This is a genomic window from Vibrio cionasavignyae (assembly GCF_050337155.1).
In the GTDB taxonomy this organism is placed as follows: Bacteria; Pseudomonadota; Gammaproteobacteria; order Enterobacterales; family Vibrionaceae; genus Vibrio; species Vibrio nomapromontoriensis.
In genome coordinates this window covers 115,343-230,685 of the sequence record NZ_JAKJSR010000012.1, presented here as the reverse complement: position 1 = coordinate 230,685, position 115,343 = coordinate 115,343, and the positions used below count along the sequence as shown (strand labels likewise).

Sequence of the window (115,343 nt, the reverse complement as noted above, 5' to 3'; positions counted from 1 at the left end):
ATCACCCCAACGACAAGTACTTTTCACAGTCGCACCTCTACATCAAAAGTAACGTTTACCACTAATCCTACAAGTGTAGCATTAGAAGAAAATTCTTACTTTTGCATTAGGTGCGCGCCATTGTACTTACTGACCTGTCAATTGCAACATCAATATTGTGAATAAGTTGTTATAGATAGAGGGAGGTATGGCTGAGATTATTTAGAAATGAAGTATGACTCCAAAAGACTACGACGACAATAATCACTATATTTCGTAGCGGTATTGCAACAACATTGTACGTTTGAACGCGCTACTCTTCGGAACTCTAATAGCTGATCCTAAATAAATAATAGAGCGTTAATGTTTGCTCACTCCCTAAAGTACACGAACTATAGACATTTAGCATAATTAATCCCGACATTTACTATTTACTTTAGTTCACTTAGAAATGTAACTTTCACGCCATTTAAACGCCCCGAAAGATGATAGACAAATATGCAACCACGCTATCTACCATCTAGTGAACTCGTATTGATACCGCTCGCAGTATCATTAAAAACATTGTCAAACCATGACTATTAATGTAATCACACGTTACATTTAGGGTCGTTTCTCACTCTTTTATCAATTTTCTGTAAAAATTAATATATTTTCACTTTTGTTACAGCTATTTTATTGTCAATATAGAAAATGACGTTTATTATTAATCTCGAACAAAATAAATCATGGGAATTGTCATGTCTGAATTAACAAAAACTTTGCTTAATATTCGTAGCCTGCGTGCATTTGCTCGTGAACTAACGGTTGAGCAACTTGAAGAAGCACTAGAAAAGCTAACGCTTGTTGTCGCTGAGCGTCAAGAGTCTGAAAAAGAAGAAAGAGCAGAAAGAGAAGCTCGCGAAGCTAAGCTAAGCGAATACGCTCAAATGATTGCTAAAGATGGCATCGACGTTGAAGATTTAATTGCAGCATTGTCTGGTGAATCAAAAGCAAAAAGCAAAAGCAAACGTGCACCACGCCCAGCAAAATACAAATATGTTGATGGCAATGGCGCAGAAAAAACATGGACTGGCCAAGGCCGTACTCCATCAGTAATTCAAGCTGCTCTAGATGCGGGTAAGTCTCTAGAAGAATTTGAACTTTAATCCTCTATATCTAATTGAATTAGAGTTATATAAAAAAAGCGCCTTTCGGCGCTTTTTTATTATCTTTCCCAATAAGCTTCTTCTAAGCTATCTTCTCTTTCTGGTAAGCCTCTCGACAACCTTGGCGAATGCTGAACCAATACTTCATAACTTGCTCTATTAGAATACTTGCACACTTGTGAGAAAGAAGAGTAAGTTAAAAACTGATATTGATGTTTACTGGAATTTGGCACATTTTCTCTATGGTGTTTATTCGCTGCCATGTCATGCAATAATGCCGACAGTGCTGCATCACCCGCACCATTGGTATTTTTAATCTTCTCTGGGCCACCCATATACGGTGCAATGTGAGAGTACACTTTAATTGGGTTATTACATTCTGCCTTTACGGCTGGACGACTAAATTCGTAACGATTAAATTCCGCAATACTACCCGGTAGTAATGGCAATGACGTTTCTCGCTTGGCATCACTTTCCGTATAACCACCCATAAATAGTCCAATTGGACCAGCGGTACACAATACTAAGTCTACCCACTCAAGTGCTTTATCCGATGCTGCCAAAGGATCACTCTCGCCTGTCAGGGCTTCTGCTTCATCTTCATTCATCGCAACAACTGTGACATGCTGCTTTAAAAAATCCTGCCAATATTCAGGGTCGTCTTGAATAACAAAACGGGTCCCTAACGTTAGTACCACTGGTACGTTATATTTTTTGGCATACTCTATCGCCTGCATGGTCGCTTCTGGCATTGGATCGCCCGGTTTACACCGCACTAAATAAGCGGTTAATACTAACGCTGACGCTTTTTTGAAGATATTTTCTGGGATACTTTCCGGCTTAAGCTGGTTCATTTTCCCTTCACTAATTGCAAACGTACGCTCGCCGTCTTCAGTAATAAGGGTGAAGCAACGTCCTATCGCACCGTCAACACCTTGCAAATAGTTAAGATCCATTCGGCTTGATGTATTACAAAGATAACGGTATCCGTAACTACCAATCTTAATATCCGAGCTCATCACACCGAGTAATACAGACTTGTCATCGGCGAGTACAGAAAAGTTGTGCAATGTATTCCCTATCGTTCCACCAGCAAATTCATTGGTGATGAGTTCTTTTTCCTTTAACTCTGTGTATAAAGCTTCTGCGGCTTTATCATCAATAACCAATGAATGTCCTTTACTCAAACGATATTTTTCGATCAAGCTACTGTCTACTTTCGCTTCAATATCAACCAAGGTTTGGTCAATACCGACAATATGCGTTTTAGACATTTTTTTACTGCTTTGCGCTTGGCTCACTAATGGGTCGCGAGCATGAACGGGAAAGTAGTGCTTGGATTTTCTTTGGCCAGGGAATTTCATAACGTAATCTGCTTAGGGAAAAAGAAGGCGGCAATTCTAACTCTGTATAGATCATCAGAGCAACATAGGCAATAAAGGCAAACGATTACCTATTCATTTTTTTGTCAAAAGGCTTGTATTTCTCTTGTTGAAGACACACATAACGTGCTTAAGAAAGTGTGATTTAGTTCGCGGAACTGTATTGCACGTTTTGTTTCTGCTAAAATCTGCGTCCAATTACTATAGGTGGTATTTAAACATGTCTGATAACAGCCAAAAGAAAGTGATCGTCGGTATGTCCGGCGGTGTGGACTCATCCGTTTCTGCCTATCTTCTAAAACAGCAGGGCTATCAAGTAGAAGGCCTGTTTATGAAGAACTGGGAAGAAGACGATAACGAAGAGTACTGCACGGCTGCAGAAGATCTTGCAGACGCACAAGCTGTTTGCGACAAGCTAGGTATCCACCTTCATACTATCAACTTTGCTGCAGAATACTGGGATAATGTCTTTGAGTATTTCTTGGCAGAGTATAAAGCAGGGCGCACGCCAAACCCTGACATCCTTTGTAACAAAGAAATTAAGTTCAAAGCCTTTTTGGAGTTTGCCGATGAAGTACTTGACGCCGACTATATAGCTATGGGTCATTATGTCAGTCGTACATTCCCAGAAAACGGTGAAAAGCCAAAAATGCTGCGTGGCTTAGATAGCAACAAAGACCAAAGCTATTTCCTATATACATTAAGCCATGAGCAAGTAGCACGCAGTCTATTTCCAGTGGGTGAGCTAGAAAAACCTGAAGTACGTCGTATCGCGGAAGAGCAAGACCTGATTACTGCGAAGAAAAAAGACTCGACCGGTATCTGTTTTATTGGTGAGCGCAAATTTACCGACTTCTTGTCTCGCTATTTACCTGCGCAACCGGGTAAAATCGAGACACCTGAAGGCACTGTCATTGGCGAGCATCAAGGTTTGATGTACCACACGTTAGGACAGCGTAAGGGGCTACATATTGGTGGCCAAAAAGGCGGCGGTGGTAATGAAGAACCGTGGTATGTAGCCGAAAAAGATCTTAAACGTAATGTCTTAATTGCAGTGCAAGGGGCCGATCACCCGTTATTAAAGTCAAATGGCTTACGTGCATCTCAATTACACTGGGTTGATCGTGAAATCATTACTGAACCAATGACATGCACAGTGAAAACACGTTATCGTCAACAAGATATCCCTTGTACTATCATTCCAATGGATGATAACAACATCAAAGTCATCTTTGATGAACCTCAGGTCGCCGTTACACCTGGGCAATCTGCCGTCTTCTATAAAGACAACGTATGTCTAGGTGGCGGTATCATTGAAGAGCGCATTTAATTTATTAGGAGAACTACGTGGCTAATACACTTTACGACCGTACCATTGCATTCGCTGGCATTTGTCAAGCCGTTGCGCTCGTGCAAAACATGGCAAAAGACGGTCACTGTGATTCAGACGCGTTTGAAACTTCACTAAAAGCAATCACCAACATAAGCCCATCAAATACCCTTAGTGTATTTGGCAGCGAGTCGGATTTAAAAGTTGGACTCGAATGCTTGGTTAACGGTATTGACAGCACACCGACCGGAAGTGAAATCACACGTTATATCATTAGTTTAATGGCGCTCGAGCGTAAGCTAAGTAGCCGTAACGATGCCATGTCTCAGTTAGGGGATCGTATTCAAATGGTTGAACGACAGCTCGAACACTACGATCTGTTAGACGAACAAATGATCAGCAACCTTGCCAGCGTTTATCTTGATGTCGTCAGCCCTATTGGCCCAAGAATTCAAGTCACAGGTACGCCTTCTGTCTTACAACAAACTGGCACTCAACAAAAAGTGCGCGCCTTGCTGTTATCTGGCATCCGTAGCGCTGTTTTGTGGCGCCAGGTCGGTGGCAAGCGTCGTCACTTAGTATTTGGACGTAAGAAGATGATCGAACAAGCCAAAATTCTTTTAGCTAGGCTCTGATAGGCTAGCTCGAATACAAAATTCAGCTCGCACTTTGTTGCGAGCTATTTGTTTAAAGCCTATTCACCTTAAGGCGCTTCGCTTTGTTAAAACAATAGTGTTTTATTCGCGCTATATCGTTTAACTAAGGCAACATAGCTTATTAGAAAAGGTTTTAGACGAATACTACCTTTGGACCAACACAACCCTCGCGCAAACGTTTGCCTAATGTGCGTGACAATTGCGACGGTTATTGGTATAAAGCTCACGAAATTTAGAAACCCAATTCAGGAGAACACCATGGAACTGTCAGCATTGACTGCTGTTTCACCAGTAGACGGCCGTTACGGAAGCAAAACAACTGCACTACGCAGCATCTTTAGTGAGTTTGGCCTACTAAAGTACCGCTCTATCGTTGAAATTCGTTGGCTACAAAAGCTTGCCGCTACAGATGCAATCAAAGAAGTTCCGGCATTCAGTGCAGAAGCAAATCAGTTTCTAAATGAATTAGCAGCTAACTTTAGCGAAGACGATGCCGCTCGTATCAAAGAAATTGAGCGCACAACTAACCACGATGTAAAAGCGGTTGAGTATTTCCTAAAAGAAAAAGTAGCCGGTGTTCCTGAGCTTCACGCGGTTAATGAGTTCATCCATTTTGCGTGTACTTCTGAAGATATTAACAACACGTCTCATGCTCTGATGCTTAAAGAAGCTCGCGAGACCGTTATTCTTCCTGAACTTCGTAACATCATTGATGCAATCGGCAAGCTTGCTGTTGAATATCGTGATATTCCATTACTGTCTCGCACACACGGTCAGCCAGCTTCTCCATCAACAATGGGTAAAGAAATGGCAAACGTGGCGTACCGTATGGAACGTCAATATAAGCAAATCGAAGCCGTTGAGATCCTAGGTAAAGTGAACGGTGCCGTTGGTAACTACAACGCTCACCTATCCGCTTATCCTGAGCTAGATTGGCACAAATTTAGTGAAGAATTCATCACTGAATCTCTTGGCGTTACGTGGAACCCGTACACAACGCAAATTGAACCTCACGATTATATTGCTGAGCTTTTTGACGCCATCGCTCGTTTCAACACTATCCTAATCGATTTCGATCGTGACGTATGGGGTTACATCGCGCTAGGTCACTTCAAGCAAAAGACCATTGCTGGCGAAATCGGCTCATCAACTATGCCACATAAAGTAAACCCGATTGACTTCGAAAACTCTGAAGGCAACTTAGGGCTTGCTAACGCGGTATTTGCTCACCTAGCACAAAAACTTCCAGTTTCACGTTGGCAACGTGACCTGACTGACTCAACGGTTCTTCGTAACCTTGGTGTTGGTGTGGGTTACGCAATCATTGCTTATACTTCGACTCTGAAAGGTATTAGCAAACTTGAAGTTAACCGTGAAGCATTGCTTGCAGAGCTTGATAAGAACTGGGAAGTCCTTGCTGAACCTGTACAAACCGTGATGCGTCGTTACGGCATCGAAAAGCCTTACGAGAAGCTTAAAGAGCTGACACGCGGTAAGCGCGTAGATGGCGAAGCGATGCGTAACTTCATCGATGGCCTAGAGCTACCAGAAGATGAAAAAGCACGTCTTAAATTAATGACGCCAGCTAACTACATTGGTCAAGCGATTGAACTTACTGACAAGCTTTAATATCTAGTGTTGGAACCAGCCTGTCTTCTTATAGGCTGTGTTATCGTACTATGGTGAAAAAGGTTTGATATACGTAGAAGGGCTGCATCACTGCAGCCCTTTTGTTTTGCTCTCGATTTTACATTTCTAAATAGCAGACGGTAAATGAGAACTCACGTCTATTTACTTGGCAATATTGCTTTTGCCAAAAAGTAATATTGTTACCCAGTACTTTTGTTACCCAGTACTTTTGAGGCTTATTGCTTTAGTCACTTATACCTTGAATAGCTTGTACCGCGAGTAACTTGTGGCTTTAGTAGGTATTTATTTTTGAAAAAACAAAGTAATCGTGCCTACTTCCTTTCCGAGTTTTCTGATACTCGTTAGATTGAAGATATGGTCTTCATCTTGCCTGTAGAGCCAATCATCAAAAGCTACCGTAAAGGTTGAGCCATCTACCTCTAATTCAAAATCGTACTGCCATCGTAGCGCATTCCCCACCGTTTCCCCGGTTGCGACACCAATAATGTCATCTGCCGTTCCTTCGTATGAGCCATCCTCTAAACGCTTGATCGTCCAAATTCTTTGATCGGTTTCTCCATCATGAAAGACAAAGTCTTCGGTCAACGTTAGGGTGTCACCTTCCACCTCCCCTACAATGTCGACAACAAAACGTCGTGTTTGTTTTTCAGTGTAATCTTGAACCATTCCCCAAGCCCGAGATTGACCGTTAAAATAACCGAATAAGTCAAAACTCGGTGTACTTTCATCATACTCATCCAGATTGGCACTGCAGGATGTCAGCAATACAACCATCATTAACCAAAGTGTTAAAGCGAGCTTTTTCATCTGTTCATCCCTATAAGTTGCGCTCTCAATTTAGGATACTGGCTATTCGGTGCTAACCAAATGCCAAGAAACCCGTCGTTTAACGCTTCATCGTCAATTCTTCCTACCGCTTGCAAGGGCTTTTCATCGGTTAAATAATAAAAAGACCCAGACGCCCCGTCTGACACGTAAATCAATTGCTGTCCTTCTTCAATGTCAGGAAACACATCATAAAGCCTTGCTATCCATTGGTTTCTAATTTCCTTATCAACGCCCATTTTTTCCCATTGGTCTAATGTCGCATCCAAGAGTTGCGTGCGACTAATGTCCCTTTGATACTGTATCCTGAGCGCGATTGGGTGCGGTGACACATCAGACGATAGAGTATATGTGCCTTGCGGTGTAAGAAGTTGCGAGCGATAGACATCAAAAAATAGCCAACTGAGTTGAGCTTCACCGACGACTTTCCAATGACGCCAAGCTTCATAGCTGACTGCATTATCAGGTCCAGCCTTTACTGGGGTTGATATTGCCGTAAGCAGTAGTGCGAACGTTGCTAATTTACGAATCATGCTTCAGTACTCCTTCCGTCAAACGCTGATAACTGACAACAAACCAAATAATCGCTAACCACTCCATAAACAGAATCATCATGGTTAGTGGTAGTGAATACCCTATGACGACGGCACCCAGTTTGTTACCAGCTAAATAACTCAGCGCGCCACCCGCGCCTCCTATTAGTGATACGTATAGGATTGGGTATTGCATCAAAGTACTGCGTAAAAAATTGGCGTACCAAGAAAACGCCAGCCATAGTGTCACTAACCAAACAGGCAACGCAGGGACTGAAAAGATGAGGACATTGCTCATCACATTGAGGCTATCTAGGATAAGACCTAACAAAGCGATCAGCACCACATCTCTTAGACTGATTGATAACACTCGATAAGTGGTGATGATTGTCAAGAGCGCAAGCGCAAGACCGAGCCATTGAAAGCGCGACTGCCCAACGACAGAGAGAAACCATAAACATTGAAACCAAGTACTGACACAAATAAGCTTAGCAACGTGTGACATTGTTTTTCCCTCTTCAATGGCGTGTATTTCGGTTATCTAGGTTCGTTTCACGAGTTTCTTTGTAGAGTCATATGCACCGTGCTAATACTTTTCGCTCTAAACCCCCCTTCGCAATAACAAAAGTAATAACGCCACATTCGAATAAAGCGCTCGTCATAGCCAAGCTGCTTTACCGTTGGAAGGGCTTGTTCGAACCTTGCTCTCCAATCGGCAAGGGTGGTAGCATAATCTGAGCCAATGTCGACTAGGTCTCGCGTCACTAAGTCAGTGTGCTTGGTACATGCACTGGTCAATGCAGTAATTGAAGGTAGAAAGCCACCCGGGAAGATATACTTCTGGATAAAATCGACATTTTTTGAATAACTATCGTAACGTTGATCGGCAATCGTAATCGCTTGAATCGCCATCAAGCCTTTAGGCTTTAACATCGATTGGCACTTTTTCAGATAAGAGGTAAGAAATTGTTTACCAACGGCTTCTATCATCTCTATCGACACCAATTTGTCGTACTGCCCCTCTAATAAACGATAGTCTTGTTTCAATAACGTTATCCGCTCATTGAGCCCAAGCTCATTGATTTTGTTCTGCGCATAATCAAATTGTTCATCAGAGATGGTTGTCGTGGTGACCTGGCAACCATAGCGTTGAGCCATATAAATAGCCATTGCTCCCCAGCCTGTACCAATTTCAAGAACATGATCGTCACTAGAGAGCTGAAGCTGCTGACAAAGGCGCTCCATCTTGTTTAATTGTGCGGTTTCTAGTGAATCTGCGTCACTGTGATAAATAGCCGATGAGTAGAGCATGCGCTCATCAAGAAAGGTCTCATATAAAGCATTACCTAAATCATAGTGAGCGTGAATATTCTCTCGTGAGTTATCCAGAGTATTCCGCTTTCCCCAGTGCCCCAACCAATACAGTATTCGTGTCAAAGGCGTAGATTTTGCTTCAATGGTATCCAGCGCCGACATGTTGATCGCCATGAGTTCCATCACACACGTTAAATCCGGGCTATCCCACCAGCCATCCATGTATGCTTCCCCAGCTGCGATGCTCCCACCCTTTAACAATCGACGATAAAAGTCCGGATGCTTCACTTCTATTACCGCATTTGGCTTACCGCGTTCTGGGCGACCAAAACGCTCACTGACATGTTTGTTGCCCAATCCATTTTGTTCAAAACTCTCTACAATCGTTAAGCAACCGATATCCAGTTTATAAAGGCAATTGAATGCCACCGATCTGGCGGTTTTCTGAATAGTTGTCAGCGTTTGAGAACTGACTAGTGTCGTGTCCAACATAAAGCACTCCCTTAATCTTTAGAATTTTGTTGAGATAAAGCCTCCGCAGGGCTACTTTTTTTCTCTGGATGATCGTAGATGGGCATGCCTTTGCACCACAGTTTAAAGGCGTGCCAATAAATGCCAGCCACCACTTTTACTGCCATCACGGGTGTTTTGATCAGTAGAGATAACAATTGTTTCGAGCAAAAAGGCTGGCTCTTCATTGATACCGTCGCATCAAATTCTTTATGATCACGATGGCAAGCCAAGTGAACAAACAACCGTTCTCCAAGCGGCTTAAGCTTCCATTTGTACTGCTGAGCTATCGGATTGAACGGCGATACATGAAAGGCTTTGTCATGTTGCCAATTCTCATCTTGGTTGCCACTTTGTGCGTTAACTGCGTAATAATGACGTTCATTCCAAGGCGTATTACTCACCTCGGCTAACAGGTATTGCCATTGTCCTCTCTTATCGTAGAGGTAATAGAAATTGACCGGACTAAAGTAAATCCCTAGATAACGCAAATGGCACACGGCAATCACTTTGCCTGTGAGTTTGTCTCCGGTAAGTTCATGCACCTTATTCTGTAGAGCTAGCTTTAAATCGCCTTGCCCCAAATAGTCTGTGCGTTGAAATCTTGCCCAATGCCACCACTTATCGCCAAAGCCCCAAACACTCTGCTTCAACTGCTCCAACTCATCAAGATCGATAGCGGGCATGAACAATGGATATCGCAAATAGTGCTTTTTAGGCGTAAAGCGTCTATGGTCAACGCTTCCTACCATTAAGCGGCTGTTGGCTACTGGAGCACTCATGTGACCCCCTTAATGGGATTGCTTTGATCGCGGTTGAGAGCTTGGATTCTCTTAACCACATCTAGCGCGCTTCTAACTCCATCTTCATGGAACCCGTTATACCAATACGCACCACAAAACCAAGTCTCATTGCCTCCAAATAGCTCCTCTCTGCGATTCTGAGCTCGAATGGATTTTGAAGTAAACACTGGATGAGAATAATGAAAAGTACGCAGTATCTTATCGCTATCAACCAGATTCGAAGAGTTCAGAGATACACAAAGTGTACTGGATGACTCAATGTGTTGAAGGATATTCATATTGTAAGTGAGTGTGGGCATCTGCTCTTCACACCCTTCGTTTAACGCATAATTCCATGATGCCCAAGCGCGTTTTTCATCCGGTAACAAACGAACATCCGTGTGCAATACCACTTCATTCGATTGATATTGCATATCCGCTAAAATACTCAACTCGTTGTTACTTGGCGCCTCTAGCATTGTCAATGCTTGGTCGCTGTGACAAGCAAAAATGACTTGATCAAACCACTGGGACTCACCATTGACAATCACCTCGACCGCATCATCGTAACGTTTAACACTCGTCACCGGTGCATTGAGTTGTATCTTATCGGCAAAACCGCGTATTAACGGTTCGATGTATGCCCGAGAGCCGCCATCAATGACATACCACTGCGGTCGATTTACTACATCAAGCAGCCCATGATTTAAGAAAAACCTTAAAAAGAAGCCTAAAGGGAATGCGCGCATATCTGCCAATGTCGAAGACCAAATCGCCGCCCCCATGGGTAGAATGTAGTTGGTACAAAAGTAGTCACTGAATTCGTGCTCATTGAGAAAAGAACCTAGCGTCGTTTCCGAGGCAATATCGTTCTCGGCGAATTCTTTCGCAAGTTTATTAAACCGTAATATTTCGAACACGAATCGGTAGAAGGTAGGACTGAACCAATTTTTCTTTTGCGCAAATAACGTTGAAACCGTATGGCCATTATATTCAAGCCCGTTCGCTTGATTTTTCACACTAAAACTCATTTGGGTTGGCGTGCTTGTCACACCAATCTCTTCCATCATTTTTATGAAGTTGGGGTATGTACGATCATTGAATACGATAAACCCTGTATCTACAGCGTGCTGTTCGCCATCAATGTCTATATCAACTGTTGCGGTATGCCCACCAATGTAATCGTTCGCTTCAAAAAGTGTCACATCGTGATCATTGTGTAAGTGGTAACCGCACGTTAGCCCAGATATTCCGGTCCCGATAATGGCAATTTTCATAATGAATTCCTTTTTAATTACGGCTAATCATTTCGTCAATTCACTCGGTTGTTACGTAGGTATTTTGCTAACTAAGAAGCTTATTGACTAAGTAGGTTTGCCACGAGTACGGCAGCAACGATATAACGCGAATAATCGCAGTGAATTTTGCTGGGAAGTAGATGTGAGACTGACGTTTTTCTATCCCCTTTCGAATAGCGGCTGACGCTTCCTCAACTTCTATCATCATTGGCATGTCAAAATCGTTTTTATCGGTTAAGGGCGTTCTTACAAAACCAGGATACACACAAGATAACGTTACGCCTTTGGCTTTCCAGTCCAGTTGCAATGCACGTATTAGATAACTCACCGCAGCTTTTGACGCTCCATAGGCTTCTGCTCTTGGCAATGCCAACTCACTTGCGATGGATCCAACGACCACAATATGATGTTTATTTGATAGCATCCCTTGTATCGCTTCTAGCACGTGAATGACGCCAAACATATTGACATCAAACACACGCTTCATTACCTCTGAATTGATATGCCCCTCATCCATGTACTCACAATCACCTGCATTAATGATCCACAACGTTGGCATAGTGGATAAACTTCTAATCGTAAGGTCAACTTCGTCTTGGTTAGTAACATCGAAAGACAACAGGTGGATATTCTCGCGCCCCGCTTTTAACTCTTCTAATTTTAGGATAGAGCGTCCACAGGCATAGACTTCATAGCCTTGATTTGCATAATCGTCAGCAAGTTGCTTTCCTATACCGGAAGAAGCGCCAGTGATGAAAACCGTCTGATTTTCAGAGTCCATTAGTTACCCAACCTTTTTTTGATGCCTTTAATCAACCCACCAAGCACGACAATATGTTCGTAGAGCATTTCTCCAAGATCAAAGTAGTCTCGATGGTAAATCACAAGACCATTTTCAAATTGAATGTGGCTTGCGCCTTTCACTGAAATGGGCTGACCGCGATTTAGCTTTGGATGTTGAAGATTCATTGTCCAAGTTAGAAAGCCTTGGCTTTCAAGTTGCTGTTGCTGCTCTATATCAAATTCACATCGAATGACGTTGGCATAAAGCGCATGAAAGTAAGCCACTAGAGAGGTCTTCCCCACAACGGTATGTGCAGGATCTTCAAAGACGACGCTGTCATGATAAACACCCTCTAATAAATACAAGCTCTGCTTGTCTAGCTGCTGATACAGGCGGCTTACATCGTTAATATCCACATCACTTCCTTTTAAATTTCGCCATCATTTTATTAAATTTAGTCTGTTTTAAAGTTATACAAGATTTCATTTTTTAACTTTTTGTATAACTCATACGCAGTGCCATTTAAAAAGATCAAAAAAAAAGCTTGGCGAATTCGCCAAGCTTTTTAATGAGTTAATGGTTATTACTACACTCGTGATTTATACCAGTGCCGTTTTGCTACCGTTATTTTCCGAGCTATCAGTAATTTTGCTGACGCAATGCATCAATACGTTTGTCTAGAGGCGGATGGCTCATTAGTAGTTCCGTCATTGAGCGTTTGCCATTAATACCAAATGCCATCATTGAGCCCTCAAGCTGAGACTCTTGGCTCATTTTCAAACGCTCTAATGCTGCAATCATCTTGTGCTTACCCACAAGTTTTGCTGCACCTGCATCAGCGTAAAACTCACGATGGCGGCTGTACCACATAGTAATAAAGCTCGCTAGGAAACCAAACACCAGCTCCAGCACCATGGAAACACCAAAATAAACCATCATATTGGTGCCACCTTCCCCTTCTTCATCACTGTTATTTGACGCCACGATATTGGCAATAAAGCGTGATAAGAAGATAACAAACGTATTCACAACACCTTGCATAAGGGTCATAGTCACCATATCACCATTGGCAATGTGGCTGACCTCATGAGCCAACACGGCTTCAGCTTCATCTCGCGTCATGTTGTGAAGCAACCCTGAAGATACCGCCACCAGTGAATCATCACGTTTTGCACCCGTTGCAAATGCATTGATATCTGCAGAATCGTAAATCGCCACGGTTGGCATACCAATACCTGCCGCTTGAGCTTGACGACTTACCGTTTCCAACAACCAATGTTCGGTTTCATTACGTGGGGTTTCAATGGCTACTCCCCCTACCGATCGCAAAGCCATCCCTTTTGACATCATTAACGATATAAAAGAGCCACCAAATCCAAAAACAGCGGCCATCACCAACAAACCAGAAAGGCTACCAGGTTGCATCCCAGTCACTGCATACACGATATTAAGCACAACGCTTAAGACCAAAACAACAGCCAAGTTAGTTGCTAAAAAGAGTAAGACTCGCTTCATTCACATTTCTCCAGATTAAGAAGCTTTATTATGATCAAAGAATGATTTCTCTGATTCTTTTTATAGTGTCCTCAAAAACTCATCACGTCGAAGAATTTTTGGGATCGGGGTAACATTTTTCGACTTCACTATATACATAGTGTCTTAGATTTAAAAATCAAGGTTAAGCATTAAATTGAAACAAACCGTTAATTTCTTGATCGGGAACAATACCATAAACCATTGAAATGATTACACCAACCTCAAATGACACTAGATATGCAATTTGTCACTTACACTATTTGCATTAAATGGTCTTAGAACAAGGCTTACATCGTTAGACTTTGGTCGTATTGAGTCTTGCTCCCCATACCGATAAAGTCGCCTGAGACTTATTAGTTCCATGCCGAAAAGGAAAACCTCATGGTAGAAAATAACAACTTTCAGATGGCGATTGACTTACTTTGTTGTCACTTAGGTATTAGTGAGGATGAAGCAAGAGAGCAGTTGGGTATTAGCGAAGCAAGTGAACTAGATACTCATATTTTAGAGACTCAGTCTGCATTCGTCGGGCTCGCTAGCGAGAAGTAAAAGCTCGGTTCTACGGTAAATCACGTGACGAATGCAAGTAGTAAAAAAATGCCGCTCTATTTGAGCGGCATTTTTTATTATGCATCTAATACATCAAGGTTAATGTACTTGCCAATGTTTCTTTGTTTACAACCAGGAACATAAGGGATTTCACCAAGTTTTGGTGCACCCATTTTGTGCTCCAGCATCTTTATAATATCCGCATAGTGCTCGACACCCGGATTGATACGATTTGCGACCCAACCGACTAACTCAAGACCATCAGCTTTTATCGCTTCAGCCGTCAGCATCGCATGACTCAAGCAGCCCAACTTAATTCCAACGACTAGCACGACTGGTAAGGCTTCTTGTTTAACCCACGTCGACAAACAGTCGTCTTCAGAAACAGGGACTCGCCAACCACCAGCGCCTTCTACCAACACGAAATCACTGTTTTCTTTGTGTTGCTTTAATACCGAAGAAAGCTTCTCATAATCAACGCTTACACCATCGGCTAACGCCGCTATATGTGGTGATGCTGGCAGAGACATCGCATATGGATTAACCAAATCATAATCAACGTCAACCGTTGCCGCTTGCTGAAGGTGCAAAGCATCTGAATTACGCCAACCATTTTCTGTCTGCTCACACCCAGCCGCAACTGGCTTATAGCCTATCGTTGCATGCCCTTGGTCTCCTACAGCACTTAATATCGCTTTCGATACCACTGTTTTACCAACTTCAGTATCCGTACCTGCAATAAATAATGCTTTCATCATAATGTCACTAACCCCAAACAAACTTGATAACTCGCTGGTAATAAACCCACTGGATTTGAGAACTTGTTATATTCCATTTCTAGCTTCTGCAATGCTTTCTTGCCAGTAAAGCTACGGGAGCGCCCCTTTACATGGGTAGCACCGATCCCTTTCAAGTCCTTCATCAAATCAAGTGCGGTTTGATACCACATAACTATTTCAGGGCAGTCTAGTTGATACCTAACGCTACCAGATTGCGCCAACGCAATTTTTATCTGATTTGTCGAGATAAATCGATTCACATGCTGATATTCATCAACTTTGCTCCATGCGGTACTCAGTTCTTTAAGCGAACCCGCAACTAACGTTGAAAAGGCGTACTGACCATTTGGCTTAGTCACTCGCTTGATTTCCGCTAGCGGCAGCGCCAAATCATCACACCATTGCAAGGCGAGACTAGACACCACGTAATCAAAACTGCCACTTGAAAATGACAGCGCCTCTGCATCTTCGACGTGATACGTGACTTTTTCATTTCCGCACCGTTGTCGTGCTTTATGTAACATCTCGCTAGACAGATCGGCACATACAACGCTTGCCCCTCGCTGAAGTAGCACTTTGGCGCAATAACCTGTGCCGCACCCTAAATCGAGTACTGTTGTTCCATTTAAATCATCTGGCAGCAATGCCAATAACTTGTCAGCGACTTGCCGTTGAAACTTAGCATGCTCATCATAGCGTGCAGCCGCGCGGCTAAAGGCGGTAGAGATGGCCAATTTGTCATTGGTTTCTTCTTGGATAACTAACGCTTCTGACATGGTAATTCCTTTGCCGACTCTTCCAGACCAATCACTAACGCTCTAATGTCTGCTGGCGTATGTGTGGCTGATAATGTAATTCGTAAGCGCGCACTGCCTTTTGCAACCGTTGGCGGTCGTATCGCAGTCGTCCATATATGATTAGATTTCAATGCGGAGCAAAGTGATATCGTATTCATTTCATCCCCCACAACCCATGGCTTTATCGGTGTCTGCGTATCCACATATGCAGGAAGATGAGCCACTCCTTCGCGAAACAGCGCCCCCAATTCACACACTTTTTCTCGACGCCATGGTTGTGTTTGAATCATAGTAAGCGCCGCTAATAACGCCGACGCATGCGCTGCGGAAAAGGCCGTAGAATAAATATAGTGGCGAGCAAACTGTGTCAGGTACTCAGACATGGCTTTAGAACACAAAACCGCTGCGCCATTAAGCCCAAATGCCTTACCAAACGTCACCACCAATATGTCTGGCTTGCGTTGACACTGTGACAATGCACCAAGCCCATCATCACCGAGCACACCGATGCCATGTGCGTCATCGACCATCGTCATCACATTGGCAGCCTGGCATCGCTGTATGAATTCATCTACGGGTGCGATATCTCCATCCATACTAAATACACTCTCCGTAACCGCTAATGTTGGAGTGCATGGCACGAATAACGATGCTAAATGATTAAGATCGCCATGACGATAGCGCTTCATCGTTGCCGGGCTCAACATACCTGCCTCCATTAATGAGGCATGATTGAGACGATCTTGCAGCAGAAGATCCCCCTTCTCTAGCAATGAAAACAACACCGCTTGATTAGCGGAAAAGCCAGATGAAAAAAATATCGCACTGTCATAGCCAAGCCATTCAGTCAACGCACTTTCGAGATCAGCGTGAGAATTTGAATACCCCGTCACTAGAGGTGATGCCCCACTACCCGCGCCATATTTGGCTATCGCTTGCTGGTAGGCCAACGCCAGCTCTTCACTGGCAGCCAACCCTAAATAATCGTTAGACGAAAAGTTGATAAAGCGTTCACCGTTAAAAGCAAACTGGCGATGATTGCCATCACCAATTGCTTGAGTGCGTCTGAGTAAGCCTTGCTGCTGTCGTAAAGAGATCGCCTGCTCTATGCGGCTATCAAACGCCGGCTTCATAGAAAAGGTCATCTTTTTCAGGACGAGAAGCAACACGCATCGCAACTTGGTCTAGTAAATCACTTTCTTGAACTTCATCAGGTTTTTGCGAGGTTTCTTCGCGATTGATACCCAACTTGTTAAACAATTGCAGATCAGTATCTTCATCTGGGTTTGGTGTCGTCAATAACTTGCAGCCATAGAAAACTGAGTTAGCACCAGCCATGAAACAAAGCGCCTGCATCTGCTCATTCATGTTTTCACGTCCAGCGGATAAACGAACAGCGGATTGCGGCATCATGATTCGAGCAATAGCGATAAGGCGGATAAAATCAAACGGTTCTACATCATCAACCGCTTCCATTGGCGTCCCTTTAACCTTCACCAACATATTAATCGGTACACTTTCTGGATGAACTGGAAGGTTAGCCAGTTCCATGAGCAAACCGGCTCGGTCGTTGGCACTTTCACCCATACCAATGATGCCACCAGAACAAATTTTCATCCCTGCATCACGTACATGGCTAAGAGTATCCAAACGGTCTTGATAAGTTCGCGTGGTAATGATTTTGCCGTAGAATTCTGGCGAGGTGTCTAGATTATGGTTGTAGTAGTCAAGACCAGCGTCGGCAAGATGACTCGCTTGCTCTGGAGTTAGCATGCCCAACGTCATGCACGTCTCTAACCCCATATCCTTTACGCCTTTGATCATTTCTTTGAGCAAAGGCATGTCACGCTCTTTCGGATTTTTCCATGCAGCTCCCATACAAAAACGAGTCGAGCCTGCCGTCTTTGCTTTTTGCGCCGCCTCTAATACTCGGTCAACTTCCATTAGTCGCTCGGCTTCAACATCTGTACGGTAGCGCGCACTCTGCGGGCAGTATTTACAATCTTCTGGGCAGGCACCGGTTTTAATGGACAGCAATGTACTCACTTGTACATGATTCGTTTGCTGATGCTGCCTATGCAATGTTTGCGCTTCAAAAAGCAGATCCATGAAGGGTTTGTCCATCAGGGCCGAGACTTCCGCTAGCGTCCAGTTGTGTCTTACTTCCACAGAAAATTCCTTGCTCACATTATTATTAGTCTTGGCTAGTGTACCCACAGTCGTTACACTGTCAACACCGACTACGCTACGGCGTTGACATCTGATTAAATAATAAACAGAGAGTTATGATGGATCTCGACTTTGATCGCCAACACATTTGGCACCCTTACACCTCAACGCTTAACCCTTTAACCTGTTACCCAGTCACCTCCGCCAATGGGGTAACTATTGAGCTTGAGGATGGACGTAAACTCGTGGATGGCATGTCATCATGGTGGTCAACAATTCATGGCTATAACCACCCATTACTTAATGATGCGCTAAAACGTCAAACTGACAAAATGGCGCACGTTATGTTTGGTGGGATCACTCATGAGCCTGCAATTAACGCCTGCAAGAAGCTCATCGCACTATCACCAAGTAATCTCGAGCACGTTTTTTTGGCCGACTCAGGGTCGGTGGCGGTAGAAGTCAGTTTGAAAATGGCATTACAATATTGGCACGCAAAAGGTGAAAGTCGCCCCAAATTTCTCACCTTAAGCCATGGCTATCATGGTGATACCTTCGCGGCGATGTCTGTCACTGACCCCAATAATTCTATGCATAGTTTGTATAAAGGCTTTTTACCAGAGCACATCTTTGCCAATTCGCCCAACATTGCCTTTGGGCAGAAATGGGACGAGGCTGACATTGAAGACTTTGCAAACAAACTTGCTAGCCACCACAGTCAAATCGCCGCTGTCATCCTCGAGCCTATTGTTCAAGGGGCTGGAGGCATGCGCATCTATCACCCAACCTTTCTTAAAAGAGTGCGCCAGCTATGCGATGAGCATGGGGTATTGCTCATCCTTGATGAAATTGCCACAGGCTTTGGTCGTACAGGTAAGCTCTTTGCATGCGAACATGCCAATGTACAGCCAGATATTATGTGTGTCGGTAAAGCACTCACTGGAGGCTACATGACATTATCGGCAACCCTAACATCGAAGCATGTGGCAGATACAGTGTGTGGAGGTGAGGCGGCGTGCTTTATGCACGGGCCTACGTTTATGGGAAACCCTCTCGCTTGCGCCGTCGCCGAGGCGAGTTTATCGCTTATTGAAACCGGTGAATGGCAACAGCAAGTCTCATTAATCGAGTCTTTGTTTACCGAGCTTCTACCACCGCTTTTGCAGTGTGACCGAGTCAGCGATGTACGCTGGTTAGGAGCGATAGGGGTAGTTGAGGTAACCACTGCCGTTAATATGGAAGTGATTCAACAACATTTTGTTGATAGTGGTGTTTGGATTCGACCATTTGGTCGCTTGATTTACATGATGCCACCTTACATTAGCCAACCTGAACACATTGCTAAACTGGTTCAATCGATTAAAGCAGCGTTAGACAATGATCAGTGCTTTACTTAACCGCTAAATAAGTGAGCTCTACATTCGTTAGCGATTTAAGCCACTCACTCAAATCGCTAACGTGGTCATGTCGCCGTCGGCTTCTCTAGGCTATTTTAGATACCGTCATTTAGGTACTGTAGTTTAGATACCATAAGTTTAGGTACCGTAGTTTAAGCGCAACTATCTTAGCTGGCTGTCCTTACTCGCTCGGCGGTTAAATAACGACGAGCGCTGATATGCGTGCTCCAGCGACGATTGACAATGAAGACACAAGCGAACCCCTTTTATGGCGTTACGCCTCGCCTCCGGGATATCCTCTCCACATTCGTCACAAAATTGCGCACTCTCTCCTGTGATAAGATTACGTCTTACTCGGCTAATTTCGTCATCAATATTATGCTGAATCTGTTGACTAACACTGTCGTCACCTGCCCATCCAACTGCCATACACCCTCCTCGAAGATTGATTGAGAAAATCGTGTTTATCGCAGTACCACACTGCGATGACGTTGCACATTATATCGACAGCAACGGTTTTAATAAGATGGCAAAACGCCAAAACACTATTACCGCCGTGTAATAGTCAACAGCAACCGTAACCCGCACACACCGGAGAGGCAATTCAACATCTTTAAATACTACGCCCATAAAAAAGCCCAGCGAGTGCTGGGCTTTATCATTCTATCAATTGGTATTAACCAATGTGAGTCACACCGCGCATATACGGTTGCAGCACAGTTGGGATAGCAATACGACCATCTGCTTCTTGGTTATTCTCAAGAATAGCAACCATAGTACGGCCAACAGCCAAACCTGAACCATTTAGTGTGTGAACGAGCTCTGGCTTCTTCTCACCTTTACGGCGGAAACGAGCTTGCATACGACGTGATTGGAAATCCCACATGTTTGAGCAAGATGAAATCTCACGGTACGTTTCTTGTGCAGGAACCCAGACTTCAAGATCGTACGTCTTGCGAGCACCAAAGCCCATATCACCCGTACACAGAACCACTTTACGGTAAGGCAGTTCAAGAAGCTGTAGCACTTTCTCTGCGTGACCGGTTAGTTCTTCAAGCGCGTCCATTGAATCTTCAGGCTTAGTAATTTGTACTAATTCCACTTTATCAAATTGGTGCATACGAATCAGACCACGAGTGTCACGACCGTATGAACCTGCTTCAGAACGGAAACATGGCGTATGCGCTGTCATTTTAACAGGCAGGTCTGCTTCATCCGTAATGGTATCGCGAACCATGTTGGTCACTGGTACTTCTGCCGTTGGGATTAGAGACAGCTTACGCGGCTCTTCATCACTCACTTTTTCAACAAGCGGCTCAGTATGGAAAAGGTCTTTACCGAATTTAGGTAACTGACCTGTGCCGTAAAGGCTATCTGCATTCACTAAGTAAGGGACATACATTTCTGTATAACCATGCTCATCAGTGTGGAGATCCAGCATAAATTGTGCAATCGCACGGTGAAGACGCGCAAATTGCCCTTTCATAACGATAAAGCGAGCACCGGTAATCTTAGTCGCGCTTGCGAAATCAAGGCCACCTGCAATTTCACCTAGATCAACGTGATCTTTCACTTCAAAGTCATATGACTTTGGTTGACCCCAACGAGAAACTTCTACGTTTTCGTTTTCATCTTTGCCGTCTGGCACGTCATCCGCAGGGATGTTTGGCACAGACAACGTAATATCGTCAAGCTCGGTCATTAACGCCGCTAGCTCAACTTTTTTCGCTTCAAGATCGCTACCTAAAGTACCAATCTGTTTTTTGATTTCTTCAGCGCCTTCTTTATCGCCAGCCGCCATTTTCTGACCGATTTGCTTGGAGATGGAATTGCGCGTGGATTGTAAATTTTCTACTTCGACTTGAATCGACTTGCGTTGCTCTTCAAGTTTACGAATAGTTTCTACGTCAAGCGTAAAGCCACGACGCGCCAATTTTGCAGCTGTTTCATCCAGCTCTGTACGAAGTAATTTAGAATCCAGCATTGCCAATCCTATGCATTAGGTTATGAATACGTTTATAAGCGATTAATTTATAACCGCTGATAAATCTTGATAATTGAACCGGATAACGATAACGAAAAGCCACTACTTTTCATAGCGCTTTTGTGGGCTTTTTGCGTCTAAATCGGCAAGATAATCTAACTTTTCACCAATTTTGGTTTCAAGACCGCGATTTGTCGGCTGGTAGTAGCGTGTACCACTCATTTCAGGGGGCAAATATCGCTCACCTGCCGCGTAAGCACCAGGTTCATCATGAGCATAACGATACCCTTCTCCGTAACCCATATCTTTCATTAAAGAGGTAGGAGCATTGCGTAAATGATGAGGCACTTCATACTCAGGTAATTGGTGCGCGTCTGTTAGCGCTTGCTTCCAAGCCGTATATACAGCATTACTTTTAGGCGCGCAGGCAAGATAGACGATCGCTTGTGCTATCGCCCGTTCACCTTCAGCCGGACCAATGCGAGTAAAACAATCCCAAGCCGACATCGCGACTTGCATGGCTCTGGGGTCTGCATTACCGATGTCTTCTGACGCTATCGCTAATAAACGCCTAGCGATGTATAACGGATCACAACCAGCAGCAATCATACGTGCCGACCAATATAGAGCGGCATCTGGGTTTGAACCGCGAATGGACTTATGCACCGCTGAAATAAGGTCATACCAAATGTCTCCCTTATTATCAAAACGATTTACTTTTTCTCCAGCGACTTCCGCAAGCAAAGGCAATGTAATCTGTTTTTCACCTTGTGCATTGTCCTCTGCCATATCATAGAGCAGCTCAAGATAATTAAGAGACATACGGGCATCACCATTAACGAGCTCAGCCAATCTATCTAAAACATTGTCCTGAAACTCCACCGACACCTGACCTAAACCACGCGCTTCATCTTGAATCGCTTGCTCAAGTACTAGCAGAATATCGGCCTTATCAAGCGAGGTCAGCTTATAGACCCGTGCTCGAGACAATAATGCGTTATTAAGTTCAAACGACGGGTTCTCTGTCGTCGCCCCAATAAACGTCACCGTTCCATCTTCAATGTGTGGCAAAAAGGCGTCTTGTTGGCTTTTATTAAAGCGATGGACTTCATCCACAAACAAGATGGTTCGCTTGCCTGCCAGTTTGTTTTCTCGCGCTCTTTCAATAGCAGCACGAATATCTTTAACACCCGAGGTCACTGCGGATACTCGCTCGACTTCTGCGTCAGCATAATTTGCCGCCACTTCAGCAAGCGTCGTTTTCCCAGTACCTGGGGGACCCCATAAAATCATAGAGTGAAGCTGGCCCGCCTCTAAAGCACGACGAAGTGGCTTACCCACTCCAAGAATATGTTGCTGGCCAATGTACTGCTCCACTGTTTCTGGGCGCATTCTCGCAGCCAGGGGACGAAAATCTTCGTCCCCTGAAAAATCAAAACTAAAATTACTCACGTAATCCCCTAGTTTCTTTGATCATCAATTTCTACCCCTTCAGGAACGACAAAAGTGAAGCGCTCCGATGAGGGTTTACCCACCTTAATCGTTTCAAAAACAAACTGACCTTGCTGGCCATCTTGCTCAATCACGTTAAAACCGTGCACTATCCCTTTCGGGTCAATATTAATTTGGAATTGACCTTGCGTTGAATCAACGGCGGTTGGTGTCAACGTAAACATATCGCCGCGCTGTTCAATGCTGTAATTATCCCAATCACTGGCGCGGTTACGTGTCAGCAATACAAACGGGGTTTGTTCCGTCGCTTGTTCTTGATTATAAATACTCACCTGCTCAATAAATGGGCTGTAATACCAAAGATTGCTGCCATCTGATATCAATACATTTTCATCCGGTAAGGTGGTCACCCAGCGAAACATACTCGGACGAGCAATTTCAACATTACCTTCACCTTCCATGACAACCTCACCATCAGGGCTAGTCACGGTTTGTGTGAAATTCGCACTGAATCCATCATTAAGCTGCAAACGTTCACTCAGCTCTTGCTGTGGCGATGCAGACGCTGTAAAGCTAAATGCAGAAACGGTGACGAGTACAAGCGAAAGCCATTTATTCATAATAATTCCTTACTGCCATTATTCTTTAATTGGAGGTGGAGCCAATACTTCACGGTTACCGTTATGACCCGGCGCACTAACTATCCCTTGAGCTTCAAGTTGCTCGACAATTCGAGCGGCTCGGTTGTAACCTATCTTAAAGCGTCTTTGTACCCCAGAGACTGAGCCTCGACGTGAGTGCACAACATGTTCAACCACTTGGTCAAACAATGGATCCATTTCCTCATCACCTTCCATCTTTTCTCCCGGCAATAAGGTTTCTGGGCTTTGATCACCATTGGTAATCTCTTCAATATAGTTAGGTTTGCCCCTCGCCTTCCAGTTATTCACCACGGCATGTACATCATCATCGGACGCAAAAGCGCCATGTACACGGGTCGTATGGCTTGATCCTGGTGGTAGGTACAACATATCACCCATACCTAACAGTGATTCAGCGCCACCTTGGTCGAGAATGGTTCTTGAGTCTGTTTTGGTTGAAACCGTAAACGCGACACGTGTCGGAATGTTGGCTTTAATTAGACCGGTAATCACATCCACCGATGGACGCTGCGTCGCCAAAATTAAGTGAATACCTGCTGCACGGGCTTTTTGAGCCAAACGCGCAATCAGTTCTTCGACTTTCTTACCCACCACCATGATTAAGTCAGCGAATTCATCCACGACAACCACAATGTAAGGTAGATTTTCAAGTAATGGCGGCTCTGGCTCCATACTATCGCCATCTTTCCATAGTGGGTCATGAATAGGGTGACCCGCTTCCGCCGCCATTTTCAGTTTGTCGTTAAAGCCCTTAATGTTTCGAACACCGAGTGCCGACATCAGCTTATAGCGACGCTCCATTTCCCCAACACACCAGCGCAGTGCATTAGAGGCGTCTTTCATATCAGTAACCACTTCCGACAACAAATGCGGGATACCTTCATAAATCGAAAGCTCCAACATTTTCGGGTCAATCATGATAAAGCGCACTTCTTCTGGCGTCGCTTTATATAGCATACTTAGAATCATCACGTTAACGCCAACCGATTTACCTGAACCGGTTGTACCTGCCACTAATACGTGAGGCATTTTAGACAAATCGGCGACCACGGCTTCACCCGCGATATCTTGGCCTAATACCACCGTAGTTGGCGACTTAGACTCAGTAAACGCAGGGCTACCGATGACATCCGAAAAATAAACCGTCTGACGCGTCATGTTCGGTAGCTCTAAGCCTACATAAGGCTTACCGGGAATAACTTCCACTACACGCACTGCCATTGCTGATAATGAACGGGCCAAATCCATAGATAGGCCAGAGATACGACTGACCTTAACACCTGGTGCTAAGTCGAGCTCAAAACGGGTAATCACTGGTCCTGGGAAGATATCGACCACTTCAGCCTTAATTTTATAATCAGCCAGTTTGGACTCAACCAAGCGAGCGATATTTTCCAACGCTTCTCTATCGATAAAGTTTTCACGCTTTTCAGGATGATAAAGCAGTTCAAGCGTCGGCATTGGTTCCGCTGGCTTGGGTAGATTGGCATCTTTTTGCACCAGGAAAGGGTTCACTTGCGCAACCGCCGTTTTTTGTGCTTCTGCAACCAAAGACTGGAACGCCTGCGAATCCGCGTCTACATACGCATCCTCTTGAGGTTGAGCTGCGGGCGGTACGTTCGGTTCTTCAACCCAAACCGCTTCCGGTTCAATATGCGCCTCTATCGACTCGTTATTTTCAGGTTCAAGCGAAGAGGGGTTTTCCTGTGGCCAAGACTTAGCATCTGTATTAAGGCGCTCAGAATCAGCAAGATTAGTCTGTGCTGTTGGCTCTCCTGTCACGTCAACACTCTCTGAACTCCAAGGTAGTCCTTCAACGCCTTGCGCGGCCAACGGTGCACTAGCCATCGCTGTCGTCATTGCGGCAGTGGTAAGATGTGAAGTGTTAACATCACTATGATCAGCGCCATTAGTAATGGTCGGCTCTGCATAGCTGGAGTCTAGCTGTTTAGTATCAGCCTGCTGAGTATCTGTGTATGTAGTCTCTGCTTGTGTTGCATCCACGTGTGTTGCATCCAAGTGTGTAGACTGATCGGCAAAATCGTCATACGTCCTTGCCGCTATTTCAAGATCTTCTATCGTCGCACCCAGTAAATGGCTGCGATCTTCTTCCGGGGCAACCTTTGGCATTGGCGTCACCGAAGGCGTTGGTTCATCCATCGATGGCGGCACTATTCGTGTTTCATTCTGTGAGAACTCAGGAGTGCTTGCGCTGTTAACCGCTTCCGTTCTCGCTTCCGCAGTCACGTCGGTATGCAACGTCTCAGCATCGTGTTGTGTCGGTACCGTGTTGGAGAGAGAAGAGGAGTACTCATTAGCAGGCGCTGTCTCAATAACCGTAGACGCTGAGCTGGCAAACAACGGATCGTTATTATCTGTGCCGTCTAAACGTGATTCTAGATCCGCAGTATCTGGCATATGAATATTATAATGGCGTCGCTTAGCTGGCGATAACACTTGCTCGTCAGACAACAGTGCTTCATCTTTCGCCGAGAAGTGTGGCATCACATCATCTTCATCAACACGTTCTGGCTGAGATAAAACTGGCTCGTATACTTGCTCTTTACTGCCACGCGCTTTATTCGTTAGCGCCGCAATGAATGTCAGGACACTGTTGCCAATCCATTCCACAATGCTAAGCCATGAAATCCCAGTCAATAAGGTAAATCCTGCCCCCCACAAAAACAGCAAGACAATGGTTGTACCCAGCACATTTAGAGTAGGCAATGACAGGCTAGTCAGCACATCGCCAATCACGCCGCCAGACGAAAAATACCAAATATCATCAAAGTTAATGTCAGCCAAACCACAGCTTGTCAATATAATGATGGTCAAGCCGAGCGTGCGTGTACCCCAGATCATAAAATCAATTTCATCGTCTTTATCGCGAGTACGGAAAAACACCCAAGCGCTAAAAGCAACAACAAAAGGAACGGGGTAAGCCAAAGAGCCAAAAACGAAAAATAGCGTATCAGCAAGCCATGCACCTACGATGCCGCCTGCATTTTGAATGTCGCCACCCCATGACGTTTGAGACCAAGAAGGGTCTGCTGGGCTGAAAGTAAATAATGCGACCGCCAATAAAATCGACGTCAAGACTGCCAGTATGAAGCAGCATTCTCTTAATCGTTGAAAACCGTTGAGACGTGAAGCTTCTTGCTCTTCACTGGTCTTAATGATCGTTTCGACTCTTTTTTTGTCCTGTTTGAACATATCCAACATCTAACTTAGTAGAAACAGCCCGAGCGGCAAAAGCCGCTCGGAGTATTTATTGATTTAACCACATCGGGGATTAAAACCCAATCTAGGAGATGAATAAAGCATGGATTTTCATGGCATTAGTCAACTCCTTGTTAGAATAGATTTATCGCGTCTTAATCACCAGTTGGTTCGTTTGCTTCACTTCTTCCATTACAACGTAAGTTCGCGTGTCATTCACACCCGGTAAACGCAATAATGTATCGCCAAGCAACTTACGATACGCACCCATATCCGACACCCTTGTTTTCAAAAGATAGTCGAAATCTCCAGAAACGAGGTGACATTCTTGGATGTCATCCAATCGTTGCACTGCTGCGTTGAATTGCTCAAACACATCTGGGGCACCACGATTTAACGTAATTTCCACAAAGACCAATAGTGACGCATCTAAGTATTGTGGGTTAAGTAGAGCTGTATAGCCCGTAATATATCCCTGACGCTCAAGTCGACGAACACGTTCCAAACACGGTGTAGGCGATAGACCTACGCGCTTTGACAATTCGACATTTGAGATCCTACCGTCTTTCTGCAATTCATTAAGAATATTGCGATCAATACGGTCTAGTTCCTTGGACGGCTTCTTATAGTTGTCTGCCATTTTTTATTCCACCTTGTTACTTCCTTGCAAAAAAATATACTACAACTCTGTAATATTCAGTATCAAATTTTGTTAATTAGCTTCTATACTAGTCAGTAATTCGACAATAACACCCTACACACAGTTAATACAACCATATAATAATGAGGAGTCAGGATGATCATTGGCGTACCTAAAGAGATAAAAAACCATGAATACCGTGTTGGTATGATCCCAGCAAGCGTAAGAGAGCTTATCTCAAACGGCCATCAAGTTTTCGTTGAAACTAATGCTGGCACTGGTGTTGGTTTTTCAGACGATGATTACATCGCTGTAGGCGCATCCATTCTTCCTACCGCCGCCGACGTTTTTGCGCAAGCAGAGATGATTGTAAAGGTCAAAGAACCCCAAGCTGTCGAGCGTGCTATGTTACGTGAAGGACAAGTTTTATTTACTTATCTTCACCTAGCACCAGATTTTCCACAAACTGAAGAGCTAATTAAAAGCAAAGCTGTCTGCATTGCCTATGAGACTGTAACAGATAATATGGGTCGCTTGCCACTATTAGCACCAATGTCAGAAGTCGCTGGGCGAATGTCTATACAAGCTGGCGCTCAAACACTCGAAAAATCCAACGGCGGACGCGGCCTTCTACTTGGTGGTGTACCAGGTGTAGAACCTGCGAAAGTCGTGGTTATCGGTGGTGGCGTTGTTGGTTCAAACGCCGCTCGTATGGCTGTTGGCATGCGTGCAGACGTTACAATCTTAGATCGTAGTATTGATACATTACGCGCTTTGGACGAAGAATTCCAGGGTCGCGCTAAAGTGGTTTATTCTACAGAAGATGCATTAGAGAAGCATATCCTAGAAGCGGACCTAGTGATCGGTGCCGTTTTAATTCCTGGCGCAGCAGCACCAAAGCTGGTGACAAAAGCACATATTGCGAAAATGAAACCAGGCGCGGCAGTGGTTGATGTTGCCATCGACCAAGGTGGATGTTTTGAAACCTCTCATGCGACTACACACGCAGATCCAACTTACATCGTCGACGATGTCGTTCACTACTGTGTTGCCAACATGCCCGGTGCGGTGGCTCGTACTTCAACGTTTGCACTAAATAATGCAACATTGCCGTACATCATCAAACTTGCAAATAAGGGCTACCAGCAAGCGCTGACTGAAGACAAAGGGTTCCTAGATGGACTCAATGTCATTCACGGTAAAGTCACTTGCAAAGAAGTGGCGGAAAGCTTCGACCTTGAATATGTTGAACCTATCGCAGCAATGGCGATGTTTAACTAGTAAGCATCATCGTTAGCTAGCGATAGATTAACGAAGCATATTTATTTATCAAACGGGCGCGATCGCCCGTTTTTTTTATGTCCGAACAGCGTGTATTACCAAATTCCTTGGGGTAATCGCGGGGTCACAAAATGTTAATATTTCAGTATCATAGCCCTGCTGTTGCAAATATAAGGCTTTATCTAACGCTAGCCAAAGCTCCAATGGTCGACGAAAAACACCTTGAATCAAGCTAAGTGCTTCCATTTCCCAATAACGTTTCATGCCGACACCCTCATAATGACAGTAATCTACAATAGGTAATGTCAGCTGTTTTTTCTTCGCCGCCCAAAGACAAAACGCTTCAAATCCATCGGCTAATTGGGATTTTTTTATACTTGGGATCGATATGTACGCCTGACTCAACCCCATTTCACTGCACAAAGCATCAAAACCTAGTCTAAACGTCATCTCTTGCTCACGATGACGTTTAACTCGCTCTCCGCCAGTCACTGTTTCTTGCAATGGTATCCGAAGCTCTTGCTTAGTCAGTGTTAACTTCGCTTCATGCCCTTCGTTAGACATGGGTTGATAGTGAGTGTCATGAATAAGGTGATAGCAACACGGTGATAATGTCACGGCAGGCAGTTTGCCTCTGACTGCGTGCTTAATTAGGGTCACATGTAGATCACCACAAGCGTGTAAAGCAACCGCATGTTGGTGATGAGAAAACACATGTTCTGCTTCATCACTAAACGCATCCCCTTGGACAAATGTCATCGGCAACGACAATTTATCCGCGTCACTCTGCCCCGATTCACATAATGCAGCCTGAAATTCAAAACTCGTGACAAGCTGTTGTGATTGTGAAGAAAGTAGTCGCCCAAGGTAACCTTTACCTGCGCACCATTCTAGCCATTGAGTGCCGTGATGATCAGAAATACAAACGTCACTAAGCGAAGAGATTTGTTGCAGCTTTCTTCCTGGAATACCACTATCTAAACCACGTGGGAGTTTCGCAGCGCTCTCGTTAAAGGGACGATGAGGGACAGTGATGGTGCTTAACAACTCGGCGTCAGGTAACCATTCACTGAGTTTCGAAGCAAAAATCGGCGGATTTTTTTTGTAGGTAGAAATCGCGTCTCGGCTAAGGGCTTGTAGCCAAGTCAAAAGCTCAGGGTTCTCGCTTTTCCATGGAATTTGACCGCTAATTACCTGCGTAAACGGGTCTTGACGCCAGTAGCTTTGATATTGCTTAAGCAGTCGGGTGATCAGTTGAAATTGTTGACGGTTCACGATGATAAACTTCCCCTACTTTTCTGGTGCGATTGTAGGGGGAAGCAAGGCACAACGGAAGCGTTTTGTGCCCATGATATTGTTAAAACGATGAAAGAAGTTACCTCACCGGTAAGTCGATATCCTTAAACATTGCTTCAATTTCGACATTTGATTTCAGCGAAATAGCTTGCTCAACAACAGGTCGTGTCAAGTGAGGGGCGAAACGCTCCATGAAATCATACATATAAGTACGTAAAAATGTCCCGCGACGGAATCCAATACTCGTCGTACTGGCTTCAAATATATGGCTCGCATCTATTGCGACTAAATCGTTATCCTGACTGTTGTCCATCGCCATACTCGCGATTACACCCACACCAATACCCATTCTAACGTAAGTTTTAATCACGTCTGCATCGGTTGCCGTGAAGACTACTTTAGGTGTTAGCCCAACTTTATTAAACGCGGTATCGAGTTCAGAACGTCCAGTAAAGCCAAACACATAGGTTACCAGTGAATACGCAGCAAGATCTTCGATCGTCACCCTTGCTTTTTGGGCTAATGGGTGGTCCTTGCGAACGACAATAGAACGGTTCCAATGATAACAAGGCAACATAACGGCATCTTGATACAAATGAAGTGCTTCGGTGGCAATGGCAAAATTGGCGGTGCCTTTTGCTATCGCTTCCGACATCTGTGATGGTGTGCCTTGGTGCATGTGCAGGGAGACTTTAGGGTAGCGAGCCGTGAAGCCTTTAATCACCTCAGGGAGCGCATAACGAGCTTGTGTATGCGTTGTTGAAATGTTCAACGTGCCCATTTCCGGATGAGTATGTTCACCAGCTACCGCTTTGATGCTTTCCACTCTCGACAGTATTTCTTGTGAAATACGTATAATGTCTTCGCCTGCAGGCGTGACTTGGGTAAGATGCTTACCACTTCGCTCAAAGATTTGAATGCCGAGTTCGTCTTCTAATAAACGAACTTGCTTACTAATACCGGGTTGGGAGGTATATAAGCTTTCTGCAGTCGCGGAAACATTTAAATTATGATTCAATACTTCAACGATGTATCTTAACTGCTGTAACTTCATTGCGCCCTCGTCATCCTTGTCCGTTTCTGCTGTCCATCCAATAATTTCTAACAGCAAAGCATATAATTAATAGTTATAACGAATTCCTAGAAAGATTAACAGTTTTTTGCGGATCTATTACTCATATTTCTCGTTACGTACAAATAATCAGCTATTTTCCCAGTTTATGACCTAAACGACGACTTAGCAGTGTTGATGACTTTCGCTTTGGTGTATTCTGAATCTTCTTGTTGTAGGGAAACTCACTGTAGATACAAAAAGTTATGAATATTGGTTTGATCATTGCGCTGGTCGCACTCCTGCTTGTCCTCGTTCTCGGGTACAACATTATGTTGCAATACAAATTGAAAGCGGAAGCGACACGCCGACAAGAGTCCGCACGCTACGTTGCGCTTATTGATGCTACTGAAGAGCTAATTGGTGGAGCCAGCTACCTTCCCTATAGTAAAGAACTCATGATTTGCCTACATAATCGAATCTTGGATGCATTAAAGAACATGCATGATCTCGATCCAAAAAACAAACACCTCACACAACGTGTCGAATCGGCTCAAACACAAATCCAGCAGTTAAATGAAAACTACGAAGGCAACGAAGCCACCTCATTTAAAGTGCCAACCAGTGACAAGCAAGCGATTGTCATGCTTAAACTGGTTAAGCGCCTGCGTGATACGATTCGTACCGAACACAATAAAGGTCGCATTGAAACTCAAGCCTACATGGTAGAGAACGGCCGTTTGGAAACCATTCAAATACGAATCAATATAGAGAATGTCGTAAAAAGAGCCCATGAGTCCATCGCTAAAGGGCAACCAGGCACAGCAATGCAACTGCTCAAGAAAGGTATTGACGCATTAAGCTCAAAAAATGACAACTACTCGATTCAAGCCAAAGAAAAGCTCACTGAGATTCTTGAACAGCTGCAAAACTCACGACAAGCAAAAGCCGATGAACAGCAACAACAGCAAGCCAGTCGTGAGCGAGATAACGACATGGATGAACTATTTGGTGAAAAGAAAAAATGGTAGTATTGAGCGCCTGCTTTTGCTGAACCTACACGAATCAAAAAAGGGTCGCAGATGCGACCTTTTTCAATTGCTCAAAGAAAATAATATAACATGACTAGTCAGACTCAAATGGAACAAATTTTAGCGCCTATTAACCAGTTTCTACATTTCCCAACGCCCGATGCATGGGTAACAGAAGCAAAGAAGCCCGAAAACCTTCCTGTTATTTTGATTGATCACCTCTTGTGCGAACTAAAAGCTGGCCAATCAGCCATGTATCTACTTCGTAAGTATGCGGTTGATGCTAAGAGCAGCGAAATCTTGCAAGAATGGTTCAAGCCTTACGAACAGTTTGCTTATCGAAAACAAGGTAATTCTGACTCGTTGCGAGGTAAAAGCAATATCTCCAAAGCCATTATGGCAAAGTCAGCCTCACCTTACAGCCAAGATTTAATCGACAAAATGATGCTCTTGATTAAAGAAGAGTTACATCATTTTTATCAGGTATTAGAGATCCTTGAAGGAAGGAGCATCCCCTATCACCCTATTCCTGCTGGTCGATATGCCAAAGGCTTGTTGTCGAAAGCGACGACTCACGAACCCAATACGCTAATTGATAAGCTCATTATTGGCGCGTACATCGAAGCCCGTTCTTGTGAGCGCTTTGCAAAACTTGCCCCATACATGGACGATGATATTGCTAAATTTTATGTCTCTCTACTACGCTCGGAAGCACGCCATTACCAAGATTATTTAAAACTTGCAGAACAGGTTTCTGGGGGCGACATTACAGAAAGAGTCGAGTTTTTTGGCAAGATTGAAGCCGAACTGATTGCATCACCAGATAGTGATTTTAAATTCCACAGTGGTGTGCCGTTATAAGAGTAATTGGCGCTCCCCACTTCTGTACAAAGTTCGAATTAAAAAACTAAAACGCCAGACCATAAGGTCTGGCGTTTTCAATGTCGACTACCGTTTTTCGATGTTAACGAAGTGAAGCATTAATATCTGCAAGTACCTGCGCAGGATCGGCGGCTTGAGTGATAGGGCGGCCAATAACAAGATAATCCGAACCAGATTGAATCGCCATATCCGGTGTCATAATACGTTTTTGGTCACCTACTGCAGCGCCTGCAGGGCGAATACCAGGCGTCACTAGCTTAAACTCTTGACCCAACTCTGTTTTTAGCATGCTCGACTCTTGCGCTGAACATACAACGCCGTCAAGTCCCGCGCGTTTTGTTAGGTTAGCCAAGCGCAACACTTGCTCTTGAGGTGCTACGTCAATACCGATCCCTGCAAGATCAGACTGTTCCATACTGGTTAATACCGTCACGCCTATAAGAAGTGGACGATCCTTGCCATAAGGTTCTAAGATCTCGCGAGATGCCGCCATCATACGCTCACCACCACCAGCATGAACGTTCACCATCCAGACACCCATCTCTGCAGCGGCTCTTACTGCTTTTGAGCACGTATTTGGGATATCATGAAATTTAAGGTCAAGAAATACCGAAAAACCACGTTTATGAAGCTCGCGAACAAAACTAGGACCAAATAGTGTAAACATTTCCTTGCCAACTTTTAGTCGACAAGAAGTTGGGTCAATTCTATCAACAAAAGCTAATGCGTCGGCTTGATTGTCATAATCCAGTGCCACTATCACTTTTTGGTCAATCATTTTTGCTCCTTACTAATACTGAGTGCTAACTCAAAAAAAGCAGCACATAAGTGCTGCCATAAAAATCTTAATGTTGGACTATTCGCCGTCCAACCCTCTAATCGGCTTGATCGTACCCCATCCTTTACAAGATGGGCAATGCCAATACAATGAATGCGTCGAAAAGCCACATTTTCTACATCGATAGTGCGGCTTCAACTTTAACTGCTCACCTACCAAAGATTGCAGCGTTGTTAAACTCTCTTTTGCGCGTCCTTCTTCAGCATTCGCTAGATGATAGTCCATCAAGCGATAGAAACCTTTCATTGTCGGGCTTTTCACTAACTGGCGAGTCAATAGTGCCTGAGCGGAAGCCGTTCCTTCATGATGAGCAACAAGCTGCGCGAGCATCAACTCAGCGGACACGCCTGCCCCCTTTTGAATGCTAGAGCGCAAAAATTCAACAAGATCCTGCTCTTGACCTAAGTGATGGTAGCATTCCGCTAACGTCGGCAGTACCTCACTAACAAAATCTTTGTCTTGTTCAAGGACGGATTCTAAACACTGAATCGTCTTTGTATACTCTTCACTTTCTAGATACAGGCGCCCTAGTGCAATATTAGCTCGAGCACACTTAGCATCAACGGTGAGCGCTTTACGAAAATACTGAATTGCCTTAGGTGTATTACTACCCGCCTGCTCGACCATTGCGAGTTCACACCAGAAATGAGCAATATTGTTCTTAACTCGCTTCTTACCTAGCTTTTGTAATGCTGAAGCGTACTCAATCGCCTTATGCCACTCTTGGGTTTGCTCATAGATAGAGACCAACTGAGTTAAGGCCGCTTCTCTATGCTCTGGTTCATCAACAAGCTGAACAAATATTTTTTCAGCACGGTCAAGGAAACCCGAAACCATATAGTCTTTGGCAAGTTGTTGTAAGGCTATGTTTTTTTGCTCAATGGTAAGGCCCGAGCGCGAGATAAGGTTTTGGTGAATTCGGATCGCGCGGTCAACTTCGCCCCTTGAACGGAACAAATTGCCCAACGCTAAATGGGTATCTATTGTTTCATCATCAACTTGAAGTAACTCAATAAAGTGGTCAACCGCTTTATCGGACTGATCTGAGAGCAATAGGTTAAGACCCGTCATATACTGACGAGATATCTGATGAGATTGCTCTTGTCTGTCATGTTTTACACTCCGCTGCCCCATATACCAACCATAGGCTGCAGCAATCGGTAAAAGCAGAAATAGTAGCTCAAGCATGTACTAAATAGACCCTAATATTCAATCAGTTGCTAGGGCTAGTCGTTGCCACGTCTTTTGACTGAGGCGGAGCTTGCTTAGCCAATTTCTTTCTCAATTTTCGAACCGTCAATTGAGACTTAAGATGCAAGCTTCCAAAAATAATCCAAGAAATCACAAACCCAGTAACAAAGACGACGCCAAGTAACGTAGATAAATGAAATTCACCTTGGGCTAATAGGTAATTAAACGTCACGATGGCCTGATTCTGCGAACCAAGTGCTAGAGTGACTAAGAAAAGTACAATTAGTAAAATTATTTTTATAATCTTCATGTGTTTTCACCACAGTCATTGGATAGCTAAGATTATGCAGCAAATAGTAATCACACACCATGCTTACTCGCCATAATCTTACGAATCATTGCTAAATTCGCGCCTTATGTCGAGAGATCCCAATATTTGGACCTTAACAAAATCTCATTACTTCTATTTAAATTCAGAAATACAAAAACGGCACACTATCTGTATGCCGTTCAACTGATTTAAAGAGAGTGCTTATAGACTTTCGTTTACGCGTTCACGCAACTCTTTACCTGGCTTGAAATGAGGTACGTACTTGCCCTCTAGTTCAACCTTATCGCCCGTCTTAGGGTTGCGCCCTACACGTGGTTCGCGGTAATGAAGTGAAAAGCTACCAAATCCACGGATTTCAATACGGTCACCGCTTTCCAGCGTATTAGCCATATGTTCTAAGATGTCTTTTACCGCATCTTCAATTTCTTTTGCGGATAAGTGAGTTTGCTCAGCGCAGAGTCTTTCAATCAATTCAGACTTAGTCATAGGTGGTTACCCTCATTACTCTCATGTTCAGTTGAAACGGTCTTTACCATTGTATAACAACAGTTCACTAACTGCCTGTATAAACAGATAATAGTCTATAATTCGCAAAGTTAAAAACAAAAAAAAGGAGCCTTGCGGCTCCTTTTTTCTTAGCTGAGTAAATTACTCGCCTTTAGCAGCTTTAAATGCGTCTGCCATAGCACTACCGAACCCGCCGTCTTCTTGCTTGTTCAGTGAAGCCATTGCTTCTTGCTCATCAGCTTCATCTTTAGCTTTGATAGATAGGTTGATTACGCGGTTCTTACGGTCTACACCTGTGAACTTCGCTTCAACGCTGTCACCAACGCTTAGGATTAGAGATGCGTCTTCGATACGGTCACGTGAAACTTCAGATGCGCGGATGTAACCTTCTACGCCTTCTTCTAGTTCAATAGTAGCGCCTTTAGCGTCTACTGCTGTAACTGTACCGTTAACTAGCGTGCCTTTCTTGTTATCAGCAACGTAAGCATTGAATGGGTCATTTTCCATTTGCTTAACGCCTAGAGAGATACGCTCGCGCTCTGCATCTACAGCTAGAACTACAGCTGAGATCTCGTCACCTTTCTTGTATTCACGAACAGCGTCTTCGCCAGTTGCGTTCCAAGAAATATCAGATAGGTGTACTAGACCGTCGATGCCGCCTTCTAGACCGATGAAGATACCAAAGTCAGTGATAGACTTGATCTTACCAGTAACTTTGTCGCCCTTAGCTTGCATTTCTGCAAATGATTGCCATGGGTTAGCTTTACACTGTTTCAGACCTAGAGAGATACGACGACGTTCTTCGTCGATATCAAGAACCATAACCTCAACTTCGTCGCCAACATTAACAACTTTAGAAGGGTGGATGTTCTTGTTAGTCCAATCCATTTCAGAAACGTGTACAAGACCTTCAACGCCTTCTTCGATTTCAACGAAGCAGCCGTAGTCAGTAAGGTTAGTAACGCGACCAGTTAGCTTGTGACCTTCTGGGTAACGCTTAGCGATTGCTACCCATGGATCTTCGCCTAGTTGCTTAAGACCTAGTGAAACGCGAGTGCGGTCACGATCGAACTTAAGAACTTTAACTAGGATTTCGTCACCAACGTTAACGATCTCAGATGGGTGCTTAACACGCTTCCACGCCATATCAGTGATGTGTAGAAGACCGTCAACACCGCCAAGGTCAACGAATGCACCGTAGTCAGTAAGGTTCTTAACGATACCTTTAACTTCAGTACCTTCTTGTAGAGTTTCAAGAAGTTCGTCACGCTCAACGCTGTTTTCAGATTCGATAACAGCACGACGAGAAACAACAACGTTGTTACGCTTCTGGTCTAGCTTGATAACTTTGAACTCTAGCTCTTTGTTTTCAAGGTGAGCAGTGTCACGGATTGGACGTACGTCAACAAGAGAACCAGGAAGGAAAGCACGGATACCGTTAAGTTCAACAGTGAAACCGCCTTTAACTTTACCGTTGATGATACCAACAACAGTTTCAGCTTCTTCGTAAGCTTTCTCAAGAACGATCCAAGCTTCATGACGCTTCGCTTTCTCACGAGAAAGTTGAGTTTCACCGAAACCATCTTCAACAGCGTCTAGAGCAACATCTACTTCAGCACCAACTTCAACTTCAAGTTCGCCAGCAGCGTTCTTGAATTGTTCAGCAGGGATAGCAGACTCAGACTTAAGGCCAGCATCAACAAGAACGAAACCGTTCTCGATAGCTACTACAGTACCTTTAACGATACTACCTTGTTGGAATTCAGTTTCATTCAGAAACTCTTCAAAGAGTTGAGCAAAAGATTCAGTCATTATTTAATCTTCAATTAGTAAACGTCCACGGGTATCCTACCGCATGGGGTTGATAATTTCGCCAGTCATCATCCTTGCGACCAACGTTCGAAACTCACCAAGTTTGGTACCGAAGCACAACTACTTAGTGAGATTAGATTCGATATATTTTAGCGCTTTTTCGACAACCTGCGTAATATTTAACGAGGTAGAATCGAGCACTAGAGCGTCATCAGCAGGACGTAGAGGTGCAACCGCTCGGTTGCGGTCTCGGAAGTCTCGCTCCTCGATCTCGCTCAAAAGGTCGTCAAATCTAACATCTAAGCCCTTTAGTTGCAACTGCTTAAAGCGGCGATGGGCCCTTTCTTCTGCACTTGCATCTAAGAAAATTTTCACTGGAGCTTGCGGGAAAACAACAGTGCCCATATCGCGACCATCCGCGACAAGTCCAGGTTCGATATTAAACGCACGTTGACGACGTAATAACGCCTCTCTAACACGAGGTAAAGCCGCTATTTTTGACGCTGCATTACCGGTCTCTTCTTTACGAAGTTCGCCTGATACGTCTTCACCTTCTAAAATAACTTTCACTAAGTCACCTTCGGCGATGAACTGCACATCAAGATGCATCGCAATTGGTACTAATGCATCTTCTGAGTCTAAATCAATACCATGATGAATCGCAGCTAATGCCAGCACGCGGTAAATCGCACCAGAATCAAGTAAATGGTAACCTAGCTTTTCAGCCAACAACATACACAATGTGCCTTTTCCAGCACCACTTGGCCCATCTACAGTAATCACGGGTGTCATTGAGGACATGTTTTACTCCACGTTGTATTGTTTGGCTAACTATCTTTATTATTCTTCATTTTTACGGCGCAAAATTATATACCCAATAGCACCAATATGCCATTTTCTTTAGCGAATAGTGATTCTAGGGTGAGCTACCTTTCATGCCTAGCCAAATCAAAAGGGTTAAAAAAACAACCCCAAGTACACTTGGGGTTATTCTGCGTCATCTTAGAGTGCATTCACCGCCTAAACAATAGGTCTTTGACCACGGCTGATCCATTTCATCAATACGTTGTCAGCAGCTTGGCCTGCTGCACCAGCAAATTTATCACTTAGCTTTTTCTTCTGTACGTAACGAATAGACAATACCGTTTTCTCTTTACACGCAGCGGTAACCACATCGTCTGATGTTTGAATATCGTCCACTAAGCCAAGCGCTTTTGCTTGAGTACCAAACCAGTGCTCACCTGTCGCGACTTTTTCTAGCTCAAGCGCAGGACGGTGATCTCGAATAAAGTCTTTGAATAAGCCATGTGTCTCTTCAAGCTCTTCTTTAAACTTATCGCGCGCTTTATCGGTATTTTCACCAAACATTGTTAGTGTTCGCTTGTATTCACCTGCCGTCAGCTGTTCAAACTCGATGTCATTCTTTTTCAATAATTTATTAAAATTGGGTAACTGCGCAATCACACCAATTGAGCCCACCACCGCAAACGGTGCTGACACGATTTTATCGGCAATACAGGCCATCATATAGCCACCACTTGCCGCCACTTTATCAACAGCAATCGTTAGTGGCAGATTAGCGCCTTTAATTCGGTCTAGTTGTGACGACGCAAGCCCATAAGCATGCACCATACCGCCGCCTGACTCTAAACGAACCAATACTTCATCGCCCACACGAGCAACGGCAAGAATCGCACTCACTTCTTCTCTTAACGAAGCCACTTCTTTAGCATCTATGCTGCCAATAAAATCCAACACAAACAAATGAGGCTCACGTTTGCTATCAAGATCGCCACCTTTAGAGGCTTTCTTTATCTCTTTTTCACGTGACTTTACTTTCTCTTTTTCCGCTTTTTTTTCAGCCTTATCACGAGCCTTAATAAATGCGTCGTCATGCAAGTGGTGTTCTAATTGCTCAACCGTTTGTTTTCTTTGCTCGGTAAGGTTGGTGATTTCGAGTTCACCCTTTGCGCTTCCCGTCCGACCGCCTACGGATTTCGCCACTACAATCAGCGCCACAATTGCCGCTAATACTGTCACGATTTTGGCTAGAAAAAGCCCGTAATCTAATAAAAATTCCAATGTCTTATCCCCAATCCTACGAATTAGTGTATTGTAACCAACTTGTCACGATTACCAAGAATTATTCAAACTAAGGAAGTGTTCTGTGGAATATTCAACCGCTCCTAAGGCGCTAGCCGACAAAATCATTCTCATTACTGGTGCTGGTGCTGGTATCGGCCGTCAAACCGCACTCAGTTATGCTGAGCATGGTGCAACAGTGATTTTACTCGGCCGTAATGTGGCTAACTTAGAGCTAATTTACGACGAAATTGAAAAAGCGGGTTACCCTCAAGCGGCCATCGTTCCGCTCGACCTTAAAGGTGCGACTAAGCAGAATTACGTGGATATGGCAGAAACGATTGAAGGTCAATTTGGACGACTCGATGGTCTTGTTCATAACGCAGGTGTCTTAGGAACCCTAAGCCCATTTGAACAGATTGATGAAGAGACATTTGATGATGTCATGCAGATCAACGTCAAAGCTGAATTCTTAATGACACAAGCTTTACTACCAATTCTGAAAAAATCAGAAGCTGGACGCGTTATTTTTACTTCTTCGACTGTTGGGCATATTGGACGTACCTTTTGGGGTACCTACGCAATCTCAAAATTTGCGACAGAAGGCATGATGCAAATTTTAGCGGATGAGTTGAGTGACACCGACATTCGAGTCAATGCCATTAACCCTGGTGCTACACGCACTCGCATGCGCGCTAAAGCCTATCCAGGCGAAGATGCGAATGCACTAAAAACGCCAAAAGATCTTATGCCTCTTTACTTACGTCTAATGGACCCAACAGTGACCAATATCAATGGCCAGTGCATTGACGCCCAACCGAAATAAGCAAAAAAGTCAGGCGCGATATCAGACAATGTAATACAGATAAGCGGCTATTTAACCCGCCGCTTATTTTTCATCATTCAGATAATCTACTTATCATAATGCTGCTTTAAAAACTCTCCAGCCACAGCCATTCCATGCTGATAGTCCTCAAGTATTTGATCTTTGTGACTCATTAACCCTTTAGATGCAAGTTCATGCTTGGGCTGAATATGCCATAAATTGACATCTTCAGGAGGCGAATCTAAAAACTGTTCAATTTGGCTATGGTTCGTGTAGTGTGCCACCAGCATATCGAGATGGCTGGTCCCGCTACGACTAAATGGAATACGCTTATTTTGAATATCGATCAAACGTGATAGTTTTTCATTGTCATGAATCCACGTTGATAACTTGCGCTTTTCACTCGGTGCGATTTTGTATAACTCAGCCTGATTGGCCGTAAATTGCTTATAGTCCATTTTAATGGTGTGCAATTTTTCTGAAAAGTGCCGATGAAACTCGCTTAACTTTTCTTTTGTACCGGATATTTTTAGGTGGTTTAAGTGCGCCGCTAGCCCTGCTTCTAACTCTTTTTTCCAACGCTCTAAAGATTCCATCGCCGGTGAATGCACCACTTTATCGCCACTTTCCGGAATGGTACTGATCACCACCATATTGTTAATTCCACGACGATAAGACTCTTCAACAGGGATGGTTGCCGAAACCCCACCATCGACCCACTTCTTACCATCAAATTCAATATCATGATAATAGAGCATTGGAATCGCACAGGTTGCCCTAAGAACATCAAACCAATTATCCGCAAAAATAGGGTAATAGTAATCTTTCAGGTCTTCCACATCGGTAATGCAAGCCAATGCAACTTTATCTTCGCCAAGTTGCATTTTTCCTTTCGGTATATTTAAAGGAAACTCCCCCGTATTGACGAATTCAAAAGCCCAGTCTAAGTCCATAGGCTGCTGTTTTTGCAGCAACTTATTGACATCAAAAAATCGTCCACGAGTGGTATAATTCAAGATAAAGTCTAGCCCGAGCCCTTCTTGTTTTGTGACAAAAGAGGAGACATTCAGTGCGCCAGCAGAGGTGCCAATATACAAAGAGAATGGGTCAAACTTTGCACTAATAAACTTATCTAACACGCCGGAGGCGAACGCCCCTTTTTGCCCACCGCCTTGCACTATCAAAGAATACTGTTGATCTTCAGTGAACACATCACTCTCCTCATGTCCGCTTTACCATCTTTTGGTTTTTTAAAACAATTACTCTAATTCAAATATCCTTGTCAATGTAATTCATCGCGATGTCGTAAGCACTTATTACACGATGCTGCTTTATTGTCCATCCACAACGATTCCATCACTCTGCCATTGATTACTGTTTGCAGCCCAATCCCTCACGCACTATACTGTATGTATATACAGGTAAAATATTATTATGCATACTTTAATCACTGAGCTCCAAAATAAGCAGTTAATTTGGAAAGGAAGCCGATCCTTCTCCAGCACTAAAGATTATCGCCCAACAGGTTTTGATGAACTTGATCAGCGCTTAAATGGTGGGTTTCCTAACCACGGTGTCGTTGATATTCAATCGATCGGTGGCATTGGCGAGTTGCGGCTGTTGCTCCCTCATATTACTACATGTGCAGAAAAACGACTTTTAGTCTTAATCAATCCACCGGGTTACTTGTGTGCCGACTATCTCTTAGGCCAAGGTATTCAACCTTCACAAGTACTCATGCTCTACCCAACCTCAATCAAACATGCGTTGTGGGCTGCCGAGCAAAGTCTAAAGAGTGGAGCCTGTGGTTGTGTTTGCTTATGGCAAAAAGACATTGAAATTCATCATGCTAAACGCCTTCAAGTCGCCAGTGAAACCGGACAATGCTTGCAGTTTTTATTCCGTCCAGTTCAACCCCACATTTTCTCTTTGCCCGTTTCTTTAGGCTTAACGCTTGAACCTCATGAATCAGGACTTGAAATCAGCATTACCAAGCAAAAAGGCGGATTCTCTCGTCGTCCTTTTATCGTCAATATGACGGCTTGCTGGCCAGAGCTCACTGTCACAGCTGAGCCTAGCGCTTCAACTGTAATTTCATTTCCTATGCAGCAGCAAGGGTAGTCATCGTCATGTTGCTTTGGTTATATCTACATTTCCCTACACTACAAATGGACACGTTATTTCACCAAGATAAAGATAACGACCTGACTTTAGCAATTGTTGATGGGCGTAAGCATACTATTGTGCAGCTCAATCATAAGGCTAAAAAACAAGGCTTACAGTTAGGGATGGGGCTTGGTAGCGCAGCGGCGCTTTGCCAAGACTTACAAGTTCACCCTTACGAGCCTAAAATTGAAGAACGACGTTTAACTGAGATTGCTCAATGGCTCTACTTGATTACCTCAGATATTAGCCTCTCCCCCCCTAATGGCATTTTAATCAAGGTTACCAACATGCTGTCGCTATACAGCAACATGGAGAATTACTGGCGTAATCTGTCCCAGCACTTGGCGCATTTACAGGTTCATACATCCTACTCAACCGGGCTTTCTCCGTATGCAGCAACGCTCATGGCGAAACAAAACAAAAACTGGGTGGTGACGGATACGCAGCAGCTGAAGGATGCAATACGCCACTATCCTATTTCATTGAGTGGGCTACCAGCCCAACAAGTGAACCAACTACAACGAGTTGGTATTCATAATATTGACGATCTGTTAGCCCTCCCTTTACCTGAAATAGCCAAACGATTTGATATTGATTTGGTTAATTACATTGGTAAGCTTACTGGGCAATTTAAGCACCCCATCGATTTTTATCATCCACCAGAGCTCTTTTGCTCTTTTCTTGAATTGCTATTTGATATTGAAAACATCGCATGGTTAGAAAAGCCGCTTAACATTTTATTCCAGAGACTTGAGCTATTTTTAAGGCTACGAGACAGCGTTGCTTATGAGCTTAATCTTGTGCTCCATCAACGCGATCACCAAGATAAAATCATCCCATTTCATTCCGCGCAAGGCGACTATCTAGCAACAAAGTGGCAAGCTCTATCTTCGCTTACACTAGAAAGTATTCGTATAGACAGCGCCGTCACAGGACTGACGCTTTCCGCCACCAGATTGGGTGAAAATAACAGTAGTGATCATGACTTATTTGAAGGTGTAAAGGGGAAGCAAACCGCATTAGAGCTTACTTCTATGCTACAGGCTAAGCTTGGCTCACAAGCGGTAACCTCTCTTTTACTTACCGATGATCCAAGACCAGAAATGGCGACTCAAGTCGTTCCTTTTACGCTAGATACCCAACAATGCACACCGGTTTGCCCACAGACATCAAAGTCGACGCTATTCAGACCTAGCCTTTTATTTCCGCACCCTATTCCACTCACAACTCAAGTTAAAGTGACTATCGGACCAGAGCGTATTGTTAGCGGTTGGTGGGATGGTCACCCTGTTAAACGAGATTACTTTGTTGCTCGAAATACGTCGGGTCAATGGCTATGGATATTTCGAACCGAAGAGCAGCACTGGTTCGTGCATGGTCAATTTAGCTAGGAGGTGCTATGAAATACGCAGAGCTGTTTTGTCAAAGTAACTTCTCTTTCCTCGTGGGTGCCTCTCATGCTGAAGAAATCATGCTTCAAGCAGAATTTCTTCAATATTCGGCCTTAGCTATCACTGACGAATGCTCACTGGCAGGTGTGGTACGGGCGCATACCGCAATCAAACAGCACAACCTTCGCATCAAACAGCTCATCGGCAGCATGTTTTGGCTCAATTCAGATTGTCAATTTGTCCTACTGTGCCCCAACAGAGAAGCCTATGCAGAGCTTTGCCGCACCATCACAAATGCAAGACGTCGCTGTGAAAAGGGGCAATATCGCTTATCAGAGTGGGACATCATGTCACTGCGACATTGTTTTGTTATCTGGCTACCAACAGGGAACAGTGATGATAGTAAATGGGGGCAGTGGTTATACAGGCACCATAGCAATAGAGTCTGGATGGGTCTACAACGTCATTTAACCTCTAATGAACACCAGTACCTACAGCATTGTAAACGGCTTTCCCAACAACTTAGCATACCAATTACCGCTTGTGGCGGTGTGCTCATGCATACGGCCACTCGTTTACCGCTACAACATACTCTTACTGCTATCCGCCTTAATACCTCTATAGACAAGGTCTGCGGTCAGCTATTAGTCAATACAGAACGAAGCCTAAGACCCAAAAGTAAACTTGAAAAGCTCTATGAGCCTGAGTGGATTGCGGAAAGTGTTCGTATTGCAAAATATTGCGATTTCCAACTAGACACCCTTCGCTATGAGTACCCAAGTGAGCTACTCCCTAAAGGGGAAACTCCTATGAGTTATCTACGAAAACTGGTTGAGCACGGTAAAACAATACGCTTTCCCGAAGGCATCTCATATGAGATCGAACAGACCATAGAAAAAGAGCTCAATTTAATTCAACAACTTAATTATCCGTTTTTCTTCCTGACGATTCATGATGTTGTCATGTTCGCTAAACAGCAAGGGATCCTCTATCAAGGTAGAGGATCCGCTGCTAATTCAGTGGTGTGTTATTGCTTAGAGATTACCTCCGTCGATCCTCGGCATATTTCGGTGTTATTTGAGCGTTTTATTAGCAAAGAGCGTAAAGAACCACCTGATATCGATGTCGACTTTGAACACGAAAGGCGCGAAGAAGTCATTCAATACATCTATCGAAAATATGGCAGGGAGAGAGCGGCACTTGCCGCTACGGTCATCTCTTATCGCTTTAAAAGCGCGATACGAGATGTTGGAAAAGTTCTGGGGATCAGTGAAACTCAACTCGATTTTTTTATTAAAAATATTAATCGCCGTGACCGCAGTCAAGGGTGGCAAGCGCAAATCGTTGAGCTTGGTTTACAACCAGACTCCTTAAAGGGCCAGCAGTTTATTGAACTGGTCAATGAAATCATGGGATTCCCAAGGCACTTATCGCAACATGTTGGTGGCTTTGTTATCTCAGCAGGCCCATTGTATGAATTGGTACCCGTTGAAAACGCCGCCATGGATGAACGAACTGTAATTCAATGGGATAAAGATGATTTAGAAAGCTTAGGGTTACTCAAAGTCGATGTCTTAGCGTTAGGTATGCTAACCGCCATTCGAAAATGCTTTCAATTAGTAAAGCACCACTACGATGTGGATTTAACAATTGCAGATATTAGCCGTCAAAAAGACGATGCTAACGTCTATAAAATGATTCAAACGGCCGATACGGTTGGGGTATTCCAGATTGAGTCTCGGGCGCAAATGAGCATGCTACCTCGCCTAAAGCCAGCCTGTTATTACGATCTCGTGATACAAATTGCCATTGTCAGACCCGGTCCTATCCAAGGGGACATGGTGCACCCTTTTCTTAAACGGCGAAACGGTGATGAAGCTATCTCTTACCCCTCAAAAGAAGTGGAGGCGGTACTACTGCGAACGCTAGGGGTGCCTATTTTTCAAGAACAGGTAATCAAATTAGCAATGGTCGCAGCGGGGTTCAGCGGTGGTGAAGCAGACAAGCTGCGTCGAGCAATGGCGGCATGGAAAAAAAACGGCAATATCTTTAAATTTCGCACTAAACTCATTGATGGAATGCAGCAAAGGGGCTACGAGCTTGCATTTGCAGAACGTTTGTTTGAACAAATTTGCGGCTTTGGTGAATATGGGTTTCCAGAAAGCCATTCCGCTTCATTTGCGGTCTTAGCATACAGTTCCGCTTGGCTAAAATATTATTACCCACACGCTTTTTATACAGCCTTACTCAATAGTTTACCCATGGGGTTCTATAGTGCCTCACAGCTGATACAAGATGCGAAGCGACATGGTGTCAGCATACTACCGGTGTGCATTAACCACTCCCATTATCACCATGATTTAGTGCCAACAAACAGCAAACCTAATACACATTGTTCAAACTTAAATTTAGACTCAGTAGCCGCAAATGCTCATCCCCTTGCCATCCGTCTTGGTTTTAAGCAAATCAAGGGATTACGGTATGAAAGTGTGCAACGTATCCTCCAACATCGTCCTGATGCAGGGTTTACTACGCCAACACAAATCAAACAATTGAGGTTGAACAAAAAAGAACTGGAACTGCTCGCATCAGCCAATGCTCTACAAATTATTTCAGGTGATCGCTATGCGACTCGCTGGGCTATGATGGACACCCTACAAGATTTACCACTCTTTCATGAGTTGCCCTATGAAGCACAACCCCTTCCCCATCAACCAAGTGAAATAGACAACGTACTTGAAGACTTCTCTTCAATGAACATGTCACTTCACCAACACCCGATTCAGTTACTTGATCAAGCGGGGGTGTTAGGTAGGTTTACTCGAATGCAGTCTCTTCAACATCATTCCCACCAATCCGTTGTACATGTTGTTGGGTTAGTCACAGGGAAACAATCGCCAGGAACCGCAGCAGGCGTCACCTTTATTACCTTAGAAGATGACACCGGAAATATTAATGTCGTGGTGTGGAGTGCAACGGCAAAAGCACAAAAAAAGGCATATTTAACCGCCAAGATTCTGAAAGTTAGCGGCATTTTAGAAAGAGAAGGAGAAGTCACACATATTATCGCTGGCAAATTAACAGATATCACCGATAAATTAGCCGCGTTAAAAGTTCAGTCACGAGAGTTCCATTAAGCCGCGTGATAAAGCTATAAAGCGCATGATAAATCTATAAACCGAACGCTAAGGCTTGGCATTGTGGCTACACTAATTCAATCGTGAATAATTCAATAATGCCATTCTACGTTACACCCTTATTTACCAAATAACAGATGAGAAAAAAGGGAGTAAATACTCCCTTTTAAGTTCAGTTCCTCGGTCGTCATGGTGCTAATCGCTCCATGACATTACCGATCTATTTCAACTGGCGCTTCCGTACGTCTTTTTTTCCATTCCCTGAATATTAGTAAACTTAGAGTCATTACGACTTTTGAAGTTAGCCAAATCATTCTGATGGAACAACCTTTCGTCAGTAGAATTATAGTTCACTGTATCTATCTCTAGGTGGAGATAGATACATGTCAATTATAGCACGCTAAACGCTCAGATTGTAATCACGCAACTAGAGTATCAACTCTATAGGATTTGGCTCATTCTTTGTTGAACAACATCGACAAGTAAATCTGGCTGGAACTTAGAAATAAAGCGATCACAACCCACTTTTTCAACCATGGCATCATTAAAGCTACCACTTAACGAGGTATTCAATGTGATATAGAGTTGACTCATGCGAGGATCATTTCGAACTTCATGCGTCAATTTGTACCCATCCATCTCAGGCATCTCTGCATCAGTAATCATCATCAATAGCTCAGAACAAACATCAATGCCTTCATCACACCATTGCTTCAATAGCCTTAATGCCATAGCACCATCGAAGCATTCGATAATTTCTACACCCAATTGCTCCAAAGTACCCTTAACTTGATTTCTGGCGGTAGAAGAGTCATCTACTATTAAGATTTTTTTACCTGCTAAATGAGGAAGTAACGCAGTGTCTAGCGTTTCTTCTGAAATAGAAACGTCATAATCAATGATCTCGGCGAGTACTTTCTCAACATCAATAATTTCAACCAAATGGACGTGCTCTCCTTCCTCTACCTTAGTGATAGCAGTGAGATAATTCGCCCGACCGACCGTTCTTGGAGGAGGCTGAATCTCTGTCCATGTGGTATTAACGATGTTCTTCACTTCGCCCACTAAAAAGCCCTGCACCGTACGATTGTATTCGGTGATAATCAGGTTGTGATCTCCGCCCTCTGCGGGTCTAGGAAACCCTACCGCTCGTCTTAAATCAATAACAGGAACAGAAACGCCTCTAAGTGACGCTATGCCGCAAATACTAGGGTGCGAGCCGGGAAGTTGAGTAAGAGGGGGAAGCTTTAGCACTTCCTTAACTTTAAATACGTTAATAGCAAACGTCTGACGGCTATTTAAGTTAAACATCAGCAGCTCTAGACGGTTTTCACCCACCAGCTGCGTTCTTTGATCAACTGAACTTAATACGCTCGACATGAGATTTCCTTGGAAAAACAGTTACTAGAGTCCTTATCTCATGTAATCAACATCTTGGACAAGAAGTTTTGCGACAAAACATCAAAACTATGACGCTCAACAAGCACCCTACGCACAGTGAAATACGATACACACGTACAATACACACGGTAGAAACGTCGATGACTAGCCTTCGATGACTTTCATGAGTAATACACCATCATACAACGCTTGCTTCACCAATGCCGCACCGGGCATCGTTGCTTGCTTATAAAACCGAGACTCTACTAATTTAAGATCTTGAGTATAAACGGGTAGGCTTTGCTGCTCTATACAGCGTTGAATTGCTGGGTATAAAATATCTTTTGCCTGATTAATAACCCCGCCAATTAACACTTTTTCAGGGTTAAAGAGGTTAATGACTATCGCGATAGCAGAACCGAGGTTGTCCCCTAGTTTTTCGATAACATTCACAGCAAGTGGATCGCCATTGGCGGCAGCCTCACAAATAGCCTCAACACTAATTTCTTCTTGCTCAGCCAATACTGACGTCTCACCATTTGCTATGCGTTGGGAGACTTCTCGTCGAATAGCCTGCGAACTCGCAACGGTTTCCAAACAGCCCTTGTTGCCACAGTGGCAATCCAATCCGTTACGATCAATCTGAATATGCCCGAGTTCACCAATGTTACCATGGCGGCCTTGTAGCACGCGTCCATCAAGAATAATGCCCGCCCCTAAACCATGGTGAATGGAAATCAGAACCGAATTATCACAATCTTGAGAATGACCAAATAAATTCTCAGCCAGCGCCCATGCACGAGTATCATTCGCGACAAATACCGGGAGGCCAGTTGCGTTAAATATTTCCGCACCAATCGGGAAGTTAGCCACGTTGTAATGCGGCATTTGCAGCACAATACCCTGATCGGTATTGACTAAACCAGGCAGTGTTAGCGCGATACTGGTGACACGGTCTAGCTCGTTGGTGTAGGTTTCAAAAAATTCTTCGATTTCATATAAGAGACGAGCGATAACGTCGTCTTGATCAACTTCATGAATTTCTATCTTAGTATCAATGAGGACATCCCCACCAAGCTCATGAAGCGCGATGGTTAAATATCCTCGCCCCAAACGCATCGATAAGAATTGCCATCCTTGATTATTCGTTTGTAAACCAACAGCAGGACGACCACGACTGATCGCTTCTTGAACCGCCGTTTCATGAATAAGGTGTGCAGCGATAAGTTCTCGCGTGATCTTCGTAATACTCGCTGGCGCTAAGCCACTTAATTTCGACAAATCGATGCGCGATATAGGCCCAAATTGGTCTATTAATTTATACACACGACCAGCATTGACCTGCTTGATATGGTCGATATGCCCAGGTTGAGCCATGTACATCTTGCACTCCAAAAAACAACAACCTAGCAATTTTTTTACTTTGCGAAGTAATTGTGAAGCAGTTTGGTGAATCGCCGTGACAAACATCACGCATATAGGGCAAAGTTTGGGGTGCAGGTCATGTTACTCATCAAAACTGCGCCTAAAACAATGAAAGAATATTACACCAGCACAAGAAAAACACACCAAAAGCATTACTAAAAATGCACTTATTAATCCACGAGAAATAAGTGATTTTCAGCGCTCTTCGATACAGTGTTTTTGACTTTTTAGATAAAGAATCGGTTTGAGTTTTGCGGCTTTGTCACTAGGCTTTGATAGTGTTCTATAAACTGAAATCCAGCTTCTAGACCTAATTGGTAATCATGCAAAATGTCATCTTTTTTACTCATCAACGATGATGTTTTCAACGCTCTGCTTGGCGCTATTTGCATAATGAAACAGTCATCCGGAGGCAAGGATAAAAAGGTGCTCGTCAACGAATAAGTCTGATAATGCACCATTAGCATATCCGCAAGACCAGCATCGAATTTCTCACCAAACACATGACTAAGGCGATAGATATCAGCGCCACCAAATAGCCAGCGACCACCATTAATCATATTAAGGTGCTGAGAATGTTTCTGGGCTTCGGCTTTACTTAGCTGGAGGTCAAAGAATCCGTTCCAGTCCTTAGACCATTGTTCTAACTTGTCTTGCCATTGTAGTTGAACACTATTTAGTGACTCACGAAACCACGTTGGCGGCTCAGTCACCTGCGGCTGATCTGATACGATGGGCTCTTCCTGTGTGAGTTGTTCCTCGGTACGAATCACCACCATCATACGATTTTCTTGTCGCCATGCCTCCTGAACCGGAATCGATGCAGAGACCCCTCCATCAATGTACTCACGTCCATGCACCGACACCGAACCATCAAACAAATTTGGTATGGCACTTGTCGCCATCATTACCCAATACCAATCATCTTGTAGCATGGGTAAATAGTGATCTTTCAGAGTTAAAGTGTCCGTCACAGCCGCAAAAGCTCGCCGATGCCCCATGGAACGCCGCCCCATATCAATATCAAGCTTATAAGGATAATCATATAATTTATCCAACGCCCACTTGAGATTCAGTGACTGCTTCTTACGGATAAAACTGAAGACATTAAAAAATTGTGGATCCGTAGTTAAATCCAGCAGAAATGCTCGCCCCAAACCAGGTTGACGCGCCAAATACGCACACAGGTTAAGCGCCCCTGCCGAGGTACCATAAAACTCATCAAAAGGGTCAAAGTTAGAAAGTAGAAAAGAATCAAGAACACCAGAGGTAAAAATACTACGCTGTCCTCCTCCTTGTGCAATTAGCGCAGTCTTACCTCCTACGTACTGTCTAAAGCGTTTAGGATCAATAGCAGCATGGGAGTCCGTTACCACACCTGTATTTGCCATAACGTAGCTAAGCGGCCAAAATTGCAGTGAAGCCAAAAGCAAGAATGATCGAAAATGCTATTGTAGTAATACTAAGCGCCATTTTTAAATTAAAGTCCATACAACCTCCAAATGTAACATTGTGTTTACTATTGTGACACAGTATACCAATACGGAAATAACGACTTCAAAATTATGATGTTACTGTCACACTATGTTTAAACGTTAGTACAAACTGGTCAATTACGCTAATGACACAAACACCATCAGCTCAATGAAGGAGAAGCCTTATGACTAAGTTTATTAGCCAGATCATCGCCACTTTCTTTGTTTTAATTGCCACGCCTTCACTCTCTTTCGCCAACGTCATCGTTACGCCGTTCATTGGCTATAGCATTGGAGGGACTGCCGTTGATGGTGACAATAAAACCTATGACATTTCTCCTTCAAGCAATCTAGCACTTGCCGTCGAGTTTCCGCTATTAAATGGACGCATTGGTGCGTTCTATTCACAGCAAAACTCATCTCTTGATACGTTGAATTTGGATTCAAAGATACAGTACTTACAGCTACAAAGCAGCGCAGAGTACCAAGTAGCCGAGAAAACTCTCGCCTATATTGGGGCTGGATTAGGCGCTTCACACATTTCAGCAGACTGGACTAAGTCTCAAACAGGCTTTGCCGCAAGCATTTTCGGTGGGATTGAATACCAGCTAATGCCTCACTTATTCCTCAACGGTCAAGCAAGATGGCAAGGTACCGTCGTGAGTAATGAAACCGTCTCGGTGTGTAATTTACCCACTAACGACCAAAGTTGCTTTATTGGCTTTAACACACAATGGATGAATCAATTTCAGACTAATATTGGCGTGAGCGTCAAATTTTAGTATCAAACAATACCCTGCCGCTTACACATCGATATTTATATTGGTTTGTAGCACATATTTTAGAGACTACGTCTAAAATAAAATTTAGTGGTTTACTCTATTTATAAAACCCCTAATTATGGATTGATTTGCGATAGATATCACAGTCAGCATACAAAACCCAAAAAGCAACATTTCATAGATGATTCATCTACCAAAGATACCCCCCTATACAAACGCAATCTATTGCCAACACTCTATAACATGGGTAATCTTAACCTCACACTTAGTTGAAAATTTTAACTTTCAATACTAAGCGCTAGTAAATATGGTTTATATCACTACGATAATGCCATGTTACCAGCATAAAAAACCACAAATAAAACACAACACAACCGATAATTGGCTCACCATAACAAATGACATTTAATAATTGGTGCAGCTCGCTATTCCTTGAATAGCATTTTATGTCGCAGACGATGTAGTAAAAGGAGTTAACTATGAAACGCGAACAGTGGGGATCCCGCGCCGGATTTATTCTTGCAGCAGTGGGGTCGGCAATCGGACTCGGCAATATTTGGCGATTCCCTTACATGGCCTACGAAAATGGTGGCGGTGCATTCTTTATTCCTTACCTTTTTGCCATGATCACAGCCGGTATTCCATTCATGATTCTCGAATTCAGTATGGGTCAAAAATACCGAGGCTCTGCACCAAAAACACTCAGTAAAATTAACGCCAAGTTTGAATGGCTCGGATGGTTTCAAGTCGGAGTTGCGGCAACAATCGCCGTCTACTATGTCGCAGTTATTGGTTGGGCAATTTCTTATTTTGGCATGTCGTTTACTCAAAGCTGGGGAACCGACACTAATGCCTTCTTCTTTAGTGAATACCTACAGCTAGGCGACAACTCGCCAACTAGCCTTGGCGCTATTCAGTGGAAAATTGCTGGCGCAATGCTCATTGCCTGGGCAATCACCTACTCCGCTATTGCTGGTGGTGTAAAGGCAGGGATTGAGAGAGCAGCAAAAATCATGATGCCTATCTTGTTCATCATGGTAATTCTACTTATTGGTCGCATGATATTTCTTCCTGGCGCACTCAACGGTGTTAACTACCTATTCGAACCCGATTTCAGTAAAATCTGGGACATGAAAGTCTGGGCTGCCGCTTATGGTCAAATCTTTTTCACGCTAAGTATTGGTTTTGCCATCATGCTCGCTTATTCAAGCTATTTGCCTGAAAAGTCGGACATTACTAACAATGCTTTCATGACAGTATTGATTAACTGTGGCTTCTCTATCCTAGCTGGTATCATGATTTTCTCTGTACTTGGCTACATGGCTCAAGAGCAAGGTAAACCACTAACAGAGGTCGTTACAGCGGGCGTAGGCTTAGCATTTGTTACTCTACCTGCGGCAATTAACTTATTACCAGCACCGTACATCTTAGGGCCACTGTTTTTCTTTGCTCTCGTGATTGCTGGTCTAAGCTCACATATTTCTATCATGGAAGCGGTTACCTCTGCAGTCATCGACAAGCTGAACTGGAGTCGTAAAAAAGCGGCCACGATCATTTGTGGTGCTGGCCTCATTATTTCCATGGCGTTTGCAACTAATGGCGGTCTATTACTACTAGATTTAGTTGACCACTTCGCGAATAACGTTGGCATTGTTGTGAGCTGCTTCATTGAGATTATTCTCATGGCATGGCTACTAAAAATTGCCGATGTACGTGAATATGTTAACAAGGTTTCTGACTTTTCAATTGGTGCTTGGTTCGACATCTGCTTACGCTTTATCACGCCAGTTATTCTCGCAATGATTGTTGCAACAAAGTTCCAAACTCTTATCACTGAGGGTTATGGCGGCTACGCGCAATTTGATCTCATGCTACTTGGCTGGGGACTCATGGGGCTGCTCGTCGTCGTTGGTGTTGCCGTCAATGTTACTAGTAAGAAGGACGCTTAAAATGACAACAAGTGCAATTATTATGATGGTTTTAGGGCTAGGTATTACATGGGGTGGTGCATCTTACTGCATCAAAAAAGCCATGGATAAAAACCATAAGTAGCCTATCGCTTTCAATACTTCTTAACGCCCTTCACCAGAACAGTTAGGGCAATAACATAAAAGCCAGCATCTTCATGCTGGCTTTCTTATTGGGGATGCATTCCGTCTTTACTTTTAAAAACTGTAACGAATACCAATACCCGCTCCAATCCCTAATTTCAAATCACTCTTGTGGAACATCATATTGGGTGTTAACTGCGCATAAGCATCCCAACCATTCGAGATATCAAGTTCGACACCAAGCGCAATTCGCGGACCGAAGTTATCAGAACGTTTGATTTGACCACCGACGCCAGCAAACCAGGTGAACGGCACATCGCCACCAAAACGACCACGATTAAAAATGTAGTCTGCCGCAATACCATCATTGCCAATCGCAAAGTTGACCTGGTTGTTGATTTGACCAACTACGCTCAAGCCTTGATCCAGCCCCATACCAATTTTAAACCCGCCATTACCGCCGCTACTTCGACTGGAAGATCGTTGACTACTCGACTTTGCTGGCTTTGATTGAGCTTGACTCGATGATGCGTTGCTATTCGAAGAAGCGGTACGGCTGGTGTTCGTGGATTGTTTAGCAGCGGCTGTATTGGTACTGCCTTCTTCAACGATCTGCCACTCTTCCTCACCACCTGCAGTATTGCCTGCAGCGAATGAGAAGGTAGAAACGAACATCAGACTAATTAAACTGATACCGAGTTTGAGTTTTGATTTCATGTGTTTGTTCTCTGCTTAGTGCGACCGCTCTTCTATTTGTCGAGAGCGTTTATGGGTATAACAAAATTGCAGAGATTTTAGTGAATGAGGTGATCACTATGTCATGACAAGGAAAGGGGGAAGACAAGGTTCAGATAGAAAAAAGGGAAGCAAATGCTTCCCTTGATAGTCACTTAACAAATTAGAGATTAACCGTGGTTACGAATCCACTCATCCATATCTGTTTTCAAGTTATCTGACTTAGTACCGAAGATAGCTTGTACGCCACCCGCTACCACTACCACACCAGCTGCACCAAGCTTCTTAAGCTTATCTTGGTCAACTTGTTCTACGTCAGCTACTGCAACACGTAGACGAGTGATACATGCGTCTAAACCTGTGATGTTTGCCTTGCCACCAAATGCAGCAACTAATTCGCCAGCCATGTCGCTACCAGACTGAGCTGCGGCTGCGTCGTCTGACTCATCTTCACGACCCGGAGTCTTAAGATCCATTGCTGTGATAACAGTACGGAATACAAAGTAGTAGATCGCCGCGTAAACCAGACCAACACCAATCATTAGACCCATCTTCTGAGCGTTGCCAGAAAGTACTAGGAAGTCAATTAGACCGTGTGAGAAAGACGTACCGTGTACAAAACCAAGCATGTTCGCAACAACGTATGCAGAGCCCGCTAGTAGAGCGTGAATCGCGTACAGAATTGGAGCAACGAATAGGAAAGAGAATTCGATTGGTTCAGTAATACCCGTTAGGAATGAAGTCAAAGCTGCAGAAGCCATGATACCCATTACTTTCGCACGGTTTTCAGGCTTAGCACAATGTGCGATAGCAATTGCCGCTGCTGGTAGACCGAACATCTTGAACATGTAACCGCCAGCTAGTTGACCAAAGCCATTGCCTGCTGCTCGAGATGCTTCATCAGCAACTAGGTAACAAGTTAGAACGCCGTTTTGAGTTTCGCCTGCTGCGTTCACACATGTACCTGCTTCGAAGAAGAATGGTACGTTCCATACGTGGTGCAAACCAAATGGAATCAGAGAACGTTCAACAATACCGTAGATACCGAACGCAACTGTTGGGTTTTGGTGTGCAGCCCAGTCAGAGAATGCACTGATCGCGCCGCCAATTGGTGGCCAAATGATAGAAAGAAGGATACCAAGACCAATTGCTGTGAAACCAGTAATAATTGGCACTGCACGCTTACCAGCGAAGAAACCAAGATATTCTGGCAATTGAATTTTGTAGAAACGGTTAAATGCCCACGCGGCAACACCACCGACTAGGATACCACCTAGTACGCCCGTATCGATACCTTCAACACCCATAACACCAGCCATCACGCTTAGCGTGGCTGTCATGATGCCGTAACCTACGATTGCAGCAAGACCTGCAACACCGTCGTTGTTAGTAAAGCCTAGTGCAACACCAACAGCAAATAGCAATGCCATTTGACCGAATACTGAACCACCAGCTTGTTCCATCAAGTTAGATACTACGTCTGGAATAAAGCTAAGGTCGGCAGCGCCTACCCCTAATAAAATACCTGCAACTGGCAAAACCGATACTGGTAGCATCAGTGACTTACCAACTTTTTGCAGGTTAGCAAAAAGGTTCTTAAACATGTTTATGCTCCTGATAAAGTTATTAGATTAATGGGCACTAACGGCACACCCCCGCAGCCTTAAATGTTAGCACCCAATGAAAATGTAACCACATTATGATTTGTATTTTCTGTTGATAAATATAGCTTGAGGAACCTAATACTTTCTACTGTGTTACGAAGTTAAGTTTCAAAACTCAGAGTAGATCACAGTCAAAAAAACTCTAAAAACCATTAATTATCATTCATAACCACATGAATAATAAGCAGTTTACATTTATGTCAATTAATTTCACCCAAGAAATAAAATAGCCCTATAAGTTATTTTACGTAACGTAATTACACACTGTGGCGTAGGGTCGATTTTACTTCAACATTTTTGGTGAACATTAACCTTTCGTTAACCATTTGACTTGCAATCCTAAAAAAGGATGCTTAAAGCATCCTTTTTGTTTAAATAACACGCCAACTTAATTATCAGAGAGAAAAAAGCGATCGGTAGTTTTCTGACGTTTTTTCTCCTACTTCATGTAAAGAAATGCCTTTTAATTGCGCGATATAGGCGGCGACTTCAACCACATAAGCAGGCTGGTTTTGCTTACCTCTGTGGGGAACAGGGGCTAAATACGGAGAGTCTGTTTCTATCAAAAGTCGCTCCAGTGGAAGTTGCTTCACCACCTCTTTTAGCTCTGTCGCTTGACGAAAAGTCACAATACCAGAAATAGAAATATAGAATCCTAACTCCATCGCAGCTTCTGCAAACGGAAGGTCTTCCGTGAAACAATGAATCACGCCACCACAACGTTCCGCACCACCATTACGGAGAATAGCCAGTGTATCTTCACGCGCATCGCGCGTATGAATAATGAGTGGCTTATTCACGTTCACGGCGACATCTACTTGCTGCTCAAACCGCTCTTTTTGCAGGGCTGCAGTCTCTGGCTGATAGTGGTAATCCAACCCTGTCTCACCCACCGCAACAACCCTTGGGTGCGCGACATACTCTTTAAACGTCGCAAGCGAAAACGCGCTTTCTACATCTAATGGGTGAACCCCACAAGACGCCATAACTTCAGGGTAAGGCTCAATGAGCTCCATCATCCCTGGAAAGGCCTCTAAGGTAACACCGACAGAAAGCAACTGGTGTACGTTGGCTGCTTTGGCTTGATTAACAATATCTTCAATCCCTGACGGATGGCCGTCTAGGTTAAGCTTATCGAGATGGCAATGAGAGTCTACAAACATAGAATAAGTACTTTTTAAAATATAAATGACGCTAATGAATAGCGTATATGATGAAACAATATAGCGGATGATGGAAGTAAAGGGTAAACATCAATAATGGAAAATATAGGCTGTGACCAGCCTATATTTTAAAATCGACACAGTAAGCGCCACGCCGATAACTAGCTAAGCGTATTAACGACTAGAGGCTTGGAACCTAGTTACTAAACCGTAAAGCTTATTCGCTACGTTAGGCAGTACAGCGTTGACTTATATCACTCAAACTCATACAACCAACTGGCAAACAACACTTCGCCATTTAGCCCTGGATTTGAACGTAACTGGTTACGTAACTCTTGAATCCGATTGCCTTGCTGAAACAAACGTTCATAGGAAAATAACTGAGCCAGCGTGGCTGCGTCTTTCAAGTGATAGGCGCCATCAAGTCCTAAGGCCTGTTTTTGAGCCGCGCAAAGCAGGTGCCAATACCAACCTAGGGTAATGTTAAGGTCGATTTTGCTTTTCGACATTTCAGCCCAAACACTCGAGGTGTCCAAACGGTTACCTTGTAGAAAGGTTATGAATGCGTCCATCATCAAATCATAAGATTTATCGTGTTTTTCTTTAATAAAGTTCAACACCGTTAATGGCTCATAACTACATAAGTAGCCCGCAGATTCAGGCACTAGCTTGCCCGTCTGTTCGCCAACCCATTCCAAGCATGCTTTCGCACTAGGCAACGCAATGTTCCACACTTCACAACGGCTTCGTATCGTGGGGAGCAAAAGCTTCGCATTCTCAGTCGACAATATAAATAAACACTGCTTAGGCGGCTCCTCTAATGTCTTTAACAACGCATTAGAAGCCGAGACATTCATGGTTTCCGCATTCGGTATTACGATAATACGGTATCGACCAAACTGAGAAGACTCCTGAGCCCATTTGTTAGCCTGACGGATTTGATCAACAGACAACGCCTTCTTGTCTTTTTCAGGCGACAAGTAGTGAACATCCGGGTGCGACTCACTCTTCAGTAAATCACAGGAATGACAAAACCCGCACGGCTCTGAATGATCGTTCTGGCACATCACACCAGACACGTATTGGTGTATCAGCGCATCAGGGGCTAAGCCCTTCTGCGCCTGAATGAGCATGGCGCCAGGGATACGTTCATTATCAAGGCTCTGCTTGAGTTGCAGCCAAAGCCCGTCAAGCCAAGGATAGCTTTTCACTGTTACCCCTTCTGCTCTATCAACCACGTTTGCACTGCCGCCTGAATGCTTTTCTGTACACCCTCGATAGATTGGCTTGCGTCAATGATTGCCACGCTATCGTCAGATTCTGCAATTTTCAAATAAGAAGCACGGGTTCTTTCAAAAAAGCTCAAGTCCATTTTTTCAATTCGATCCAACTCGCCACGACCACGAGCTCTCTCTAAACCCAACTTCGGGTCAATATCGAGATAAAGCGTGAAGTCAGGTTTGAAATCTCCAATGGCGATTTGCTTAAGTGAATTCATCACCGACTCATCAATTTGTCGACCACCACCTTGATAAGCCTGAGATGACATATCATGGCGATCACCTATCACCCATATACCTTGTGCTAAAGCTGGCTTTATCACCGTTTCTACAAGCTGAATTCGAGCCGCGTACATAAGAAGAAGCTCTGAACGATCTTGCAACGCCTCATCAGCGTGTTCTTCTTTTACTAAGGCGCGCATTTTCTCCGCCAGTGCGGTACCACCAGGCTCTCGCGTGTTAGTGATTCGCTCAATACCTGAACGTTCTAGTTCCGAGCGAAGAGTTTGAATAGCAGTGCTTTTGCCTGCACCCTCTAGCCCTTCGATAACAATAAATTTAGCTTGGCTCATTTCTGACTTCTTATCGTTTTTAAGTATTTTTGTACCGCACGATTATGGTCTCTAAGATTTTTAGAGAACACATGCCCTCCAGTACCACTGGCGACAAAATAAAGGTAGCGGCTTTTTTCAGGGTTTAATGCAGCATGTATAGATGCTTCCCCTGGCATAGCAATCGGTGTTGGTGGCAACCCATCAATAACATACGTATTGTAAGCGGTTCTCTCACGTAAATCCTTCTTACGGATGTTCCCATCGTATCGCTCCCCCATTCCGTAGATAACGGTAGGATCGGTTTGCAAGCGCATCGGACGATTGAGACGATTAACGAATACCGAAGCAACACGCTCACGCTCCGAAGCCACAGCCGTTTCTTTTTCAATGATAGAGGCAAGTATCAGCGCTTCATAAGGTGTTTTTAGCGGTAAACCTTGCTGCTTATTATTCCAATTTGTCGTCAAGATACGGTCTAGCTTGTTATGAGCTCGACGCAAAATATCAAGATCGCTATCTCCTACAGCGTAGTGATACGTCTCTGCTAAAAATAACCCTTCCAGTTTTTTTTGTGGGATATCAAGCTTCGCCGCAATATCGGCTTCCGACATGTCACTCGCGACTTGATTTAAATGCTCCGCAGCGGATAGTTGTTCACGCCACTCTTTAAAGGTCGAACCTTCAATAAACGTTATCGCCAGCTGATACTCAATGCCTTCGTTTAATACATCAATGGCTTGAGTGAGGGTCATCTCTGGTGTGAGTTGGAAAGTACCCACTTTGAGCTGAGAAAGCTCAGGGTGAAAACGACGGACAAGCTGAGAAAAAGGACTTTCATCAATCCAGTCATTTTTTTGAAACTGTGAAAATACAGTATTAAGGCTGTTTCCTCTCTTTATTGTCACCAACTGAGGTGATTCAATACGCAAAGATTGCCCAAGAAATGTATCAACACCCTTCTGCACGTAAAACATCGCCCCTAGAGCTAAAGCAACGAGCGCAATAATAATAAATAACAGCTTCTTTAACACTGACCTAAATACTCCTGAATACGTCTGGTGACCCCACCAATAGGTAAGGCAGCTTCCTCAATTTTCTTCACTGGCGCAACCCCTAGAATACAATTGCTGACAAATATTTCATCCGCAGACAATAGTGCTGGCAACGAATAGTCACCTTCATTGCACTCTATCTGCAAGTGCTTTAACGCCTGTATGACCTCTGCTCTCATGACCCCAGCCACGCCAGAGTTAACAAGAGTCGGCGTATAAACCTTATTCTTGCTCACCCAAAAGACGTTCGCCATACTTGTTTCAATCACATTGTCATTCAGATCTAGGGCAAGTCCATCATCAAAGTGAGTTTGCTCTATTTCCGCTTTCATCAATATTTGCTCTAAACGGTTATTATGCTTAATACCCGCGAGCAAAGGGTTTAACCCTAATTTGCTCTTACACAGCATTAAAGATAAACCGTCTTCACGCCATGACAAATAATGTTCTGGATAGGTAAAACAACTGATCGTAATGATTGGCTCCCCTTCAACTGAGGGGCTATAGCCTCTGCCGCCACACCCGCGACTTACATGAATTTTTAACCCTGCAAGTGGCGCAGTTAATGCGATAGAAGTGAGCTGCTCATAGACAGTGAACCAATTAGGTTGTGGGATCTGCAACACCTTGAGGGCGGTGTTCATGCGCGAAACATGTTGCGGCCACAACGTGATATTGCCATGTTTGGTCAGTATCGTTGTAAAGCAGCCGTCACCGTATTGAAAACTTCTGTCTGATACAGACACTTTTTCAATAATTTCTCCGTCTCTCCAGAACATGTGTCTTCCCTAAATAAACAAACGGCTTAATGCTAAGCATCAAGCCGTTCGATTACAAGTGACTTCTTTGAACGAAAGGGTTAAATCTTTTTGAAGATCAACGAGCCGTTCGTTCCGCCGAAACCAAATGAGTTACACAGAGCATATTCCATATCAACTTTGCGCGCGGTGTGCGGTACAAGGTCAATATCAATTTCTGGCTCTTGGTTGTCTAAATTGATTGTCGGTGGAACAATTTGATCAACCAAAGACATAACCGTAATGATTGCCTCAGCTGAACCAGCAGCACCTAGAAGGTGACCAGTCATCGACTTAGTAGAAGAAACCAAGACTTGCTTAGAGCCAGCTTCACCCAATGCACGCTTAATGCCATTGATCTCGGCAATATCACCTGCTGGGGTGGATGTACCATGTGCATTCACGTAACCGATTTGCTCACCTGTTACGCCTGCATCACGCATTGCCGCTTCCATAGCTAACGCACCACCCGAACCATCAGCGCTAGGTGATGTCATATGGTAAGCGTCACCACTCATACCAAAACCAACGATTTCAGCATAAATTTTAGCACCACGGGCTTTAGCATGCTCATATTCTTCAATAACCATCATACCGGCCCCGTCACCCAGCACGAAGCCATCACGATCGATATCCCAAGGGCGCGACGCTTTTTGTGGCTCATCGTTACGAGTAGACAAAGCTTTAGCAGCTCCGAAGCCCGCCATGCCTAGAGGCGTTGACGCTTTTTCAGAACCACCAGCAACCATCGCTTCAGCATCGCCATAGGCGATCATGCGAGCGGCATGGCCGATGTTATGCAAACCAGTAGTACACGCTGTAGAAATTGCGATATTCGGGCCACGTAAGCCTGCGAAAATAGATAGCTGACCAGCAACCATGTTTACGATGGTTGATGGAACAAAGAAAGGACTTACACGACGTGGGCCTTTACCTACTAACGCATTGTATCCCGCTTCAATTAAGTCTAGGCCACCAATACCCGATCCAATAGCAACACCGTAACGGTGCGCGTTTTCTGGGTTAACTTCTAGGCCTGAGTCTTTGAGAGCTTGCATACCTGCCACGATTCCGTACTGGATAAATAAATCCATTTTACGAGCATCTTTTTTGGTGAGGTATTCGCTGTAATCAAAGTCTTTGACTAAACCAGCGAAGCGAGTGGAGTATTCAGTTGCATCAAAGTGCTCGATATTAACGATGCCACTTTGACCTTCTAATAGGGCTTTCCATGAAGATTCTACGGTGTTGCCTACCGGTGACAACATACCCATGCCAGTGACAACAACACGACGCTTGGACATGATATTTTTCTCCGGGGGATTGAAATGTTTCTATTTGAAAGGATAGAAGAGGTTAAAAAAACACAGGCGGCCAGAAGGCCGCCTGGGAGAGATATTACTGAGCGCTATTTACGTAGTCGATAGCCGCTTGAACAGTAGTGATTTTCTCTGCTTCTTCATCAGGAATCTCAGTATCGAATTCCTCTTCTAGAGCCATTACTAGCTCAACTGTGTCTAGAGAGTCTGCACCTAGATCGTCAACAAATGAAGCTTCGTTCTTAACTTCTGCTTCGTCTACACCTAGCTGTTCTACAATGATTTTTCTTACGCGTTCTTCAATGTTGCTCATTTTTCTTTTCCTTTACAGATTTCGCTCAATGCGATGTTTCCGTAGTTTATTCGAACTGTTGAAAGTTGCAAGGGGGTCCTTGCTGGTCAAACCACAATTTTCGCGAATTTAACCGAAATTCAGTACATTTTTGACTTAAATCATGCACAAATGTTGCGCAGATTAAACCATATACATGCCGCCGTTCACGTGAAGTGTCTCACCCGTGATATAAGCCGCTTCTGGAGATGCAAGAAATACAACTGCTGAAGCTATTTCACGAGGGTCACCTAAACGACCTGCAGGTACGTTCGCTAGTGTAGCAGCTCGTTGCTCATCATTCAGCGCTTTTGTCATATCTGTCTCAATAAAACCTGGTGCAACAGTATTTACTGTGACACCGCGCGAAGCAACTTCACGAGCCATTGACTTAGTAAAGCCAATAACACCAGCCTTTGCAGCTGCATAGTTTGCTTGACCAGCATTACCCATAGTACCAACAACTGAACCGACATTGATGATGCGTCCTTGACGTTTTTTCATCATGCCACGCAATACCGCTTTAGAAAGACGGAAAATAGACGTTAGGTTTGTATCCATGATATCCGTCCACTCGTCGTCTTTCATACGCATAAGTAGGTTATCACGAGTAATACCGGCGTTGTTAACTAGAATATCAATCGCGCCGAACTCTTCTGTCATTTGCTTAAGAGATGCCTCAATTGATGCAGTATCGGTTACGTTCAACGCAAAACCCTTACCGTTCTCACCAAGATATTCACTAATAGCAGCTGCGCCATTTTCCGTCGTAGCAGTACCGATTACCGTCGCGCCGCGCTCTACAAGCAATTCAGCAATAGAACGGCCAATACCGCGACTCGCACCTGTTACTAAGGCAATCTTGCCTTCAAGGTTCATCATGTTAATTTTCCTTATTATTTTGCTGCTTCAAGTGACGCTGAATCATTAACTGCAGCAGCACTTAGTGTCTTAACAATACGTTTTGTTAGACCGGTTAATACTTTGCCAGGGCCAAGTTCAAATAACTTTTCAACACCCTCTTCACTCATCTTCGTCACGCCTTCAGTCCAACGAACTGGGCTATAGAGCTGAGCCACTAACGCTTCTTTAATCTTAGCTGGATCAGTTTCGGCTACTACCGCGACATTGTTAATCACTGGCAGTGTTGGTGCGCTAAACTCAATGTCTTGCAAAGCAATCGCTAATTTTTCAGCCGCTGGCTTCATTAACGCACAGTGTGAAGGTACAGACACAGGTAAAGGCAGTGCGCGCTTCGCACCCGCTTCTTTACACAAAGCACCAGCACGTTCTACAGCGGCTTTGTTACCTGCAATAACAACTTGGCCTGGTGAGTTAAAGTTTACCGGAGAAACAACCTCATCTTGAGCTGCTTCTTCACACGCTTTAGCGATAGCCGCATCGTCGAGGCCGATAATTGCGTACATTGCACCGACACCTGCGGGTACCGCTTCTTGCATCAACTGACCACGCAACTGAACCAATTTGATCGCTTCTTTAAAGTCAATCACACCTGCACATACCAGCGCAGAGTACTCACCAAGGCTATGACCAGCAATCATGCTAGGTTGTTCTAGCCCTTGCTCTTGCCATACTCGCCAAATTGCAACAGACGACGCAAGTAAAGCGGGTTGTGTACGATGTGTTTGATTGAGATCTTCTGCTGGACCTTCTTGGACCAGTGACCATAAGTCATAGCCTAACGCTTCAGACGCTTCTGCAAATGTTTGCTTAACAACATCGAACTGCTCACCAAGCTCGGCAAGCATACCAACAGTTTGTGAACCCTGACCTGGGAACACGATTGCAAAATTACTCATCGCTATTTCCTTAAACAACGCAATCAATATTAAATTCGTTTATTAGACACTTAGGGCTAGAAACGGACTAACGCCGCACCCCAAGTAAATCCACCACCAAAGGCTTCGAGTAGCAGGTTCTGACCGCGCTTAATTCGACCATCACGTACCGCTTCATCGAGTGCGGTAGGGACAGTCGCAGCCGAGGTATTACCGTGGCGATCAAGCGTCAATACCACTTGATCCATTGGCATACCTAATTTTTTTGCCGTCGCAGAAATGATACGGTAATTGGCTTGATGGGGCACCAACCAGTCCAGATCGGACTTATCCATATCATTCGCAGCAAGGGTATCTTTAACCAGTTTAGACAATTGCGTCACGGCAACTTTAAAGACTTCATTACCCGACATGTTCAGCCATTTATCAAGCTCACCACCACGAACAGGCATCTCAAGGCTTAATAAATCGCCGAATCGACCATCCGCGTAGGTATGAGTTGATAAAATTCCAGGTTCTTCGCTAGCGCCAAGTACAACTGCACCTGCGGCGTCACCAAAAAGAATAATCGTCGAACGATCAAGTTCTTCGACGGTTTTAGACAAACAATCCGAGCCAATGACAAGTACATTTTTGCACATACCCGTTTTGATATGCTGATCGGCAACCGATAATGCATACACAAAACCGGTACACGCGGCTGCCATATCAAATGCAGGACATCCTTGAATACCAAGCTTTGCTTGAACTTGACACGCCGAAGACGGGAAAGCATGGCTACTGCTGGTGGTCGCAACGATGATCATATCGATATCATTCTTATCGATACCAGCCATTTCAATGGCTTTCACTGAGGCGTGATACCCCATATCAGCAACAGTTTCATCTTCAGCAGCGATGCGGCGTTCTTTAATGCCTGTACGCGTTACGATCCATTCATCTGTCGTATCTACCATTTTCTCTAAGTCTGCGTTTGAACGCACCTGAGACGGCAGGTAGCTGCCTGTACCTAATATTTTGCTATACATGAAGACTATTATTGCCTCTCGAGTAACACTGCTTCTAGACGATCACTTATTTGGTTTGGCACTTGGCGCCTCACCTCATGGACTGCTTCGCCTATAGCATTAACAAGTGCTGGGACATCAGCACTTCCATGGCTTTTAATGACAATGCCGCGCAATCCTAACAAACTTGCCCCATTATACTGGTCGGGGTTCAGTGTTTTCACCTCACTTATAAGATCAGAGAACAATATTCTTGCTATCAATCCTTTTATCGTTGAGGCAGACAAGCGAGCTTTCAACTTATCAACAAAAAGTTGAGCGGTACCTTCACATGCCTTTAGTACTGTATTTCCTACAAAACCATCACACACAACCACATCCGCGGCATCATGAAGTAACTCATTACCTTCAATATAACCAATATAATGGATGGAATGTGTTTGCGACAACATTTCAGCGCAACGTTTGACTAAATCATTGCCTTTAATCTCTTCTGCGCCAATATTGAGAATCGCCACTCTTGGCTTTCTCCGCAAATGTTGTTCAGCTAGTGCACTGCCCATCACCGCAAATTGAAATAAAGAGTCAGCATCAACTGACGCGTTTGCGCCTAAGTCCAGCATCCAGGTTTTATTGCCCTGTGCGGTTGGCAGCGCGGTCACAAGCGCTGGCCTATCAATGCCTGGTAGTAACTTAAGACGGAAACGAGAAAGTGCCATGAGAGCGCCCGTATTTCCGCTGCTCACGCAGGCGTCAGCTTGCTCAGATTCGACTAGGTCAATCGTGACACGCATAGAGGTGTCGTGGCTATGTCTAAGTGCAAGTGATGGCTTTTCTGAATTCGAGATGATTCGGTCACAGTGTCTTACCGTTAAACGGCTGCTACGCTGGTAACCCAATTCGTTGAGTTGGTTTTGTATCGACGCTTGATCGCCGACAATTATGACTTTCAGCTCTGGGAAATGCGACAGTGCCTGCACGGCGGCAGGCACTGTTACGGAAGGACCGAAATCCCCGCCCATTGCATCAAGTGCAACGGTTATATTATGCAAAGGTCAACCTTACTTGTTGATAACCTTTTTGCCACGGTAGTAACCGTCAGCAGTCACATTGTGACGTAGGTGAGTTTCACCTGAAGTTGCGTCTACAGATAGCGCAGCTGAAGTTAGCGCATCATGTGAACGACGCATGCCACGCATAGAACGTGACTTCTTGCTTTTTTGTACGGCCATTGACCCTACTCCTGTGTTAATGCTTAAAAATTATTTCTTTAAGCTTTTTAAAACGTCGAATGGATTCGGTTTATCTTCCACAAGTTCTTCTGGAATTTCACCAAACACCATATTATTTGAGTTAACGCTACAATCTGCGTCGTCATGCATTGCTATTTGAGGCAGGTTTAAGATGAACTCGTCTTCAACCATTCGTATCAAGTCCACTTCACCGTATTCATTAAGATCTACCAAATCATAATCTTCAGGTGCTTCTTCTTCACTTTTCTCACTATAGTAAGGAGTATAAGTGAATTGAACTTCGCACTCATGTGCGAAAGACTCGTTACAACGTTGACACTCTAAGTCGACTTCGATGTTAGCTTTACCAGAGATAACAACTAATCGCTGTTCATCATGCCCAAAGGACAATGATACGTTCGCATCGCGTTTTACGCTCTCAACCGACTCGTGAAGACGCTTGAATAAACTCACTTGGATGATGCCATCAAAGTCGAGTCTTTTCTGTGCTGTCTTGGACGGGTCAACCGTTCGCGGTATTTTTACCTTCTGCATAGGGCGCGAATATTATCTTCCAAATCAAATTTAGTCAAAGAAAAAGGCAAAAAAGTTGTACTTTTTTCACCTTACGATTGAGAATCTTCAGAATACTCTAAAAACCGAACGAATGATAAAAAAATGACAGCACAAATGGAATCATTTCAGCTAATTTTAGCATCCACCTCCCCTTACCGCGCAGAGTTACTTGGTAAGCTAGGGCTAGATTTTACAGCAAAAGCACCGAATTTCGACGAAACCGCCCAGCCAGATGAAACCCCAGAAGCCTTAGTTCAGCGACTCGCACTGGGCAAAGCAAAAGCGCTATGCACAGAACCTAACGCGTTGATTATCGGCAGTGACCAAGTTTGTGTCATTGATGGTGCGATCATAGGTAAACCGTTAACGCGAACCAATGCTATTGCTCAGCTCACCCAACAAAGCGGAAAAACCATCCGTTTTTATACCGGGCTGGCCTTATACAACACCACAACACAACAGTCTGACGTAAGAGTTGATACTTTTGACGTGACATTTAGAACACTCACCTCACGGCAAATTGAACGCTACGTCGACATTGAACAGCCACTATATTGCGCGGGTAGCTTCATGAGTGAAGGTCTTGGTATCACTCTGTTTTCATCACTTAATGGTAAAGATCCCAACACTCTAGTTGGATTACCGTTAATTGATTTGGTCAGTATGCTTGACGCACACGGCATCTCGCCGCTTACCTGAGTCATCCAGGATGAACTCATGGATAGGACGAAGCGAACAAAATAGGGATGACTGACAAGCGAATAAAATGACGCTCAAGCGTGATGAGACCCACGCCCAATAAGCGATTAAACGATGCTAATCTCCCCTTTAACCAGAAAGCTAAAGGGGGCATATTTTATTTTAATTGAGCGATGGCTTTCTTGAGCTTCGGTTCCATTTCAGCATGAATTTCCATACGCTTTTCTGTAGCAGGGTGAACAAAAATAATATTGGCAGCATGCAAGAACAATCTGTCCAAACCCACTTTTGCCGTGTACGCATCAAAACGGCGATCGCCATAGCGATCATCCCACGCAATCGGGTGGCCAGTGTATTGAGCATGCACACGTATTTGATGGGTACGCCCCGTGATAGGACTAGCCTGAACTAGCGTTGCCTCTTCAAATGCTTGCAACACTTTAAATCGCGTTTCAGAGGCTTTACCATTTGGATTCACTCGAACGATGCTATTCACTTCGTTTTTAAGCAAAGGCGCTTTAACCACCTTACAACTTGGCTTCCATTTTCCCATTACCAAGGCAAAATAATATTTCTGTACCGTTTTTTCTCTGAACTGAGCTTGCAAATGTCTCAAAGCAGAACGTTTTTTGGCAACCAGTAAAATTCCTGACGTATCACGGTCAATACGATGCACCAACTCAAGAAAACGAGCGTCAGGGCGTAGCGCTCTCAACGCTTCAATCGCACCAAACTTCAAACCACTGCCGCCATGAACAGCGGTACCTGAAGGTTTATTCAAAATCAATACGTGGTCATCTTCATAGATGATGTGAGATTCAAGCTCTGCGACCTTGTTGAGCTTTGTACTCACCGGTGCATCAGATTCTTTTTCTTCAATCGTTACAGGTGGTATACGAACAATGTCACCGGCTTGAAGCTTGTACTCAGCCTTTACTCGCTTTTTATTAACACGAACTTCGCCCTTGCGGACAATTCGATACACCACACTTTTCGGTACGCTTTTTAATTGGTTGCGTAAGAAATTATCAATACGCTGACCAGCCATATCGTCGTCGATGTCGACAAATTGGACTTTAGTTCTTATTTCACTCATTTGGCGATTATAACACCCAAAGCACTAAGAAAATAACGCTTTCTCTTCACAACAACAAAGCAAAGCACTCTTTACTGTTTTCAGTCACCCCTGATTTATTCTACAAGGACAAGCTGTGGATAATTTTCATGCAATTTTGACAAGCCAAGATAGAAACTTTCGAAATAAGACTAAAATTCAACCAATTAGCTAAAAACCCTCCAGGGAAAACATGTTTTTTTCTGTGGTTTGTCGTAAAGCTGATTGCTGATATTTCGCTGCGCTGCTATAGTTCACAGCTGCGTAAGGTAATTAGATTGGATTTAACTATTTATCACTATTATTCCTACGTAAACTACACCATGAGTAGAGCCCTTAATATTGAGACGCTGCGTACGGCATAAGACGTTGATAATTAAGGCAGCCTTGTCATCTACTCACGTATTCGTGTTTGAGTATTACCGCCATATGCGGATCACCCAAGTTTGACTTGTGTGATGACTGTAGTGCCCCAGAGCATCCCCTTCCAGCCGGGAGGCTGCAACATTATTAGCCATGGGATCAGGCACCACGATTTACGACCTTCGTGACAAGAGCAATGATGAAAACAAAGAAAATAAACGAGAATTTCCGCAATGAAAAGAATGTTAATCAACGCAACTCAAAAAGAAGAGTTGCGTGTCGCTCTGGTCGATGGCCAGCGACTATTTGACCTAGATATTGAAAGTCCAGGTCACGAATCAAAAAAAGCAAACATCTATAAAGGTCGTATCACACGAGTAGAACCAAGCCTTGAGGCTGCGTTCGTTGACTACGGTGCCGATCGCCATGGCTTCCTCCCTCTTAAAGAAATTGCACGCGAATACTTCCCAGCCGGTTATACCTACCAAGGTCGCCCAAGCATCAAAGATGTGTTAAGCGAAGGCCAAGAAGTGATCGTGCAAGTTGAAAAAGAAGAGCGCGGCAGCAAGGGCGCAGCACTGACGACATTTATCTCTCTAGCAGGCAGCTACTTAGTATTGATGCCGAATAACCCAAGAGCTGGCGGTATTTCTCGTCGTATCGAAGGTGAAGAACGCACAGAACTAAAAGCGGCACTGAGCACACTTGAACTACCACAAGGTATGGGCCTTATCGTCCGTACTGCTGGCGTAGGTAAAAGTGCAGAAGAACTAGAGTGGGATTTGAAGTTCCTTCTAAACAACTGGGGCAATATTAAAAACGCCGCAGACGCTAACCCAGCACCTTTCCTAATTCACCAAGAGAGCAACGTTATTGTTCGTGCGCTACGCGACTACTTACGTCGCGATATTGGTGAGATCTTGATTGATAGCAACACCATTTATGAACGCGCCAAACAACATATTGAGCATGTACGCCCAGACTTTGTTAGCCGTGTTAAAAAATACGATGGTGAAGTACCGCTGTTTAGCCACTACCAAATTGAAAGCCAAATTGAGTCAGCGTTCCAGCGAGAAGTTCGTCTTCCATCTGGCGGCTCAATCGTTATCGACCCAACAGAAGCTCTAACTTCTATCGATATCAACTCTGCTCGTGCAACTAAAGGCAGTGACATCGAAGAAACCGCGCTAAATACTAACTTAGAAGCCGCAGATGAAATTGCTCGCCAACTTCGTCTACGTGACTTGGGCGGCTTAGTCGTCATCGACTTTATCGATATGACGCCAGTTCGCCACCAAAGAGAAGTTGAAAACCGACTACGTGAAGCGGTTCGTATTGACCGTGCTCGTGTCCAGATTGGTCGCATCTCGCGTTTCGGTCTACTAGAGATGTCTCGTCAACGCTTAAGCCCATCACTCGCTGAAGCAAGTCACCATATTTGTCCACGCTGTACAGGTACTGGTGTCGTTCGTGACAATGAATCTTTAGCGCTGTCTGTTCTGCGTCTAATTGAAGAAGAAGCACTTAAAGACAACACTTGCCAAGTTTTGGCGATTGTCCCTGTGCCTATTGCTTCTTACCTTCTTAATGAAAAGCGTCGCTCTGTTAACCACATTGAACGCGTTCAAGAAGTTAAAATTACAGTTGTTCCAGATTCAGATATGGAAACACCTCACTTTGAGGTGATTCGTGTACGTGATGGCGAAGAGCACGACCTACTTTCTTACCTACTTCCTAAGAAGATTGATGCTCTGAAAGAAGCGGAAAGCAAAGAAGCGCCAGAATCTGAAATTAAGCCTCGTAAGATCGAGCAACCAGCTGTTCAAGGCTTCGCTACTCCAGCACCAGTTGCACCTAAACCTGCAGCAAAAGCTGAAGCAGCACCAGAAAGCAACAAACCTGGTCTAGTTTCACGTTTCTTCTCCGCTATTAGCTCATTCTTTGCGTCTTCAGAAGAACCGAAGAAAGAAACAACTGAGCCTAAGAAAGAAGATAAGCCACGCGGTGATAAGCCTCGTCGCAATAATCGCAATGACCAGCGTCGTCGCAATAATCGTGACAACCGCGATTCACGTGATAACGATCGCAACAAAAATCGTCGTAAGCCAACACAAGACGCCGACGCAGCAAAAGAGCAGAATGAAACCGCTCAAGAGCCGCGTAAGTCACAAAACCGTCGTAACAAACCGCAAGACCGTCGCAACAAAAAGCGTGATGAGTCTACTGGTAAGTCGAAGGTTGCTGAGCAAGGTCAACAAATAGCGGCTGATGTTCAAGCTGAGAAAGCAGCGCCTCGTACGCAAGAAAAAGCACCACGTACTGAAGAGAAGACAGCGAAGATCAAAGAACGCCGTCAACGTCGTAAGCTGACTAAGCAAATCCGTACTAAAGATCAAAACGCTCAACAAGACGTTGAAGTTATTGCTCAAGAAACGGAAAACCTAAAAGTTCAGAGCGAAAAAGCAACGCAAGCAGCAAAAACCGTTGATGCCGTTGTTGATACGCAAAATACTGACGCACCAGCAGCAAAAGAAGAAGGGAAGCAACGTCGTAACCGTCGCTCTCCTCGTCACCTGCGTGCCAGTGGTCAACGCCGTCGTCGTGGTCGCGATCGTCGCCCTAACCCGTTTAGACTAAGAAAAGGTGGCGTTGCCTCTCCAGAGATGGCAATGGGTAAAGTAATGCCAAGCTATGGCATTATTAAGCCAGCACCTAAGAAAACTCAGCAGGAAGCGACAAGCACGGTTGCAACGTCAACCATTACTTCAGGTGTTGCTCGTCCAGAAATGGCAATGGGCAAAGTGATCATTCTAAGTTCTGCTATTGTAGAAGCACCAATGGCAAACCAAGCGATCACTGAGAGTACCGTAGTAGAAGCACCGGTTGTTAAAGCGCCTATCGCAGAGGCAGCTGTGGTCGATACACCTGTCGTTGAAGCTATCGTTGTTGAAACTAAAGCTGCTGATACAGAAGCTGTGGAAGCTAAAGTAGTAGAAGCAGAAGTAGCAGCAGAAGCTAAAGCCGTTGAAAATGAGGTGATTGAAGCACCTGTTGCTAACGAGCCTACGGTTGTTACCGAACCAGTTACTGTAGAAGTAGAGGTAACGGAAGAAAAAGTGGCTGCAGCGGTAGAAGCGGCACCTGTCGTTAAAAAATCAGCACAGGCACCGGCTCAAGCACCTAAGCAAGCCCCTAAACAAGTTCTAGCTAAATCTAGCTTTAAAGGTCACGCTAGCGCCGCAATGGCAAAAGCGCCAGGCGTTGCTGAGTTAGGTGACATCGAAGTTAAAGCGGCGGCTTTCAGAACTGAACGTTACACACCGAAAGGTGCGGGTAGTCAGGTAGCAAGAAGTTCTGCGGGTGCAGCAACGACTAAGCCTAACTACTAATAACCCATCGGTTTAAACACTTCTTAATGCGTTAACATTAGAGTGTGAGTAGCAAGAAATAAAAATGGGTTGCCTTGGCAACCCATTTTTTTACCGAGTTTAATACATACACATTTCGTTTCATTATTGAACTTCTCCTCACATTTCTGTAGCATGCGCAACCTCGTACGTTTCATTACCAATACGCCCTATCGCTGTCACATGACATGCCGATAATGATTGTAATTAGCTTTGAATTGCCGCGATTCTTGCAGCAACACCCCTTTTTAATCATGTCGCTACTTGTGCTGTTTGGAATGGATGTTTATCCAACACAACTACTGAATTGAATCCTATGTTTGAATTTCCACAATTTTCAAAGCACTCGGTTAAAAACGATGTGTTATCGGGGCTAACTGTAGCCTTAGCGTTAGTTCCTGAAGCGGTTGCGTTTGCATTCGTGGCTGGTGTTGACCCAATGGTAGGTCTCTACGCTGCCTTTATCGTCGGCCTAATCACCTCAATCTTTGGTGGTCGCCCTGGCATGATTTCAGGTGCTACTGGTGCAATGGCTGTTGTGATGGTTAGCTTAGTGGCAACACACGGCGTTCAATACCTCTTTGCCGCCATCATGTTCGCTGGTTTTTTGCAGATCACAGCTGGCCTCTTCAAACTGGGTAAATTCATCCGAATGGTGCCACATCCGGTAATGATCGGCTTTGTAAATGGTCTCGCCATCGTTATTTTCCTCGCTCAAATGGGCCAGTTTAAAGCCCCAGATTTGACAGGCGCGATGACATGGTTACCACAAGGACAAATGATTATCATGCTGGGCCTTGTCGCACTCACCATGGCTATCATTCATTTCCTACCAAAACTTACTACCGCAGTACCTTCATCATTAGTTGCGATTGTCGCCGTAACGGCATTAGTTCATCTGTTAGGTCTTGAAACACGTACCGTTGTGGACTTCCTAAGAACGATGTCAGGGGATGTCACTGCAACATTGGCTGGCTCGCTACCTACGTTCTCTATTCCTGCTGTGCCGTTCACATTAGAAACATTCAATATTATCCTTCCATACGCGATTATCTTAGCGGCAATTGGCTTGATTGAATCACTACTAACGCTAACGGTTCTCGATGAAATGACCAATACTCGTGGTCAATCTAACCGTGAATGTGTGGGTCAAGGTCTAGCTAACGTGACATGTTCTGTGTTTGGTGCGATGGGTGGCTGTGCGATGATCGGTCAATCAATGATCAACGTAAACTCTGGTGGTCGCGGTCGTTTATCCGGCATCGTCGCCGCAAGTGCACTGCTGTTCTTCATTCTATTTGCTTCTGCCATGATTGAAATGATTCCTCTAGCGGCGCTAGTTGGGGTAATGTTCATGGTTGTGATTGGTACCTTTGAGTGGGCAACGTTTAAACTTGCACGCCGTGTCCCTAAACAAGACTTCTTTGTTATCGTACTGGTAACCGTTGTGACTGTATTAACAGATCTAGCTGTCGCCGTAGCCATTGGTGTGGTTGTGTCTGCCCTTATGTTTGCGTGGGAACATGCTAAACATATCTATGCAAGCAGCCATATTAACGAAGAAGGTTCAAAAGAATACAAGATTAATGGTCCTATCTTCTTTGGCTCAGCCAGTAATTTCTTAGAGTTGTTTGATGCGAAAAATGACCCACAAGATGTGATCGTTGATTTTGCTCAGTCTCGCGTGGCGGACCACTCTGCTATCGAAGCAATTGAAACACTCGCCGAGCGCTACACTGCTGTAGGAAAAACGTTGCACCTAAGACACCTAAGCCCAGATTGCCGTGCTTTATTACATAAAGCAGGCAGCTTAGTTGAAATCAACGTAAAAGAAGATCCAAGCTACAAGGTTGCCACAGACCTTCTTGCTGGCTAAACGTTGCTTGAACGGTTAGCGTAAAAATAGAAAAGGGACCATTCGGTCCCTTTTTTGTGCTTATCATCTAGCGCGATGTTGAGACTAACTGTGGTTGTTTAATTCTCTGCCACTTTAACGCGCACAATATCTTCCTGCTCAGCTGAGAACTGCTTCTTTAGCTCCGCCTTCGACTTAAAGGCAATCTCCCCACCCGCTGCCACTGACATATGTTGGGGGTCAACATTATGCTTCGACTGGTATAGCATAACAGCTTGCATACAGGAATCTTTCTGGTCTTGAGACAATACGCTTCCTTCTGGCCAGCGACCGGTCTCACACGCATAAAGAAGTCGATCGTAAACATCTGGCGTCATCGCACTTAAGAGTTGCTCTACATCCATTCTGAACCTTCTTATTTTTCTTTCTCTCTATCTCGCAAAAGCGACGTTCTGCGAGGTTAATATCTTACTGGAACCATAACCTGATGTTACACTGAGTCAAGTTGAGCTCAATAAATCAGTGTCTCTGATCACAAGTAAATCAATGAAATTACATTACGCTATACTCTTACTATCATCTAGCGGCCTGTTAACAGGTTGCTTTGAATCTCGCAAAAATACGGACCAAGTCTGCCTATCGGAGCCCACGTTGCAGTGCTCTTCATTAAATGTAAATGATGGACAATGCCGCATCACTCGCACTGACTTGATCTGGCATCGCTATGAGGCGCTAGATATACCGAAAAATGACGTTTCTCAAATCGAAGAGTATTACTTACTTAAGGAATATCGTAAGTGCCTTGAGTTGGCATCGCAAATACAGCCTATCGAACAAGCGGCATTAAAGGAAAAGCGCTTTAACGCGCTCATGTATGCAATAAACGAACAGGAGCGTATACACGCTGAGCTTGCGCCATCACACGCACCAGAAACATTGTATTTTTTATGGAGCGAAACGGGTGACTCAACAGCAAAACGACGGTTTTTGGCCATGGAGGGGCAGCCAGCATTAGAATCCTCTGCGATGCAGTATGCGCTTGCTACTCATTACATCTCAAGAGATAAGCTCAAAACCCATGAATTACTCTTGCGCTCTTTAGAGCTCTCTAACGATGGTAATATTAACAACGATACAATCAAGTCGTTAGCCAGCGTGAGCTACGCTTTATCAAAAACACATGAATCTTATCTATGGACAATGGTAGGTAAACAGCTCGATGTGCCTGTTGTGACAGTGACAGAGCTAAAACGAATGTTTGCCTTTAACGACGATGAGTACCAACGACTCGATGCTCAGGCCAGCACCATTACCTCATCACTAAAAGCGGGTGAATTTACTCGTCAACTCGCGACAATCAATCTTTAAACAATTACCCTATGCTATGAGAAATTCGCGTTAGCCTATTTTTCATAGCATCCACCTACCTGTAATAATGATACATCCAGCTTCAGAAAATTTGTCTTAACTTTCAGTTTTGTTGAAAATTAACGACACTGAATTAACACAATACCTTTCACCCGTTGTTTTAGGACCATCTTCAAACACATGCCCTAAATGACTATCACATGTGCTACAACGTATTTCTACTCTTACCATTCCGTGACTTGTGTCATCTAAATAACGAATAGCATCACTGTTTAAAGGCGCGTCAAAGCTTGGCCAACCACAGCCCGAGTCATACTTATTTTCTGATTCAAACAATGCGGAACCACAGCAAGTACAACAATACTGCCCTGTCTCTTTATTGTGTAACAACGTCCCAGAAAAAGGCGCTTCAGTACCTTGCTGGCGACATACTCTGTATTGTTCGTCTGTTAAAGCCTCACGCCAGTCCTCATCAGTCTTAGTGACCTTTTTATTTTCCTGATTCACAACCTTTACACTCCCTTTCTTATTGACTACATTTTAGTCACTCTAAAGTTCCGCTAAGAGTAAACTTTGCTGTAGCACGCTGTTTAACTATAGAACCAAATCTGTTTCAAATATGTTAACCCAGCTCGCCACAAAGGTTAAACACATCATTTTAACATTACAGAAACTCGACTAAAGTTCAAAAAACAATCACTTAATGCTAAACGTTAAAAAATCCGACACTTTTTTTTGACTTTAAACAAATTAATTCCGATTATCTATTGAAGTTAGTGACTGGATTCTGTAATTTTACTACCAGTTATCTTAAAACAGAAATTAAGTTGTGGAGCAACATAATGACTATCAAAGTAGGTATTAACGGTTTTGGCCGTATCGGTCGTTTCGTATTTCGTGCAGCGCAAGAGCGCAACGACATCGAAGTAGTAGGTATTAACGATCTAATCGACGTTGAGTACATGGCATACATGCTTAAGTACGATTCAACTCACGGCCGTTTCAACGGTACTGTTGAAGTTGAAGGCGGTAACCTAATCGTTAACGGTAAAACTGTACGTGTAACAGCTGAGCGCAACCCTGAAGATCTTAAATGGGATGCAATCGGTGTTGACGTAGTTGCTGAAGCAACAGGTCTTTTCCTAACAGACGAGACTGCACGTAAGCACATCACTGCTGGTGCTAAGAAAGTTGTTCTAACTGGCCCTTCTAAAGACGCAACTCCAATGTTCGTTATGGGTGTGAACGATTCAACTTACGCAGGTCAAGACATCGTTTCTAACGCTTCTTGTACTACTAACTGTCTAGCTCCTGTAGCTAAAGTTCTTAACGACAAGTTCGGTATCGAATCTGGTCTTATGACAACAGTTCACGCTACTACAGCAACTCAAAAAACTGTAGATGGTCCTTCTGCTAAAGACTGGCGCGGTGGCCGTGGTGCTTCTCAAAACATCATCCCATCTTCAACTGGTGCTGCTAAAGCTGTAGGCGTTGTTCTTCCTGAACTAAACGGCCTTCTAACTGGTATGGCTTTCCGTGTACCAACTGCTAACGTATCTGTAGTTGACCTAACTGTTAACCTTAAGACTGCTGCATCTTACGAAGCAATCTGTGCTGCTATGAAAGAAGCATCTGAAGGCGAGCTTAAAGGTGTTCTAGGTTACACTGAAGACCAAGTAGTATCACAAGATTTCATCGGTGAAGTTCAAACTTCAGTATTCGATGCTAAAGCTGGTGTTGCTCTAACTGACAAATTCGTTAAAGTTGTATCTTGGTACGACAACGAAATCGGTTACTCAAACAAAGTTCTAGACCTAGTAGCTCACATCTCTAAGTAATGTAAGCATCTAGTTCCAACTTTTAAAAAGGCGACTCTTAGGGTCGCCTTTTTTGTACCTGAAAAGTGTGTATTCCTAGTCTGAGGTATCAAATATGGACTTTAATTCCCTACCAGCAGTCACCGTACTTTCTGATTTTGTCACCATTACTCAATGTGGTGACAACAAAATTGTTCGTGTCATTCACCCAAAAGCATCAGCCGCTATCTCTCTTCATGGGGGGCATGTTCTCTCTTACCAACCTGCTGGCGAGCACGATCTTATCTGGATGAGCAAAGAAGCCGTTTACGATAACGCAACCGCATTGCGTGGTGGTATTCCTATTTGCTGGCCTTGGTTTGGTCGCATTGCCGCTCCCGCTCATGGGTTTGCCCGCACCAGCGAATGGTCTCTTATTGAGCATAAAGAAAATGAACAAGGTGTCATCATTAGCCTTGGTTTAAACGACTCTGATACAACGCGTGAAATTTGGCCACACCAGTTTTCCCTAGTCCTCAATGTTGAAATCGGTGACCAACTCACTGTAACGTTAAACATGACTAACACTGATGATAAGCCATGGTCATACTCCGGTGCGTTACATAGCTACTTCAACGTAGGTGATATCACCTCGACAGAAGTCACAGGTATGGGACACAGTTACATTGATGGCTTACTCGAAGGGCAGCGCTGTGAAGGCAGTGACACGCTTGCTCTCACCGATACCATTGATCGCGTCTATACTGCGCCTGAGAAAGATATCCTCATCAAGGATAGCCGACTCAATCGCACCATCTCGGTGACTAACCACGGGCATAACTCAGCGGTACTTTGGAACCCTTGGGCTGCTGGCGCCAAAGCCATGGGTGACATGAATGATGACGGCTACCAAACATTCCTATGTGTCGAGTCTACTCTGCATGCTCCAACGCTAGAACAAGGTAAACAAGTTTCACCGGGTGAAACCGCTGTGCTTTCCACGGTCATTGGAATTCAATAAAAACGCCTTTGCTTAATTGCGCAGTGGCAATGATATGGTTAGACTTAGCAAAATTTTCCGCGAGTCTAACCGTATGTCTTATCAATGCCCACTTTGCCACCTCCCTCTTCAACAGCGCGAACGCCATTTTGCCTGTGAAAACCGCCATCAATTCGATATGGCGAAGGAAGGCTATGTGAATTTGATGCCTGTGCAGCACAAGCAATCAAAAGATCCTGGCGACAACAAAGAGATGATGCAGGCAAGACGTACCTTCCTCGCCCATGACTTCTACGCGCCCATGCGTAACGCCGTCGCTCAGTCCCTTGTTCAACATCACCCACTCGTGTCTGTCCAAGCTCTGGATATAGGCTGTGGTGAAGGCTACTACACGCATTATTTTGCGGATTACCTAAGTGAACATTTAGGGGATGCTCAGCACCATCCCATCGACTGCTATGGACTCGATATTTCCAAGGTCGCCGTTCGTTACGCGGCTAAGCGCTATACCAATGTCTCTTTTACCGTAGCATCTAGCCACCGACTGCCTTTTGCTGACGACTCTCTCTCTGCCGCTATCCGTATTTATGCACCTTGTAAGCCCGAAGAGTTAGCTCGATGCATTCAACAAGATGGTATCGTGGTCACCGTCACACCAGGAGCGCACCACCTATTTGAGCTACGCGAACGTATTTATGATGAAGTCCATCTTCATGATGAAGAAACAGAAACACTCTCTCAATTCCAATTAGTCTCGGAAAATAAGCTAAACTACGTGATGAAGCTAACGGGCGACCAAGCGCATGATTTGTTGCAAATGACGCCATTCGCATGGAAAGCGACTGATGAAGTAAGAGCAACACTTAAAGCCACCGAGCAGTTTCAATGCCAAGCTGACTTTATGGTCAGAGTATTCAAGAAAGTGTAATGAAAATAATTATCAATTAGATTGAAAGCAATCGCTAACTTGATTATCATCTTTCTCGCGAATAGCCTTCGATAACGTCGGCTATTTTTGTTTAGGAGCTCGCTAATCTTATGAAGTTATTACCTATCGCCCTTCTTGCGGCCCTTCTCAGCGGGTGTGCATCATCTCTCAATACAAGCTCAACCTCAGCGTATCGAGCGCAGCCCGTAGTAACTTTCTACGATTACCAACTTTACACGAGCCAAGGTGCACCGATTTCACTGACAGCATTACCAAAGATACTGACCAAAGCTGACGTGATCTTGATAGGGGAATGGCATACCCACCCTGCCATTCATCGCTTTCAAACCGAATTGTTGCAAGCATTAGCGAACAAAAACCCCAACGTAGTCCTATCTATGGAGCAATTTTCTCGGCCTTCGCAGCCCATTGTTAACGACTATCTAAACGGGAAAATTGGCGAGCAAACCTTAATATCTGAAGGTAAGGCATGGCCAAACTATGAGAGTGACTATCGCGCCCTTGTAGAATTTGCGAAACAAAACCAATTATCGGTGATTGCCAGCAACGCCCCAAAAGCAACGGTTCGCTGTATCGGGCGCACTGGAATAAGCTATCTCAATACGCTCAACCCGATAGAGCGAAGCTATGTCGCAGACACCATCGATACCTTCACTAGTCCATACAAAGATAAGTTTATGAGATCCATGCACCACGGCACACCCGAGCAAACTGCTAAGCAGTTCGCCGCTCAGCTGACGTGGGATGCGACTATGGCGGAAAGTATCGTCCGCTTTATCGACACAACGCCTACTGCTCAAGTGATGCACATCGCCGGCAAATTTCATATCGACAACGGACTCGGTACTGCAGCACAAATACAAAAATTAAACCCTAACCTAAAGATCGCCATCATCAGCCCAGTTATCGACATTAGCCCGGAATCGACCACCAGCGATATGCAATTACAGGTGCTTCCTTTGCCAACTCGTTATGTCCAACAAGCAAACCGACTTAACGCCTATAAGGCCCTAGGCAATAGAAATGACAACCTAATATGTACACCATAATTCACACATTGAATCATTTGGCTTAGATTTTGCTACCAATATCCACTGATAACGTTCTATTCACGCCGCTGATATAATTTATTAAAGTTTTTATCTTCAGTGGCGATACAGATATTGATAGTGGTGAAGGAGAACCGGTATGCAAAGCGTCAATTCTAACCTGAGTCAAACAACACCTGTGGTGACTAATGCCAGCCCTGTGACAGCAGAAGCTCACGGCGCCAATAGCGGCAAAACGTTGCCATTGGCAGAATCCGATACCTTGCAGATATCTGCACAGGCAAAAGCCGCGTTGGAACAAGATAGCCTAGCCAAAGCAGAAGACGAGTCCATGGGTAAGAGTGTCCAATCCTTTGCACATGGCGCTTTAGGCATGGATCACCCCGATGATCTCAAGGAACAAGAAGATGACTCTTACTCAGCAGGCCAATACGTTTCTGCGGCGGTAACCGTTGGGGCCTTAATTCTTGCTCTAGCCTAACAATTCACCACTAGCTGCCAGTTTTTATCTTGACGACAAACAATCGTGTTTGTCGTCAAAGGCGTTCTACTTAGATAATCATCTTCTTTTACTAAGTGATTAGCCAACATGGAACGCTACTTTAAACTTATCGATAAACCCACCTTTTTTGGTGCTATTGCACTACTCTTTTCCGTCATTATTCCTTTGATCTTATTCCCACAGCAAGGTGCGGAAGTCATTTCACAAGCCAAACTGATCATGACGGACAAATTTGGCTTTCTCTATTTGTCACTCGGTCTCGCCGCTTTCTTTTTCATGATTTTCATCATTTTCAGCGATATCGGACAAATCAAACTTGGTGACCCGGATGAAGCCCCTGAATTCAAAACTTCCTCATGGGCTGCGATGCTATTTTGTGGCGGTATTGGTGCCAGCATTCTGTATTGGGGCTGCATTGAGTGGGCTTACTACTATCAAGCGCCACCATTTCAGTTAGAGCCTGGCAGTGAAGAAGCCGTTCGTTGGGCCGCTACCTATGGCCTGTTCCACTGGGGCCCAATTGCGTGGTCAATTTACCTCATTCCAGCATTGCCTATCGCCTACTTCTATTACGTGCGCAAACAACCTGCGTTAAAAGTATCGAGCGCGCTCATCCCTGTCCTTGGTGAAAAACACACGCATGGCGCGCTTGGTAAGCTGATTGATGTTCTGTTTATCTTCGGTCTTTTGGGTGGCGCGGCAACGACACTTGGCCTTGCAGCACCGCTCATTAGTGAAGGCCTGAATGTGCTATTTGGCTTGCCACAAAATACCTACTCACAGATTGGCGTACTTGCCGTTTGTACTGGTATTTTTGCCTACTCCTCTTTCGCAGGAATGGAAAAAGGCATTAAGGTTCTAAGTAATATTAACTTTTGGGGTGCGATGATTTTATTGGCACTGGTGTTAATTCTAGGTCCTACCGTATTCATTTTAGAAACCGGGTTAGATTCGATTGGTCGTATGATGTCAAACTTCTTTGTCATGGCAACATGGGCAGAACCTTTCGGCGGCTACGGCACTTTCGACAATACTCACTTCCCCCAAGATTGGACTATCTTCTACTGGGCATGGTGGCTAGTATTTGCACCAAGTATGGGGCTCTTTGTTGCGAGAATTTCCAGAGGCCGTACCATCAAACAAATGGTAGCGGGTTCGCTATTCTTCGGCTCTAGCGGCTGTTTCTTATTCTTCATTATTCTAGGTAACTTTGGTCTATCACTGCAGTTATCTGGACAATTAGACATCGTCGGCATTTTGAATACGTTTGGTCCAACAAAAGCGATCTTCTCCATGCTATCTGAATTGCCATTTGCATGGTTCATTATTCTACTCTTCACCGTGCTGTGTATTATTTTCACGGCAACGACCTTTGATTCGATTTCTTATATCTTAGCGTCGGTGGTACAAAACGACGTGACTCAAGAACCAATGCGTTGGAACCGTATGTTCTGGGCCTTTACGCTCAGCTTCATGCCAGCGGTGCTAATGTTCTTAGGCGGATTAAGTACGCTGCAAACAGCGGCGATTGTCGGTGGTCTACCTTTGCTTATCATCGCGGTGATGTTAATGATTTCCGCAGTGAAAGCGGCAACGCTAGACATACGTCATCAAGATGATTATGTCGAACCGACCATTAATATCGAAGAACTGCCTGAATTTGATCCTTGGTCAACAGAAGGCGTAGCACTGGCTCATTTTGAAAAATGTCGCGATATCGCACAGAACGCAGCCGATGAAGAACGCGCGGCAATGCACGAGTTGTTTAAGACGAAAAAGGCCATTCGCGCCTATGCTCTCGAACACGCTGCTGATGAAAACCATGCTATCCCACAGGACCTCGTCGACGAGCTCGAAGCTAAACTTCAAGCACTAAACGATGCTCAAAACTCAAAAGAGCAGTCATCGCAAGCCGCTCAAGACGCGAGAGTACGCTTTACTGAAATCTGTACTGCTAGCTAAAACTAAAAAGGCAGAGCGTTAATCGCTCTGCCTTTTTTAATTGTGGGTCCCTGAATAAATCAGGCTAATCTGACACTAACCTATCTATTAGGGTGATTCAGTATGTGGTCTTATTGATAATCAACCAAACATTACTCTTTTAATCGGCGGATAAAGTCCTGTAATGCGGAAAATTACCACAGGAATAATAAGGGGAGCTAACCAAACAGGGTTGAAACCCAAAACATATTGATGAATGGCATATATTGCCAACGAAGCCACACCTAACGTAGTTATGACTCTAGTTAGGAACCTTAGGTTCAGTGACACTATTAGTCTGGATAAATCTATAAATACTAATGTTCCAGAAAGTGCTACTACAAACGCATAATGTCTAACAAACCAACCTTGGCTTAGCAATAATTTAGCATCTGAAGAAATATTATACGTCCCTAATCGATCCCAATAAGGGACTAACGCAAAGAAAAGTACATACGGAACCACCCTAAGCAAGTAGAATTTTGTTCCAACGAAAGCTTGGTAGAAAACAATACCTAATAAGAAGTAAAAAAATAGTCCTCCGTGAAAGTAATTGACAAACTGTAATCCCGCTATCGATGGCATGAGATGCAAGTACTTGGCTACTTTCCAAAATATATACATCAGAAGTACCTGTACATTTATCGATAGAAGCAACTTAGAGATTCTCTCAAAATTTGAAGATGATTTGAGAACTTTATATGCAAAAAAAATCACGAGCAAGAATACACATATAAAAGCAGTGCACCAGAATATGAGCGGCAAAAACCAAAGTCCCCAATCAGCCTGCTTTACAACCATCCAAATGTAACTAATAAGCTCTTTGTCTGAATTGATATAGAAGTATTGAAACAAAATCCAAAAAAAGAACGGGATTATAAGGTGCTGAAATGCTTTCGTGACCCTTTTAAGCAAAGCTTTTGCAAAGCTCTTATAATCATCGTGAAAGTTAATTTTTTTGATCCAAAAAGCTGCTGAAGCTCCAGCTAACAGAGTAAACAATGGCATATGAAAGGAGTAAATAAACGCAAAACCAAAGAAATCATCAAAATTGGTGTGTGTCATTTGGAAATAATGTCCCAATACGACCAACAGAATTGCAATGCCTTTACACACATCTAAAAGCACATCTCTTTTGTCATCGAAGGGAAGAAGAAAGTCTCGAATTTTGTTCATAAAATGCTTAGTAAGTGAAATTAATTGTAAAAATATACCAGAGTCGACCGCTAACTCAAATTGACACAGAGAAACATTATTTGAAAATAATATTTCCTTTCGAATTTAATCTAATGCCTTACTCTACTGAGTCTTATAAACTTTGTTTAGCGACAGGTGGCCGAATCCGTGAAGCATCCCCGTGCACAGCTCACGTATATGCCGACGAAAGGCAATAAGATTCGCTCGATACCGATCAGTCCAGATCTCTATAATGTGATTTGCAAAGAGAGCACCTACCCATTACTTAACATTGCCTATTCAATGGCTTACCGATTCGTCGTACGCAATGTCCCACGACTAAGGCAGCAAGCTACCCATGCTCTACGCCACACTTTCTCATTTTACTACATGATGAACGATGGTAACATTATCGCCCAGCAAGGAATCCTTGGTCATGGTGACATAAAACAGACCATGCGATACGCGCACCTACCCCGCTCACCGAGAAGATGTGGTAAAAAACCTTTCGCGAACATCAAATGATTGGAAAATGTGAACCGTAAAACATCCATATTATGTTCACAAATTTTCTTAATATTGATGATTATTGATTAAGTGACTACAAGTAAGCCTTGGTAAGCCTTACTATACCTAGTCTCGCCTAGGATGGTTTAATATGTGGTCTTCCCAGTCAATCACATCAATCTCATACACGACTTTATTTCTTACGCTTTCATCAGCAGCATGCATCGCTGACTTACTACCAGTAATTAACGGATGCCATGCCGGGAGGTTTTCGCCTTGAGACAGCACACGATACGCGCACGTTTCAGGTAACCAATTAAATTCAGAGATTTTATCTCGCGTTAACTTCAGGCACTCTTCGCCAGATTCAAAACGATTCATGTAATCTTTACATGAACAGGTGTCGCTGTTTAACCAGCTGCACGCTACATTGGTGTAGTAGACGTCATCGGAGTCTTCATCCATGAGCTTATGGAGACAACATTTACCACAACCATCGCATAGAGATTCCCATTGTTCCTCCGACATTGCTTCTAGCGGCGTTGTTTCCCAAAATGGCTTGCTCATGTTTACTACCTTTACGTTCTGTGGAGGCGTTTTATACCGCTAGTTTAGATAAACATCAAGTCATTCTCTATGACAAGCATGATTCAATTGTGTACAAGTGACTAGGTTTTGGTACACTCTGCGCCCCATTACTTTTAGGTTATTAAGATGGACTGTCGATTAGGCTGTGGCGCCTGCTGTATTGCACCAAGTATTTCTTCTGCCATTCCGGGTATGCCCAATGGCAAACCTTCCGGCGTGCGCTGCGTTCAGCTCAATGAAGACAATCTTTGCAAGCTCTTTGGTCAACCAGAGCGACCTAAAGTGTGTCACGATTTTAAACCATGCCCTGATGTATGCAGTAGCACGAACCAGCGAGCGCTGAGTAATCTGTTGGAGCTTGATAGACTAACTTAGCGAGCCTATCTAAGTAGAACTTTGAGTTCAAAGCCACAAATAGGTTGATAAAAACCGTATATTTTAAAGATCAAACTTTTCCTATTTATCGGAAAAAAGGTTATACATACTCTTATGTACTTAATACTACTGAATATTTTATGACGCTCAGAGAAGTCCTTCAAATCCGCAATGTCCGCTACTTCTTAATGTTTCGAAGCAGCTACTTCGCCCGCTTTTATTACCCTGTATTTACGCTTCTTTATCTAGACTACGGCTTAACCCTGTCTCAATTTGCCATGCTAAATGTAGTTTGGGCGGCGACGATTGTGCTTGCCGAGGTCCCGTCGGGTGCCTTTGCTGATACTTTAGGTCGTAAAAAGCTCGTCGTGTTATCTTCGGTCATCATGTTTGTTGAGATCGCAATGATCGCATTTGTTCCCATTGGTAACCCCAATTTGGTATTCATCGTGTTTTTAGTCAACCGAGTATTAAGCGGCTTAGCCATGGCATTAGCAAGTGGCGCGGATGAAGCGCTAGCTTATGACACCTTAAAGGAGCAAGGCAAAGAAGAAGCTTGGCCACGAGTGTTACAAATCCAACTGCGAATCGCGTCAAGTGTCGGCATTTTCGTCACGCTCTTAGGCGCCGCTATGTATGATGTTAGCTTTATGGCTAAGGTTTACCATCTTCTTGGACTCGTCGAACCAAAAAGCACCCAAGACATCATGCGCATTCCCGTCTATGCCACACTGCTGGTTGCGATGATCGCCATATACTCAGCGCTTAGTATGAGGGAGGCGAAAAAAACATTGCCTGAACATGGCGGAAAAATGGCCACCACGTTGGCAAGCCTCAAGCTGACACAAGTTACTGCTAAATGGGTGATGTCTACGCCTTACGTCCTGTTCATATTGCTTTATTACAGTTTATTCGAGCATACATCACGTATGTTTTTAACCATGAACAGTCAGTATTATCGCGCGATTGATATTCCTATTATTTACTTCGGATTAATTGGGGCAGGAATAAGTGTCCTGCAAATTCTATTGGCTGGACAAAGTCGAAGATTAGCGGAAAGTATGGCACCCAAAAAATTCATCCTTGTCATGGGACTCGCAACCATGGCAACCTATTATTGGATCAGTCTTGGCTGGTCGATTTATGGCGTCATACCTGCGCTGATCTTAATCTTTATCATTATGACGATGAATATTTTCATTAGTTACCACCTTAATAAAAAAACCGAATCGCACAACAGAGCGACGGTACTAAGCTTTAAGGGACTGATGTTCAATCTTGGATACGGCTCGATTGGTATTTTATACGCTTACTACTACAAATTACTGTCGCAAAACTATACCGAGCAACAAGTTGAGCAACATCTCGACTTCCTAGCCTCACTTTCTTCCTTTTTCTACTATTTCACCGCACTATTTGTTGTAATCAGTGCGGCGTTTTATTTCAAAAACAAAAAGAAGGCCATTTTTTAGTCAGCATTGATGAGGGTCGGCGCGTCGTAGAGCAGTCGTCTATTTAGCTAACGTGGGTTGAGGTAAAAGTAATCAGCCATACGCTGACTTAGCACCCACGACATCTTACTCAACAAGCAAAATTAAGGATTTACCATGTATCTCGTCTTGTATTGTCACAACATCGGTATGACGGATTTCTCTTTCTTCGAGACAGAAGATTTTGATAAAGACGATGGCTATACCGTTCGTGGCAAGTGGCCTAACGAAAGCGCGTTTCGCGACTATCTCACTAAAGAGTTTGGTGATATGAGTGAGTTTCACGTTGTTGATTTAATTTCTAGAGGCGAACAAGCCGAGCACTACTCTGTGTTGGAGCTTACCCAGTTATCACAACAAATTGAGCCTTAAGGCTCGATATCTATACTTTGCGCCTCCTCGCCCAAACTGGCGGTATCAATAAAATCAGCTATGTTTCAAAGGAACCGCAATTATAGGAGTGGGATTTCTTATGAATCGTTATTTAGCTGAACTATTTGGTACATTTTGGTTGGTTTTAGGAGGATGTGGGTCAGCCGTGCTCGCCGCAGGTTTCCCTGAACTAGGAATCGGCTTTCTAGGCGTTGCGTTGGCGTTTGGTTTAACCGTATTAACCATGGCATTTGCCATCGGACATATCTCTGGCTGCCACCTAAACCCAGCGGTCAGCATTGGTTTGTGGGCTGGCGGGCGATTTGAAGCCAAAGAACTTCTACCCTATATCATTGCTCAGGTCGTTGGTGGAGTACTGGCAGGCGGCGTACTCTATCTTATTGCTTCTGGACAAGCAGGGTTTGATGCCACCGCGTCTGGCTTTGCATCTAATGGCTATGGCGAGCACTCTCCAGGTGGTTACACGCTAACTGCTGCGCTGGTATGTGAAATTGTCATGACCGCCATGTTCCTTATTGTCATTATGGGAGCGACCGACTCTAGAGCACCACAGGGCTTCGCCCCTATTGCTATTGGTTTATGTCTTACCCTCATTCACCTCATCAGTATTCCGGTCACGAATACTTCCGTTAACCCTGCTCGTAGTACTGGTGTAGCCTTATATGTGGGCGAATGGGCCACAGCTCAATTGTGGCTATTTTGGGTTGCGCCTATCATCGGCGCGGTAATCGGGGCATTGATTTATCGCTCTTTGCTTGGTAGCAATAGTGATTAGCTAGTAACTGTTATTAGGTAGGGATAGTTATTAGGTAGGGATAGTTATTAGGTAGGAATCGAAATTAATAACAGAAAATCAAAAAAGGCGCGATAAACGCGCCTTTTTAAATCTTGTGTCGTCCCAACAAGGAATGAGACAAGGTTGTACCATCTACCAGCTCAAGCTCGCCCCCAACAGGAACGCCATGAGCAATTCGGCTCGCGGTCACTTCATGCTCGTGACACAACTCTGCAATATAGTGAGCAGTGGCTTCGCCTTCAACCGTTGGGTTGGTGGCAAGAATGACTTCACTAATATCACGCTGCCTTAAACGATAATCCAACGTATCTAAACCGATATCGCTTGGTCCAATACCGTCTAGTGGTGAGAGGTGCCCCATCAACACAAAGTAACGTCCTGAATATTGCCCGGTAGCTTCCACCGCAGCGATATCTGCTGGGCTTTCTACTACGCACAATTGACCGTTTTCTTTACGTTTAGGGTTAGTACAAATATGGCAGGTCTCTTCTTCCGTAAACGTCCGACATTCCTGACAATGACCGATATCGGTCATGGCTTGAGACAAAACCTCGGCAAGCTGCAGCCCACCTTTTCTATCTCGCTGTAACAAATGAAAGGCCATGCGTTGTGCTGACTTGGGGCCAACCCCAGGTAGACATCGCAAGGCCTCCATCAAATGCTCCAGCATTTGGCTAGTTCGCATTTATTGTTCTCTAATTTTTCAATTAGAATGGCATTTTCATACCTGGTGGTAATTGCATACCGCCAGTCACTGATGCCATTTTCTCTTTTTGTGTTTCTTCAACACGACGAGCAGCATCGTTAAACGCCGCTGCAATCAGGTCTTCTAGCATTTCTTTGTCGTCTTCCATCAAGCTCTCATCGATCTCGACACGACGTGTGCTGTGGCTACCAGTGATCGTTACCTTAACAAGGCCCGCACCAGATTCACCTGTTACTTCCATGTTTGCAATTTCTTCTTGAAGCTTTTGCATACGCTCTTGCATTTGCTGGGCTTGCTTCATCATGTTGCCCATTCCGCCTTTACCAAACATAGGTTTCTCTCGGTTGATTCAGATTATTAATAACATGGGGGCACGGTTAAAAAATGCAACCCCTTAACATACTTTGCATTATAGACTTATAGCGGACGAATACTCTCTTCGTCTAGCTCTGCAGAAAACCTTGTAACAATAAACTGTACGTGGGCATCAGATTGTAAAGCCGCCGCCGCTTGTGTCAGTTTTTCTTGGTAGATATTTTCTCTTAATTCGAGCGGTGTTATGCCCTGCTCTGACACTGCCACAGACAAATGGCACGACTCACCAAGCGCTGAGTTTAGGCTCGCCAATAGTTCGGATTGGTTCCTATCCGTGTTCAAATGGGCGTGCGTTGCTCGCAGGCCAAGGGAAATCGAGGAACCGTCTTTACTGTAAGCGGAGTTCAGCGCTAATTGTTGGACCAATTTACTGGTGTTTAGTTTCTCAATTAATGCCGCCCATGAATCTTGCTGCGCGGCTTCAACCGCTAATCGCTGCGCCATTTCAGGCGTTTTTACATGTTCAAGTGCTTTTCTTAACGTTGAAGGCTTTACCGATGGGGCAGTGTTGGTCTCCACTACCGCCTTGTTCATCGCGCGCCAACGATACGGTTCGTTGTCATCGACTTGCTCAGAAGCGTTTTCACGACTCGCGTCACCAGAAATAGCAGAAGCGGCGCGACGAGGAGTACTTCGCTGCGCGACTCTTTCTATTGCAGATGCTGGCTCGGGTGACGCATCAGTCTTTTTTGTTGTGGGCGCTCCTGGACGAGGTGCGCTCTGCGCCGAACTCTGCCTTTTAGAACGCAATTGATGACGCAAACCGCCAACAGATGCAGCCTTAGGCTGAGGCGTTGGTTCCGGGGTAACTTGTTGCTGCTGAACAGGCTGTTGTGGCGGCACCTGTGATGGATTCATTGGCTGCTGATTCACAGCTGATTGTGACATCGGCGGCGAAACATGCTGTGGTGCAGAATCTGGGTAATAACCTTGAGGCGCCGAGTCATAGCCATGCGGTGCTGAGTCATAGCCATGTGCTGCCGAATGCGATACCGCACTATTATCTGACGGCATTGCATATTGCTCTTGCGGCGGCACATCATAAGGCATTGCCGATTCTGCTGGCGAAGTATATCCCTGTGCTGGTGCTTGTGAAGCAGGCTTCACGGCTACTGGCGCTGAGGTAGTGACATTAGAAGCATTAGCCATAGACGTACTGGACGCCAGCGTCGTTTGTGCCGAGCCCGTAATAACAATGTCATTACTGCTAATCGGCGTAGCAGGCCTAAAGGCAAGCATTCGCAACAGCGTCATTTCTACTGCAATTCGCTGGGATGGCGAAGCAACCAAATCTTGACGACCTTTTATTGCAATTTGATAGTAGAGCTGTACATCGGTTGGCTGAAGTTTTTTGCCCAGCGCGGCGACTTTTTCGTTATCAGGGATGCTCACATCAAGGCTTCCGGGCAAAGCTTGATACATCGCAATACGATGCAATTGTGAACCTACCTCCAACAACAACGCATCCCAATCGACACCGTTCTCAGCCAGTTGCTCAACCGTACTCATCACTTGCGCGGCATCACCTGTCGTAATGGCTTGAATAATCTTAATGGCAAGAGAGGTATCTAACGTACCCAGCATTAAGCTGACCGTCGACTTGGTGATATGTCCACTGCCTAACGCTATCGCTTGGTCGGTTAAGCTCAGAGCGTCTCGCATACTGCCGTCGGCAGCATGAGAAATTAAAGCCAGAGCTTGATGCTCCGCATCCACCTTCTCATGCCCTAGGATATCCACCAATTGCTGTTGGATGGTATCAACCGTAATAGGTTTCAAATGAAATTGCAGACAGCGTGACAAGATAGTCACGGGCAGCTTTTGTGGATCAGTCGTAGCCAACAAGAATTTGACGTATTCCGGTGGCTCTTCCAACGTTTTCAGCAAGGCATTGAAACTATGACGCGACAGCATGTGCACTTCATCGATCAAGTAAACCTTGAAGCGATTACGCGCTGGTTTATATTGAACGTTATCAAGCAACTCACGAGTGTCTTCAACTTTAGTCCGAGAGGCAGCATCAATTTCGAGTAAATCGACACTTCGCCCTTCATCAATTTCTACGCACGTCGCACATTTACCGCACGGGGTAGCCGTAATACCCGTTTCACAGTTTAATCCCTTAGCAAACAAGCGCCCTATTGTGGTTTTACCCACACCGCGAGTACCACTAAATAAATAGGCATGGTGTAAGCGGTTTTGACTTAATGCATTCTCTAGAGCAGTAAGGACATGCGCTTGTCCCACCACTTCGGAAAACTGTTTTGGGCGCCATTTTCGGGCTAAAGCAAGATAACTCATGAATAGTTCCCGATTAGTGACCTTCGAATTCACAAATGCTGTAAACGTCTAAATCGAGCGCTTGTAGGCGTTTATCACCGCCAATCTCTGGCAAGTTAATCACAAATGCAGCGTGAGCCACAGAACCGCCGAGTCGACGGATCAACTTTGTCGTTGCCTCAATAGTGCCGCCAGTTGCCAATAAGTCGTCGACCATAAGCACTTTGTCACCGTCAACAATAGCATCAGTATGAATTTCTAATACGTCGGTACCATATTCTAGCTCGTAAGACTGTGACACAGTCTCGCGTGGCAACTTACCAGGCTTACGCACTGGAACAAATCCAACACCAAGTTCTAAAGCCAATGGTGCACCAAACAAAAATCCGCGAGCTTCTGTACCGACAATTTTTGTAAAGCCCTGATCTTTATATTTCTCTACCAACAGAGCAATGGTTGCTCTATAGGCTTCAGGATCTTCCATTAAGCTGGTGACATCGCGAAAAAGAATGCCTGGTTTTGGGTAATCAGGAATGCTTTTGATGCTGGCTTTGATTTGTGAAATTTTATCGATGCTCATAATTTTTGTCTCTGGAGAGGTCAATCTGTGCCCAATGACGTGAGTAATGATTTCACAACGCAAAACCATACTTTCATTCTGTTGGCCTAAAAATAAACACTCGCAAAACGCGAGCGAACAATCCCCTAATGTTAGTGACTTTCAGACTTATCAGCAACCGACTCTTTCACAGGAAGTCGCAAAAAAAAGCCTAAAACAATGCCACACAGGCAAAAGAGGGCAGCCTTTAACCACACGAGCGGAACAACAATGATGGAGATCAGGAAACTGGCCAAAATAAACACTATGCCTTTATTGCGCGTCGCGCGCGATACGGCTCGCTCGGTTTCCCAGGTTGAAATCACAGGACCGAGTTTAGGATGGGCCAGCAATCGCTGGTGAAGGTGTGGACTGCCTTTCAAAAAACACGCGCTGGCAAGTAGCAAAAAGGGAGTCGTAGGTAATAGTGGTAGGAATACCCCAATTACCCCTAGGGTAACCGAGCTGATGCCCGCGACACTCCATAAGGCCTGTCGCAGTGTCATATTAACTTTGCTTTCAAAAAGTTGCATACCCATTCATGATACGGAATAACGTCAGAGTAGCCGGAAGGGTTGGAATAAGCAATACGGCGATGAAGCCTAAGAAATAGAAAATATTAAAGGGTTCTTTGAATTCAGTGTTAGACATAACTTTGCTCTTAATTTGATAACTTTAAATGATAGTGAGCCGTGTCGACGTTATCGTTCGTCGTTAAACACTGGCTATGCAATGAAATGGCGATCAGTAACCATTTCATTAACATGCGCACTATATATTAATTACAAACCATCAAAAACAGAGTAACTGTATGGTTATTCTTTGTTAATCGCTCTCAGATGAGCGGATATCCCAACTAAAGCTAGATGCACCAACCTGACTCATAGAAAGCTTACTCAACTCATGAACCGGAAGATCTTTAGTCATAAAATTGCGAATGCAGTTTTCGCCTAACTTCTGGCCACCTGCAATATGATAGTGAGCATCCCCATTTTGCCAACGGCAATCTAAACCAGCAGGCAATATCGAAAGCGTGCGATCGGACAAATCAATCACACCTAAAAGAGCATCGACGGGATAGGCACCAACCGAGCACTCTAGGCCTTTCTCTATGTTTATGGCTAAGTCTTTAAGATCAACACTGTTGTGCTGTACTCGGCGAATATAATCATCAAATAATGCTCTAACCAGTAAGGTGCTCGCGATCCCGCCCTCCTCGCTGGACGAGGCGTCGACCAAGTAAAAAGCCAGTTGTCCGCTCATCAGCCAAGAAAAGTCGAACACTAAAGGTAGATTCGTAGTGGATTGAAGCATTCGATAACTACTGTGCCAAGCCCCTAGAGAACAATCCTTTTCTGGTAATAGTGCCGTTAATAGCTCACGCGCTGCATTGGGGTTTTCTTGTAAAAACTTTAAGTGCCAATGCAGTTCTTGCTCATCTTGAGAATTATCCTTGTCACTTTCCTCTAACCGGAACCAACGGCTAACAAAATCGCTCTGTTCACACACATCAGCACTGTCTTGCAATACTTTATCAATCGCCTCATTTAAGTATCGGTAGTCCGCGATTGGTTTCGTTAAAAAATCTTTAACGCCAAGGCGTAGCGCTTTAGCCACATCTCCCATCTCTCCGGTTGCCGATATGACGATGACCGGAAGTGATGGGTACTCCATTCTCACTTCTTCGGCAAATTCCATCCCCGTTAATAGCGGCATAGATAAATCGCATAGCACTAAATCTGGTTGCGTGGAATCGAGCAGCCTTAACGCCTCCAAACCATCTTGCGCCTCAAACACACGATACCCTATCGCTTCCAAATAGTTTTTTGTCACCGAGCGAAATACAGGGTCGTCGTCAACCACCATAATCCTCGCGAGACTTGGCTGATGCGCCTGCACCTCAGCAACTTGACTGTCAGTTTTAGACATAAAATTACGCCTCACAAATCTTCCATTGCGCGTTTCGTTATCATTTTTATTGGTTTGCATCAAACTTCGTGTCGCAAGGAAACGCTACAATAATGCACTTAATTGAGTAATCTACTCCCAAGCCACTGGCTCTTGAGTATATTAACTGTAGGCAAAAATAGTCTTTTATACAAATGTACCCCTTTGCTTCAAGATCTAATACAATATGTGGGTGTCTGAGATTTAACCAACTTGTTAATATTTAAACTAACTTATTGATATTGAGCTATTCTCAGCCATTGTTTCCACTAATTTAGTGTCTACAGTCATGCTGCCTGCGAGTTGAGCCTATCGGGCTAAGCCATAATAAAACGAATCAATACAAATAGTTGACCATATGAAACTCGACGATCTAAACCTATTCCGACTTGTTGTTGAAAATGGGAGTTATACTGCAACTTCACGCAAAACCATGATTCCTGTTGCAACCATAACGCGACGAATCCAAGCGCTTGAAGACTCTCTTAATCTGCGTTTATTAAATCGCCACGCCCGAAAACTGTCTTTAACAGAGGCGGGAGAGCGTTTTTATAACGAATGTTCACCATTGCTTCATAGACTCACGGCAACATCTGAAGAAATTGCTGACGAATGCAAAGGCGCGTCAGGCAAGCTTAAGATATCGTCACCTTCAAATCTGACTAAACGCATGATCATGCCGATGTTTAATGACTTCATGGCACAATTTCCTGATATTAGTTTGGAGTTAACCACCAGCAATCACGCAGACCAACTTGACCCAACCGAATGGGATGTCATTTTCCGCGTTGGTCCACAACGAGATTCGAGCCTAATCGCCCGAAAAATCAGTACGGTTAAAGATGTATTGATTGCAACACCTAGTTACCTTGCACAGAATGGTGAGCCTTCCCACGCAGAAGAGCTCACGACCCACCGCCTACTTAAAGGTGCACCACTGATCAAATGGCAGCTGAAAAACAACAGTGGTGAATCAGTGATTAACAACACAAAAGCGCGCTTTGAAGCCAACAGTCTAAATGTCGTGAGAAGAGCGTGCTCGGCTGGGCTAGGTATTACGTTAATGCCTGATGTGATGGTAAAAGAGTACATCGACAACGGTGAGCTGGTACGCATTCTTCCCGATTGGAGTGCCAATCCACGCGACATTTACATGCTCTACAATCACAAAGATCACTTACCAGAGAAAGTCCGATTGTTTATTGATTTCGTTATCGATTATTCAATTCACTAAAGATCAGTCACCCAGTCCAAGATCCACTAGCGATAAAAAAACCAGAGCGAAATTCACTCTGGTTTTTTTACGTCCGTAGAAATGCGAGCACTATTACGCGCCTTCGTTATGAAGCTCTAGGTTAGCAAGATCTTGCTGAATTTCTCGTTGTACTTTCGAATCATCGTTACGCAGTGAGTCGAGGAAATCAAGGTACTCTTGATCGATGTCTCCCGTCACATATTGGCCATTGAAAACTGAAGTATCAAAGCAACTGATATCTGGGTTGCCCATACCTACCGCTTCAATTAAATCTGGTAGCGTTTGGAAAATCAGTGCGTCAGCACCAATCGCTTTACAGATTGCATCGTTATCACGACCATGAGCAATAAGCTCGTTGGCGCTTGGCATATCGATACCGTATACGTTCGGGAAGCGTACTTCCGGAGCCGCCGATACCATGTAAACCTTATTTGCACCGGAATCACGGGCCATCTCGATAATCTGCTCTGACGTAGTACCACGCACAATGGAGTCATCAACCAACAATACGTTCTTGCCTTTAAATTCAGAGCGAATCGCATTAAGTTTACGACGCACAGACTTCTTACGCTGTTGTTGGCCCGGCATGATGAACGTACGTCCAACATAACGGTTTTTAACAAACCCTTGGCGGTATGGCTTATCAATCGCTTGTGCTATTTGCAGAGCGATATCACAAGAGGTCTCAGGGATTGGGATAACAACATCAATGTCGAGGTCGCTATATTCTTGCTGAATGCGCTCACCCAGTTTTTTACCCATTTCTACGCGAGCACTGTAAACCGAAATTTTATCGATAAAAGAGTCTGGTCGAGCAAAATAAACAAATTCAAAGATACATGGGTTTAATGCCGGATTATCAGCACATTGACGCGTGTGTAATTCACCATCAAATGTCGCGTAAATACCTTCGCCTGGTGCAACGTCTCGAATGAAGTCAAAGCCAACTGCGTCCAACGCAACAGATTCTGATGCCACCATGTATTCCGTTTTTCCATTCACTTCACGCTTACCTAAGCATAAAGGTCGAATACCGTGCGGGTCACGGAACGCAATCATACCGTGACCGATAATCATTGCTGCCACTGCGTACGCACCCTTAATGGCACGGTGCACGTTTGTCACTGCGCGGAATACGTCATCTGAGGTCACGTTACCTTTAACGGTATCAATCTCATGTGCAAGTACATTAAGAAGCACTTCAGAATCAGAAGTCGTGTTGACATGACGGCGATCTTTTTCGAACAACTTTTCACGCACTTCATTCGCATTGGTTAAGTTGCCGTTGTGAGCCAACGTAATACCAAACGGTGAGTTTACGTAGAAAGGCTGAGCCTCTGATGCACTTGAACTACCTGCTGTTGGGTAACGTACGTGACCAATTCCCACACAGCCCTGAAGGCGTTGCATGTGTTTCGCTTCAAAAACATCTTTAACGAGACCATTCGCCTTACGCAGACGAAAACGATTGCTTTCTATGGTAACAATACCAGCGGCATCTTGGCCACGATGCTGTAAAACGGTCAAAGCGTCATAGATAGACTGATTCACAGGCGTAGAGCCAACGATTCCAACAATACCACACATGTCCTAATCCTCGATTTGCGACATTTAGCTGGCGCAATTATGCGCCAGACAGGAAACTAGAAGTTGCTTCGATATGCTCAAAAAACGGCTGAATCACCAGCTTAAAATGCGGCATGAGTTGTGAGCTTTCCCACCATTCGCTGCTATTCAATGTGGTAAAGGTATCCACAAAAAACAGCACCGCTGACACGATTAGCACACCTCGCAGTGCACCAAACACAACACCCAATACTCGATCTGTACCTGACAATCCCGTTTTTTGAACCAACTGCCCTAGAACATAATTGATCAATGCCCCAACAATGAGTGTTGCGACAAATAGAGCAGCGATTGCGGCGCCATTACGAAACATCTCGTCTTCAATATTAGTAAAGTACACCGCTAGTTTAGCGTAGTACTGACTGGCGATAAAAAATGCACCAAACCATATTACCAACGACATCGCTTCTTTAGCGAATCCGCGAACTAAGCTGATTAAAGCTGACAGCCCAATCACACCCAAAATGACAAAATCTAACCAATTCATTAATTATTCATCTCAAGTTGGCGCGCATTTTAACAGAAAAAAACGCGACGCAAACGTTTTCTTATGGATTTAGTGGTTTAAATTTGAGCAATTGACCTCTTGAACCGGTAATTTTCTCTAATTCAACCAATTGCGTCTCAAGTTTACTTTTTGAAACATCGGGGCCGATTATCACGCGAGTAAAGTTTGACTCTTGCTTCACATGCGCTTGATAACCCCGTTTCTGTAAATCAGCGACCAGTCCGCGTGCATTTTCCGCATTCTTAAGGGCCATAAGCTGAATAATCCATGCACTATCTGCATAGTCATTTCGCTCAGGCACCTCTTGGATCGCGACATCTACCACGTCTGATTGCGTCTTATCTTCAAGCGTTTCACCAACCGTCGCTGTCACTGGCGAGTCTGGTAATACCTCTGAGGCATCTTCTGGCTCCAACAATTCGAAGCTTTCAACATCAGAGTTTAGCTCCGGTTTAAGCGGGATACTGGCAAACTCTTCTTTGTAGTGCAGTTTCTTGCCGTCTAAAAGGTCCGGCAAAATAATGACACCAACAGCAACTAACACAATGGTGCCAATCAGACGACTTTGGAATTTACTCGCCATCTCTACTCCTTATGGTTTAACGGTCGCACCCACTAGTAAGGCTTTCGTTGTATTCGAGGACTTCCCCTACAGTATGGAAAGAACCGAGTACCAAGACAATATCATTGTTTTCTGCCGATTCAATCGCCGCCTTATAGGCCGCGACAGGGCTGTCGTATAAAGATGAGGCCACATCATTATCCAAGCAGTTAGACAACTCCTGAGCGCTCGCAGCACGAGGGCCAGACAGCGATGCTAAATACCAGTCTCGCGCTAGCGGTTGTAGGGCTCGCATAGTTTCTGCTACGTCTTTATCATGCAACATACCAATGACAACTTTAAAGATCTGATCAGGATAGCGTTTTGCTAACTGTTCAACCAAGTATTCAGCAGAATGTGGATTGTGTGCCACATCTAGAATGGTGAGGGGCTGACTCGGTAAGATCTGCATACGTCCGGGCAGCGTCGCTTGCTTTAAGCCATTCACGATATTCACATCGGAGATATCCAGCTTTGCCGCGCCCAGTGCCATTAGTGCCGTATTGGCGTTCATCAAAGGAAGCGCTGGTATTGGTAACGAATCTAACGCAAACGTACCATGCTGCCATGACCAGGTTGTTGCGGATGTCATTTCATAGTGAAACTGAATACCGGCTTGGTAAAAATCAGCCCCAATGTCATCAGCATGAGCGGGAACCGTCGCTGGTGGCTTTGGCTGACCACAGATTGCTGGCTTGCCCGAGCGGAAAATGCCCGCTTTTTCAAACCCAATGACATTAATGTCATCACCTAGCCAATCAACATGATCAACCGCTAAGCTGGTGATCACTGACACATCATGATCAACCACATTAGTGGCATCCAAACGCCCTCCAAGTCCCACCTCAAGTAACAATACTTCGACGTTGTGATCTTGAAACTGTTTAAGAGCCGCTAACGTCGCGTATTCAAAGAAACTAAGGCTAACGTCACCACGAAGCGTTTCTATGTAGTCAAATGCTGCAACATGAGATTGGTCGGGAAGTTCATGACCATTGATACGAACACGTTCGTTATAGCGAATAAGATGAGGAGAACTGTAGACACCAACGGAATAACCCGCATCCAATAGGATGGCTTCCATTAGTGCGCAGGTAGAACCTTTACCATTCGTCCCTGCGACGGTGATAACGGTAGGAGCAGGCTTGGTTAACTTGCCTTTGTTTGCCACCACCGCAACTCGCTCTAGACCAAGGTCAATGGCGCTACTGTGGATACTTTGTAAATAATCAAGCCACATCTGAAGTGAAGATGTGGCTTGTGGAATGGTTTGTGAACTCATTTAGCAGTCAATATCTAAATAGTGATAACTTAGTGAGTACTTTACCCTTTTTCGTCCGCTTCTGGTACTTCATATGCGGGTTCTGCTGGAGAATCTTCAACAGAAACCACTAAAGGTGAACTCGCACCAGTCATTTTGGCCAGCATGCTACCGACACGTTGACGCATTTCGCGACGATCAACAATCATATCAATCGCACCGTGCTCTAATAAGAACTCACTGCGTTGGAAGCCTTCAGGCAAATCTTCACGTACTGTTTGCTCAATAACACGACGACCAGCAAAGCCAATCAATGCTTTAGGCTCACCAATGTTAATGTCACCAAGCATCGCAAGACTTGCCGATACGCCGCCCATTGTTGGATCCGTCATCACTGAAATGTACGGTAGGCCTTTCTGAGACAAACGCTCCAACGCTGCACTGGTTTTCGCCATCTGCATCAAAGACATTAATGCCTCTTGCATACGGGCGCCGCCACTTGCAGAGAAACACACTAAACCGCAGTTGTTTTCAATAGCCGCATCTACAGCAGCAACAAAACGTGCGCCCACTACAGAGCCCATTGAGCCACCCATGAAAGCAAACTCAAATGCACACGCGACAACTGGGATACCAAGAACTTCGCCTTGCATGACGACAAGTGCGTCTTTCTCACCGCTATTTTTTTGCGCCGCTGAGATGCGCTCTTTGTAGCGTTTTGAATCTTTAAACTTCAGTTTGTCCTGAGGTTCAAATTCAGTCCCTAGCTCAATACGGTTATCTTTGTCGAGGAACGTTTCCAAACGACGACGAGAACGCATACGCATGTGATGGTCACACTTTGGACATACTTCTAGGTTACGCTCAAGTTCTGCATGGTATAACACCTGCTCGCAAGACGTACATTTCGTCCAGATCCCTTCAGGGATCGAGGCTTTACGTGAGGTAACAATGTTGCTTTTTTCTAAAATTTTTTCAAGCCAACTCATGGAAGACCTTTTATTTTGTGACTCCCGCTATCATAGCGAGAGTATTGAATTCAAATATGCTTGAGGATTAAACCACATAACAGCGCCACTGTAGATAAAAAACTGGTTGTACCTTGTAGTCAAGCACCCACCAACTCTTTCATTTGAGTCGTTTTACCAGCCTGAGTTCAAATCATCTGGGAAAAATAATGGACCAATTGGCACATTTGGGAGCGAATACTCATCTGGGTAATCAACATCAACCAAATACAGCCCTTCTGCCTTCGCTGTCGCGCCCGCAAGCTTTCTGTCTTTTTGCGCCAGCAACCATTCGATCCACTCTACCGGTTGTTCCCCGCGACCAACAACAATCAAGCTACCGGTAATATTTCTCACCATGTGATGGACAAACGCATTCGCCTTAATATCAATCACCACATACGGACCATGACGAGTTACATTAAGGTGCATAAGGTTACGCCAAGGGCTTCGCGATTGACAATGCACCGCTCTAAATGAAGTGAAATCATTTTCGCCTAGTAAACACTGACCCGCTTGATGCATTTTTCCAACATCAAGCTCACCATGATAATGGCTAACGCCTGTCGATAAAATTCCAGGTCGCAAAGCGTGGTTGAAGATCACATACCGGTAACGACGCGCCGTTGCAGAAAAACGCGCATGAAAAGACTCAGAGACCTCTGTTGCCCAGCGAACGGTAATATCTTTAGGAAGATTGGCGTTTACACCCATTGTCCATGCGGCTGGCTTACGAATGACCGGAGAATCAAAATGAACCACTTGGCCCGTTCCATGAACACCGGCATCTGTGCGTCCCGCGCACATCACTTCAATTGGCTGATTCGCGACTACTGATAGCGCCTTTTCCAATTCCGCTTGCACACTATTCACATCACGTTGTCTTTGCCAACCATAGTAATTGGCACCGTTATACTCGATACCTAATGCAACTCTCATATTTCTCTCTGAACGTTCGTCATTCCTACTGGGTGGCAAAGTATATACTCAAATGGCTAGATTACCAATTTGCCGCTAAGCACAGCACAGACCTAACACGATACTAACAAAAGGCTGACCCGTACTTCGCCCCCTCCAGCCTTTTCCTCCTCTCACTATGTGAGACAAAACCGTAGACCATACAAAACGCACGTCGTTATAGCGCCATAAAAAAACGGCGTCTCCGCCGTTTTTAATTTTTCGTAACCTGCTAAAATTTTCCGCAGCCTGCTAGTCGTAGACAGGAATAATGGATAAAAATTAGCAGGCGAGCCACGTTAATACGCGGACATTTTATCCAGCACGCCTCGCGCCTCATCTTTTAGGGACTCTGAGCCCTCATCAAGTACTTTTTGCAGTAACTTTTTCGCGCCATCAAAATCATTCATTTCAATGTAGATTTTCGCCAAGTCAAGATTCCCTGATGCCTCTGAGTCATTATCCACATCGACATCAGTGACCTCGCCAATAACATCTGGGAACTCATCTAGCCCAACGTCAAGTTGTAGTGCTTCTTCCTCATCAACCTCAGACTGCGGTTCGTCGTTGACCTGAGCCATCAGCTCATCAATCGTCATAAACTGGGCGCTGCTGTCTTCAAAATTTTCTACTGGGTCTTGAGAAGACCAATCTTCGTTCTTAGCACTTTTCAGTGAACCTGCGTCCTGAGTCCAGATCGCTTGCTCTTCATCAGGAATAGATTGGTCTATGGCGTTTTTTTGAGCATCCGTTAGAGTAAATCCATTCCAATCTTCACCACCATCCATCGACGTATCGTCTTCTAGCATGGTTGCCAAATCAAGTCCTGCGCTGTCTGCTGTAGTTTGATCCACTGGATTAATATTGCTAAAGCCTTGCTTGCCATCGCTAAGCAACTCACCCAGTTGACCTTCTTGCTCCAACGCTTGCGTATCAACCATTGAAAACGCATCAGCCAACGCATCGATTTCAGAATGATCCAGCGTTTCACCAACCATCTCTTCCTGGGTTGAAAATGCTTGCGCTGGCTCTTCTAGGGCGGAAATCTCGGATTGAGGATGTTGCTCAGCACTATCCACATCCGCTGAATCCGCTGAATCCGCTGAATCCGCTGAATCCGCTAATGCATCCTCTTCGGTATATTCAGGGAATACAATGTCATCATGACTAAACGTCTCATCAAGTTTGCCCGTGTTAAGCGCGTCACCATCATCATTTACATCAGCGACACCGCTTTCCGTTAATGGCATTTCAGTGGCTGGCACTTCAGTTATTGGCGAACTCGCTGTTGACGCTTCTTGGCGTTCTAAGGCTTCATTAACAAGCTCGGGCTCTTCATCCGCATCCTGTTGACTATGATGGTTAGTATCCGCTGACAATTCGTCTTTAAGCGCGCCCATTGCCAATACGTCAGCCAAGGCGTCTTCTTCACTGTATTCAGGAAGGTCAGTATCATCAACGGCAAAAGCTTGCTCTTCACCCACCACCTCATCGCTGTCAAACTGATAATCATCTTCTGAATCCGCTAATGCTTGGGCTTCGCTGTATTCGCTACTTAACGCTGAATCCAAAAATTCATCGTCATTTGCCTCATCACTCAATGCCGCTTCGCTATCCTGCGGCGGCGAAGTCATGTCTGGCTTAACGGTAACTTCTGGTTCTACGGCGTCATGGGCCACAACGTTTGGTTCCACCGGTGTCGTGCTATCCACATTCCAGTCGTCATCATGTGGGATGCCAAACTCGTTTTCTACTAACGCATTAAGCTCAGCTTGCTCTCTCTCAGCGTCAAAATCATCATCAGGGGCATCAACACCACCTTCAATTTGTGGTGAAAAGTCAAACTCACCATCAATAGTAGGAGGCACAGTATCGTTAGCGTGTTCTCTCGCCAATGCCTCAGAAGGCGCGCTGGTTGCTATCGCTTCTATCGCATCATCCAGAGTCGCTTGAAAACCAGCATCTACATCGGCAACATCTGCGTCAGTCACATGCTCATCACTAGCCTTTTCTGCACCTTTGTCCTGAATTGAGTTTTGCTCTAGCAGTGAATCAATATCAAAGTCGCTATCCGCATCGATATCGCTTGCAGCAATATCACTAGACGGCACATTGTCTTGCTCAGTCAAATCAGGCTGTTGAATGTCAGCATCACTTAATACTGGCTCATGATTCAGCTCACTAGTAACTTCTGCCAACTGCTCTTGGCTACCATGCTGAGCCAGTAAAGCGTCGATATCGTCCAACTCATCGGGCGCATCTACTTCTTCTACCCCTTCTAACTCATCTACCTCTTCTAACTCACTAGAGTCACCTAAACTAGGAGCATCTTGAGCGCTCGCTTGTGTGGTTTCACTGTCTCTAGTCGCGTGTTCTTGAGCCTCTAACTCCTCGTCACTAGCACTAAATAGCTCTGCAAACGCATCCTGTTCTTCTGTGAGTTCAGATTCTTCTTCGAGTTTAAAGTGAGCTTCAGGCTCATCATCAGTTAATAGCTGACCAGATTCAAATGGGTCGAGCGCCAAAGAGTCATGGTCGTCTTTATCTGGCGAATCGAAGGCATGCTCAAACATCAGCTCATCAAGCAGATCAGTACTATTTTCATCAAGGTTAATATCATCGTCCAAGTCATTCTCGTCCGAATTTTCCCCTTTCGATTGCCGCACTTGATCCGGCGATTCACTATCAACGATCTCTTCCAGCATCAAATCTGAGTCAGAGATATTCGATAATTCAAAATCGTCTCCAAGCATTTCATCAAGTAAGGCGACCTCATCTGAGGACTCCGACTTTTCTGACTGAGCTTGCGTCTGTGGCGGTGTATCACTCGGCGTATCTATCTGCGAGAATTGTGCAAAAAGGTCATCAATATCATCATTACCAACCTCAATGCCAGCATTGCTCTCTGGGGTATCTGCTAACGATGTATCGCTCACTGATTCCTGCTCAGCAAAAATATCATCCAATGCGTCAGCTTCTGATTCGTCTAGATCAAACCCGCTAGACAGCAGTTCATCCATCTGCGCTTGGTTGATCGCGCCATCATCAGATTCTACTGGTTCATCTATTTCAAATTGCTCATCTAAGCTTGGTTCCTGCATGTTAATTTCAGCAAATAAGTCGTCCAACTCTTGCTGAGAAACCGGATCCGTTTCATCTTCATCAGACAAGTTAAGATCGAGGTCATCTAGGTCAGATTCAGGCACAGCAACGTCATTGAGCGCGCGTTCCATTTCCTCTAAGCCTAATGCTTTCTCACCGTCTTTAACGCTAATGCCATTATTACTGGCGTCGAGATCAACAAAACCGATATCCAATTCACCGTCATCACCGATGCTAGCAAAAGGGTCATCTTCATCATCAAGGTTGAAGTCTAAGTCGCCTTCATTTAGGTCGGCAAAAATATCGTTCTCGGCTTCTTTTTCCTGCTTCGTTGCCGCTTCATCCGTGTCAACATCAGTTTCGAAGTCGCCAAACAACTCATCAGAGAACAAATCGTCATCATCTTGCATCGATTCTGCAGTGTCAGACGCCATCACAGCCGCACCTGCCGCTCCCATGGCTGCAACGCTTGCCGCATCACCATGCTCATTGTTGTCATGAGACGATGCACCATCATTGGTCTTGCTCTTGCGTGTTCTCATCACGAGCATCACAAGTAGTCCAACAAATAATGCGGGGACAATGGCAAGAAGCCCAACAATCCAAGGGTTAGATAACCAAGTATCCATGGCTGTCGGTGCTAAACGCTGCATCTCTTCTTGTTTGCGCTTTTCATCAAGTAATTGACGTTCGACTTCACTGCGAATGCGCTCTTCATTACTCACTTCATCTTGTAGCGTGTCTACTTGCTGCTGAACCTCGGACAGCATGAGTCGCAACTGGTGATTACGTTCCTCTAATGAAATAAGCTCGTCTTCTGAACGCGTTAGCTCTTGCTGCAATTTATTGGTCAGTGATTTCTCCACTGACTCTGCAATGGCTTTTTTATCAACGCCCTTGTTATCGATAACCTTGCTATCAATAATTTTGCTGTCCACAGCCTTATTATCATTAGCATCGCTAGTCAGTGGTGGCTGAGCGGATGTTTTGGCTATTGGCGTTTCTACCGATGGCGTAACCTTTGCGACTGGTTTTGGTTCAATTTTAGGTTTAGCCGTCGGCTTATTCGACGTTAGCCGCTGTTGATGCGCAGCTAATACTGATAGCGCCTCCTGACGATCAACTTGATTGATTTGTGTTGAAGACGGGACACGTAGACGATTACCCGGGATCAGCTTATGAATATTTTCATCTTCAAATACACCCGGATTAAGTTCGTAAAAGGCATAAATGGTTTGCTGTACGCTCGCGCCTGTTGGCTTGAATTTTGACGCTATAGACCACAAGGTCTCTGAGCGTTTAGTTGGACCATAATATCGAGAAGGCTCATCGGCCACGGAGGCGGATACAGGGCGTCGGATCTGCTCTGAATAGTGAGGAGCATCCAATAGCTCACCATTCGGGCCAGAGAGGCGAATAGTGTCAGCACTAAATGATGATGACGTTGTGGCTCCAACTAGTGCTAAGGCCACTAGTAGACGCTTGAAAAAATGATGCATGGAAGGCTCAGCTGTCTGCGATTATAAATACAATACTTATCTCTTTACTATATCGGATATTTGCTCCAAAACTATAGGTTCTATGGGAAAAAACACGAATCAAGCAAGATAATCGCATCAAGTTCACACGGTTAGATCGCACAAAGGCCTCATAAAGAGGCCTTTGGTTAAAAATAACGCGTATTTTAGAAGTAGTCGCGAATCAAGACTTCTGCAATTTGAACCGCGTTCGTTGCTGCGCCTTTACGCACGTTGTCCGCGACAACCCACATATTGATGCCACTGTGGTGACTAATGTCGTTGCGGATACGTCCAACCAATACATGGTCTTTGCCGCCAGCATCACGAACTTGTGTTGGCATTTCTTGACCGTGGAACACTTCAATCCCATCCGTCTGCTCAAGCAAGCGTGTTACTTCGTCCGCATCAATCGGTGCACGAGTTTCCACACTAACCGACTCAGCATGACCATAGAAGACCGGTACGCGCACACAGGTCGCGTTAACCATAATGCTTGGATCGTTGAAAATCTTTTGTGTTTCCCACACCATTTTCATTTCTTCTTTGGTGTAACCGTTATCCATAAACTGATCAATTTGTGGAATACAATTAAACGCGATCTGTTGATCAAAAGCGCTGGTTTCTGCTGGTCGACCATTTAGCAATGATGCCGTTTGTCCAGCTAGCTCATCAATACCTGCTTTACCTGCACCCGAAACGGATTGATAGGTTGAAACATTAATACGCTCAATTCCTACCGCATCGTGGATCGGTTTTAACGCCACTAGCATTTGGATAGTTGAACAGTTTGGGTTAGCAATGATATTGCGGTTACGAAACTCAGCAATCGCCTCTGGATTGACTTCAGGTACCACTAAAGGGACGTCAAAATCATAACGATAGTGAGAAGAGTTGTCGATAACAACCACACCTTCATCTGCGGCGATCGGCGCATACTTCGCAGACAATTCTCCGCCTGCCGAAAATAATGCAATGTGCACTTGAGACCAATCAAAGTCCTCAACGTTTTGTACTCGTACCGTTTTACCATTCACACGGTACGTTTTGCCTTCACTACGCTCGCTCGCTAGAAGGTAAACATCGCCCATAGGAAACTCACGCTCTTGAAGTACTTCGACCATAGTTTCACCTACAGCACCGGTGGCTCCGAATACAGCGATATTAAATTGTTGGCTCATTGGTTTACCTCTATCTGAAATCCTAACTCTGCCAAAGGTGCCAGATTACAATCGGCGTGACCTTTGACTCGAACAGCGCCGTATTCGCGTCTGTCCCAATAATGTTTGCGCATACTATCAAAACCATTTTCTTGGTGAATTTCACGGCGGAAAACGGCGTCATCCTTACGGACGTCATAGATGACTTGCGTTAAACTGTGCAGCACAGCCTCGTCCCACTCTCGATCTAACGTGATCGCAGGGATCGGCGCGACAGGTAATAATGCATCTGGATTGGCTCGATTTTCCAATTCCATAAACTCACAGAAGCGATTAAAGATCATCGTCGTTCCACGCGCTTTCCCTTCTAGACCATAGCCTGCAATATGAGGGGTCGCAAACGTTAGCAGAGGAAGCAATTCAAAATCAACCTTAGGTTCAAATTCAAACACATCAAGAACGGCAGTAAAGCCGTCATTTTTCTGCAAGCGACGCTTCAACGCTTGATTATCCACCACAGGGCCTCGAGCCGCATTAATCAATATTTGATCAGCGCGCAAGTGCCCCAAACGCTGTTCATTGATCAAGTGATGGGTTGGAAACTCACCATCAGTCGTAATTGGAGTGTGCGTAGTAATCACATCCGCTTGCTCCAACAACGTATCGAGCTCAGTAAACGTGCGAGTGTCCCCTTCTTGTTGCTTTAGAGGATCATTAATCAGAACTCGAACACCAATACCTTCTAGGCATTTTTGTAGATAACTGCCCACCTGACCGCAACCAACGATACCCACGGTTTTATCAAAGATTGAAAAACCTTGCTGCTGACCAATCACCATCAGGCTACTCATCACATACTCTGCGACCCCGACTTTATTACATCCTGGAGCGGCGGTAAAAAAGATACCTTTCTCTTTCAGTAGTGCTTGGTCGACGTGATCCATACCCGCCGTGGCCGTACCAACAAATTTCAAGCGATTAGCTTTTGTCAGCAATGATGCGTTCACTTTGGTGATAGAGCGAATCATCAGTGCATCAACGTCGACGAGATCATCTGCGTTTAGCTCTCGACCTGGCATGGCAACGACATCACCAAGTTGTTGAAATAACTCAACTGCATAAGGCATCGCCTCATCTACAATAATCTTCATTACCTAGTTCCTGATGGGGTTCTTTCAAATATGCTGAATTGTGCAAGATAAACGCCATGCTGTCGAGAAAGGTTTAGCACCGATTTATTCTCTAACCCCGCGCCTCTTCATACCCATTACTTTTCTTGCGTCCAAAAAGAAAAATGCCCGTCCTTAAAAAGGCCGGGCAATATCCAGAACAAAAGGATTCCAACCCGCTCTCCAGGGGTCAAAATTTGCGTCTGCGACTGACTTTCATCAGTCAGCTCTGGAAACTTCTAAATTGTCTCTCGTTACATTGCTTAGATGCTAGCTCAGTAAGCTAACCTAGCATCGTTTCACAACACGAGATTAAACGCTTACGCTTGGTATTTTTTGATAACCAATGTCGCGTTTGTGCCACCAAAACCAAAGCTGTTTGACATAACAGTGTTCAGCTCTTGCTCGCGAGTTTCTTTCACGATGTCTAGGCCTTCGGCTGCTTCGTCAAGCGTATCAACGTTGATGCTTGGCGCAATAAAGCTATGGTGAAGCATTAGCATTGAGTAAATCGCTTCATGAACACCTGCCGCGCCGAGTGCGTGACCTGTCATCGCTTTAGTCGCTGAAATTGCTGGGCTGTTGCCACCGAAGACTTCTTGAATTGCACCTAGCTCTTTCACATCACCTACAGGCGTAGACGTGCCATGAGTGTTAACGTAATCGATGCTATCAACGTCTTGCATTGCCATCTTCATACAACGCACAGCGCCTTCACCTGATGGCGCAACCATGTCGTAGCCATCTGATGTTGCACCGTAACCAACAATCTCACCGTAGATAGTCGCGCCACGCGCCAATGCGTGCTCTAATTCTTCGACAACAACCATACCGCCACCGCCAGAGATAACAAAACCGTCACGGTTGGCATCATAAGTACGTGATGCTTTCGTTGGATCGTCGTTATATTTCGTTGACAGTGCGCCCATTGCGTCAAACATCATGGTTTGCGTCCAATCAAGCTCTTCACCGCCACCAGCGAAAACGATATCTTGCTTACCTAGTTGAATCAGCTCCATCGCGTGACCGATACAGTGTGCTGATGTCGCACATGCTGAGCTCATTGTGTAGTTAACGCCACGAATCTTGAATGGGGTTGCCAAACAAGCTGAAACAGTTGAAGACATAGTACGAGGAACCATATATGGGCCTACGCGCTTAACGCCTTTCTCACGAATAGTATCCACTGCTAGCGTTTGGTTAAGTGCAGACGCACCACCAGAACCAGCAACAATACCTGTGCGATCATTTGAAACGTGCTCTTCTGACAGTCCAGCATCGGCAATTGCCTGCTCCATTGAAAGGTAAGCGTACGCTGCAGCATCACCCATAAAGCGCATTTTTTTACGATCAATGTGCTCTGCTGGTTTAATTTTCAGATCGCCCCAAACTTGAGAACGAAGACCCATTTCTTTGAACTGCTCAGAGGCGTTAATACCAGAACGGCCTGCTTTTAGAGACGCTAAAACTTCTTCAACGTTGTTACCGATGCTCGAAACAATACCCATACCGGTAATTACGACTCGTTTCATGTGACATTCCTATAAATTTCAAAACTGCTAAATAATAACGAAGTTACTGGATAAAAGTGGTCAGCTTTCCCATAAATTCGTACAATTCACATCAATTACTGCAACTGATGCCCCATAACTGTAGCTGTGATACGGCTATACAATGGGTATAACACAAGTTAAGTGTCAATATTATGACTTCTATCACTCACGCTCAACTCGATTGGAACGAAGCGGGAACGCCGGTTTCAGACCAATTTGATGACGTTTACTTTTCAAACGTCAATGGTCTTGAAGAAACACGCTACGTTTTTTTAGAGAAAAACCGCCTTCCTCAACGTTGGCACGAATTAACAAACCGACGCTTTGTCATCGCCGAGACTGGCTTTGGCACAGGGCTAAACTTCCTCGCAGCTTGGCAACAGTTTGAGCAATTTCGAGAGCAAAATCCAGATGCCGCGATGCAAGAGCTGCATTTTATTAGCTTTGAAAAGTACCCACTAACAAAGCACGACCTTGAAAAAGCGCATCAAGCGTGGCCTGAACTCGAAAAGTACGCCAAACAATTGCAAGCGCACTATCCCATAGCTGTGCCTGAATGTCATCGAATAGTGCTCGCTAACGGCATGATTACCCTAGATCTCTGGTTTGGTGACATTAAAGACTGCATGCCTTTAGTCCCCACGCCCGAACAAGGTATTGTGGATTGCTGGTTTTTAGACGGATTCGCGCCAAGCAAAAACCCAGAGATGTGGAATCAGACCTTGTTTAACAACATGGTCAAGCTTGCCAAACAAGACGCAACATGCGCCACCTTTACTGCAGCCGGGTTTGTACGCCGTGGACTCAATGAGGCCGGTTTTGATATGCAAAAAACCAAAGGTTTCGGCACTAAGCGAGAAATGATCGCAGGCCACATTAGTCAAAAGCAGCCTTACAGTAACTTTGACCCGTTTTATCACCGTACTACACCAGCTTCAATCGGTAGTATTGCTATTATTGGCGGTGGCATTGCCAGTGCAAGCTTAATCACCTCTCTAGCTCGACGTGGTATCCAGTCCACTCTCTTTTGTAAAGACGCTCAAGCAGCAGAAGGGGCATCAGGCAACCGACAGGGCGCTGTTTATCCATTGCTAAATGGTGAGCATAAAGGCGTTTCAAGGGTCTTTGCTCCGGCCTTTTTATACGCACGACAATTTGCAGAGCAAGCGGCAATGAACGTCCACTTTGATCATGACTGGTGTGGAGTGACTCAGTTAATGTGGGACGAAAAATCTGACATTAAACTCAACAAAATGTTGCATGGCCAATTTCCAGCGGCACTAGTACAAGGGTTGTCCGCTCAAGACACCTCAAACACGATGGGTGTTGATTCACCTTTTGCAAGTGTCAGCTACCCACTTGGTGGTTGGCTATGCCCAGCGCAGCTTACTCAAGGGCTCATTCGAAAAGCGCAGCAAGAGAATCATCTTACTTGTCACTTTTCGACCGCAGTTACCGATGTTAAACCGGCAAGTAATGGACAATGGCGCATTTCTAGTTCAACCAATGACGCCAGCAATAATGAGCAAACATTTGATATTGTTATCATTGCCAATGGGCATGAGTTTACTCAGTTAGAGCAAACCCAACACTTACATTTATCTGCCGTGAAAGGACAAGTCAGCCATATCCCCACAACCAAGCAGCTTTCACAGCTCAAGACAGTATTGTGCTATGACGGTTACCTCACGCCTTGCAACACCAACACCGATACTCACTGCATTGGTGCGAGTTACGATAAAGATAATATCAATAGCGAGTTCGACGCCGACGCACAACTCGACAACCAAGAAAAACTAAAGCGCTGCCTACCTGACACACCGTGGGTAAACGATGTCGACACCTCAACCAATCAAGCGCGACAAGGGGTACGTAGTGTCAGCCGCGACCATTTACCGTTTGTCGGTCAGGTCACTGACTATGCTCAGCTCCGCATTTTGCATGCAGCATCACCTAACGCAATCTCTGCAGTACCTGAGCACCGCAACTTATTTTGTATGTTGGGTCTGGGCTCGCGCGGTTTAAGTTCTGCCCCCCTCGTTGCGGAAGCGTTAATTTCACAGATTTGTGGTGATCCACTACCACTACCAGTGGATTTACTTTCTGGTATTCATCCTAGCCGAACATGGATTCGACGAATCAAAAAGTCACGCCCGCTATTTGGTTAATAAATCAAGCGCAAGCCGATAAGTCGCCTTCACAATGCCGCTAAATCGACGTTAAATTAGAGTCTTATGTTCGTTATCACTGACATGAGACTCTCGATTTCCTGTCTATTTCTTCCCCCGCTCCACTTTGCTTCATATCAACCTCCAATCCCTCCACGCATAAGACCTCATCTTATCGTTTAGCGCCTCTTAATTATTACAAGACTCATGTCGGTATAAGCGCTCTTATAAAAGAGACGACGTGTTAGAACTGAGACGAAGGGCTAAACCCATCGTTCAGCGTCGACAGGCACTAGAACGCTTCCCATACTGCTTAAAAGCACAGGGAGAGCAGGATGAAATGGACACAACGACTCACATCACTCACCTTCTTATGGTGCCTGTTTTTTAATTCAGGGTTATTAGCAAGTACAGACTCAACGCCACGAGTTGTGTTTGTCAATCCGGGTCACGCAGATGAAAGCTTTTGGCAGGACGTAGATGACTATGCAAAAGCAGCAGCAAAAGCACTCAATATTGACTTGGAGATCATTCACGGGGAGCGCGACACAGAGTTAATGCAACAACGGCTATCAGAAAGAGTGGCAAATGGTAAAACACCTGATTATGTCATTCTCGTCAACGAAGCCCAGACAGGAAGATCTTTGCTTCAATCGCTAAGCCAAACCTCATCCCACGTCGTTTTTACACTCAACAACTTAACGCCGGATGAGCTCGTTGAAATACAGCGAGAGCCCGAGTGGCAACAACGCCTACTACCAGGGGTTTTTCCTAATAACTTTCGCATTGGCTACCTCACTGCTCAAGCCTTATACCGACAAGGAGGCCAACACGCAGGAGAGGCACTATTGCTCTCGGGTGATAGCAATACTCCTGCATCGATACAACGCAAAGCCGGCGCTCTTGCATTCATTGAACAAGTAGGGGGATTAGATGGCGTCCGTCATGGCTATGGTGAATGGCAAGAAAGCAGTGCTTATGCTGAAACGAATCGGCTCCTTTCCCTTTACCCGAATATTCGTTACATCTGGACCGCGAATGATCATATGGCTTATGGCGCTCAACGTGCGCTCAAAAAAAGCGATAAAGTCATAGGAGAAGAAGCATTTATCAGCACGATCAACACGTCAACTCGAGTACTCAATGAGCTGGAGCAAGGCAATATCACGGTTCTTGGCGGCGGTCACTTTACCGCAGTTGGTCTAACCTTGGTAAAAATACACCAGCACCGAACAGGGAAGCTCTGGCCACAGCGCACTAAGTTTACGCTTTTCCACTTGATTGAGCCGGACACGACTTTATTCCACGTTTTATTAGACAAGCAATGGAATAACATTGACTTTCGCGCCATCGATCTAAGCAGCAATCCCATCGACCCTTATCTGCAACGAAAAGAAGAATAGAACGCTACATCATATAAGATAATTCCATCATGGCGCACAATGGTAAATTCGATCTCTATTTACTGTCATTATCGTTACCATAATTTTTTGCATTTCCCTGACATTACTGGCCAGTGTAAACTCCACACTAGCCGGCTTTATTTTTCACCCTCGACATTTGGTTCTCTATGAAAGTTGCTTTTTTGTTCATCAGTCTACTGTTTGCATCACTACAACCTAGTTTTGCATCTACCGACACCGTACCCGTTGGAATTCGACCATGTTGCGCCTTTGGAACGGGCTTAAAAGCAGAGCTAGGAAGCGTCCCTGTCCCCTTCTTCTCTATCAATAACGTTTTAAACCCTGAAGATATTCAGGCGCACGTTTTTAACGACGGCTCTTCAAACGTTGTCAGCAGTCTGTTTGGCACATCTGAAGAAACCAACGGTCTGATTTTTACCAATAAAGGCGGATTTATCGATACCGCGCATGTTCGCGACACGGCTGATTTTGCTTTTTATCTTTATCGCGCTATCAAAAACCACAAGGAAGACACGCTGTCGATTAAACTTACGCCTGAGTTGCGTGAGCGCCGTATTGAAATGACGGATCTCAATGCGTTAAATGCTGCCGAGCATGAAGATGCAAAATTGGCCGCGCTGCTTGCATTTCGATTAGCGCAATGGCACGAAGTCGCCCAATGGTATGGCCTAGTATCTGTCGGTGGCTTTAAAGAATACGCATCAGCGTTTTCCCCCGAAGATCTTTATTCCAATATGCTGGGAGCACGTATTGCCCTAGAAATTATCGAGGTGAACCCTGCGATTACTCAAAAGAACTTCGTCTTGTTGTTCCCGCAATATTTCCGCAAACACCTAAAAGCCCTTGATGCACAAGATGAAGACACTACGATCGCGCAACTAAAAACACTCGATGGTATCTGGT

106 protein-coding genes and 1 riboswitch (2 of these 107 running past the window's edge) are annotated in these 115,343 nt (G+C 44.6%); of the genes, 35 read left to right on the top strand and 71 right to left on the bottom strand.

The window, feature by feature from the left end:
- Positions 1 to 48, bottom strand: a riboswitch (Lysine riboswitch) (it extends 135 nt beyond the left edge of the window).
- Between the two features lie 671 nt (positions 49 to 719).
- Positions 720 to 1,127, top strand: a complete 408-nt coding sequence (locus tag L4D74_RS08895; protein WP_428751771.1) for an H-NS family histone-like protein — start codon at positions 720 to 722, stop codon at positions 1,125 to 1,127.
- A 59-nt stretch (positions 1,128 to 1,186) separates the two neighbouring features.
- Here the strand turns inward: L4D74_RS08895 and L4D74_RS08890 are convergent, their stop codons facing one another.
- Positions 1,187 to 2,491, bottom strand: a complete 1,305-nt coding sequence (locus L4D74_RS08890) for an inosine/guanosine kinase (protein ID WP_428751770.1) — start codon at positions 2,489 to 2,491, stop codon at positions 1,187 to 1,189.
- A gap of 238 nt (positions 2,492 to 2,729) precedes the next feature.
- On the opposite strand from L4D74_RS08890, the gene mnmA reads away from it, so the two are divergent.
- From mnmA to purB, 3 genes are all read left to right on the top strand, one after another.
- Positions 2,730 to 3,839 carry a tRNA 2-thiouridine(34) synthase MnmA gene (mnmA, locus tag L4D74_RS08885; RefSeq protein WP_428751769.1) on the top strand — a complete coding sequence of 370 codons (1,110 nt, stop codon included), beginning with the start codon at positions 2,730 to 2,732 and terminating at the stop codon, positions 3,837 to 3,839.
- 17 nt (positions 3,840 to 3,856) lie between these two features.
- Positions 3,857 to 4,474 carry a high frequency lysogenization protein HflD gene (hflD, locus tag L4D74_RS08880; protein ID WP_428751768.1) on the top strand — a complete coding sequence of 206 codons (618 nt, stop codon included), beginning with the start codon at positions 3,857 to 3,859 and terminating at the stop codon, positions 4,472 to 4,474.
- A gap of 279 nt (positions 4,475 to 4,753) precedes the next feature.
- A complete protein-coding gene (gene purB, locus L4D74_RS08875) occupies positions 4,754 to 6,124 on the top strand; it encodes an adenylosuccinate lyase (RefSeq protein WP_428751767.1) in 1,371 nt (456 codons plus the stop codon).
- Positions 6,125 to 6,427: 303 nt separating this feature from the next.
- Here the strand turns inward: purB and L4D74_RS08870 are convergent, their stop codons facing one another.
- The 9 genes from L4D74_RS08870 to htpX all read right to left on the bottom strand — a co-directional run bounded on the left by L4D74_RS08870 (position 6,428) and on the right by htpX (position 13,706).
- Positions 6,428 to 6,952, bottom strand: a complete 525-nt coding sequence (locus L4D74_RS08870; protein ID WP_428751766.1) for a DUF3833 domain-containing protein — start codon at positions 6,950 to 6,952, stop codon at positions 6,428 to 6,430.
- Positions 6,949 to 7,503, bottom strand: coding sequence for a chalcone isomerase family protein (locus L4D74_RS08865; protein ID WP_428751765.1), 555 nt, complete (start codon positions 7,501 to 7,503; stop codon positions 6,949 to 6,951). Before L4D74_RS08865 ends, L4D74_RS08870 begins: the two co-directional genes overlap by 4 nt.
- The gene (locus tag L4D74_RS08860; protein WP_428751763.1) at positions 7,493 to 8,008 is read right to left on the bottom strand and encodes a DUF2878 domain-containing protein; all 516 of its coding nucleotides are present in this window, start codon (positions 8,006 to 8,008) and stop codon (positions 7,493 to 7,495) included. Before L4D74_RS08860 ends, L4D74_RS08865 begins: the two co-directional genes overlap by 11 nt.
- 47 nt (positions 8,009 to 8,055) lie before the next feature.
- Positions 8,056 to 9,309, bottom strand: a complete 1,254-nt coding sequence (locus tag L4D74_RS08855; RefSeq protein ID WP_428751761.1) for a class I SAM-dependent methyltransferase — start codon at positions 9,307 to 9,309, stop codon at positions 8,056 to 8,058.
- 11 nt (positions 9,310 to 9,320) lie between these two features.
- Complete coding sequence (locus L4D74_RS08850) at positions 9,321 to 10,109, bottom strand: DUF1365 domain-containing protein (protein WP_428751759.1); 789 nt, start codon at positions 10,107 to 10,109, stop codon at positions 9,321 to 9,323.
- Complete coding sequence (locus tag L4D74_RS08845; protein ID WP_428751758.1) at positions 10,106 to 11,386, bottom strand: NAD(P)/FAD-dependent oxidoreductase; 1,281 nt, start codon at positions 11,384 to 11,386, stop codon at positions 10,106 to 10,108. The genes L4D74_RS08850 and L4D74_RS08845 overlap by 4 nt, the downstream gene beginning before the upstream one ends.
- A 67-nt stretch (positions 11,387 to 11,453) precedes the next feature.
- Entirely contained in the window at positions 11,454 to 12,188 is a 735-nt protein-coding gene (locus L4D74_RS08840; RefSeq protein ID WP_428751757.1) for an SDR family NAD(P)-dependent oxidoreductase, read from the bottom strand.
- Positions 12,188 to 12,607, bottom strand: coding sequence for a nuclear transport factor 2 family protein (locus L4D74_RS08835; RefSeq protein WP_428751756.1), 420 nt, complete (start codon positions 12,605 to 12,607; stop codon positions 12,188 to 12,190). Before L4D74_RS08835 ends, L4D74_RS08840 begins: the two co-directional genes overlap by 1 nt.
- Positions 12,608 to 12,830: 223 nt before the next feature.
- Positions 12,831 to 13,706 (bottom strand): protease HtpX, encoded by an 876-nt coding sequence (gene htpX, locus L4D74_RS08830; protein ID WP_428751755.1) that lies wholly within the window; start codon positions 13,704 to 13,706, stop codon positions 12,831 to 12,833.
- Between the two features lie 402 nt (positions 13,707 to 14,108).
- Between htpX and L4D74_RS08825 the strand changes: the two genes are divergently transcribed.
- Positions 14,109 to 14,276, top strand: a complete 168-nt coding sequence (locus L4D74_RS08825; RefSeq protein ID WP_265673408.1) for a hypothetical protein — start codon at positions 14,109 to 14,111, stop codon at positions 14,274 to 14,276.
- Positions 14,277 to 14,353: 77 nt separating this feature from the next.
- Here L4D74_RS08825 and bioD read toward each other — a convergent pair whose 3' ends face one another.
- The 4 genes from bioD to bioB are packed head-to-tail and all read right to left on the bottom strand — an operon-like array spanning position 14,354 to position 18,021.
- A complete protein-coding gene (gene bioD / locus L4D74_RS08820) occupies positions 14,354 to 15,034 on the bottom strand; it encodes a dethiobiotin synthase (RefSeq protein ID WP_428751754.1) in 681 nt (226 codons plus the stop codon).
- Entirely contained in the window at positions 15,031 to 15,831 is an 801-nt protein-coding gene (gene bioC / locus L4D74_RS08815; protein WP_428751753.1) for a malonyl-ACP O-methyltransferase BioC, read from the bottom strand. The genes bioD and bioC overlap by 4 nt, the downstream gene beginning before the upstream one ends.
- Entirely contained in the window at positions 15,816 to 16,985 is a 1,170-nt protein-coding gene (locus L4D74_RS08810) for an 8-amino-7-oxononanoate synthase (protein WP_428751751.1), read from the bottom strand. The genes bioC and L4D74_RS08810 overlap by 16 nt, the downstream gene beginning before the upstream one ends.
- Complete coding sequence (gene bioB, locus L4D74_RS08805; RefSeq protein WP_428751749.1) at positions 16,969 to 18,021, bottom strand: biotin synthase BioB; 1,053 nt, start codon at positions 18,019 to 18,021, stop codon at positions 16,969 to 16,971. The genes L4D74_RS08810 and bioB overlap by 17 nt, the downstream gene beginning before the upstream one ends.
- A 119-nt stretch (positions 18,022 to 18,140) precedes the next feature.
- Here bioB and bioA point away from each other — a divergent pair, with 119 nt between their 5' ends.
- Positions 18,141 to 19,418 (top strand): adenosylmethionine--8-amino-7-oxononanoate transaminase, encoded by a 1,278-nt coding sequence (gene bioA, locus L4D74_RS08800; protein ID WP_428751911.1) that lies wholly within the window; start codon positions 18,141 to 18,143, stop codon positions 19,416 to 19,418.
- 162 nt (positions 19,419 to 19,580) lie between these two features.
- Here the strand turns inward: bioA and L4D74_RS08795 are convergent, their stop codons facing one another.
- From L4D74_RS08795 to lrp, 6 genes are all read right to left on the bottom strand, one after another.
- Positions 19,581 to 19,847 (bottom strand): DksA/TraR family C4-type zinc finger protein, encoded by a 267-nt coding sequence (locus L4D74_RS08795; RefSeq protein WP_265673403.1) that lies wholly within the window; start codon positions 19,845 to 19,847, stop codon positions 19,581 to 19,583.
- Between the two features lie 247 nt (positions 19,848 to 20,094).
- A complete protein-coding gene (gene serS, locus L4D74_RS08790; RefSeq protein ID WP_265673402.1) occupies positions 20,095 to 21,402 on the bottom strand; it encodes a serine--tRNA ligase in 1,308 nt (435 codons plus the stop codon).
- Between the two features lie 102 nt (positions 21,403 to 21,504).
- Positions 21,505 to 22,854, bottom strand: coding sequence for a replication-associated recombination protein A (locus tag L4D74_RS08785; RefSeq protein WP_428751747.1), 1,350 nt, complete (start codon positions 22,852 to 22,854; stop codon positions 21,505 to 21,507).
- Positions 22,855 to 22,862: 8 nt separating this feature from the next.
- Entirely contained in the window at positions 22,863 to 23,474 is a 612-nt protein-coding gene (gene lolA, locus L4D74_RS08780; protein WP_265673400.1) for an outer membrane lipoprotein periplasmic chaperone LolA, read from the bottom strand.
- An 18-nt stretch (positions 23,475 to 23,492) separates the two neighbouring features.
- The gene (locus tag L4D74_RS08775) at positions 23,493 to 26,729 is read right to left on the bottom strand and encodes a DNA translocase FtsK (RefSeq protein ID WP_428751746.1); all 3,237 of its coding nucleotides are present in this window, start codon (positions 26,727 to 26,729) and stop codon (positions 23,493 to 23,495) included.
- Between the two features lie 151 nt (positions 26,730 to 26,880).
- A complete protein-coding gene (lrp, locus tag L4D74_RS08770; RefSeq protein WP_265673398.1) occupies positions 26,881 to 27,375 on the bottom strand; it encodes a leucine-responsive transcriptional regulator Lrp in 495 nt (164 codons plus the stop codon).
- Between the two features lie 156 nt (positions 27,376 to 27,531).
- Here lrp and ald point away from each other — a divergent pair, with 156 nt between their 5' ends.
- The gene (gene ald / locus L4D74_RS08765; protein WP_265673397.1) at positions 27,532 to 28,656 is read left to right on the top strand and encodes an alanine dehydrogenase; all 1,125 of its coding nucleotides are present in this window, start codon (positions 27,532 to 27,534) and stop codon (positions 28,654 to 28,656) included.
- Positions 28,657 to 28,731: 75 nt separating this feature from the next.
- On the opposite strand, the gene L4D74_RS08760 is transcribed toward ald, so the two are convergent.
- The gene (locus L4D74_RS08760; RefSeq protein WP_428751744.1) at positions 28,732 to 29,931 is read right to left on the bottom strand and encodes a methyltransferase; all 1,200 of its coding nucleotides are present in this window, start codon (positions 29,929 to 29,931) and stop codon (positions 28,732 to 28,734) included.
- A gap of 100 nt (positions 29,932 to 30,031) precedes the next feature.
- Complete coding sequence (gene cysB, locus L4D74_RS08755) at positions 30,032 to 31,006, bottom strand: HTH-type transcriptional regulator CysB (RefSeq protein ID WP_428751743.1); 975 nt, start codon at positions 31,004 to 31,006, stop codon at positions 30,032 to 30,034.
- Positions 31,007 to 31,269: 263 nt separating this feature from the next.
- Here cysB and L4D74_RS08750 point away from each other — a divergent pair, with 263 nt between their 5' ends.
- Positions 31,270 to 32,034 (top strand): DNA repair protein, encoded by a 765-nt coding sequence (locus L4D74_RS08750; RefSeq protein WP_428751742.1) that lies wholly within the window; start codon positions 31,270 to 31,272, stop codon positions 32,032 to 32,034.
- 90 nt (positions 32,035 to 32,124) lie between these two features.
- A complete protein-coding gene (gene miaE, locus L4D74_RS08745) occupies positions 32,125 to 32,895 on the top strand; it encodes a tRNA isopentenyl-2-thiomethyl-A-37 hydroxylase MiaE (protein ID WP_428751741.1) in 771 nt (256 codons plus the stop codon).
- Positions 32,896 to 32,998: 103 nt separating this feature from the next.
- On the opposite strand, the gene pyrF is transcribed toward miaE, so the two are convergent.
- From pyrF to sohB, 7 genes are all read right to left on the bottom strand, one after another.
- Positions 32,999 to 33,694 carry an orotidine-5'-phosphate decarboxylase gene (gene pyrF, locus L4D74_RS08740; protein ID WP_428751740.1) on the bottom strand — a complete coding sequence of 232 codons (696 nt, stop codon included), beginning with the start codon at positions 33,692 to 33,694 and terminating at the stop codon, positions 32,999 to 33,001.
- A 78-nt stretch (positions 33,695 to 33,772) separates the two neighbouring features.
- The gene (gene lapB, locus L4D74_RS08735) at positions 33,773 to 34,942 is read right to left on the bottom strand and encodes a lipopolysaccharide assembly protein LapB (RefSeq protein ID WP_428751739.1); all 1,170 of its coding nucleotides are present in this window, start codon (positions 34,940 to 34,942) and stop codon (positions 33,773 to 33,775) included.
- 25 nt (positions 34,943 to 34,967) lie between these two features.
- Complete coding sequence (locus L4D74_RS08730) at positions 34,968 to 35,255, bottom strand: LapA family protein (RefSeq protein WP_428751738.1); 288 nt, start codon at positions 35,253 to 35,255, stop codon at positions 34,968 to 34,970.
- A gap of 222 nt (positions 35,256 to 35,477) precedes the next feature.
- The gene (ihfB, locus tag L4D74_RS08725) at positions 35,478 to 35,762 is read right to left on the bottom strand and encodes an integration host factor subunit beta (protein WP_250616675.1); all 285 of its coding nucleotides are present in this window, start codon (positions 35,760 to 35,762) and stop codon (positions 35,478 to 35,480) included.
- A 162-nt stretch (positions 35,763 to 35,924) separates the two neighbouring features.
- On the bottom strand, positions 35,925 to 37,595 hold the full coding sequence (rpsA, locus tag L4D74_RS08720) for a 30S ribosomal protein S1 (protein ID WP_265673389.1): 1,671 nt from the start codon (positions 37,593 to 37,595) through the stop codon (positions 35,925 to 35,927).
- 120 nt (positions 37,596 to 37,715) lie between these two features.
- Positions 37,716 to 38,396, bottom strand: a complete 681-nt coding sequence (gene cmk / locus L4D74_RS08715; protein WP_428751737.1) for a (d)CMP kinase — start codon at positions 38,394 to 38,396, stop codon at positions 37,716 to 37,718.
- A gap of 219 nt (positions 38,397 to 38,615) precedes the next feature.
- Entirely contained in the window at positions 38,616 to 39,677 is a 1,062-nt protein-coding gene (sohB, locus tag L4D74_RS08710) for a protease SohB (RefSeq protein ID WP_428751736.1), read from the bottom strand.
- A gap of 85 nt (positions 39,678 to 39,762) precedes the next feature.
- Between sohB and L4D74_RS08705 the strand changes: the two genes are divergently transcribed.
- Entirely contained in the window at positions 39,763 to 40,503 is a 741-nt protein-coding gene (locus L4D74_RS08705; protein ID WP_428751735.1) for a YciK family oxidoreductase, read from the top strand.
- 86 nt (positions 40,504 to 40,589) lie between these two features.
- On the opposite strand, the gene L4D74_RS08700 is transcribed toward L4D74_RS08705, so the two are convergent.
- The gene (locus L4D74_RS08700; protein WP_428751734.1) at positions 40,590 to 41,714 is read right to left on the bottom strand and encodes a patatin-like phospholipase family protein; all 1,125 of its coding nucleotides are present in this window, start codon (positions 41,712 to 41,714) and stop codon (positions 40,590 to 40,592) included.
- A gap of 223 nt (positions 41,715 to 41,937) precedes the next feature.
- Here L4D74_RS08700 and imuA point away from each other — a divergent pair, with 223 nt between their 5' ends.
- The 3 genes from imuA to L4D74_RS08685 are packed head-to-tail and all read left to right on the top strand — an operon-like array spanning position 41,938 to position 47,197.
- Positions 41,938 to 42,624 (top strand): translesion DNA synthesis-associated protein ImuA, encoded by a 687-nt coding sequence (imuA, locus tag L4D74_RS08695; RefSeq protein ID WP_428751733.1) that lies wholly within the window; start codon positions 41,938 to 41,940, stop codon positions 42,622 to 42,624.
- Positions 42,625 to 42,635: 11 nt separating this feature from the next.
- Positions 42,636 to 44,060, top strand: coding sequence for a Y-family DNA polymerase (locus tag L4D74_RS08690; protein ID WP_428751910.1), 1,425 nt, complete (start codon positions 42,636 to 42,638; stop codon positions 44,058 to 44,060).
- 8 nt (positions 44,061 to 44,068) lie between these two features.
- On the top strand, positions 44,069 to 47,197 hold the full coding sequence (locus L4D74_RS08685) for an error-prone DNA polymerase (protein ID WP_428751732.1): 3,129 nt from the start codon (positions 44,069 to 44,071) through the stop codon (positions 47,195 to 47,197).
- A gap of 441 nt (positions 47,198 to 47,638) precedes the next feature.
- On the opposite strand, the gene L4D74_RS08680 is transcribed toward L4D74_RS08685, so the two are convergent.
- From L4D74_RS08680 to cydH, 4 genes are all read right to left on the bottom strand, one after another.
- Positions 47,639 to 48,577 carry a chemotaxis protein CheV gene (locus L4D74_RS08680; RefSeq protein WP_265673382.1) on the bottom strand — a complete coding sequence of 313 codons (939 nt, stop codon included), beginning with the start codon at positions 48,575 to 48,577 and terminating at the stop codon, positions 47,639 to 47,641.
- Positions 48,578 to 48,742: 165 nt separating this feature from the next.
- Complete coding sequence (gene mlc / locus L4D74_RS08675; RefSeq protein ID WP_428751730.1) at positions 48,743 to 49,960, bottom strand: sugar metabolism global transcriptional regulator Mlc; 1,218 nt, start codon at positions 49,958 to 49,960, stop codon at positions 48,743 to 48,745.
- Between the two features lie 269 nt (positions 49,961 to 50,229).
- Positions 50,230 to 51,393 carry a patatin-like phospholipase family protein gene (locus L4D74_RS08670; protein WP_428751729.1) on the bottom strand — a complete coding sequence of 388 codons (1,164 nt, stop codon included), beginning with the start codon at positions 51,391 to 51,393 and terminating at the stop codon, positions 50,230 to 50,232.
- Between the two features lie 7 nt (positions 51,394 to 51,400).
- Complete coding sequence (gene cydH, locus L4D74_RS08665; protein WP_390902881.1) at positions 51,401 to 51,493, bottom strand: cytochrome bd-I oxidase subunit CydH; 93 nt, start codon at positions 51,491 to 51,493, stop codon at positions 51,401 to 51,403.
- A gap of 169 nt (positions 51,494 to 51,662) precedes the next feature.
- On the opposite strand from cydH, the gene L4D74_RS08660 reads away from it, so the two are divergent.
- The 3 genes from L4D74_RS08660 to L4D74_RS08650 all read left to right on the top strand — a co-directional run bounded on the left by L4D74_RS08660 (position 51,663) and on the right by L4D74_RS08650 (position 54,311).
- Entirely contained in the window at positions 51,663 to 52,259 is a 597-nt protein-coding gene (locus L4D74_RS08660) for an outer membrane protein (protein WP_428751728.1), read from the top strand.
- Positions 52,260 to 52,738: 479 nt separating this feature from the next.
- The gene (locus L4D74_RS08655; protein WP_428751727.1) at positions 52,739 to 54,208 is read left to right on the top strand and encodes a sodium-dependent transporter; all 1,470 of its coding nucleotides are present in this window, start codon (positions 52,739 to 52,741) and stop codon (positions 54,206 to 54,208) included.
- A 1-nt stretch (position 54,209) separates the two neighbouring features.
- Positions 54,210 to 54,311, top strand: coding sequence for a MetS family NSS transporter small subunit (locus tag L4D74_RS08650; protein WP_106427128.1), 102 nt, complete (start codon positions 54,210 to 54,212; stop codon positions 54,309 to 54,311).
- 113 nt (positions 54,312 to 54,424) lie between these two features.
- Here L4D74_RS08650 and L4D74_RS08645 read toward each other — a convergent pair whose 3' ends face one another.
- The 15 genes from L4D74_RS08645 to yceD form a co-directional block, all read right to left on the bottom strand.
- Positions 54,425 to 55,027, bottom strand: coding sequence for a hypothetical protein (locus L4D74_RS08645; protein ID WP_428751726.1), 603 nt, complete (start codon positions 55,025 to 55,027; stop codon positions 54,425 to 54,427).
- A 188-nt stretch (positions 55,028 to 55,215) separates the two neighbouring features.
- A complete protein-coding gene (ptsG, locus tag L4D74_RS08640) occupies positions 55,216 to 56,649 on the bottom strand; it encodes a PTS glucose transporter subunit IIBC (RefSeq protein WP_428751725.1) in 1,434 nt (477 codons plus the stop codon).
- 455 nt (positions 56,650 to 57,104) lie between these two features.
- Positions 57,105 to 57,872, bottom strand: a complete 768-nt coding sequence (locus tag L4D74_RS08635; protein ID WP_428751724.1) for a TatD family hydrolase — start codon at positions 57,870 to 57,872, stop codon at positions 57,105 to 57,107.
- Positions 57,873 to 58,126: 254 nt separating this feature from the next.
- Entirely contained in the window at positions 58,127 to 59,083 is a 957-nt protein-coding gene (gene holB / locus L4D74_RS08630) for a DNA polymerase III subunit delta' (protein WP_428751723.1), read from the bottom strand.
- Positions 59,084 to 59,085: 2 nt separating this feature from the next.
- Positions 59,086 to 59,724, bottom strand: coding sequence for a dTMP kinase (tmk, locus tag L4D74_RS08625; RefSeq protein WP_428751722.1), 639 nt, complete (start codon positions 59,722 to 59,724; stop codon positions 59,086 to 59,088).
- Positions 59,721 to 60,737 (bottom strand): endolytic transglycosylase MltG, encoded by a 1,017-nt coding sequence (mltG, locus tag L4D74_RS08620; protein ID WP_428751721.1) that lies wholly within the window; start codon positions 60,735 to 60,737, stop codon positions 59,721 to 59,723. Before mltG ends, tmk begins: the two co-directional genes overlap by 4 nt.
- Positions 60,731 to 61,537, bottom strand: coding sequence for an aminodeoxychorismate lyase (pabC, locus tag L4D74_RS08615; RefSeq protein WP_428751720.1), 807 nt, complete (start codon positions 61,535 to 61,537; stop codon positions 60,731 to 60,733). Before pabC ends, mltG begins: the two co-directional genes overlap by 7 nt.
- 80 nt (positions 61,538 to 61,617) lie before the next feature.
- Positions 61,618 to 62,859: a beta-ketoacyl-ACP synthase II gene (gene fabF, locus L4D74_RS08610; protein ID WP_428751718.1), complete on the bottom strand. Its 1,242-nt coding sequence runs from the start codon at positions 62,857 to 62,859 to the stop codon at positions 61,618 to 61,620.
- Positions 62,860 to 62,953: 94 nt separating this feature from the next.
- On the bottom strand, positions 62,954 to 63,187 hold the full coding sequence (gene acpP / locus L4D74_RS08605) for an acyl carrier protein (protein WP_027697107.1): 234 nt from the start codon (positions 63,185 to 63,187) through the stop codon (positions 62,954 to 62,956).
- Positions 63,188 to 63,349: 162 nt separating this feature from the next.
- Positions 63,350 to 64,084 (bottom strand): 3-oxoacyl-ACP reductase FabG, encoded by a 735-nt coding sequence (fabG, locus tag L4D74_RS08600; protein ID WP_250616821.1) that lies wholly within the window; start codon positions 64,082 to 64,084, stop codon positions 63,350 to 63,352.
- Between the two features lie 17 nt (positions 64,085 to 64,101).
- The gene (gene fabD / locus L4D74_RS08595; protein ID WP_428751716.1) at positions 64,102 to 65,025 is read right to left on the bottom strand and encodes an ACP S-malonyltransferase; all 924 of its coding nucleotides are present in this window, start codon (positions 65,023 to 65,025) and stop codon (positions 64,102 to 64,104) included.
- Positions 65,026 to 65,081: 56 nt separating this feature from the next.
- Positions 65,082 to 66,032: a beta-ketoacyl-ACP synthase III gene (locus L4D74_RS08590; protein WP_428751715.1), complete on the bottom strand. Its 951-nt coding sequence runs from the start codon at positions 66,030 to 66,032 to the stop codon at positions 65,082 to 65,084.
- An 8-nt stretch (positions 66,033 to 66,040) separates the two neighbouring features.
- A complete protein-coding gene (gene plsX, locus L4D74_RS08585) occupies positions 66,041 to 67,063 on the bottom strand; it encodes a phosphate acyltransferase PlsX (protein WP_428751714.1) in 1,023 nt (340 codons plus the stop codon).
- 9 nt (positions 67,064 to 67,072) lie between these two features.
- A complete protein-coding gene (gene rpmF / locus L4D74_RS08580) occupies positions 67,073 to 67,243 on the bottom strand; it encodes a 50S ribosomal protein L32 (protein WP_031493499.1) in 171 nt (56 codons plus the stop codon).
- A gap of 30 nt (positions 67,244 to 67,273) precedes the next feature.
- The gene (gene yceD / locus L4D74_RS08575) at positions 67,274 to 67,798 is read right to left on the bottom strand and encodes a 23S rRNA accumulation protein YceD (RefSeq protein ID WP_428751713.1); all 525 of its coding nucleotides are present in this window, start codon (positions 67,796 to 67,798) and stop codon (positions 67,274 to 67,276) included.
- 135 nt (positions 67,799 to 67,933) lie between these two features.
- Between yceD and L4D74_RS08570 the strand changes: the two genes are divergently transcribed.
- A complete protein-coding gene (locus tag L4D74_RS08570) occupies positions 67,934 to 68,518 on the top strand; it encodes a Maf family protein (protein ID WP_428751908.1) in 585 nt (194 codons plus the stop codon).
- Positions 68,519 to 68,675: 157 nt separating this feature from the next.
- On the opposite strand, the gene rluC is transcribed toward L4D74_RS08570, so the two are convergent.
- Positions 68,676 to 69,614, bottom strand: coding sequence for a 23S rRNA pseudouridine(955/2504/2580) synthase RluC (rluC, locus tag L4D74_RS08565; protein WP_265673364.1), 939 nt, complete (start codon positions 69,612 to 69,614; stop codon positions 68,676 to 68,678).
- 614 nt (positions 69,615 to 70,228) lie between these two features.
- Here rluC and rne point away from each other — a divergent pair.
- On the top strand, positions 70,229 to 73,384 hold the full coding sequence (rne, locus tag L4D74_RS08560; protein ID WP_428751712.1) for a ribonuclease E: 3,156 nt from the start codon (positions 70,229 to 70,231) through the stop codon (positions 73,382 to 73,384).
- A gap of 334 nt (positions 73,385 to 73,718) precedes the next feature.
- A complete protein-coding gene (locus L4D74_RS08555; protein ID WP_265673362.1) occupies positions 73,719 to 75,278 on the top strand; it encodes a SulP family inorganic anion transporter in 1,560 nt (519 codons plus the stop codon).
- A 98-nt stretch (positions 75,279 to 75,376) separates the two neighbouring features.
- On the opposite strand, the gene L4D74_RS08550 is transcribed toward L4D74_RS08555, so the two are convergent.
- Entirely contained in the window at positions 75,377 to 75,661 is a 285-nt protein-coding gene (locus L4D74_RS08550; protein ID WP_428751710.1) for a YeaC family protein, read from the bottom strand.
- A 142-nt stretch (positions 75,662 to 75,803) separates the two neighbouring features.
- Here L4D74_RS08550 and L4D74_RS08545 point away from each other — a divergent pair, with 142 nt between their 5' ends.
- Positions 75,804 to 76,625: a DUF2989 domain-containing protein gene (locus tag L4D74_RS08545; protein WP_428751709.1), complete on the top strand. Its 822-nt coding sequence runs from the start codon at positions 75,804 to 75,806 to the stop codon at positions 76,623 to 76,625.
- Between the two features lie 96 nt (positions 76,626 to 76,721).
- Here the strand turns inward: L4D74_RS08545 and msrB are convergent, their stop codons facing one another.
- Positions 76,722 to 77,132 (bottom strand): peptide-methionine (R)-S-oxide reductase MsrB, encoded by a 411-nt coding sequence (msrB, locus tag L4D74_RS08540; protein WP_428751708.1) that lies wholly within the window; start codon positions 77,130 to 77,132, stop codon positions 76,722 to 76,724.
- 335 nt (positions 77,133 to 77,467) lie between these two features.
- Here msrB and gap point away from each other — a divergent pair, with 335 nt between their 5' ends.
- The 6 genes from gap to L4D74_RS08510 all read left to right on the top strand — a co-directional run bounded on the left by gap (position 77,468) and on the right by L4D74_RS08510 (position 83,883).
- Positions 77,468 to 78,463: a type I glyceraldehyde-3-phosphate dehydrogenase gene (gap, locus tag L4D74_RS08535; protein WP_265673358.1), complete on the top strand. Its 996-nt coding sequence runs from the start codon at positions 77,468 to 77,470 to the stop codon at positions 78,461 to 78,463.
- Between the two features lie 94 nt (positions 78,464 to 78,557).
- The gene (locus L4D74_RS08530) at positions 78,558 to 79,442 is read left to right on the top strand and encodes a D-hexose-6-phosphate mutarotase (protein ID WP_428751707.1); all 885 of its coding nucleotides are present in this window, start codon (positions 78,558 to 78,560) and stop codon (positions 79,440 to 79,442) included.
- A 73-nt stretch (positions 79,443 to 79,515) separates the two neighbouring features.
- A complete protein-coding gene (rlmA, locus tag L4D74_RS08525; RefSeq protein ID WP_428751907.1) occupies positions 79,516 to 80,349 on the top strand; it encodes a 23S rRNA (guanine(745)-N(1))-methyltransferase in 834 nt (277 codons plus the stop codon).
- 110 nt (positions 80,350 to 80,459) lie between these two features.
- Positions 80,460 to 81,419, top strand: a complete 960-nt coding sequence (locus L4D74_RS08520) for a ChaN family lipoprotein (RefSeq protein WP_428751706.1) — start codon at positions 80,460 to 80,462, stop codon at positions 81,417 to 81,419.
- A 139-nt stretch (positions 81,420 to 81,558) separates the two neighbouring features.
- Positions 81,559 to 81,900 (top strand): hypothetical protein, encoded by a 342-nt coding sequence (locus tag L4D74_RS08515; RefSeq protein WP_428751705.1) that lies wholly within the window; start codon positions 81,559 to 81,561, stop codon positions 81,898 to 81,900.
- A 108-nt stretch (positions 81,901 to 82,008) separates the two neighbouring features.
- Complete coding sequence (locus L4D74_RS08510; RefSeq protein ID WP_428751704.1) at positions 82,009 to 83,883, top strand: BCCT family transporter; 1,875 nt, start codon at positions 82,009 to 82,011, stop codon at positions 83,881 to 83,883.
- A 120-nt stretch (positions 83,884 to 84,003) separates the two neighbouring features.
- Here L4D74_RS08510 and L4D74_RS08505 read toward each other — a convergent pair whose 3' ends face one another.
- A complete protein-coding gene (locus tag L4D74_RS08505) occupies positions 84,004 to 85,077 on the bottom strand; it encodes an acyltransferase family protein (protein WP_428751703.1) in 1,074 nt (357 codons plus the stop codon).
- Positions 85,078 to 85,245: 168 nt separating this feature from the next.
- On the opposite strand from L4D74_RS08505, the gene L4D74_RS08500 reads away from it, so the two are divergent.
- Positions 85,246 to 85,602 carry a tyrosine-type recombinase/integrase gene (locus L4D74_RS08500; protein ID WP_428751702.1) on the top strand — a complete coding sequence of 119 codons (357 nt, stop codon included), beginning with the start codon at positions 85,246 to 85,248 and terminating at the stop codon, positions 85,600 to 85,602.
- A gap of 108 nt (positions 85,603 to 85,710) precedes the next feature.
- Here the strand turns inward: L4D74_RS08500 and L4D74_RS08495 are convergent, their stop codons facing one another.
- Positions 85,711 to 86,151 carry a YcgN family cysteine cluster protein gene (locus L4D74_RS08495; RefSeq protein ID WP_428751700.1) on the bottom strand — a complete coding sequence of 147 codons (441 nt, stop codon included), beginning with the start codon at positions 86,149 to 86,151 and terminating at the stop codon, positions 85,711 to 85,713.
- Between the two features lie 147 nt (positions 86,152 to 86,298).
- On the opposite strand from L4D74_RS08495, the gene L4D74_RS08490 reads away from it, so the two are divergent.
- The 4 genes from L4D74_RS08490 (at position 86,299) to aqpZ (ending at position 89,205) form a co-directional block, all read left to right on the top strand.
- Positions 86,299 to 86,547 carry a YkgJ family cysteine cluster protein gene (locus L4D74_RS08490; RefSeq protein WP_428751699.1) on the top strand — a complete coding sequence of 83 codons (249 nt, stop codon included), beginning with the start codon at positions 86,299 to 86,301 and terminating at the stop codon, positions 86,545 to 86,547.
- A gap of 140 nt (positions 86,548 to 86,687) precedes the next feature.
- A complete protein-coding gene (locus L4D74_RS08485; RefSeq protein WP_428751698.1) occupies positions 86,688 to 88,019 on the top strand; it encodes an MFS transporter in 1,332 nt (443 codons plus the stop codon).
- A 135-nt stretch (positions 88,020 to 88,154) separates the two neighbouring features.
- Positions 88,155 to 88,409, top strand: coding sequence for a hypothetical protein (locus L4D74_RS08480; RefSeq protein WP_428751697.1), 255 nt, complete (start codon positions 88,155 to 88,157; stop codon positions 88,407 to 88,409).
- 100 nt (positions 88,410 to 88,509) lie between these two features.
- Positions 88,510 to 89,205, top strand: coding sequence for an aquaporin Z (gene aqpZ, locus L4D74_RS08475; RefSeq protein ID WP_428751696.1), 696 nt, complete (start codon positions 88,510 to 88,512; stop codon positions 89,203 to 89,205).
- 106 nt (positions 89,206 to 89,311) lie between these two features.
- Here aqpZ and recR read toward each other — a convergent pair whose 3' ends face one another.
- From recR to L4D74_RS08440, 7 genes are all read right to left on the bottom strand, one after another.
- Positions 89,312 to 89,911 carry a recombination mediator RecR gene (recR, locus tag L4D74_RS08470; RefSeq protein ID WP_428751695.1) on the bottom strand — a complete coding sequence of 200 codons (600 nt, stop codon included), beginning with the start codon at positions 89,909 to 89,911 and terminating at the stop codon, positions 89,312 to 89,314.
- Positions 89,912 to 89,933: 22 nt separating this feature from the next.
- Positions 89,934 to 90,263, bottom strand: coding sequence for a YbaB/EbfC family nucleoid-associated protein (locus L4D74_RS08465; RefSeq protein WP_102471711.1), 330 nt, complete (start codon positions 90,261 to 90,263; stop codon positions 89,934 to 89,936).
- A gap of 86 nt (positions 90,264 to 90,349) precedes the next feature.
- Positions 90,350 to 92,608 carry a DNA polymerase III subunit gamma/tau gene (gene dnaX, locus L4D74_RS08460; RefSeq protein ID WP_428751694.1) on the bottom strand — a complete coding sequence of 753 codons (2,259 nt, stop codon included), beginning with the start codon at positions 92,606 to 92,608 and terminating at the stop codon, positions 90,350 to 90,352.
- A gap of 13 nt (positions 92,609 to 92,621) precedes the next feature.
- Positions 92,622 to 93,167 carry an adenine phosphoribosyltransferase gene (gene apt / locus L4D74_RS08455; protein ID WP_428751693.1) on the bottom strand — a complete coding sequence of 182 codons (546 nt, stop codon included), beginning with the start codon at positions 93,165 to 93,167 and terminating at the stop codon, positions 92,622 to 92,624.
- A 131-nt stretch (positions 93,168 to 93,298) separates the two neighbouring features.
- Entirely contained in the window at positions 93,299 to 93,718 is a 420-nt protein-coding gene (locus L4D74_RS08450; protein WP_428751692.1) for a YbaN family protein, read from the bottom strand.
- Positions 93,705 to 93,836 carry a hypothetical protein gene (locus tag L4D74_RS08445; RefSeq protein ID WP_428751691.1) on the bottom strand — a complete coding sequence of 44 codons (132 nt, stop codon included), beginning with the start codon at positions 93,834 to 93,836 and terminating at the stop codon, positions 93,705 to 93,707. The genes L4D74_RS08450 and L4D74_RS08445 overlap by 14 nt, the downstream gene beginning before the upstream one ends.
- Before the next feature lie 174 nt (positions 93,837 to 94,010).
- Complete coding sequence (locus L4D74_RS08440; protein ID WP_428751690.1) at positions 94,011 to 95,114, bottom strand: response regulator; 1,104 nt, start codon at positions 95,112 to 95,114, stop codon at positions 94,011 to 94,013.
- Between the two features lie 376 nt (positions 95,115 to 95,490).
- On the opposite strand from L4D74_RS08440, the gene L4D74_RS08435 reads away from it, so the two are divergent.
- Positions 95,491 to 96,366 (top strand): LysR family transcriptional regulator, encoded by an 876-nt coding sequence (locus tag L4D74_RS08435; RefSeq protein WP_428751689.1) that lies wholly within the window; start codon positions 95,491 to 95,493, stop codon positions 96,364 to 96,366.
- A gap of 93 nt (positions 96,367 to 96,459) precedes the next feature.
- On the opposite strand, the gene purF is transcribed toward L4D74_RS08435, so the two are convergent.
- From purF to fabB, 10 genes are all read right to left on the bottom strand, one after another.
- On the bottom strand, positions 96,460 to 97,974 hold the full coding sequence (purF, locus tag L4D74_RS08430; RefSeq protein ID WP_428751687.1) for an amidophosphoribosyltransferase: 1,515 nt from the start codon (positions 97,972 to 97,974) through the stop codon (positions 96,460 to 96,462).
- A 37-nt stretch (positions 97,975 to 98,011) separates the two neighbouring features.
- Positions 98,012 to 98,500, bottom strand: a complete 489-nt coding sequence (locus tag L4D74_RS08425; RefSeq protein ID WP_428751686.1) for a CvpA family protein — start codon at positions 98,498 to 98,500, stop codon at positions 98,012 to 98,014.
- A gap of 61 nt (positions 98,501 to 98,561) precedes the next feature.
- A complete protein-coding gene (locus tag L4D74_RS08420; RefSeq protein WP_428751685.1) occupies positions 98,562 to 99,104 on the bottom strand; it encodes an SPOR domain-containing protein in 543 nt (180 codons plus the stop codon).
- A gap of 16 nt (positions 99,105 to 99,120) precedes the next feature.
- Complete coding sequence (folC, locus tag L4D74_RS08415) at positions 99,121 to 100,404, bottom strand: bifunctional tetrahydrofolate synthase/dihydrofolate synthase (RefSeq protein WP_428751684.1); 1,284 nt, start codon at positions 100,402 to 100,404, stop codon at positions 99,121 to 99,123.
- A 41-nt stretch (positions 100,405 to 100,445) separates the two neighbouring features.
- On the bottom strand, positions 100,446 to 101,372 hold the full coding sequence (gene accD / locus L4D74_RS08410) for an acetyl-CoA carboxylase, carboxyltransferase subunit beta (protein ID WP_428751683.1): 927 nt from the start codon (positions 101,370 to 101,372) through the stop codon (positions 100,446 to 100,448).
- 153 nt (positions 101,373 to 101,525) lie between these two features.
- Positions 101,526 to 102,329 (bottom strand): tRNA pseudouridine(38-40) synthase TruA, encoded by an 804-nt coding sequence (gene truA, locus L4D74_RS08405; RefSeq protein ID WP_428751682.1) that lies wholly within the window; start codon positions 102,327 to 102,329, stop codon positions 101,526 to 101,528.
- 317 nt (positions 102,330 to 102,646) lie between these two features.
- Positions 102,647 to 106,948 carry a FimV/HubP family polar landmark protein gene (locus L4D74_RS08400; RefSeq protein WP_428751681.1) on the bottom strand — a complete coding sequence of 1,434 codons (4,302 nt, stop codon included), beginning with the start codon at positions 106,946 to 106,948 and terminating at the stop codon, positions 102,647 to 102,649.
- A 185-nt stretch (positions 106,949 to 107,133) separates the two neighbouring features.
- On the bottom strand, positions 107,134 to 108,147 hold the full coding sequence (locus L4D74_RS08395) for an aspartate-semialdehyde dehydrogenase (RefSeq protein ID WP_428751680.1): 1,014 nt from the start codon (positions 108,145 to 108,147) through the stop codon (positions 107,134 to 107,136).
- A complete protein-coding gene (locus tag L4D74_RS08390) occupies positions 108,144 to 109,277 on the bottom strand; it encodes a 4-phosphoerythronate dehydrogenase (RefSeq protein WP_428751679.1) in 1,134 nt (377 codons plus the stop codon). The genes L4D74_RS08395 and L4D74_RS08390 overlap by 4 nt, the downstream gene beginning before the upstream one ends.
- Before the next feature lie 338 nt (positions 109,278 to 109,615).
- Entirely contained in the window at positions 109,616 to 110,827 is a 1,212-nt protein-coding gene (gene fabB, locus L4D74_RS08385) for a beta-ketoacyl-ACP synthase I (RefSeq protein ID WP_428751678.1), read from the bottom strand.
- Positions 110,828 to 111,000: 173 nt separating this feature from the next.
- On the opposite strand from fabB, the gene mnmC reads away from it, so the two are divergent.
- From mnmC to L4D74_RS08370, 3 genes are all read left to right on the top strand, one after another.
- Positions 111,001 to 113,016 (top strand): bifunctional tRNA (5-methylaminomethyl-2-thiouridine)(34)-methyltransferase MnmC2/FAD-dependent 5-carboxymethylaminomethyl-2-thiouridine(34) oxidoreductase MnmC1, encoded by a 2,016-nt coding sequence (gene mnmC, locus L4D74_RS08380; RefSeq protein ID WP_428751677.1) that lies wholly within the window; start codon positions 111,001 to 111,003, stop codon positions 113,014 to 113,016.
- Positions 113,017 to 113,351: 335 nt separating this feature from the next.
- Positions 113,352 to 114,419 (top strand): ABC transporter substrate-binding protein, encoded by a 1,068-nt coding sequence (locus L4D74_RS08375; protein WP_428751676.1) that lies wholly within the window; start codon positions 113,352 to 113,354, stop codon positions 114,417 to 114,419.
- 167 nt (positions 114,420 to 114,586) lie between these two features.
- Positions 114,587 to 115,343, top strand: partial view of a DUF4056 domain-containing protein gene (locus L4D74_RS08370; protein WP_428751675.1) — the 5' portion only. The gene runs 329 nt beyond the window's last position; the window shows 757 of its 1,086 coding nt (coding positions 1-757); the start codon lies at positions 114,587 to 114,589; its stop codon lies off the right edge, out of view.

Bases quoted from the DNA above. Each gene is read 5' to 3' on its own strand.
- mnmA (WP_428751769.1), top strand. From the start codon at position 2,730: ATGTCTGATAACAGCCAAAAGAAAGTGATCGTCGGTATGTCCGGCGGT.
- recR (WP_428751695.1), bottom strand. From the start codon at position 89,911: ATGCGAACTAGCCAAATGCTGGAGCATTTGATGGAGGCCTTGCGATGT.
- aqpZ (WP_428751696.1), top strand. From the start codon at position 88,510: ATGAATCGTTATTTAGCTGAACTATTTGGTACATTTTGGTTGGTTTTA.
- L4D74_RS08445 (WP_428751691.1), bottom strand. From the start codon at position 93,836: ATGTCTAACACTGAATTCAAAGAACCCTTTAATATTTTCTATTTCTTA.
- bioA (WP_428751911.1), top strand. From the start codon at position 18,141: ATGGATCTCGACTTTGATCGCCAACACATTTGGCACCCTTACACCTCA.
- L4D74_RS08840 (WP_428751757.1), bottom strand. From the start codon at position 12,188: ATGGACTCTGAAAATCAGACGGTTTTCATCACTGGCGCTTCTTCCGGT.
- gap (WP_265673358.1), top strand. From the start codon at position 77,468: ATGACTATCAAAGTAGGTATTAACGGTTTTGGCCGTATCGGTCGTTTC.
- rpsA (WP_265673389.1), bottom strand. From the start codon at position 37,595: ATGACTGAATCTTTTGCTCAACTCTTTGAAGAGTTTCTGAATGAAACT.
- fabF (WP_428751718.1), bottom strand. From the start codon at position 62,859: ATGTCCAAGCGTCGTGTTGTTGTCACTGGCATGGGTATGTTGTCACCG.
- lolA (WP_265673400.1), bottom strand. From the start codon at position 23,474: ATGAATAAATGGCTTTCGCTTGTACTCGTCACCGTTTCTGCATTTAGC.
- L4D74_RS08660 (WP_428751728.1), top strand. From the start codon at position 51,663: ATGACTAAGTTTATTAGCCAGATCATCGCCACTTTCTTTGTTTTAATT.
- L4D74_RS08420 (WP_428751685.1), bottom strand. From the start codon at position 99,104: ATGGCGAGTAAATTCCAAAGTCGTCTGATTGGCACCATTGTGTTAGTT.
- lrp (WP_265673398.1), bottom strand. From the start codon at position 27,375: ATGGCAGACAACTATAAGAAGCCGTCCAAGGAACTAGACCGTATTGAT.
- pyrF (WP_428751740.1), bottom strand. From the start codon at position 33,694: ATGATTGACCAAAAAGTGATAGTGGCACTGGATTATGACAATCAAGCC.
- L4D74_RS08685 (WP_428751732.1), top strand. From the start codon at position 44,069: ATGAAATACGCAGAGCTGTTTTGTCAAAGTAACTTCTCTTTCCTCGTG.
- L4D74_RS08480 (WP_428751697.1), top strand. From the start codon at position 88,155: ATGTATCTCGTCTTGTATTGTCACAACATCGGTATGACGGATTTCTCT.
- L4D74_RS08730 (WP_428751738.1), bottom strand. From the start codon at position 35,255: ATGAAGATTATAAAAATAATTTTACTAATTGTACTTTTCTTAGTCACT.
- L4D74_RS08435 (WP_428751689.1), top strand. From the start codon at position 95,491: ATGAAACTCGACGATCTAAACCTATTCCGACTTGTTGTTGAAAATGGG.
- L4D74_RS08395 (WP_428751680.1), bottom strand. From the start codon at position 108,147: ATGAGCCAACAATTTAATATCGCTGTATTCGGAGCCACCGGTGCTGTA.
- L4D74_RS08510 (WP_428751704.1), top strand. From the start codon at position 82,009: ATGGAACGCTACTTTAAACTTATCGATAAACCCACCTTTTTTGGTGCT.
- cydH (WP_390902881.1), bottom strand. From the start codon at position 51,493: ATGGACTTTAATTTAAAAATGGCGCTTAGTATTACTACAATAGCATTT.
- L4D74_RS08490 (WP_428751699.1), top strand. From the start codon at position 86,299: ATGGACTGTCGATTAGGCTGTGGCGCCTGCTGTATTGCACCAAGTATT.
- L4D74_RS08515 (WP_428751705.1), top strand. From the start codon at position 81,559: ATGCAAAGCGTCAATTCTAACCTGAGTCAAACAACACCTGTGGTGACT.
- rluC (WP_265673364.1), bottom strand. From the start codon at position 69,614: ATGAGTGAAATAAGAACTAAAGTCCAATTTGTCGACATCGACGACGAT.
- mlc (WP_428751730.1), bottom strand. From the start codon at position 49,960: ATGTACATGGCTCAACCTGGGCATATCGACCATATCAAGCAGGTCAAT.
- L4D74_RS08555 (WP_265673362.1), top strand. From the start codon at position 73,719: ATGTTTGAATTTCCACAATTTTCAAAGCACTCGGTTAAAAACGATGTG.
- serS (WP_265673402.1), bottom strand. From the start codon at position 21,402: ATGCTGGATTCTAAATTACTTCGTACAGAGCTGGATGAAACAGCTGCA.
- truA (WP_428751682.1), bottom strand. From the start codon at position 102,329: ATGAGAGTTGCATTAGGTATCGAGTATAACGGTGCCAATTACTATGGT.
- fabB (WP_428751678.1), bottom strand. From the start codon at position 110,827: ATGAAACGAGTCGTAATTACCGGTATGGGTATTGTTTCGAGCATCGGT.
- tmk (WP_428751722.1), bottom strand. From the start codon at position 59,724: ATGAGCCAAGCTAAATTTATTGTTATCGAAGGGCTAGAGGGTGCAGGC.
- L4D74_RS08895 (WP_428751771.1), top strand. From the start codon at position 720: ATGTCTGAATTAACAAAAACTTTGCTTAATATTCGTAGCCTGCGTGCA.
- L4D74_RS08845 (WP_428751758.1), bottom strand. From the start codon at position 11,386: ATGAAAATTGCCATTATCGGGACCGGAATATCTGGGCTAACGTGCGGT.
- L4D74_RS08865 (WP_428751765.1), bottom strand. From the start codon at position 7,503: ATGATTCGTAAATTAGCAACGTTCGCACTACTGCTTACGGCAATATCA.
- L4D74_RS08400 (WP_428751681.1), bottom strand. From the start codon at position 106,948: ATGCATCATTTTTTCAAGCGTCTACTAGTGGCCTTAGCACTAGTTGGA.
- mnmC (WP_428751677.1), top strand. From the start codon at position 111,001: ATGACTTCTATCACTCACGCTCAACTCGATTGGAACGAAGCGGGAACG.
- L4D74_RS08825 (WP_265673408.1), top strand. From the start codon at position 14,109: ATGGTAGAAAATAACAACTTTCAGATGGCGATTGACTTACTTTGTTGT.
- L4D74_RS08795 (WP_265673403.1), bottom strand. From the start codon at position 19,847: ATGGCAGTTGGATGGGCAGGTGACGACAGTGTTAGTCAACAGATTCAG.
- L4D74_RS08530 (WP_428751707.1), top strand. From the start codon at position 78,558: ATGGACTTTAATTCCCTACCAGCAGTCACCGTACTTTCTGATTTTGTC.
- purF (WP_428751687.1), bottom strand. From the start codon at position 97,974: ATGTGTGGTATTGTTGGAATCGTTGGCTCTACGCCTGTGAATCAGTCT.
- L4D74_RS08650 (WP_106427128.1), top strand. From the start codon at position 54,210: ATGACAACAAGTGCAATTATTATGATGGTTTTAGGGCTAGGTATTACA.
- accD (WP_428751683.1), bottom strand. From the start codon at position 101,372: ATGAGTTGGCTTGAAAAAATTTTAGAAAAAAGCAACATTGTTACCTCA.
- L4D74_RS08680 (WP_265673382.1), bottom strand. From the start codon at position 48,577: ATGTCGAGCGTATTAAGTTCAGTTGATCAAAGAACGCAGCTGGTGGGT.
- fabG (WP_250616821.1), bottom strand. From the start codon at position 64,084: ATGAACCTTGAAGGCAAGATTGCCTTAGTAACAGGTGCGAGTCGCGGT.
- L4D74_RS08570 (WP_428751908.1), top strand. From the start codon at position 67,934: ATGGAATCATTTCAGCTAATTTTAGCATCCACCTCCCCTTACCGCGCA.
- L4D74_RS08440 (WP_428751690.1), bottom strand. From the start codon at position 95,114: ATGTCTAAAACTGACAGTCAAGTTGCTGAGGTGCAGGCGCATCAGCCA.
- L4D74_RS08390 (WP_428751679.1), bottom strand. From the start codon at position 109,277: ATGAAGATTATTGTAGATGAGGCGATGCCTTATGCAGTTGAGTTATTT.
- miaE (WP_428751741.1), top strand. From the start codon at position 32,125: ATGACTAGTCAGACTCAAATGGAACAAATTTTAGCGCCTATTAACCAG.
- yceD (WP_428751713.1), bottom strand. From the start codon at position 67,798: ATGCAGAAGGTAAAAATACCGCGAACGGTTGACCCGTCCAAGACAGCA.
- rpmF (WP_031493499.1), bottom strand. From the start codon at position 67,243: ATGGCCGTACAAAAAAGCAAGAAGTCACGTTCTATGCGTGGCATGCGT.
- L4D74_RS08850 (WP_428751759.1), bottom strand. From the start codon at position 10,109: ATGAGTGCTCCAGTAGCCAACAGCCGCTTAATGGTAGGAAGCGTTGAC.
- cmk (WP_428751737.1), bottom strand. From the start codon at position 38,396: ATGTCCTCAATGACACCCGTGATTACTGTAGATGGGCCAAGTGGTGCT.
- L4D74_RS08505 (WP_428751703.1), bottom strand. From the start codon at position 85,077: ATGAACAAAATTCGAGACTTTCTTCTTCCCTTCGATGACAAAAGAGAT.
- L4D74_RS08890 (WP_428751770.1), bottom strand. From the start codon at position 2,491: ATGAAATTCCCTGGCCAAAGAAAATCCAAGCACTACTTTCCCGTTCAT.
- L4D74_RS08860 (WP_428751763.1), bottom strand. From the start codon at position 8,008: ATGTCACACGTTGCTAAGCTTATTTGTGTCAGTACTTGGTTTCAATGT.
- L4D74_RS08520 (WP_428751706.1), top strand. From the start codon at position 80,460: ATGAAGTTATTACCTATCGCCCTTCTTGCGGCCCTTCTCAGCGGGTGT.
- L4D74_RS08375 (WP_428751676.1), top strand. From the start codon at position 113,352: ATGAAATGGACACAACGACTCACATCACTCACCTTCTTATGGTGCCTG.
- L4D74_RS08645 (WP_428751726.1), bottom strand. From the start codon at position 55,027: ATGAAATCAAAACTCAAACTCGGTATCAGTTTAATTAGTCTGATGTTC.
- dnaX (WP_428751694.1), bottom strand. From the start codon at position 92,608: ATGAGTTATCTTGCTTTAGCCCGAAAATGGCGCCCAAAACAGTTTTCC.
- lapB (WP_428751739.1), bottom strand. From the start codon at position 34,942: ATGCTTGAGCTACTATTTCTGCTTTTACCGATTGCTGCAGCCTATGGT.
- acpP (WP_027697107.1), bottom strand. From the start codon at position 63,187: ATGAGCAACATTGAAGAACGCGTAAGAAAAATCATTGTAGAACAGCTA.
- ihfB (WP_250616675.1), bottom strand. From the start codon at position 35,762: ATGACTAAGTCTGAATTGATTGAAAGACTCTGCGCTGAGCAAACTCAC.
- bioC (WP_428751753.1), bottom strand. From the start codon at position 15,831: ATGTCAGAAGCGTTAGTTATCCAAGAAGAAACCAATGACAAATTGGCC.
- apt (WP_428751693.1), bottom strand. From the start codon at position 93,167: ATGAGCATCGATAAAATTTCACAAATCAAAGCCAGCATCAAAAGCATT.
- L4D74_RS08425 (WP_428751686.1), bottom strand. From the start codon at position 98,500: ATGAATTGGTTAGATTTTGTCATTTTGGGTGTGATTGGGCTGTCAGCT.
- L4D74_RS08545 (WP_428751709.1), top strand. From the start codon at position 75,804: ATGAAATTACATTACGCTATACTCTTACTATCATCTAGCGGCCTGTTA.
- L4D74_RS08495 (WP_428751700.1), bottom strand. From the start codon at position 86,151: ATGAGCAAGCCATTTTGGGAAACAACGCCGCTAGAAGCAATGTCGGAG.
- folC (WP_428751684.1), bottom strand. From the start codon at position 100,404: ATGAGTTCACAAACCATTCCACAAGCCACATCTTCACTTCAGATGTGG.
- pabC (WP_428751720.1), bottom strand. From the start codon at position 61,537: ATGTTCTGGAGAGACGGAGAAATTATTGAAAAAGTGTCTGTATCAGAC.
- rne (WP_428751712.1), top strand. From the start codon at position 70,229: ATGAAAAGAATGTTAATCAACGCAACTCAAAAAGAAGAGTTGCGTGTC.
- L4D74_RS08550 (WP_428751710.1), bottom strand. From the start codon at position 75,661: ATGGATGTAGAGCAACTCTTAAGTGCGATGACGCCAGATGTTTACGAT.
- L4D74_RS08775 (WP_428751746.1), bottom strand. From the start codon at position 26,729: ATGTTCAAACAGGACAAAAAAAGAGTCGAAACGATCATTAAGACCAGT.
- ptsG (WP_428751725.1), bottom strand. From the start codon at position 56,649: ATGTTTAAGAACCTTTTTGCTAACCTGCAAAAAGTTGGTAAGTCACTG.
- L4D74_RS08655 (WP_428751727.1), top strand. From the start codon at position 52,739: ATGAAACGCGAACAGTGGGGATCCCGCGCCGGATTTATTCTTGCAGCA.
- L4D74_RS08810 (WP_428751751.1), bottom strand. From the start codon at position 16,985: ATGAAGCCGGCGTTTGATAGCCGCATAGAGCAGGCGATCTCTTTACGA.
- L4D74_RS08465 (WP_102471711.1), bottom strand. From the start codon at position 90,263: ATGTTTGGTAAAGGCGGAATGGGCAACATGATGAAGCAAGCCCAGCAA.
- L4D74_RS08750 (WP_428751742.1), top strand. From the start codon at position 31,270: ATGAATATTGGTTTGATCATTGCGCTGGTCGCACTCCTGCTTGTCCTC.
- htpX (WP_428751755.1), bottom strand. From the start codon at position 13,706: ATGAAGCGAGTCTTACTCTTTTTAGCAACTAACTTGGCTGTTGTTTTG.
- cysB (WP_428751743.1), bottom strand. From the start codon at position 31,006: ATGAAGTTACAGCAGTTAAGATACATCGTTGAAGTATTGAATCATAAT.
- L4D74_RS08635 (WP_428751724.1), bottom strand. From the start codon at position 57,872: ATGTTTGTAGACTCTCATTGCCATCTCGATAAGCTTAACCTAGACGGC.
- L4D74_RS08855 (WP_428751761.1), bottom strand. From the start codon at position 9,309: ATGTTGGACACGACACTAGTCAGTTCTCAAACGCTGACAACTATTCAG.
- rlmA (WP_428751907.1), top strand. From the start codon at position 79,516: ATGTCTTATCAATGCCCACTTTGCCACCTCCCTCTTCAACAGCGCGAA.
- ald (WP_265673397.1), top strand. From the start codon at position 27,532: ATGATCATTGGCGTACCTAAAGAGATAAAAAACCATGAATACCGTGTT.
- L4D74_RS08870 (WP_428751766.1), bottom strand. From the start codon at position 6,952: ATGAAAAAGCTCGCTTTAACACTTTGGTTAATGATGGTTGTATTGCTG.
- L4D74_RS08590 (WP_428751715.1), bottom strand. From the start codon at position 66,032: ATGTATAGCAAAATATTAGGTACAGGCAGCTACCTGCCGTCTCAGGTG.
- L4D74_RS08450 (WP_428751692.1), bottom strand. From the start codon at position 93,718: ATGCAACTTTTTGAAAGCAAAGTTAATATGACACTGCGACAGGCCTTA.
- bioD (WP_428751754.1), bottom strand. From the start codon at position 15,034: ATGATGAAAGCATTATTTATTGCAGGTACGGATACTGAAGTTGGTAAA.
- fabD (WP_428751716.1), bottom strand. From the start codon at position 65,025: ATGAGTAATTTTGCAATCGTGTTCCCAGGTCAGGGTTCACAAACTGTT.
- L4D74_RS08485 (WP_428751698.1), top strand. From the start codon at position 86,688: ATGACGCTCAGAGAAGTCCTTCAAATCCGCAATGTCCGCTACTTCTTA.
- L4D74_RS08670 (WP_428751729.1), bottom strand. From the start codon at position 51,393: ATGGCAAATACAGGTGTGGTAACGGACTCCCATGCTGCTATTGATCCT.
- purB (WP_428751767.1), top strand. From the start codon at position 4,754: ATGGAACTGTCAGCATTGACTGCTGTTTCACCAGTAGACGGCCGTTAC.
- imuA (WP_428751733.1), top strand. From the start codon at position 41,938: ATGCATACTTTAATCACTGAGCTCCAAAATAAGCAGTTAATTTGGAAA.